Origin of the sequence: Paenibacillus tepidiphilus, assembly GCF_008635795.1 — a bacterium.
Lineage (GTDB): Bacteria > Bacillota > Bacilli > Paenibacillales > Paenibacillaceae > Paenibacillus_AQ > Paenibacillus_AQ tepidiphilus.
In genome coordinates this window covers 57,672-143,583 of the sequence record NZ_VWRQ01000019.1, presented here as the reverse complement: position 1 = coordinate 143,583, position 85,912 = coordinate 57,672, and the positions used below count along the sequence as shown (strand labels likewise).

General features: G+C 55.6%; 82 protein-coding genes (1 of these 82 running past the window's edge). 20 read left to right on the top strand and 62 right to left on the bottom strand.

What is annotated here, in order from left to right:
- Nucleotides 1-639: 639 nt before the first annotated feature.
- Together F1379_RS22070 and F1379_RS22065 are read right to left on the bottom strand one after the other, a co-directional pair.
- Nucleotides 640-885 carry a hypothetical protein gene (locus F1379_RS22070; RefSeq protein ID WP_150274028.1) on the bottom strand — a complete coding sequence of 82 codons (246 nt, stop codon included), beginning with the start codon at nt 883-885 and terminating at the stop codon, nt 640-642.
- A 113-nt stretch (nt 886-998) separates the two neighbouring features.
- Nucleotides 999-1,850 carry an AraC family transcriptional regulator gene (locus F1379_RS22065; protein ID WP_150274026.1) on the bottom strand — a complete coding sequence of 284 codons (852 nt, stop codon included), beginning with the start codon at nt 1,848-1,850 and terminating at the stop codon, nt 999-1,001.
- 188 nt (nt 1,851-2,038) lie between these two features.
- On the opposite strand from F1379_RS22065, the gene F1379_RS22060 reads away from it, so the two are divergent.
- Nucleotides 2,039-3,073 (top strand): NADH:flavin oxidoreductase/NADH oxidase, encoded by a 1,035-nt coding sequence (locus tag F1379_RS22060; RefSeq protein ID WP_150274023.1) that lies wholly within the window; start codon nt 2,039-2,041, stop codon nt 3,071-3,073.
- A gap of 87 nt (nt 3,074-3,160) precedes the next feature.
- On the opposite strand, the gene F1379_RS22055 is transcribed toward F1379_RS22060, so the two are convergent.
- A complete protein-coding gene (locus F1379_RS22055; RefSeq protein ID WP_150274021.1) occupies nt 3,161-3,718 on the bottom strand; it encodes a DEAD/DEAH box helicase family protein in 558 nt (185 codons plus the stop codon).
- Between the two features lie 171 nt (nt 3,719-3,889).
- Between F1379_RS22055 and F1379_RS22050 the strand changes: the two genes are divergently transcribed.
- Both F1379_RS22050 and F1379_RS22045 read left to right on the top strand, forming a co-directional pair.
- The gene (locus F1379_RS22050) at nt 3,890-6,460 is read left to right on the top strand and encodes a DUF2339 domain-containing protein (RefSeq protein WP_150274019.1); all 2,571 of its coding nucleotides are present in this window, start codon (nt 3,890-3,892) and stop codon (nt 6,458-6,460) included.
- Nucleotides 6,426-7,721 carry a DUF3999 family protein gene (locus tag F1379_RS22045; protein WP_150274017.1) on the top strand — a complete coding sequence of 432 codons (1,296 nt, stop codon included), beginning with the start codon at nt 6,426-6,428 and terminating at the stop codon, nt 7,719-7,721. Before F1379_RS22050 ends, F1379_RS22045 begins: the two co-directional genes overlap by 35 nt.
- 586 nt (nt 7,722-8,307) lie before the next feature.
- Here F1379_RS22045 and F1379_RS22040 read toward each other — a convergent pair.
- From F1379_RS22040 to F1379_RS22015, 6 genes are all read right to left on the bottom strand, one after another.
- Nucleotides 8,308-8,865 carry a 5' nucleotidase, NT5C type gene (locus F1379_RS22040; RefSeq protein WP_150274014.1) on the bottom strand — a complete coding sequence of 186 codons (558 nt, stop codon included), beginning with the start codon at nt 8,863-8,865 and terminating at the stop codon, nt 8,308-8,310.
- A gap of 61 nt (nt 8,866-8,926) precedes the next feature.
- Complete coding sequence (locus F1379_RS22035) at nt 8,927-9,277, bottom strand: DMT family transporter (protein ID WP_150274012.1); 351 nt, start codon at nt 9,275-9,277, stop codon at nt 8,927-8,929.
- Between the two features lie 27 nt (nt 9,278-9,304).
- On the bottom strand, nt 9,305-9,634 hold the full coding sequence (locus F1379_RS22030; RefSeq protein ID WP_150274010.1) for a DMT family transporter: 330 nt from the start codon (nt 9,632-9,634) through the stop codon (nt 9,305-9,307).
- Complete coding sequence (locus F1379_RS22025) at nt 9,631-10,197, bottom strand: TetR/AcrR family transcriptional regulator (RefSeq protein WP_150274007.1); 567 nt, start codon at nt 10,195-10,197, stop codon at nt 9,631-9,633. The genes F1379_RS22030 and F1379_RS22025 overlap by 4 nt, the downstream gene beginning before the upstream one ends.
- Before the next feature lie 106 nt (nt 10,198-10,303).
- On the bottom strand, nt 10,304-10,792 hold the full coding sequence (locus F1379_RS22020; RefSeq protein ID WP_150274005.1) for a GNAT family N-acetyltransferase: 489 nt from the start codon (nt 10,790-10,792) through the stop codon (nt 10,304-10,306).
- Nucleotides 10,773-13,043: an amylo-alpha-1,6-glucosidase gene (locus F1379_RS22015; RefSeq protein WP_150274003.1), complete on the bottom strand. Its 2,271-nt coding sequence runs from the start codon at nt 13,041-13,043 to the stop codon at nt 10,773-10,775. The genes F1379_RS22020 and F1379_RS22015 overlap by 20 nt, the downstream gene beginning before the upstream one ends.
- Before the next feature lie 640 nt (nt 13,044-13,683).
- On the opposite strand from F1379_RS22015, the gene F1379_RS22010 reads away from it, so the two are divergent.
- Nucleotides 13,684-14,469 carry an MBL fold metallo-hydrolase gene (locus F1379_RS22010; RefSeq protein WP_150274000.1) on the top strand — a complete coding sequence of 262 codons (786 nt, stop codon included), beginning with the start codon at nt 13,684-13,686 and terminating at the stop codon, nt 14,467-14,469.
- A 377-nt stretch (nt 14,470-14,846) separates the two neighbouring features.
- Here the strand turns inward: F1379_RS22010 and F1379_RS22005 are convergent, their stop codons facing one another.
- The gene (locus F1379_RS22005) at nt 14,847-15,218 is read right to left on the bottom strand and encodes a DUF488 domain-containing protein (protein ID WP_150273998.1); all 372 of its coding nucleotides are present in this window, start codon (nt 15,216-15,218) and stop codon (nt 14,847-14,849) included.
- A 124-nt stretch (nt 15,219-15,342) separates the two neighbouring features.
- On the opposite strand from F1379_RS22005, the gene F1379_RS22000 reads away from it, so the two are divergent.
- Nucleotides 15,343-15,948: a P-loop nucleotide/nucleoside kinase family protein gene (locus tag F1379_RS22000; protein ID WP_150273996.1), complete on the top strand. Its 606-nt coding sequence runs from the start codon at nt 15,343-15,345 to the stop codon at nt 15,946-15,948.
- On the opposite strand, the gene F1379_RS21995 is transcribed toward F1379_RS22000, so the two are convergent.
- The 3 genes from F1379_RS21995 to F1379_RS21985 form a co-directional block, all read right to left on the bottom strand.
- A complete protein-coding gene (locus F1379_RS21995) occupies nt 15,914-16,441 on the bottom strand; it encodes a GNAT family N-acetyltransferase (RefSeq protein WP_203457155.1) in 528 nt (175 codons plus the stop codon). The two genes, F1379_RS22000 and F1379_RS21995, sit on opposite strands and share 35 nt — an antisense overlap.
- A gap of 65 nt (nt 16,442-16,506) precedes the next feature.
- Nucleotides 16,507-17,328, bottom strand: coding sequence for a helix-turn-helix transcriptional regulator (locus F1379_RS21990; protein WP_150273992.1), 822 nt, complete (start codon nt 17,326-17,328; stop codon nt 16,507-16,509).
- A 37-nt stretch (nt 17,329-17,365) separates the two neighbouring features.
- Nucleotides 17,366-18,250 (bottom strand): AraC family transcriptional regulator, encoded by an 885-nt coding sequence (locus F1379_RS21985; protein ID WP_150273990.1) that lies wholly within the window; start codon nt 18,248-18,250, stop codon nt 17,366-17,368.
- A gap of 155 nt (nt 18,251-18,405) precedes the next feature.
- On the opposite strand from F1379_RS21985, the gene F1379_RS21980 reads away from it, so the two are divergent.
- Nucleotides 18,406-19,380: a DMT family transporter gene (locus F1379_RS21980; protein WP_150273986.1), complete on the top strand. Its 975-nt coding sequence runs from the start codon at nt 18,406-18,408 to the stop codon at nt 19,378-19,380.
- A gap of 378 nt (nt 19,381-19,758) precedes the next feature.
- Here F1379_RS21980 and F1379_RS21975 read toward each other — a convergent pair whose 3' ends face one another.
- Nucleotides 19,759-20,691, bottom strand: coding sequence for an IS3 family transposase (locus F1379_RS21975; protein ID WP_150273985.1), 933 nt, complete (start codon nt 20,689-20,691; stop codon nt 19,759-19,761).
- 5 nt (nt 20,692-20,696) lie between these two features.
- Nucleotides 20,697-21,011 carry a helix-turn-helix domain-containing protein gene (locus F1379_RS21970; RefSeq protein WP_162551238.1) on the bottom strand — a complete coding sequence of 105 codons (315 nt, stop codon included), beginning with the start codon at nt 21,009-21,011 and terminating at the stop codon, nt 20,697-20,699.
- Nucleotides 21,012-21,538: 527 nt separating this feature from the next.
- Between F1379_RS21970 and F1379_RS21965 the strand changes: the two genes are divergently transcribed.
- Nucleotides 21,539-21,808, top strand: coding sequence for a hypothetical protein (locus F1379_RS21965; RefSeq protein ID WP_150273980.1), 270 nt, complete (start codon nt 21,539-21,541; stop codon nt 21,806-21,808).
- A 55-nt stretch (nt 21,809-21,863) separates the two neighbouring features.
- On the opposite strand, the gene F1379_RS21960 is transcribed toward F1379_RS21965, so the two are convergent.
- From F1379_RS21960 to F1379_RS21950, 3 genes are read right to left on the bottom strand one after another with little or no spacing between them, the layout of a single operon-like run.
- Nucleotides 21,864-22,361, bottom strand: coding sequence for a YhjD family protein (locus tag F1379_RS21960; protein WP_150273978.1), 498 nt, complete (start codon nt 22,359-22,361; stop codon nt 21,864-21,866).
- Entirely contained in the window at nt 22,358-23,617 is a 1,260-nt protein-coding gene (locus tag F1379_RS21955; RefSeq protein ID WP_150273976.1) for a DNA polymerase IV, read from the bottom strand. The genes F1379_RS21960 and F1379_RS21955 overlap by 4 nt, the downstream gene beginning before the upstream one ends.
- Complete coding sequence (locus F1379_RS21950; RefSeq protein WP_150273973.1) at nt 23,610-23,807, bottom strand: hypothetical protein; 198 nt, start codon at nt 23,805-23,807, stop codon at nt 23,610-23,612. The genes F1379_RS21955 and F1379_RS21950 overlap by 8 nt, the downstream gene beginning before the upstream one ends.
- 452 nt (nt 23,808-24,259) lie before the next feature.
- Between F1379_RS21950 and F1379_RS21945 the strand changes: the two genes are divergently transcribed.
- Nucleotides 24,260-24,496: a hypothetical protein gene (locus F1379_RS21945; protein ID WP_150273971.1), complete on the top strand. Its 237-nt coding sequence runs from the start codon at nt 24,260-24,262 to the stop codon at nt 24,494-24,496.
- A gap of 134 nt (nt 24,497-24,630) precedes the next feature.
- Nucleotides 24,631-27,735 (top strand): beta-galactosidase, LacZ type, encoded by a 3,105-nt coding sequence (lacZ, locus tag F1379_RS21940; RefSeq protein ID WP_150274051.1) that lies wholly within the window; start codon nt 24,631-24,633, stop codon nt 27,733-27,735.
- A gap of 290 nt (nt 27,736-28,025) precedes the next feature.
- On the opposite strand, the gene F1379_RS21935 is transcribed toward lacZ, so the two are convergent.
- The 7 genes from F1379_RS21935 to F1379_RS21905 form a co-directional block, all read right to left on the bottom strand.
- Nucleotides 28,026-28,766, bottom strand: a complete 741-nt coding sequence (locus F1379_RS21935; protein WP_150273969.1) for a tyrosine-protein phosphatase — start codon at nt 28,764-28,766, stop codon at nt 28,026-28,028.
- Nucleotides 28,766-29,599: a carbohydrate ABC transporter permease gene (locus F1379_RS21930; protein ID WP_150273967.1), complete on the bottom strand. Its 834-nt coding sequence runs from the start codon at nt 29,597-29,599 to the stop codon at nt 28,766-28,768. Before F1379_RS21930 ends, F1379_RS21935 begins: the two co-directional genes overlap by 1 nt.
- 15 nt (nt 29,600-29,614) lie before the next feature.
- A complete protein-coding gene (locus tag F1379_RS21925) occupies nt 29,615-30,574 on the bottom strand; it encodes a carbohydrate ABC transporter permease (protein WP_162551237.1) in 960 nt (319 codons plus the stop codon).
- Between the two features lie 13 nt (nt 30,575-30,587).
- On the bottom strand, nt 30,588-31,940 hold the full coding sequence (locus F1379_RS21920) for an ABC transporter substrate-binding protein (protein WP_162551236.1): 1,353 nt from the start codon (nt 31,938-31,940) through the stop codon (nt 30,588-30,590).
- Between the two features lie 24 nt (nt 31,941-31,964).
- Nucleotides 31,965-32,789, bottom strand: a complete 825-nt coding sequence (locus F1379_RS21915) for a metallophosphoesterase family protein (RefSeq protein WP_150273960.1) — start codon at nt 32,787-32,789, stop codon at nt 31,965-31,967.
- Between the two features lie 8 nt (nt 32,790-32,797).
- The gene (locus tag F1379_RS21910) at nt 32,798-33,793 is read right to left on the bottom strand and encodes a metallophosphoesterase family protein (RefSeq protein ID WP_150273958.1); all 996 of its coding nucleotides are present in this window, start codon (nt 33,791-33,793) and stop codon (nt 32,798-32,800) included.
- 194 nt (nt 33,794-33,987) lie between these two features.
- Nucleotides 33,988-34,635 carry a GntR family transcriptional regulator gene (locus tag F1379_RS21905; protein WP_150273956.1) on the bottom strand — a complete coding sequence of 216 codons (648 nt, stop codon included), beginning with the start codon at nt 34,633-34,635 and terminating at the stop codon, nt 33,988-33,990.
- 159 nt (nt 34,636-34,794) lie between these two features.
- On the opposite strand from F1379_RS21905, the gene F1379_RS21900 reads away from it, so the two are divergent.
- A complete protein-coding gene (locus F1379_RS21900) occupies nt 34,795-35,436 on the top strand; it encodes an acetylglutamate kinase (RefSeq protein WP_239004764.1) in 642 nt (213 codons plus the stop codon).
- 128 nt (nt 35,437-35,564) lie between these two features.
- Here the strand turns inward: F1379_RS21900 and F1379_RS21895 are convergent, their stop codons facing one another.
- The 6 genes from F1379_RS21895 to F1379_RS21870 form a co-directional block, all read right to left on the bottom strand.
- Nucleotides 35,565-36,452, bottom strand: coding sequence for a metal ABC transporter permease (locus tag F1379_RS21895; protein ID WP_150273954.1), 888 nt, complete (start codon nt 36,450-36,452; stop codon nt 35,565-35,567).
- Nucleotides 36,449-37,369 (bottom strand): metal ABC transporter permease, encoded by a 921-nt coding sequence (locus F1379_RS21890; protein WP_150274047.1) that lies wholly within the window; start codon nt 37,367-37,369, stop codon nt 36,449-36,451. Before F1379_RS21890 ends, F1379_RS21895 begins: the two co-directional genes overlap by 4 nt.
- Before the next feature lie 3 nt (nt 37,370-37,372).
- Nucleotides 37,373-38,101, bottom strand: coding sequence for a metal ABC transporter ATP-binding protein (locus F1379_RS21885; protein ID WP_150273952.1), 729 nt, complete (start codon nt 38,099-38,101; stop codon nt 37,373-37,375).
- Nucleotides 38,094-39,062, bottom strand: a complete 969-nt coding sequence (locus F1379_RS21880; RefSeq protein WP_150273950.1) for a metal ABC transporter solute-binding protein, Zn/Mn family — start codon at nt 39,060-39,062, stop codon at nt 38,094-38,096. The genes F1379_RS21885 and F1379_RS21880 overlap by 8 nt, the downstream gene beginning before the upstream one ends.
- Nucleotides 39,063-39,321: 259 nt before the next feature.
- Nucleotides 39,322-41,262, bottom strand: a complete 1,941-nt coding sequence (locus F1379_RS21875; protein WP_150273948.1) for a sedoheptulokinase — start codon at nt 41,260-41,262, stop codon at nt 39,322-39,324.
- Nucleotides 41,263-41,286: 24 nt separating this feature from the next.
- Nucleotides 41,287-41,904 (bottom strand): TetR/AcrR family transcriptional regulator, encoded by a 618-nt coding sequence (locus tag F1379_RS21870; protein ID WP_150273945.1) that lies wholly within the window; start codon nt 41,902-41,904, stop codon nt 41,287-41,289.
- 295 nt (nt 41,905-42,199) lie between these two features.
- Between F1379_RS21870 and F1379_RS21865 the strand changes: the two genes are divergently transcribed.
- A complete protein-coding gene (locus F1379_RS21865; RefSeq protein ID WP_150273943.1) occupies nt 42,200-42,958 on the top strand; it encodes an SDR family oxidoreductase in 759 nt (252 codons plus the stop codon).
- A 224-nt stretch (nt 42,959-43,182) separates the two neighbouring features.
- Nucleotides 43,183-43,941, top strand: coding sequence for an SDR family oxidoreductase (locus F1379_RS21860; RefSeq protein ID WP_150273941.1), 759 nt, complete (start codon nt 43,183-43,185; stop codon nt 43,939-43,941).
- A 140-nt stretch (nt 43,942-44,081) separates the two neighbouring features.
- Here F1379_RS21860 and F1379_RS21855 read toward each other — a convergent pair whose 3' ends face one another.
- The 5 genes from F1379_RS21855 to nirB form a co-directional block, all read right to left on the bottom strand.
- Nucleotides 44,082-44,411, bottom strand: a complete 330-nt coding sequence (locus F1379_RS21855; protein ID WP_150273939.1) for an iron-sulfur cluster biosynthesis family protein — start codon at nt 44,409-44,411, stop codon at nt 44,082-44,084.
- Between the two features lie 295 nt (nt 44,412-44,706).
- The gene (gene cobA, locus F1379_RS21850) at nt 44,707-45,474 is read right to left on the bottom strand and encodes a uroporphyrinogen-III C-methyltransferase (protein ID WP_150273937.1); all 768 of its coding nucleotides are present in this window, start codon (nt 45,472-45,474) and stop codon (nt 44,707-44,709) included.
- Entirely contained in the window at nt 45,471-46,346 is an 876-nt protein-coding gene (locus tag F1379_RS21845; RefSeq protein ID WP_150273935.1) for a formate/nitrite transporter family protein, read from the bottom strand. Before F1379_RS21845 ends, cobA begins: the two co-directional genes overlap by 4 nt.
- A 30-nt stretch (nt 46,347-46,376) precedes the next feature.
- Nucleotides 46,377-46,688, bottom strand: coding sequence for a nitrite reductase small subunit NirD (gene nirD, locus F1379_RS21840; protein WP_150274046.1), 312 nt, complete (start codon nt 46,686-46,688; stop codon nt 46,377-46,379).
- Nucleotides 46,689-46,715: 27 nt separating this feature from the next.
- Nucleotides 46,716-49,139 (bottom strand): nitrite reductase large subunit NirB, encoded by a 2,424-nt coding sequence (gene nirB / locus F1379_RS21835; RefSeq protein ID WP_150273933.1) that lies wholly within the window; start codon nt 49,137-49,139, stop codon nt 46,716-46,718.
- Between the two features lie 356 nt (nt 49,140-49,495).
- On the opposite strand from nirB, the gene F1379_RS21830 reads away from it, so the two are divergent.
- Nucleotides 49,496-50,092, top strand: coding sequence for an ANTAR domain-containing response regulator (locus F1379_RS21830; RefSeq protein WP_150273930.1), 597 nt, complete (start codon nt 49,496-49,498; stop codon nt 50,090-50,092).
- Between the two features lie 12 nt (nt 50,093-50,104).
- Complete coding sequence (locus F1379_RS21825; RefSeq protein WP_150273928.1) at nt 50,105-51,151, top strand: anthranilate phosphoribosyltransferase; 1,047 nt, start codon at nt 50,105-50,107, stop codon at nt 51,149-51,151.
- A gap of 594 nt (nt 51,152-51,745) precedes the next feature.
- Here the strand turns inward: F1379_RS21825 and F1379_RS21820 are convergent.
- The 5 genes from F1379_RS21820 to F1379_RS21800 all read right to left on the bottom strand — a co-directional run bounded on the left by F1379_RS21820 (nt 51,746) and on the right by F1379_RS21800 (nt 57,191).
- Entirely contained in the window at nt 51,746-52,249 is a 504-nt protein-coding gene (locus F1379_RS21820; RefSeq protein WP_150273926.1) for a DMT family transporter, read from the bottom strand.
- Between the two features lie 14 nt (nt 52,250-52,263).
- A complete protein-coding gene (locus F1379_RS21815) occupies nt 52,264-52,974 on the bottom strand; it encodes a Crp/Fnr family transcriptional regulator (RefSeq protein WP_150273923.1) in 711 nt (236 codons plus the stop codon).
- Nucleotides 52,975-53,013: 39 nt separating this feature from the next.
- Nucleotides 53,014-53,439, bottom strand: a complete 426-nt coding sequence (locus tag F1379_RS21810; RefSeq protein ID WP_150273921.1) for a DMT family transporter — start codon at nt 53,437-53,439, stop codon at nt 53,014-53,016.
- 157 nt (nt 53,440-53,596) lie between these two features.
- Entirely contained in the window at nt 53,597-53,998 is a 402-nt protein-coding gene (locus tag F1379_RS21805; protein WP_150273919.1) for an NUDIX hydrolase, read from the bottom strand.
- Between the two features lie 277 nt (nt 53,999-54,275).
- Nucleotides 54,276-57,191 carry an S-layer homology domain-containing protein gene (locus tag F1379_RS21800; protein WP_150273917.1) on the bottom strand — a complete coding sequence of 972 codons (2,916 nt, stop codon included), beginning with the start codon at nt 57,189-57,191 and terminating at the stop codon, nt 54,276-54,278.
- Nucleotides 57,192-57,419: 228 nt separating this feature from the next.
- Between F1379_RS21800 and F1379_RS21795 the strand changes: the two genes are divergently transcribed.
- Nucleotides 57,420-58,037, top strand: a complete 618-nt coding sequence (locus F1379_RS21795) for a hypothetical protein (protein WP_162551235.1) — start codon at nt 57,420-57,422, stop codon at nt 58,035-58,037.
- 159 nt (nt 58,038-58,196) lie between these two features.
- Here the strand turns inward: F1379_RS21795 and F1379_RS21790 are convergent, their stop codons facing one another.
- The 12 genes from F1379_RS21790 to F1379_RS21735 form a co-directional block, all read right to left on the bottom strand.
- Entirely contained in the window at nt 58,197-60,164 is a 1,968-nt protein-coding gene (locus F1379_RS21790) for an elongation factor G (protein ID WP_150273912.1), read from the bottom strand.
- A gap of 10 nt (nt 60,165-60,174) precedes the next feature.
- Entirely contained in the window at nt 60,175-61,158 is a 984-nt protein-coding gene (locus tag F1379_RS21785) for an aldo/keto reductase (protein ID WP_150273910.1), read from the bottom strand.
- Nucleotides 61,159-61,257: 99 nt separating this feature from the next.
- The gene (locus F1379_RS21780; protein ID WP_150273908.1) at nt 61,258-62,067 is read right to left on the bottom strand and encodes a GNAT family N-acetyltransferase; all 810 of its coding nucleotides are present in this window, start codon (nt 62,065-62,067) and stop codon (nt 61,258-61,260) included.
- Between the two features lie 396 nt (nt 62,068-62,463).
- Complete coding sequence (locus tag F1379_RS21775) at nt 62,464-62,994, bottom strand: cupin domain-containing protein (protein ID WP_150273906.1); 531 nt, start codon at nt 62,992-62,994, stop codon at nt 62,464-62,466.
- A 71-nt stretch (nt 62,995-63,065) separates the two neighbouring features.
- Nucleotides 63,066-64,352, bottom strand: coding sequence for a sensor histidine kinase (locus tag F1379_RS21770; RefSeq protein ID WP_150273903.1), 1,287 nt, complete (start codon nt 64,350-64,352; stop codon nt 63,066-63,068).
- Complete coding sequence (locus F1379_RS21765; protein ID WP_150273901.1) at nt 64,339-65,019, bottom strand: response regulator transcription factor; 681 nt, start codon at nt 65,017-65,019, stop codon at nt 64,339-64,341. The genes F1379_RS21770 and F1379_RS21765 overlap by 14 nt, the downstream gene beginning before the upstream one ends.
- A 60-nt stretch (nt 65,020-65,079) precedes the next feature.
- Nucleotides 65,080-65,856 carry an ABC transporter ATP-binding protein gene (locus F1379_RS21760; RefSeq protein WP_150273899.1) on the bottom strand — a complete coding sequence of 259 codons (777 nt, stop codon included), beginning with the start codon at nt 65,854-65,856 and terminating at the stop codon, nt 65,080-65,082.
- A gap of 45 nt (nt 65,857-65,901) precedes the next feature.
- Nucleotides 65,902-68,253 carry an ABC transporter permease gene (locus F1379_RS21755; RefSeq protein WP_150273897.1) on the bottom strand — a complete coding sequence of 784 codons (2,352 nt, stop codon included), beginning with the start codon at nt 68,251-68,253 and terminating at the stop codon, nt 65,902-65,904.
- 789 nt (nt 68,254-69,042) lie between these two features.
- On the bottom strand, nt 69,043-70,233 hold the full coding sequence (locus F1379_RS21750) for an alanyl-tRNA editing protein (RefSeq protein ID WP_150273895.1): 1,191 nt from the start codon (nt 70,231-70,233) through the stop codon (nt 69,043-69,045).
- Nucleotides 70,211-70,675 carry a GNAT family N-acetyltransferase gene (locus F1379_RS21745; protein WP_203457154.1) on the bottom strand — a complete coding sequence of 155 codons (465 nt, stop codon included), beginning with the start codon at nt 70,673-70,675 and terminating at the stop codon, nt 70,211-70,213. Before F1379_RS21745 ends, F1379_RS21750 begins: the two co-directional genes overlap by 23 nt.
- 35 nt (nt 70,676-70,710) lie before the next feature.
- Nucleotides 70,711-71,475, bottom strand: a complete 765-nt coding sequence (locus tag F1379_RS21740; RefSeq protein WP_150273893.1) for a TSUP family transporter — start codon at nt 71,473-71,475, stop codon at nt 70,711-70,713.
- A gap of 96 nt (nt 71,476-71,571) precedes the next feature.
- The gene (locus tag F1379_RS21735; RefSeq protein WP_150273891.1) at nt 71,572-72,006 is read right to left on the bottom strand and encodes an NUDIX domain-containing protein; all 435 of its coding nucleotides are present in this window, start codon (nt 72,004-72,006) and stop codon (nt 71,572-71,574) included.
- Between the two features lie 198 nt (nt 72,007-72,204).
- Between F1379_RS21735 and F1379_RS21730 the strand changes: the two genes are divergently transcribed.
- Together F1379_RS21730 and F1379_RS21725 are read left to right on the top strand one after the other, a co-directional pair.
- On the top strand, nt 72,205-72,687 hold the full coding sequence (locus F1379_RS21730; protein ID WP_150273889.1) for a DUF2975 domain-containing protein: 483 nt from the start codon (nt 72,205-72,207) through the stop codon (nt 72,685-72,687).
- A 10-nt stretch (nt 72,688-72,697) separates the two neighbouring features.
- Entirely contained in the window at nt 72,698-72,913 is a 216-nt protein-coding gene (locus F1379_RS21725; RefSeq protein ID WP_150273887.1) for a helix-turn-helix domain-containing protein, read from the top strand.
- A gap of 100 nt (nt 72,914-73,013) precedes the next feature.
- On the opposite strand, the gene F1379_RS21720 is transcribed toward F1379_RS21725, so the two are convergent.
- The 4 genes from F1379_RS21720 to F1379_RS21705 form a co-directional block, all read right to left on the bottom strand.
- Nucleotides 73,014-73,193, bottom strand: coding sequence for a hypothetical protein (locus F1379_RS21720; RefSeq protein WP_150273885.1), 180 nt, complete (start codon nt 73,191-73,193; stop codon nt 73,014-73,016).
- Nucleotides 73,194-73,334: 141 nt separating this feature from the next.
- Nucleotides 73,335-74,054 carry a YebC/PmpR family DNA-binding transcriptional regulator gene (locus F1379_RS21715; protein ID WP_150273883.1) on the bottom strand — a complete coding sequence of 240 codons (720 nt, stop codon included), beginning with the start codon at nt 74,052-74,054 and terminating at the stop codon, nt 73,335-73,337.
- A 91-nt stretch (nt 74,055-74,145) separates the two neighbouring features.
- Nucleotides 74,146-75,699, bottom strand: coding sequence for a lysine--tRNA ligase (gene lysS, locus F1379_RS21710; protein ID WP_150273881.1), 1,554 nt, complete (start codon nt 75,697-75,699; stop codon nt 74,146-74,148).
- 487 nt (nt 75,700-76,186) lie between these two features.
- Nucleotides 76,187-76,669 carry an NUDIX hydrolase gene (locus F1379_RS21705; protein WP_150273879.1) on the bottom strand — a complete coding sequence of 161 codons (483 nt, stop codon included), beginning with the start codon at nt 76,667-76,669 and terminating at the stop codon, nt 76,187-76,189.
- 156 nt (nt 76,670-76,825) lie between these two features.
- On the opposite strand from F1379_RS21705, the gene F1379_RS21700 reads away from it, so the two are divergent.
- Nucleotides 76,826-77,074, top strand: a complete 249-nt coding sequence (locus tag F1379_RS21700) for a hypothetical protein (RefSeq protein ID WP_150273877.1) — start codon at nt 76,826-76,828, stop codon at nt 77,072-77,074.
- A gap of 76 nt (nt 77,075-77,150) precedes the next feature.
- Here F1379_RS21700 and F1379_RS21695 read toward each other — a convergent pair whose 3' ends face one another.
- Together F1379_RS21695 and F1379_RS21690 are read right to left on the bottom strand one after the other, a co-directional pair.
- A complete protein-coding gene (locus F1379_RS21695; RefSeq protein WP_150273875.1) occupies nt 77,151-78,266 on the bottom strand; it encodes a 5-methyltetrahydropteroyltriglutamate--homocysteine S-methyltransferase in 1,116 nt (371 codons plus the stop codon).
- 17 nt (nt 78,267-78,283) lie between these two features.
- Complete coding sequence (locus F1379_RS21690; protein ID WP_150273873.1) at nt 78,284-79,216, bottom strand: LysR family transcriptional regulator; 933 nt, start codon at nt 79,214-79,216, stop codon at nt 78,284-78,286.
- Nucleotides 79,217-79,390: 174 nt separating this feature from the next.
- Here F1379_RS21690 and F1379_RS21685 point away from each other — a divergent pair, with 174 nt between their 5' ends.
- Nucleotides 79,391-80,203: a CPBP family glutamic-type intramembrane protease gene (locus F1379_RS21685; RefSeq protein ID WP_150273871.1), complete on the top strand. Its 813-nt coding sequence runs from the start codon at nt 79,391-79,393 to the stop codon at nt 80,201-80,203.
- 93 nt (nt 80,204-80,296) lie between these two features.
- Here F1379_RS21685 and F1379_RS21680 read toward each other — a convergent pair whose 3' ends face one another.
- Nucleotides 80,297-81,454 (bottom strand): TPM domain-containing protein, encoded by a 1,158-nt coding sequence (locus tag F1379_RS21680; protein WP_162551234.1) that lies wholly within the window; start codon nt 81,452-81,454, stop codon nt 80,297-80,299.
- A gap of 276 nt (nt 81,455-81,730) precedes the next feature.
- Between F1379_RS21680 and F1379_RS21675 the strand changes: the two genes are divergently transcribed.
- Nucleotides 81,731-82,234, top strand: a complete 504-nt coding sequence (locus F1379_RS21675) for a cysteine hydrolase family protein (RefSeq protein WP_338046722.1) — start codon at nt 81,731-81,733, stop codon at nt 82,232-82,234.
- Between the two features lie 97 nt (nt 82,235-82,331).
- On the opposite strand, the gene F1379_RS21670 is transcribed toward F1379_RS21675, so the two are convergent.
- On the bottom strand, nt 82,332-83,174 hold the full coding sequence (locus F1379_RS21670) for an aldo/keto reductase (RefSeq protein WP_275262647.1): 843 nt from the start codon (nt 83,172-83,174) through the stop codon (nt 82,332-82,334).
- Between the two features lie 1,003 nt (nt 83,175-84,177).
- Nucleotides 84,178-85,912: the 3' end of a coiled-coil domain-containing protein gene (locus tag F1379_RS21665; RefSeq protein ID WP_150273865.1), read on the bottom strand. 2,783 nt of this gene lie beyond the right edge of the window; the window shows 1,735 of its 4,518 coding nt (coding positions 2,784-4,518); its start codon lies beyond the right edge, outside the window; the stop codon is at nt 84,178-84,180.

The following is an 85,912-nucleotide window of genomic DNA, read 5'->3' as shown; positions in this document are numbered from 1 at the left end:
GATTGGCATTCACTCACTCGTACCTCCTCCAAAAGCATAAACAAAGCAGGGCTCCTTCCCTCCCTAAGGTTATGTTGTCCTTAGGTTCTTCGGTACTATGAGCCCCTCGGACTCCCTTCCCACAGACGGTTCATTTCATCTTTTAGACTTATAGAGCGTCTCTTTACGGGTTTCAAAAAAAAAAAAATTCCGTGTGGGGGAGGGTCTCCCCAGTTCACTGCATTATCCTTCAATCCATGCCGTTCCCTATACGCCGGAGGATTCTTCGCTGTTGCTCCAAGTTCTGTACAGCTTCCTTGGCCTTCGTCTATATGCACGAGACTCGGCTTCCTCTGTTCCCCTTCGCAGGGCCTTTTTGACGACGCGGCAGGATTCACTTAATGTTACGGCCTGGATTGTCGCTCGCCCGGTCTCTGACCAGTACTTTTGTCGATGCGCTTTTACACACAGATTTCGCCATGCGCAAGCATCCTAGCTACAAGGGCGGCTTGGCCCCTCCCTTGGTTGGACTTTCACCAACTAGATAATGCGTGCCTCTGGGCACGCTGCACAAAAAAAACCGCGCAGCGCGCGGAAGTCCAAATGATTCCTTGATTCAATTCTCATACAACTCTTGTTCAATTCTCATACAGCTCTTGTTCAATCCTCGTTCAAAGCCCGGTACAGCACAAATGCACTTATCAGGGAGAGCAGCAACGAAATCGGACCCAGCACATTATTTCCGCTTAACCAGAAAATAACGCTGAACACCGGCCAGCCCATCAGCGCCAGCACCAGCAAAAGCAGGGCAACGGCTTCCCGCAGCTCTCTCCAGCCTCTGACATAGCGCCGTCTTATGTATACTGTGCGTTTGCGTTTGCGGTTGTTTCTCCGCCAGTTGTTCATGTCCCTCACATCCTATGTCCAATCCCATCTCTGTTTACTTGACTATACGATCATATCGCAATTCATGTCAGCTTACAATCCAAAATCCTGGCGGTTTCCCCTGCCCTCAACCTTCACCGCTGCAGCAGATCGATCCGTTCTTTCCGCTCGCTGCGCTTAAACTGTGTGGGTGATTCGCCCATCGTCTTCGTAAACAGAATCGAGAAATAATTGGCGTTCTCATAACCGAGAAAATCGGCAATCTCCCTGATCTTCATATCGGTGTTGACCAGCAGGCGCTTGGCCTCCCCCATTCGGCGGCGCAGCATGTAGTTGATGGGAGAATCATTGTATTTTTTCTTAAAGACATGCGCAAGATAGTAGGCGTTCATATGGAAAAAACCGGCGATATCATTCAGGCTGAGATGGCATAAATAATGCTCATCCAGATACTCCTTAAGGGAAACGGCAAGGGCGTCGGGATCCTTCTTGCAAGGCTTGACCTGGGTATCCGTCATTCTGCGGATCAAGGTGATCAGCGCAGTGAGGAGACCCGAGCAGACCGCCTCATATCCCTCGGCCTGCTCCCCGGACTCGGCATACAGCATATCGAACAAATACCGGATATGGTCAGCCTTCTCACGCGTCCGGATATAGGGACTGGCGTCTGCGGGAATCAGCAGCTCCGGCTCTCCTCCTGGTTTGCCAGCGTGGACTAGCCCGCAATAGTACATATCCAGCGGACAAATCGGCGAAGCGCATTCCTCATGAATAATGCCCTGATTATAGATCAGCATATCTCCCGCTTGCACGGCAAACGGCTGGCCATTGATCTTGATGACGCCTTCCCCATGGGCAATAAACACAATTTCACTGACATCCTCATGCTGGTGGGCAGGGAATCTCCAGTCCGGCTTGCCGCCTGCTCTTCCAATGTAGGCCAGTGCGGGACCCGCATCCGGCCGGGTGTTTTCTATAGTCGACAAGGCTACACCTTCTTATTCTGAATCTGGTTTCTGCTTAAAGCTACTATAGAGTCTCCCCGTTCCAAAAAGCAAGATCTATCACATTTGCGCCGCAACAAACCAAGATAGTTTATTGTACAGTCCGGCGATACCTTTTAATATTAACTTACGAATTAACAATATCTTAACAACGATAAGGAGAAATAACCATGGCCTATCTGGATACTCCCGTAACCCTGAGCGGGTTGCAGCTGAAGAATAAAATCGTTATGCCCCCCATGTGCCAGTATTCGGTAGACGCTGAGGACGGCATTCCGAACGAATGGCATTACGTTCATTACGTCTCCCGCGCGGTAGGCGGAACGGGTCTGATTATTATGGAGATGACCGACGTGGAGCCGGACGGCCGGATTACCAACCGCGATCTTGGACTATGGTCGGATGAGCAGATTCCCGCCTTTGCCCGCATTATCGACGAGGTGCATAAATACGGCTCCAAAATCGGCATTCAAATCGCCCATGCCGGACGGAAAGCGGAGGATGCCGTTCACCCTGTAGGCGCATCGGACTTTACCGCCTCCGCAGACGAAGGACTTAACAAGCCGAGAGCGCTGACTACTTCCGAGGTGCAGGAGATGGTCGTGAAGTTCAGAGAAGCTGTTCGCCGGGCCGTTGCCGCAGGCGTCGATGTCATTGAGCTGCACGGCGCCCACGGCTATCTGATCCACCAGTTCCACTCTCCGGCCATCAACAACCGGAGCGATGAATACGGGAAAGACCTCTCCCGCTTCGGCGTGGAGGTCATTCAGGCCGCCCGTTCCGTTATGCCGGAAGGCATGCCGCTGATCATGCGCATCTCGGCCGTCGAATATATGGACGGCGGCTACGGGCTGGAGCATTCGCTGGAGATCGCCAAGGCTTATAAGGCAGCCGGCGTTGACATCTTCCATGTGTCCAGCGGCGGCGAAGCGCCTCCCGGAAAGACCAAGCCCGGCAACCATCCCGCTTACCAGGTGCCGTTCGCACGCGCCTACCGCGAAGCGCTGAACGTGCCGGTCATCGCGGTCGGCAAGCTGGACGATGCGCATGTCGCCGAAGCGACGCTGGCCAACGGCGATGCCGATCTGGTCGCGGTGGGCCGCGCCATGCTGGACGACCCTTACTGGTCCTTGCATGCGGCCAAGACCATTGCCCGCAAGGTGGAACCGCCTGTGCAATATGAGCGCGGCATATACGTGCGGTAAGACTTGCACCTGCAGTAAAGGGGATGTCTCCTGCGCCTTCATCCGGCGTAAGGAACATCCCCTTTTTTGTCATCTATCTAAGCGTTTTTATAGATGGAAGCTGCTCTTAATGAGCCCGGCAACCTCATCTGCGCTCAGGTTCGTATTGTTGATTCTGAGGTAGTTATCTCTGCGGATTTCCCCGGCGAGCGAATTCAGCCGGTACTTCTCCATGGTCTGCTTCAAATCCTGCTCGGAACGTGCAATATCCCGCTTCGTCGGCTTGTGTTCAAGCCGGTGCGGCGTCCGGTTCCGCTCTATTCTCTCATCAAGCTCCGCTTCAAGCTCGACAAAATACACTTCACCGTTCTTATCCTCGATGATCCGGCAGACCTGATCCACAAAGTCCCAATCCTGCTGCAGATCAAATGCCCATACATATGTAAAGATCAACCCGTACATCCCGCTTGCGGCGGCGGTTTCAAAGATATCCTTACGGAATTTATCCACGAGCCTCCACATCTCGGGGCTGAAGCCGAACAGCGGTGCCAGCATTTCAATGGTCATGTGGTTGTGGAACAGCTTGAGCTCCGTTACCTTCTCCAGTTCATGTCCCACCGTCATCTTCCCTACAGCTTGCGGACCAAAGATCATCACCAATTTCACATTCGTCATCTCCTTGCAGATATTCCCATCATTCTAGCACGGTGCAGGCGGCAACCGCTACAATATCTTCCACCCCCTCCTCCCAATGCCGCGTAAAAAAAGGAATATCCCGTTTGAAGGTTTATAGTAAAATGAAAATATTAACATTATATTAAGCCACTGGGGGAGCTTATGGAGCATTTCAAAGAGCGTCTAAAGTCAATCAGGAATCAGCAGAACGATCTCCTGGCCGAAGTCCAGGAGCTGGTCAAAGACTATGAAGACAGCGATTTGGTGAACGAAAATGAACTGCTCCGCAGGCGTTCGGCGGAGGTCAGGCAGACTCTGGCCGAGACCGAAGCGCAGCGGGACAAATTGAAGCGGGAGAATGCCGAGCTGCGGGCTGCGCTTACCGAGCAGATTCTCGATGAGAAGCTGGGCATTCTGAAGCTGTCCCGCAAGAAGCTGCATACGTATTTCGCCTCACAAGGCGCCGCTCACCATGACCGGCTTACCGCCTTTGAGCTGCGGACAAGGCAGCGTATTGCCGGGCTGTACCGCAATGCCGACCGTCTGCTCGGAGAAGACGGGGCGGAGATCCGCGCCATGCTGGAGGAGCTGTCGGGCCGGCTGAACGAGACGGTACTCCAGCGCAGAACAGCGCTGCGGGAAGCCGAACAGCCGCTGGCCGCACAACTGGACAGCCAGCTGGATGAGCTGGCCTCCGAGGGTGTCAGCGAAGAGACGGTCCGGCGGCGGCGCAGGCAGAACGTGATCGAAATGAAGATCGGGTTAAACTGGCTTAACCGGCTGGGTATTCTGCTGCTGATTCTCGCGGTCGGCGCGGGCTTCAAATACAGCTACTCCAACTGGTTCACCGGGTATATGAAGGGCAGTCTGTTTTTTCTGCTCGGTGCGCTCATGCTCGGCGCCGGGGAATGGCTGTTCCGCAGAGGAAGGGGAGCCTTTGCGCTGGGGCTGCTCGGGGGCGGGATATCCGTGCTGTACGGCTCCATCTTTTACAGCTATTTTTTGCTGGAGATTATCGGAATTTATACCGGTCTGGGCCTTTCGGTGCTCGTTACCTTAACGGCGGTGCTGCTGTCGCTCCGGTATGAATCGCGGACGATCTGTTCCCTGGGTCTTGTCGGCGGGTACCTTCCCTTATTCTCATACATCGGGGCCTTCGGCCTGGAAGGGGGAGCCGTATATGCTGCGATGGGTTACCTCTTCTTGCTCAATCTGCTCATCCTGCTGATCTCTCTGCGCAAGCGGTGGATCGTCGTTAATTACATCAGCTTCCTGTTCAATGTGCCTTCAGTACTGCTGCTGATCGGATTGTCGGACAGCTACAGCATCGATATGTTCTACTCGGTCCTGACTTTTGCCATGTACCTGGGAATCACTTTGTGGTATCCGTTCAGGTTCCGCTCCAAGCTGTCCTGGTGGGACTTCGCCCTGCTCGCCTGCAATACCGTGACCAGCTGCTTCATCCTGTATGTGCTGCTTATGGATGCAGGACTTGAAGTATACCGCGGGGCGCTCGCCCTCTTCTTCTGCTTAATGTATCTGGGGCTGGGCCGGCTGCTGGAGAAGCGGATGCCGCAGGAACAAGAGAGCATGCTGCTCTTCTATGCCACTTCGCTGACCTTCGCCGTACTGATGGTGCCGTTCCAGCTTGGCGCGGTCTGGTGGTCCATCGGCTGGCTGGTGGAAGCCGTGGTACTGACCGTATACGGCCATCTGCAGCGCTCCAGGATCATCGAACGCATCGGGTGGGGGGTTCTGCTGCTCTCGCTGGGAAGCTTCTTCCTTGTTGATGTGCTGATCCAGTCTTCATCCAGCAGCCCGATGTTGCTTTACGACAATTCGTATTTTGCGTTAAAATATACCTTCATCACGGCGGGAATGCTCATTGTCGCCCTGCTCTACGCCATCCGCCATTCCAAGCGGGACATTGTGCTGGACAGCTCTCCGGCAGAGGTACAGGCTGCTATCGGGTTTAAGTATGCGGCACTGGTCAATACCTATATCTATATCTTGTATGAAGCGCTGCATCTGTACAATTTCTATGTGCCTGAGAATTTCTCCCGCTCCGACTTCTTCAAGCTGCTGATGGCCGCTATGCTGACGATCGCTGTGGCTTATGCGCTGCCGAGAATCAAGGTGCTGTACGATCCGGTTGTCGGGTATATGGTTCAGGGCCTCTTCGCCATCAGCTATTTCATATGTATCGGACTGACGGTCTCACAGCCCAGTCTCCAGGCTGACTTCTCCGCCAATACGGTTGCGGATTATGCCGCCTTCATCCTGTTGCTGCTCTTCAATCTGTTCGTCTGGCTGAGCGGCGGGCGTCTCGTGAAGGAGCTGGTCCGGCGCGAATACACCAATGCCGAGCTGTACCCGGTGATCATGGGTGTCTATCTGCTTGCGGTAGTTACGGCTTTCCTGGGCGTACAGCTGCGGCAAAATGACGGCGGTCTTCTGTTCAGCCTCGTATACCTGCTCCTTGCGGTGCTGTACATTGCCTACGGCTTCCGCCGGCGATATGTGTATATCCGCCGCTTCGGCCTGGGCCTGTCGCTGCTGGCCACCGGCAAGCTGCTGCTCTATGATCTGACGCTGCTGGGCACCGGCAGCAAGATCATTGCTTATTTCAGCTTCGGCCTCTGCCTGCTGGGCATTTCTTATCTCTATCAGCGGGTATCGGCCAGAATGGAGGAGGTTCATGCCGAGGCACAACAGGATGATAGCCCGGACTAAAGCTCTGCTTCTGCTGCTGTCGCTGCCCTGCCTGCTCTTATCCGCTCTGCCTGTTTCTGCAGCCTCGTCCGCATCTGACGGAGCCTCGGCTCCGGAATGGAGCTACTCCAGGCCGGTTGAATTTACGGCCGGGGCCGCTTACGTGGAATTCTATCTGGATGAGCAGGTCTATGGCGCGGCGGCGGATGACTTGCGGGATCTGCGGATCGCCGACCATACGGGCAAGCGCGTCCCCTTCTATATCGAGAGCGGTGTGGAGACGCTGGAAGAACACACCCTCTCCTATTCTTCCACTCTTATCCATAAGGCGAAGAAGAACGGGGATACTTCCTTCGATTACCAGGTCACTCCGCTTGCGGAGAACACCGACATTCTGGGCAACCGTCTGGAATTTGCGCTTCCGGACGGCGACGGGGACTTCCTGCTGCATGTTGAGCTGCTGGGCAGCTATGACGGCTTGGCTTGGGAGTCGGTGGCAAGCGGGGATTTGTACCGTGTGGGCGGGCGTGAACAGAACGGTATCGCACTGGGCGCCAGCCGCAAATTTGGCTATTACCGGCTGGTGGCGAAGCAGAACGCGGCGGATTTGCAATTCCCGGAGATGACGCTGCTGCAGAGCAGCCGGGTAGCTCAGGCGAAGCGTTTCCAGCGGCGGCAGGCTGCACAATATGAGGCTCAGCAAGCGGAGAAGCGCACGGAAATCACGGTGCACAATCCGCACCGGCTGAGAATCTCCGGTCTGCTGCTGGAAAGCGGCGGCAGCTTCTCCCGCCGGTACGGGCTCTATGACGGCGACGGCACAGTCATTCCCGTAACAGGCAGCGGCGAGCTGTACCGGCTGGACTTCAAGGATGCGCAGATTGCTTCCACGGCCATTACTCCCGTGGAGCCTTCGAACGCTTCCGTCCTGCGGATTGTGATTGACAACCGGGATGACGCGCCGGTTCCGCTGACGGGGATTGAGCTGGACTACCTGGTAGACAGGATCGTCTTTGCAGACGAGGGGGCAGGGCCTTACCGGCTGCTCTACGGAAATGCGGAAGCGGCTGCGCCGCAGTATGACATTGTGAATTTCAAGGATTATATTGCCGGGGAGGAGAAGACGCCGGCCGCACTTGGAGCGCCGGAGCTCCGGCAACTGCCCGAAGCTCCCGCTGCAGAGAGCAGCCCGCTGCAGGGCAGGCTGGGCTTCAACATCGTCATGATTGCCGTCTCCCTGCTGCTGGTCTACTTTCTGGCCCGCAAGCTGGGCCGGAAGTAGGCGGAGCCGCAGGACCATGGGTGACGGCGGCATTGAAGCGGGCGTGGCATATTCGTTACGCCGCTTTTCCTGCATAAAGAAGCCATCCCGGGACTATGACCGCGGGATGGCTTCTTTTGCTTTGTTGTAATTGGTACGGCCGGAAATTGGCTTGCCAGCTGGATATAGTTAGATAATCGCCACTTAATATCAGCAATATGGAGAATAATCGCCAACTAGTTAGATAACCGCCACTTAATATGGGCTAAAATTGATAACTACATCCATATCATCCGAATTAAGTGGCGAAAGTCGATTTAGATTGCTGATATCCGCAAAAAAGGCAAAATTAGTGTGCGAAAATCCAACTATTTGCATTGAGCGATTGATTTACCCGTTCCATCCACTTTCAGCAACTTGAAACTGTGCGCATGTTCACGTATCAGCTTTCCTGCGAAAGCTATCAAGGCGCACGCTGCCTGCTCGCCGGTTCCAAACTCCCCTGCGAGCTCCCAGGTTTTTGCGATATGCTTTTGCGATATGCTTTTGCGATATGCTTACTATTGATCTTATATAGCTGCCTGTCCTTCATTTATGTACAAATGCCTTACATCCCTAATATCTCATCCACGCGCTCCTTGGCACCCTTCCAGGAGGTCATCAGCGGAAACTGGTACAGCTCCCGGTCCTTCAGGTTCCATGGATGAGGAATGCACAGCACCTTGCGGCCGGCCTGCAGCGCGGGCACCAGGTTATGCGGGCCATCGTCAATCAGCAGATCGTATGCGATCAGGCTCTTGCGCTTGCCGCTGAAGAAATTGTCGAGCGGAATATACGGCATATGCTTCTGGAGCCAGTTCCATTTCTCCGGGACGGTGCTCGGCATCGCTGCCGTTACAATAATTACGTCATAAGCGTTATGCAGCTTCTCCATTTCCTCCACCACATGCTCATCGAACAGCTCAAGCTCCTCATACAGCCCCTGCCGCAGGAAAAAACGTTCATACGTGCTGTCCGGGTGCCGCAGATGATCCGTATTCCAGTCAAGCATATCCTCATACCGCAGCGGATGCGACGGGAATTCAAGGTTGTTGTGGTAGATGGCGCGTTTGACGAGATGACAGATCGTGTCATCCATATCGACGGCGATAATTGGTTTTCTCATATCCTTCCTCCCGCATCGTATAGGTTATGGTCTAATATACTAACGGCGGGGCCTTGTATTGTCAAGAATGACGCGAACCGGAGGATGTGGCCGCACGGTCCGAGGTATTCAGCAGAATCACCCCGCCGACAATCAGCACAATACCTGCGAAGCTGACGAGGGTGAAGTGGTCTCCCCAGACCAGAACGCCGATGAGCGCGGTGATAATCGTTCCCACACCCGACCAGATGGCATAAGCCAGACTCAGGGGAACTGTTTTTAGACATAAAGATAATGAATAGAACGCCAACCCGAATCCTGCGGCAACCCCAAGCGACGGCCACAAGTTGGTGAAGCTGTCCGACAGCTTGAGCATGGACGTTCCGAAGATCTCGCAGACAATAGCTACAGCCAGTGCAGCATAACCCTTCATTAGTACATTCCCTCCCCGGAACTAAATTTAGTGGGCCCCATCCGTTGCCAGCTTCATGACGGCCACACCGGCGATGACCAGCAGCAGCCCCAATACTTTCTTCACATTTATGCTTTCTTTATATACAACAATGCCCACCGTGGCCGTCAAAGCCGTACCCGCTCCCGACCAGATCGCATAGGCCGTACCGAGCGGGATATTCTGCAGAGATAGTGATAGTGAGTAAAAAGCCACGCCCAGTCCGGCCACCACACCGATCGAAGGCAGCAGCTTCCGGAACCCTTCCGAAGCCTTCAGCATCGAGCTGCCGAACACCTCACTGATTATCGCAATGCTTAACAAGAGATATGCGTTCACGCCTTGCCGCCTCCTTCTCCTTCTCCCTCTCCTTGACGGGACATTTCCAACAACCTGTGCAGCACCCGGTCTCTATGCGGCTTCTCCAGCTTGCCCAGCCCGAACATCTCAGCAAACCACAATCCATCGGCGGCCAGCCGGATAATTGTGGACAGAACCGGGTCATTGCCGTCCTGCTCGATTTGGCGCTGCCAGAATGTGTAGTCTTCCTGCATGCCTTTGAGCAGCTCCGGATCGGTAAACAAGGCGGCGGAAATCGCCGTTCCGATCCACTTCTCTCCCTCCAGGTCTTCACGCGTGGCTTCCAGATAAGCTCTGCTCCAGTTGCCTGCAGCCTGGTCATTGTTCGCCCGGGTCTCCACTTCTGCTGAGAACTCGTGGCATAACTTCCCGAACATTCCGTTAATCAGCGCCGCCTTATTCGGAAAATGATGCAGCAGCCCGCCCTTGCTGACGCCCGCCTCTCTTGCCACCGCCTCCAGTGTCAGCTTCTCGGCGCCCTGGGTGCGCACAATGGCGGCTGCCGCTTCCAGCAGGTGCTCCCGTTTCGAATTGCTGTTCATAGACTCACCTCGCAATTTACTATACCGTCCGGACGGTTTTATTGTCAAATTAAAAACCCCCTCAGCCGGTTTGCTGTAACCGGGAGGGGGCCGTTTGCCATGCCCTCTATTTGGCGTTGACGTTCAAATCCTTGATATACCAGGCATCGCAGGCAAAATGCTCCGAGCCCGCCAGCGGTGCATCCAGCAGCCTAAAGCCATGCTTGCGGTAGAAACGGTTGGCCGCTTCCATGTTCTGCAGTGTCTCCAGGTAGCAGCTGTCATAGTGGCGGCCGGCGAAATCAAGCGCCGTTCCTAGCAAATCGGCGGCGATACCTGTTCCCCGTACATCGCCGGTCAGATACATCTTCTGCAGCTCGCAGATTTGACTTGAACCGTTATATTCGGCAATTCCGCAGCCTCCGGCCACATGGCCGTCCGCTTCAACGATCCAGTAGGCCCGGCCCGGAGTCCCGCTGTAGTAACTGTACAGGTCACTCATGCTCGGATCAGCCCAGGCCAGCCCCTCGCGGTTGCCGCCGAATTCGGTCAGCGCGTCGCGGATGACCCGCTCAATATCCGCGTTGTCTTTAAGCTCAATCGGTCTGATCTTCATCCTGCTCTTCCTTCTTTCTAGTCTTCGTTGTGGTCATGACCGGATGGCTGTCCGCTTGCAGCGGCTGCGCGAACTGCACACCGGCGAAGAGCCGGTCGCTGTCAGCCTGGCGCTGTAAACGTTCGGAAGACGGCTGGATAACAGATTCCTTGAGAAGCTGCCCGCTGCCGTCGCTTAACGTAACCGACAGCTCCTGATCCCTGCGGACAACCCGCAGCACGGATTCCGGAACCACGGGTATCTCGATCACGGAATAGGGAGCAATATCAACCACTGCATTCAGCGTCAAGCCATGGAAGGTATAGGTATATGCCGTTTCCGATCCGGCACGGTAATCGAACTCCAGGCTGCCGTTCCCGATAAGCACCTGAACCTGGACATCCTTGATGTCTTCGGGCATTCCCGGTGCGAGCGTCAGCGTCCGGTTGATCATATCCGGACGGATACCGAGCATGTGCTGGTACCACGTCCGCAGTTGCTCAGCGTTCGACCAGGCCTGGAGATAGGCGCCTGTCAGTGTCGCCCACGCTGCCCCTTCATGCGGATATGCATCCATATTCTCGCACAATCCGCCGACTACGCCGAGCTGCAGCGCCTGCCGGTTCATATTCTTGAACAGGCCGTAAGCAGTCTCCGTTTGTCCAGCTTCAATCATACGCTGCATGGCGATGCCGTTCAACCAGATCCAGACCGCTCCGTTATGATAGGCTTCATCCTTGTGGTAGCGCTCCGTCAAGTGGTACGGATGGAAGAACGGATGCTTCCGCTCCAGCGAAGCCGTGCCCCAAGGATACACCAGCTCTTCCCATGCCGAGCGCAGCGCCCGGAATTTGAACTCTCCGTCTTCCAGCAGATCGAAGGCGAACAGCTGATTCGGCCGCAGTGAATATTCCGCCGCGCCGTCCGCATCCAGCCGGTCCGCCACATACGGATGGACCGTATCAGTGAAATCTGCGGAGAAGCTCCGGGCCAGCCGGCCTGCAACCTCTGCCCACTTCTCTGCGTTCTCCTTGTCCTGCATGTACTCGGCGAAGTATACTCCGGCCCGCAGCTGATGGTACCATAGCGCCTGAATATCATTAGCCCTTGTATCGCGCGGCGAATAAGAATTCAGCTCCGCATCGCGCGCATCCATCCAGGTCTCATTGTCGTCATGCGTCAGATACCCCTGGTCGTCCATCCAGTTGCGGATGGAGCCCTCAATAGCATTCTTCACAGCCGGATAGAGCTGCTTAATAATCTCGGTATCGCCCGAGTATTTCACATAATCCTGCAGTTGGATCACGAAGCGGGGCGTACCGTCCGTTGTATGGTAATCAATATTCTCCGGAGCGAGAATGTTCGGAACCCGCCCGAAGAACTTCGAATTCTCATCCGTGTTCTGGTATTCCGCAAAGGACAGCAGGATATGCCGCGCCGTCGCGAACTGACCGCTGACCAGCACCGCGCCGGGCATCGCAATGAACTGGTCGCGGCCCCAGTACTCATTGAACCACGGCAAGCCGGCATAAATGCCGTCGCCCTGCTGGCGCGTTACCAGCTGGTCCATGGTAAGGTTCATCCAGTTCAGCGCCAGCACCAGTTCCCTATCGCTGCTCTGCAGCGGAACATGCCGCTGCAGCAGCTGCTCCATCCTGCCGATCCGCTCCGCCTGATAGCGGCCGGCATGCTCGCGGATGTCGGCCAGCAGAGCGGCCGCTTCCTCTGCCGTTCCGGCGACGCCGATCCGGAAGCCGCCGGCTGCGGCATCCGCCGTGAGGACGCCGTCCGTAAGCGCAAGCGGCGAGGCATCCGCCGCGCTCACCGCGATGACCCACTTGCCTTCGAGCGAGGCGTAGTACGCCGCGTTCCCGCTGCGCTCAAGCAGCTTGAGACCATCGCCTTCCAGGGCGAAGCCGAGCTTGCCGGAGACACCGTGCAAGGCGACCTCCAGCGCATTGCGGTAATCGAACATCCGCAGCTCTTCGGTCAGCGGACCGTGGCTGCGGAGCATTTTGTAGGGATAGACCCAGACTTCGGAGGACGCATTGTCCACCGCCACACCGTTCGCATAAAGCTTGTAGCCGCTGAAGATCCGGTTCTTGGCAATGTTCAAGCCGGCGAAGTACGCGTGCTCAATATGGTTGTTCACATGGGATTGCGTGTAATAAAAAGCCGCTTCCTTATTCGTGAACGAAACCGGGCGGTTCTCCTCCGCCGTCACGTGGACCGCCATTTCATCCAGAAGTGCAGATTTATCAGTTATGTACATTGGTTTAATTCCTCCTGTAACGCAATAGATTTAGGTGCGTATGATCTTTGTGCAAACGTTTTGCCAAAAGGCCGTGAATGTTGGCGGCACGGAATCTGGCACGGGACTGGCACGGGATTTCTTGCTACAAAAGACGTGTTATATTGAGCATTAGAGATCGTATATACGTCGAACAATTAGATAAACATTGGACAATTAGATATGCATTCGACACAACTAGATAAGCATCGAGCAATTAGTTCGATTTTCGCACACTAATTTTGCTGTTTTTACGGATTTCAGCAATCTAGTTTGATTATCGCCACTTAATTCGGGCTATGCGGGCGTAATCATTCATTTTCGCTCATATTAAGTGGCGATTTTCCAACTAGTCTGGTAAAAACCTCCGTATAGGCGAAATTAAGTAGCGATTTTCCAACTAGACACAGCTGGGTGCCAGCCGATTTTACCGCAAATAGTGGTAATCCTCAAGAAATCCGGAGGCGGGCTGCAGCCGGAAGTCCATGATTTTACTGAAGTCACTGTTCAGCCTTAATCCGGGAAAATCTGTAGTTCAGCTTATATAGATATATTCTATAATAAAATTGTTAAACCCTGTCACCCATCAAGGCTTGTTCCGGCCGACACTCGGAGGTAATCTATGACCATCCAAGATCCTTGGTTTACCATTCAGCCAATTGACAGCAATACCTATGCCATCAGTGAATATGGACATTGGGAGAAGGTCCATTCCTTTCTCTTGCTGGGCACAGAACTGGCGGTTCTCATTGATACGGGTCTCGGCATCGCGAATATCAAACGGGTTACGGACCAGCTGACAAGCCTGCCCGTTAAAGTCTTCACCACCCATGTGCATACAGACCATATCGGCAGCCACGGCGCTTTTGATGCTATTTATGTCCATGAAGACGATAAGGATTGGCTGGTCAACGGAATTCAGGGCTTGTCCATTGAACATATCCGTAAACATATCGGCAGAGACATCACGCTGCCCGTGCCGGAATCCTTCCATCCGGAAACTTACCGTCCGTTTCAGGGCGAACCTGCGGGCCTGCTGCGGGACAGGGAGGTCTGGGAGCTGGGCGGCCGGAAGCTGAGAATCGTCCATACTCCGGGGCACTCCCCCGGGCATGTCTGCATCTATGACGAGACTTCAAGCTACTTATTTACCGGCGACTTGCTGTATGACACTATGCCCATCTATGCGTTCTACCCTTCCACCAATCCAGCCGATTTAGTTCACTCGCTTGAACGAATCGCCAGCATCCCCCAAGTCCGTAAAGTGTTCGGCTCCCATTACAGCCTTGGTCTTGATCCGGGTATCCTTAAAGAAGTCAAGCACGCTGTTAGTTATCTCCGAACAAATGAGCTTGTCCGCTTCGGTACAGGCATCCACTCGTTTAACGGCTTCCGCATCCAGTTTTGAGTGTGGCGGTGATGGCCCGCATCGCAGCGCTGGTTGCCTGCATCACGTTGCCGCATCACCAGCCATAGCCTGGTTGCCACGTCGCCATACTTCAACAGCCATTACTCGGTTTCCCATATCGCATGCCCACCGCGCCAGCAACCATTGCAGCCTGGTTGCCTGCATCACGTCGCCGCACCAGCAGCCATTACTCGGTTTCCCATATCGCATGCCCACTGCACCACCAACCATTGCAGGTTGCCTGCATCACGTTGCCGCACCACCAGCCACTGCTGGTAGCCCGTATCGCAGCGCTACCGCCTAGCAGCCACTGCTGGTTGCCCGCTGCCCAGCGCCACCGCATCACCAGCCACTGCCTGGTTGCCCGTATCGCAGCGCTACCGCCCCAGCAGCCACTCCCGCAGCACGGCCGCGTGATTGTGCACCGGGTCTTTCGCCGCGTACAGCAGGGTTACCGGCTGCTGCGCGGCCAGCTCCAGAATCCGCCCGGACAGCTCCCGGCGGGCTCCATCCTCTTCAAGCTCGGCTCTATACCGCCCGCGGAATTCGGGGAACCGCTCCGGGGCATGCCCGAACCACTTGCGCAGCTCCGGGCTGGGCGCAATGTCCTTCATCCATTCGTCGATCGCCGCCGCTCCCTTCGACAGGCCGCGCGGCCACAGCCGGTCCACCAGGATGCGGCAGCCGTCTCCGGCGGATGCTTCTTCGTAGATCCGCTTGATGCCGATGGGCCGGGCAGTACCGTCCATGCTGTACGCCTCCTTATGCAGCCGCATTATACCACTATTAGTATCCGCTTAATTTCCCCGGTGGTCAATCCGTGTTACGATGGAAGAGATGCAATGTATCCGTTTCCGACAAGGAGTGCACAACATGAACCGATTTGTTTTCTTCCTGGGACCGGCGGGAGCCGGCAAAACGACACTCGCCAAAGCGGTCGCCGCCCGCCGTCCCGCCGCCATCCTCGATATGGACATTCTGCTGCGTCCCGCAGCCGATGCCATCATGACGATGCATGGCCTCGACCCTACCGACAGAGACTCTGCGGAGTACAAAGCGCTGTGCCGCGATCTGGGCTACCGGATTACGATGGACGCCGCGCTCGACAATATCGGGCTGGCCAGCGATATGTACATCGTCGGCCCCTTCACCAAGGAAGCTGCCGATCCCGAGTGGATCGGGCGTGAGCTGTCGCGGCGCGGGCTGACTCTCTCCGATATCGAAGTCAAAGTCCTGCTCGTCGGACTGGGCAACGAAGAGCTGTACCGCGAACGCATTCTGCAGCGCAAATCGCCGCTGGATGACTGGAAGTTCCGTAACTGGGAGCAGTTCCGCAGCGCGTTCGCTGACCGGGAGATGAACTGGCCGCTGCCGCCGGACCATATCCTACGGTTCGACAACTCCTCCTCCGATCTCGCCGGTGCGGCGGATCAGGTGGAACATTTTATCTATGGAGATCCCCTGAATATTCACCTTTAGTGATTCCATAGTAAATCCGGTCATCATATTCGCCGCTGTCGGCGTAATAGAAGCTCTGTCTCAGCGTACCTTCATATTTCATGGACGATTTGCGGAGCACCCGCCCTGAGCTTGCGTTCCTGCCCCGATGAAACGCCTGCAGCCGGTGAATTCCGGTATGGGTGAAGGTGTAATGGATAACCGCCTCCAGTGCTTCAGCGGCGTACCCCTGATTCTGGCTGGCGGCGTCGATACAGTACTCCAGATCAGCGTAACGGTGGGCGGTATCCACACTGCAGAAGGCGATCTGCCCGATACAGTCTCCGCTGTCCTTCAGCACAATGGCCCAGCGGTAAAAGTCCGCCCGCTCATAAGAAGCCATCCACTTCTCCAGCAGGGCGTTCACTTCAGCTATGGAGCGGTAAGCAGGCTCACCGTAATCCTCCTGTACCAACGGATCGCTGATCCAGTAGGCATACATGCTTTCGGCGTCCTCCTGCAGGAATGGCCGCAAGACCAGCCGCTGCGTTTCGAGTCTTTGTGTTCCTGTATGTATGATGATCCTCCCTTCTTCCGCTGTTAATCCAGACCGTGCAGCCGCTTGAACTGCTCCGGCGTCATCCCGGTAACCCGCTTGAATACGGCGCAGAAATAGCTGACGTTCTCGAAGCCGGCCAGCCGGGAGATTTCATGGATTTTTTTGCCGCGTTCGTTGTACAGCAGCTGCTTGCTCCGGTTGATGCGCTGCTTGTTGATGTAAGTAACCGGCCGCTCATGGATCGTTCGGCTGAACTGGCGGCACAAATACTGCGGCGATACGCCGCCGACCTCCGCCAGCTCCTTCAGCTGCAGCGGCCGGTGCAGATGGGCGTCGATATATTCCAGCACCGGCCGCAGCCGCTCCAGATCGTTCTCCCCGCTTGCCGCCGGCAGCAGATTCCGCTTCAGCTCCAGCAGCATGGCATACAGCAGACGGGAACGCTCCAGATTGACTCCGGCTTCATTGCCGTCCGGAAGGTTCAGCATCTCCAGCAGCGAGCCGAGCAGTTGTCCGCCGCGCAGCGTGGCCGTGCCGGATTCGCGGATTCCGGAAAAGGCCAGCATCCCGGCGGCTTCCCGCCCGTCAAAAGAAATCCAGGAGAGCTCCCACTCCCGGCTATGCGGCGTATAGATATGGGGCACATGCGGGAACGTCACGAAGACTTCGCCCGGACCGACCGCATAATGCTTGTCCTTGATGCGCAGCTCCCCTTTGCCTGAGTGAATCTGATGGATCTGGTAATCCGGGAATCCTTCCGGCCGGTCCGTCTCCACCTGATGCTCCCAATAGCCGATTGTCGTCGCATACAGCGGCAGCATCACAGTCTCTTCCGTATCGCAAAAAATCATCTTGCTGTTCATAAGCCACCTCTTAAGGCTGATTATAGTAGAAGTCTTCTCAGCTGCTCCAGTTTTTTTTGTAGGCCAGCGGCGTTACCCCCCGCACCTTGCGGAATACATCAATAAAATAGCTGGTACTGTTGAATCCCACCAGATAGGCTACGTCGGTGACATTGGCGTCCGGTTGCCTCAGCAGGAGCAGGCTCCGCTGAATGCGGTAATCGATCACATAGCTCAGCGGCGACTGGTGCAGCATTTTTTTGAAATACCGGCAGCACTCTGAACGGCTCAGCTGACCCGCCCGCGCAATATCCTCCAGACTGATCTTCTCGGCATAATGCAGATGAACATAGTTCAGCATGCGCTTCATCCGTTCGCTCTTCAGTCTTTCCTCCTGCTTATACTCCAGCGGAAAGCCGCCCGCGATCAAGTTCTTCCAGATACAGGCCAGCTGTTGCATAATATCAATCTCGTACATAAGCGGCTGCCCGGAGACCAGCCGGTAAATGCTCCGTACGGCGTCAACGATGCTCGCCCCCCATTCCTTCTGCGGATTTAAAAATATGTAGGGCAGGCTCGTAGCCTGGACATAGGGATAGACGTACGCGGTATAAAGTTCACGCGGCAGCACAAATTCCGGAGCCACATTGAGACAAATGTACACACACCCGGAGTCATGGAGGTCTTCCGCCAGATGCAGACAGCCGCTGTTGATAAAAAGCCCTTCCCCCGCCCTGACCATCGTCTTCTCTTCATTGACCTGGAAGAAGGCTTCCCCTTGGGTCACCAGCACAAATTGGATTTCGTCATGCCAATGCAGCGGGATATACCGGTGGATATTCTCGGTAATGGTGGTTTCGTAACAGGCAACCGGCAGAACAACGGTCCGGTGCTCCGTCAATTCCTTTAAATTCCGGTCCCTTCTAAAATCTGTAACCTGCATCCTCTACCCTCAATATATTGTTATTTTTGCATCCGATTCTGATATTCCTGAGCCGGATTTGCGCTTAATATGACTTAATATATCACAATATTTATAGTTATCGGGAAGTGGGGAGTACATTGAACGCCGGTCAGTCAGCCACAGCAGCATCACCCATGTCATCGTCAAATGGTTCACCGTCCAGCGCATCAGCTTCAGGCACATTAGCTTCTGGCACATCATCGTCAAGGACTTCATCGACAAGAGGCAAGGGAATTGCCCTGGTGCTTACAGGCGCCGCATTGTGGGGAGTCTCGGGCACAGCCGCCCAATATTTGTTTCAGGAACGGGGGTTCAGCAGCGGATGGCTCACCGTCGTCCGGTTATTGCTGGGAGGTCTTGTCCTGCTGGGCATCGCCTATAAACAGGATCGCACACAGATCTGGGGCATCTGGACCAATAAATCTGACCGCATCAGCATCCTTCTCTTTGGCATACCGGGCATGCTGGCCACCCAATATACCTATTTCGCCGCCATTCAGCATGGCAACGCCGCCACTGCGACGGTACTGCAATATCTGGCTCCTGCGCTGATCACCTGCTATCTGGCGCTGCGCTCCAGACGCCTTCCGGGAGCTGCCGTAATCGTCTCGGTGGCGATTGCCGTGCTGGGCACGGTCTTGCTGGCCACCGGAGGAAGGATAGGCTCCCTCGCCATTTCCGGCCAGGCGGTGTTCTGGGGCATCGCTTCCGCTTTCGCACTGGCGTTCTACACCTTGCAGCCTCTCCGGCTGCTGGCCAGGTGGAGCTCCCTGATCGTCGTGGGCTGGGGCATGCTGATCGGCGGGATTTTCTCCAGCCTGATTCATCCCCCTTGGCACTTTGAAGGGAAATGGTCCCCTGGCTCCCTGGTTGCCGTAGCATTCGTCGTCATTTTCGGGACGATCATCGCCTTCTACTGCTACATGGAGAGCACCAGGAATCTGCCCGTCTCCGAGGTCAGCCTGCTGGCTTCGGTCGAGCCCCTGTCCGCTGCGGTCATCTCCGTAGCATGGCTCCATGTACGGTTCGGACTTGCGGAATGGCTGGGCACGCTTTGTATTGTGGCGACGATTATCATTCTTGCGAGAGCCAAAGAAGGAAGTACATGAACATTCAAAAGTAGCTCTGCCTGGACGCGCCCCTTTCGGGGTGCGTTTCTTGCTCTTGAGAAGTTCAGCAAGCCGGTGCAGGCTACACCGCTTGCAGCAGGGTTGGTGTGCCGGCATTTCGGAAGGCCGTTGCAGCCGTAGAACTGGCCTCGCGGTCCCTTGCCCGGAGCACCAGGTAAACAGGCCATTGTAGGCGACAAACCGACCACAATGAGCTGCCACATGGGCAAATGGACCAACTGTGTACGAAAAACCGACCACAATGAGCTGCCGCGTGGGCAAACGGACCAAACGTGTATGAAAAAACGACCACAACGGTGCGACCCCCTAATTCCGGAGTCCTCCGTATAAAATCGAATCTTGCCGTAGACATGCTCTTTATTTCGCTTTTTTCCTTGGCCAGAAGAATTCGGACCGGTCTTCCAGGCTCATGACCCATTCCAAAAATTTAACCGGCGGCATTCTGCGAAGGCTCGTATGCATTCTGCGGTTGTTGTAGAAATCCATGTAACGGTCTACGGCTTCATAGGCCTCTTCGAACGTTGCGAATTCTTCCTTGCCGAACAGATCTCTCTCCAAATTGCTGTGGAAGGATTCAATAAATGCGTTTAGATCCGGCGTTCGTGGCGGAATGCGTTCGTGTGTCATCGCTGAGCTTTCACACATGTCTCCAAAAAGGTGGCTTACGAACTGTGGTCCATTGTCGGTTCGTATCACAGGGCGTTCGCTAGGATTCGTGCAGTAATGGTCCATGGCTCTCCAAAGCGTCTGACAGGCATGCTTGGCCTCGCACGACGATCCTCTGTGGTAGCCGACGATGACTCGGGTAAATACATCAATAATGCTCAGTACGAAGAAATGCCTGTCGCGACCCGCAACGTATCCATATTTAATGTCCATCTGCCAGAGCTGGTTAGGCCCTGTAATGACCCGGTTCTCCGGAAGTTTCCGAGGATGCTTGAAGCGCTTCTGACGCTGGGGCTGTAAGATATCCAGCGCCTTACACAGCCGGTAGCTCTTCTTATGATTCAGCTTCAACCTGTACTGGTTCCACAAGCATTCCGCAAGCAGTTTGTAACCGTACACGTGCTCTTCTCCAGAGACCAGTTCCAGCAGCCATTCCTGGATTTGCTCGTCGCTAATCTTCTCCCCGGACTCCGTAAGGGAGTAACCCGGAACGGGTCTCCCGCGTCCACCTTGAGCCGCCTGTGGGGACTGCGACATGCGCTTCATGCGGTCATAGTACGTGGACTCCGACAGCCCAATAATACGCAGCACAAGGGCTGCTGAATTCCCCTGCTTAATGAACATCTCGGCTATCTTGAATTTTTCGGATAAGCAGGGGTCGGCTTTTTTAGCAGTTCACGCAGAATCTCGATCTCTAGATCCTTTTCTCCCAGCATCTTGACGGCCTTCTCGTATTTCTGTTCGACCTCCAGAAGCCGCTTCAGTTCTTCAGCCTGCTCCTGGGGATAGGGATGATCTTGTTCGCCATGCTGTTCACGATAATCCCGCACCCATTGGTTCACCGTACCCGGAGTAACACCATATTTTCTGGCAACAACGGCTGCTTTAATGCCAGACAAGACCTCTTGTGCAGCCTTTTCTCTCTGTGCGGACATTTTTCCCATTAAGCTCATCCTCCTCCATGTATTAAGTCTACATTTTCGTGGGGGAGGACTCCAACTTAATTAGGGGGCTGTGGAGACAATGAGCTGCCGCGTGGGCAAACGGACCAAACGTGTATGAAAAACCGACCACAATGAGCTGCCACGTGGGCAAACGGACCATATGTGTATGAAAAAACGACCACAATGAGCTGCCACGAGGACAAATGGACCAACTGTGGCTGAAAAAACGACCACAACGGACTGCCACATGGGCAAACGGACCAAACGCTGCCAGCTCCCGGATTCCAAGCGCATTTTCCAGTTGGAATTCGGCAGCGCCGCTGCCTTCCAGGCTGCAAAATTATAGAAAATTGCTGAGTAACCCCTTTGTCTCCGGGTAATATTTGTTAAACCCTGGAGGTGATCTTAATGAGAAGACATTTCAACCTGGGTCCAAAACCTAAAAGCATCAAGGGATATATGCTGTACCTTCTTGTTTTCCTTGTCACCGTGCTGATCATTCAACTTTTCAAGTAAAGGGTGAGCCTATGAACATTGACGTTATAAAGGATATATTCGTCCGCCTCCTTGGAGCGGGAATCATCTTCCAGTCCATCCGCTTCTTGTTCGGCAAAAAAATTGTGCTGCAAAAAAGATATTCCCGGCAAACGGTTACTCTCAACGACAACACGCCAACGGCCCGAAACCTGTTCCGGGTGGGCGGAGTATTCGGATTAATCCTGGGCGCGGTGACTATTTATTATGGGATGAATATTCTGGACGTCCTTTTTCCCTGGATGACAAAGTTAGTTCCATGAGCTCAGGTTTGCTTGTTCCTTGGAGAAGTGCCTTCCGTTCCATCGAAAGCTTCGCTCACTTCTTGACCAGCTCCTTCAGCGCCGCCCCCAGCTCCGAGGAATACCGGGTCAGCCGCAGGCTGATCTCTGTGCGCATCACGTCGCGGGTCAGCCCAAACTGCTCCTCGTAGCCCCGGAAGAAGATTTTGTAATAAGAAATGAAATCATCCTGCTCATCCGCCCAGAAACGGATATTGCGCTGCTTCAGCTCCTTCTGCAGCTCCCAGGTGTCTCTGGAAATACGGTTCTGGATGTACCAGCCGGTCATTAAGTACATGCGCGCAAGCACGTTGCCCGAGCGTTCAATTTCTTTAATGCTCTTACTGACGATCTCATCTATGTAAGGCAATAGAATCAAATCCCGGACCATCGTCCGTTCGGCATTGGAGAGCAGAGCTCCCCCGCCGCCGTCCGGCTTCCGTTCCTGCTGCTGTTCTCTCTGTTCGTATTGGTCAACATGATCGGTCAGGACCATCTTGGTCTTCCAGCGCTCATTGCCGCTTAGTTTGCTCATTTATAATGTCCCCCGATCTGTTCCGCCCGCTCCAGGGCGACCGCCGATTCCAGAAGCGAGGACGCCCGGATCAGCGCCCGGCTGCCGTATCTCGTCTTGATCTGGTCAACGGCCTGTTCCCTGTTGTACGTGCGGACACGGTCTTCAAACAACGTGAGCTGCATAACGCGGTCATCGCTCAGCTGGGAGATGGATATGGCTAAACGGCTTAAAGGCATTCCGGTCCAATTCTCCACAAAAAGGCGGTAAGCCGCCGCCGCTATCTCATGCGTCAGCGCCGAGGGCTCGGGCAGCGTCATTTGCCGGGTATACGAGTTCGATTTATGGCCGTCTGTCTCCGACACCGCAATAGATACAACAGATCCCATATACCGGTAACGCCGCGCCCGCTGACACACCTCGATCACCAGCTCCAGCAGCACGACTTCGATCTCCGCCAGCCGGGTGTACAGGTTCCAGCGCAGCGCTTTGCCGTGACCGACCGATTTTATCTGGTGCCGCATCCCGGTCACTACCGGGCTGGGATCGATGCCGCGGGCCGTCTGCCAGTAATACTCCGCCTGGATATCGCTTTGCCTGCCCATCGTTGTGCGCATTCTCCGTTTAAGCTCCCCCAGCTCCATCCGGGCAATATCCCCGATCGTGGTAATTCCCATATGATAAAAATTCCGCGACATCCGGTTGGCCACCATAAACATGTCATGCACCGGCAACGGCCAAAGCTCCTTGTCAATATTGTCGTGATCCAGCCTGAAAATGCCGTCCTTCTGTTTCTTGGCGAAGTTGTTGGCCATTTTGGCCAGAATTTTGGTCGGCCCGATTCCTACCCGGGTCCAGACTCCGGTGGATAACAGGACATGCTCCTGGATGGAGCGGATAATGCCCGGCACATCTTCCCCGAAACAGCCCAGCGAACCTGTCACATCGAGAAACTGCTCGTCGATGCTGAACGGCTCGACCAGATCCGTGTAACTGCGGTAGATCTGCGAGATCAGCAGCGACACCTTAATGTACGTCCCCATCCGCGGCCGGATGACGACAAGCTCGGGGCATTTCGTCAGTGCTTCGCCTACACGGGAGGCCGTGGTTACCCCGCGGGCTTTGGCAATGGGGCAGGCCGCCAGCACAATTCCGTTCATCCGCGCCGGGTCGCCCACGGCCACAGGCTTATCTTTATATTCGGGATGGGCCGCCTTCTCGACGCTTGCATAAAAGGACTGGCAGTCCGAAAGCAGAATAATCCGCTCCTTAGGCATGACGCCGCCCCCGTTCCGGATACCATGCCAGAACGCCCGCTGCCAGGAACACCCGTGGTGCGCCGCTGGTCAGACAGGTTGCCCGGATCCGGCCGTCACGGATGTCCAGAACTTCGATCCTGCGCTGCGTAATCTTGCCCGCCTTGTCTTGATATATCATTTCAACGATTTGACCAATAGCCATTCTCATGACTGATCGCCTCCACCAAATAAGAACATTTGTTTGTATTATAACCAAACACTTGTTCGTTAATCAATCATGAGTATATTCCTCAACTGGAATGATTATGTATAAATGATGAATGCCTGCCGAATGTTTTCCCTAATGTCTTATTATAATGTGCAATTTCTCAAGTAAAAAAACCTGCCAGGCTCATGCCCGGCAGGTTACTTTCGTTTTTTCTTTCTGCGGTTCTCCCATAGGGTATCGACGATTAATTCGAAAATCGTTTCCAGGATCGCGAGCATTTCTTCACCTCTGAGTCGGAGTAGGTTATAGTATGAAATTTCCATTAAGAGATGGTACGGGCAAAATGAGATCTCGTTGCGTTACCTTCTGCAACCTGACGCGAAATTCCATAGTCAGCATCCCCCATTTCTGCTAACCTGTTCTCATAATTCTAATAAAGGAGTTATCCTCCCATGCCCAGCTCAAAGAAGCTTTTGTTTATTATTGGAGCCATAGTTCTATTGGGAATTTTGATTTTTACAAGTATGGATCAAGCAAACAAGCAGCCCTACATCGATAGTGATTACACGGAAGTCCTTGATACGTTCATTCTAAAAGCTGAAATCAATGAGCCCGAGCCGCTTACTGAGCCGTCAACTCCAATGACCAGGCCTGCTACGAAGCCGACACCGGAAGCGGGACCCCGCTAGAAAGCCTGCTGCACAGCAGCGGGACCACAGTTCATTCAGTTTCATATCCTTATATATAGGCATAATATCCTTATATATACCGGACGACATGGTGGGATTATAATATGAATATCACAATACAAGGAGATGTTCATGTGCGTCCTAAGCTGGTTTATACGCCACCTGTAAACGGTTACCCTGAATGGAACAATAATCCTGAGACTTTTCAACTGAACCGCTTGCCCGCCCGTGCGACGATGATGTCCTTCCCTACCCTGGAGCAGGCGCTGCAGGGCGACCGCGAGGCCTCTCCCCGCTATCGGCCGCTGAACGGCAGCTGGCAGTTCGCCTTCGCAGAAACGCCGGAGCAGCGGATCAAGGATTTCTATAGCCTGGATTATGACAGCAGCAGCTGGGCGGAAATCCCCGTCCCTTCCCATTGGCAATTCCACGGGTACGATTACCCGCAATATACCAACGTCCGTTATCCCTGGGCCGAGTCCGAGCCTGAGCTTGCCCCGCCGTTTGCGCCTACGCGCTACAATCCGGTGGGCTCTTACATCCGTACCTTTACCGTTCCCGAGGACTGGGCAGGCCAGCCGGTCATCTTAAGCTTTCAAGGCGTGGAATCGGCTTTCTATGTGTGGGTGAACGGCGAACTGGCCGGATATTCCGAGGACACCTTCACTCCTGCCGAATTCGACATTACGGCCTACCTGACTTCCGGCGACAATAAACTGGCCGTGGAAGTGTACCGCTGGTGTGATGCCAGCTGGCTGGAGGACCAGGATTTCTGGCGTCTCTCCGGCATCTTCCGCGATGTGTATCTGTACACGGTGCCTCCGGTGCACATTGCCGATTTCTTCGTGCATACCCGGCTGAACGAAGCCTACACCGCTGCTGAGCTGTCTGTGGACATTCAGCTTTATAATGACGACAACCGTGCGCTGGACGGCTATGCGCTGCAGATGCAGCTATACGACGCCGCAGGACAACAGGTATGGCCGGAGCCGGCTTCCCTCGCACCGGGAGCGGGTGCGCTGCAGGCAGCACTGAGCGCGGCCGTGAATGCACCGCAGCTGTGGAGCGCCGAGAAGCCTTACCTGTACACGCTGGCGCTTTCCCTTACAGACGGCCAAGGCGCATTGCTGGAAGCCGTCAGCTGTAAAGTGGGCTTCCGCACCTTCGAGATCAAGGACGGCCTCATGCGGATCAACGGCAAACGCGTCGTCTTCAAGGGCGTTAACCGCCATGAGTTCTCCTGCGATACCGGCCGCGCACTCGGCAAAGCCGAGATGATCCGCGATATCGAGCTAATGAAGTCGCACAATGTCAACGCCGTACGGACCTCTCATTATCCGAACCAGTCGGTATGGTATGAGCTGTGCGACGAGTACGGGCTGTACGTCATCGACGAGACCAATCTGGAGACTCATGGCAGCTGGAAATACGGCCAGAAGGAATTGAACCGGTTCAATGTTCCGGCCAGCTGGCCGGAATGGCGGGAGAATGTCATCGACCGCTGCAACTCGATGATGCAGCGCGACAAGAACCATCCGTCCGTCGTCATCTGGTCGCTCGGCAACGAATCGTTCGGCGGCGACAACTTCCTGGCGATGCACGACTACCTGCGTGCAGCCGACCCGTCGCGTCCGGTCCATTACGAGGGAATCTTCCATTACCGTGCTTCCGAGGCCGCCAGCGACATCGAATCGACGATGTACATCCGTCCGAATGATGTGGAGAAATATGCGCAGGACAATCCGCAGAAGCCTTATATCCTGTGCGAATACAGCCATGCGATGGGTAATTCCTGCGGGGGGCTGCATCTGTATACCGAGCTGTTCGACAAATACGACATCCTGCAGGGCGCCTTCATCTGGGATTGGGTCGATCAGGCAATCCGTACGAAGACCCCGGAAGGCATCGAATATCTGGCTTACGGCGGAGATTTCGGCGAGTCGCCGCATGACGGGAATTTCAGCGGCAACGGCCTGCTGTTTGCCGACCGCACGGTGACACCGAAGCTTGCCGAAGTCAAGAAATGCTACCAGAGCATCAAGATTACTGCGGCTGATCTCGCTTCCGGACAGTTCCACGTCCGCAACAGCTACCTGTTCACCGATATCGGTGACTATGAGCTGCAGTGGACCATCGCCCTGAATGGCGAACCGGCCCAGGAAGGCCGGCTGGTCCTTGCCGCCGCTCCGGGTGAGACCGTTCCGGTTACTCTTCCTTATGATCTGGCAGCCCTGCCGGCGGGCCGGGAGGCTGTATTGACGATTTCCTTTGTGCAGCAGGAAGCTACCGGCTGGTCACAGGCCGGGCATGAGATGGCCTGGGAGCAATTCGTGCTCGCGCCGTATCTTCCGGAAGCCGCTCCGCTGGCGCAAGGAGCTTCCTTGCAGGTTGACACGGAAGAAGACTCCCTGAAGATCAGCGGTGCGGACTTCACGGCAAGCTTCAGCACGGCGACCGGACTGTTGACCTCTTACCGGACCTCCGGCACAGAACGGCTGCTGGAGCCGGCCCGGCCGAATTTCTGGCGCGCGGCCACCGACAATGACCGGGGCAACCATCATCCGGAACGCTGTGCCGTCTGGCAAGAGGCTTCGCACAGCCGGAAACTGGTGCGCTTGGAGTGTCATACGGAAGGCAGCGTATTGCGGGTGGCCACCAGTTACCTGTTGCCGACCGGACCTGACTCCCTGCTCCATGTCACGTATGAGGTGCGTCCGGACGGCTCCATCGGAATAACCCAAGAGCTGACTCCCGGCAGTGAGACCCTGCCTGAGATTCCGGAGATCGGCATGCTGCTGGTACTGGACGGTGAACTGGATACCATCAGCTGGTATGGACGGGGTCCGCATGAGAATCATACAGACCGCAAGACCGGCGCCAAGCTTGGCCTATACAGCGGCAAGGTCGCCGAACAATTCGTTCCGTATCTGCGTCCGCAGGAATGCGGCAACAAGACGGATGTCCGGACGGCAAGCCTGACAGAAGCTGCCGGCAGCTCCGGCCTGCGTCTGGGCGGCGGTGTACCGTTTGAAGTGGGCGCCCTGCCGTGGACACCGGAAGAGCTGGAAGCCAGCGACCATGCCTACAAGCTGCCGCCGTCAAGCAAGACCGTACTGAGAGTCAACTACAAGCAGATGGGCGTCGGCGGCGACGACAGCTGGGGCGCGCCGGTACATCCGGAGTTCACCTTGCCGGCCAACCGTACGTACACCTTCCGCTTTACGATTTCTCCGCAATAATAGAACCTTCTCTTTCGACACAGCAAGCGGGATTCCGATAATGGGAATCCCGCTTTTTCAGGTGCCGGTGAGTGAAGAACAAGCCCCTGTAAGCAGGGTCGCCCGTTCTTTGGCGAAATCCTCTCTGCCGGATGGGATGATCTTATACAATGTGCGGTACAACGGATTGCGGGCCACAATTCGTTCTGGGTCCCCCGGTCCGATCAATCCATAACTCCCCTAAACAGCGCAGCAAAAAGCCCGGTATTTCCACAATCACGGAAATACCGGGCTATTCTTGCATACCGGAGCTACTCCTCCAGTATCTTGTGCTTCAAACGGGCAATCTCCGGTCCGCCCAGACCGATGGCCGACAAATACGCTTCCGCTCCGCCGTATTCCGCCGTCAGGAAGTCCAGCATTTGCCGCATGTTCTCCGGGTCAGCACCGAGGAAGCGTTCATAAGCTTCCGCAGGCACCGCCTCCGGCTTGTCCAGCCGAAGCTCCGCCAGGATCGGCGCGATGCACTCACCCGTCAGCGCATAGTCTTCGACAATCACCTCATGCGGCACACCGGCCAGATCAAGCAGCAGCGCCGCAGTTACCCCGGTCCGGTCTTTGCCGGCGGCGCAGTGGAACAGCACCTTCTCCTGCGCCGCTTCGGCCAGCAGTGCAAATACCTGCAGCAGCTGCGGCTGGGCTGTCTTCAGCATGCCCACATACAGGTCGCCAAGCGTCCGGATGTCACTGCTTGCCGTCACCGCCGGATTTACCAGACTGATATTGTAATAACCAAGCACGGCTGATCCTGCGAATACATTGGGCAGCCTCTGCACTTCGCCGGCATGTCTCAGGTCAATGACCTTGCCAAGCCCTTGTCCCAGCAGATAGGCCTGATCCGCCGCGGACAGCCGGTGCAGACCGTCGGCGCGGAAGATCATGCCGCGCCGCGTTTCCCGGCCTCCCGCCGCCGGATAACCGCCCAGATCGCGCACGTTGCAGGCGCCCTCCAGCGGAAGCCTCCGGTGCCATGATGTTGTCGCTTGATTCATTAGCGCAGACCACCCTTCACAAAGGAATCAATAATTTGCCGCTGCAGCACCAGATACAGCACCAGCACGGGCAGACTTGCCAGTGTAGTTGCCGCCATCAGCGTCCCCCACATGCTGCCCTCGGAGGAGATGAACATCTGCAGCCCTTTTTGCATCGTGGAATTCTCCAGCTTGGTCGTTACAAGCAGCGGCCAGAAATAATCATTCCAGGCGGTGATGAACAGCAGAATGCCGATGGAAGCGATGGAAGCGCGCAGGTTCGGGAAGATCGTGCGCCAGAGCACGCTCCAATCGGACGCGCCGTCCAGGTGAGCGGCTTCAATCAGGGTCTTCGGAAACGATTTGAATGTATTGAACAATTGCATTACCGCAAAGGCGGAAGCGATGTTAGGCACAATCAGCCCCAGCAGGGTATCTCTCCAGCCCAGTCCGCTGATGACGATATAATTCGGAATCATGATAACCTGAAATGGCACCAGCCAGGTCAGCCCGATCAGCCCGTATAGCAAGCCGCTGCCGCGGAACTCCCAGCGGGTGAAGGCATAGGCGGCCAGAATCGCCGTGAACAGCTGCGTGGCCGTCTGGGCGAAGGCTACACCGAGGGAATTCAGCAGCATGCGGCCCATCGGAATGGAGTTCCAGGCCGATACATAGTTATCCAGGGTCCAGTGTGCAGGCAGCAGGCTGGAGGTGAACACCTCCGCCTCGGGCTTCAGCGAGGTCACCACCATCCAATAGAGCGGAAATACGGCCAGAAAGCTTAGGGCGATCAGCGCGGCATGCTTCAGGGTAAGTGAAGCCAGGCCGCGCCTCACGCCGGATGGATTGCCCATGAATGTTGTCCCTCCTTAGTTGTCGAAGAACGAAAGCTTCTTCGTCAGTTTCATGAAGCCCAGCGCAATGATGCCAAAGCCGACGAACACCATCACGGCCGCGGCCGAGCTGACACCGACATTGAAGGACTGGAAGCCGTAGGTCCACAGCAAATAATAGACATTGGTCGTGGAGCTTAAGGGCCCGCCCTGGGTCAGCACATTGATGTAAGAGAAGCTCCATTCAGAGGCAAACAATGTACTGAGCATCGCCATGAACAGAATGGTCGGCGACAAGAGCGGCAGCGTGACATGCCTGATGATCTGCCACCAGCTCGCCCGGTCGATGCGGGCGGCTTCATAATATTCCTTGTTGATTCCGGTAATGGCCGCCGAGAAGATCAGCGTACTGAACCCGATCAGCTTCCAGCCGGTAATAAAGGTGACCGACCAGATCGCCCAGCGCTCATCAGTGAAATAACGGATCGGCTCCTCCAGACCGAAGACCGACATCAGCAGTTGGTTCAAGATCCCGTTGGTTGGATGCATGATCCAGCGCCAGACGGAGGAAACGGCCACCGGAGCCATAATCATCGGCAGAAAGATCAGTGCCCGGTAAATATTGCGCGAACGCTTGCCGATATTGTCCGTAGCGATGGCAATGATAATGGGCAGGATCAGCGAGAACGGAATCACTCCGAGGGTATAGATCAGCGTGTTGGCCAAAGCCTTGCCGACCTCGGGCAAGGTGACGAGATTCTGGAAATTCTGCCAGCCGACATAGGTTTGAGGCGATGTCGGCAGCAGATTCCACTGGTAGAAGCTGAGCCTGAAGGTCTGCACCAGCGGGCGGTAAATCCAGTAGCCGACGGACAGCAAGACCGGAAGCAGATAAAGGTAAGGCTTCAGGCCGCGCAGCCGGCGCCCCCGGGCCTTGCGCTGCTTGACGTCCGGCACCGGTGCAACCTGCGGCTGGGCCAGTTGGTGAAGACTCACGTTGTACCCTCCTTTATTGGATGAGTGCCTGGGCGCGCGCCGCAGCATCCTTCATAATGGTGGACACATCATCGTCCGATTGGATCGCCTTCTGCACCGCATCAAGCAATGTGGTTTCAATCTGGAACCAGTTAGCGCCTGGGTAGGACACCCAAGGGGTGAGACGCTCCAGCTGGGCCAGATTCACCTGGATCAGCGGGTTCTCTTCGACCCAGCCTTTGAGGTATTCGGGATCCTCCACGATAGCCGGACGCAGCGGCAGATAGCCGATCTTGGAAGTAATGATGGTATACCCCCGCTCACTGGTGACGAATTGCAGGAACTTCCAGGCGGCCTGCTGCTTCGCAGCATCGTCCGCGAGGATCATCAGAGAGCTGCCGGAGTTGACCGGTGTCGTCGGCTGTTCGCCGAAGGAAGGCAGCGCCGCCGCTTTCAGCTCCCAGCCGCCGGCTTCGGACGCCGCCAGAAAGGCGCTTTGCAGTGCGCTGGTGAACAGCAGCATGCCGACCTTACCCTGGCTGAACGCTTCAATGACTTCGCTGTCGTTCAGCTTGTCGCTGGCTCCGCTGGTCACCAGATCCTGCCACATGGAGACGGCGCCGATGGCCTCCTCGCTGCCGAATTCGATGGTCTTGCGGTCGTCAGAGAGCACCTTCCCCCCGTTGCTGCCGATCAGCGCCTGGACGATCCAGTCATTTCCCGCTGACCCGCCGACATGTACGCCGGAAGCATCCGTCTTGTCGGCGATTTGCAGCGCATACTGCTTCACCTCATCCCAGGTGGCCGGCGGCTGCCCGGGATCAAGACCGGCATCCTCGAACAGCTTGGCATTGTAGAACAGCACCGGCGTGCTGAAGGTAAACGGAAGGCCATAGGTCTTGCCGTTCAATTGCCCGAGCTTCAGCCCGTTCGCCGAGAAGCCTTCCAGATTCTGCGCCAGCTCATCGGCAGGAACGATATCTTCCAGCGCTTTGGCGCCGAAGTTATTGACCGCGAAATCCAGCCCGTCGAATACAAGCTGGGCTACATCGGGCGGTGAGCCCGCGGCAATATCCGCCTGCACCTTCGCATTGATCTCCGTGGAGGGAACCGGAATGCCTTCTACCGTAATGTTCGGATTGGCCGCTTCGAACTCGTCGATCAATTGCTGGGTCCCTTCCTTCTGGGAAGCAATCGCCAGATTGTAGCTGTAGAACTTGATGGTTACCTGCTCGTTGCCGTCCGCTGCAGAGCTTCCTTCTGCCGCCGAAGCGTCGGCCACATTCGACCCGGAATTTACCGTACCAGCCGTATTGCTGCCGCAGGCTGTCGTAGCCAGCAGGCTTAAGATTAACAGGCCGGTAGCCCACCCTTTTTTGCTTGCCATTGTCATCTCTCTCCTCTGACTATATTATTGATGTGCCGCCATGGCGGCTGCCGTCAGCTCATACATCAGACGCTCCGAACCGGGCAGCATACGCGGCTGCACTGCCATCACCCCGTCCTTTACCGTCACGAGATTGTATCCGCTGTTGTCCAGAAAGCGCATCGCATCGGCCGAAGCCGGGTCCAGCCCAAAGGCTACGCCGGCAGCGGCACAGCTTGGCACCCCATGGAAGCTGCCGATATTATGGAAATGAATATGCCCGGCAAGCAGGCCGATCACCTTGCGGCCTTTGATGACCTTGGCGAGGCTCTGCGGATTACGCAGCAGATGACCATCCATCAGCTCGCTGGAGGTGAGGGTCACCGGGTGGTGAATGACAAGAAGGTTCCCCTGCTCTGCGGGCTGGGCCAGAATTTCATCCAGCCATTCCAGCTGCTGCTCGTCCAGCTCGCCCCCATGGCTTCCCGGAATTTGCGAGTTCAGCATCACGATGCGCAAGCCATTCTCGATGAAGGAATAGTAATAGGGCTTATCGGAAGGCGCTTCGCCCAGATATCCTTCACGGAAAGGCGCCCGGAAATCATGGTTGCCGAGAATGACATGCACCGGTATGCCTGTGAGTCCGGCTTCTTCCTCAATCACGGCTTTGAGATGGCGGTAGTCGGCAAGATCACCGTCCTGTGTAAGATCGCCGCTGATCAGGATGAACGCGGGCTTCGTACGGAGAGTGCGGATGTCCCCCATGACGGCACGCAGCTTGGCTGTCATATCCACCCCGAACATGGGATGCTGCTTCTCCGGCGCATTGATATGGGTATCTGTCAGATGTGCGAAATAAATCGGCTTCATGGACTCTCTCACCCTTCCGAATGTGCATGCAGTTTAGGCGCATAGTCTTCTACGGGGGTAACCCCGTCCAGGTGAATCACCCGGAAGCTTGGCTGTCCGCCCCGGACATTGACCCAGAGCATCAGATTGTCGTCCGCACGTCCGGTCCCATGGGGAGCCGCGCCTGTACGTCCGAGCTGGATACAGGTCCGGTTCTCTGTCCGGCTATGCTCCAGGGTATGGAAATGGCCCGCGAATACCGTATAAGGCCGGGCGGCAAGCAGCTGCTCCAGACGGGCGAAATTGGCATTATCCGCTTTCCAGCCCGGCTTATGCATACTCACGAAGGTATGCTGCACATCGGCATGCTCAGCCAGTACCTTCTCGAAGAACGCCAGCTGCCGGTCGCTGATGCCCAGCTTCACCTGGAACATCATGCCCATCTGCTCCGGCGTCAAATGTCCGATAATCTCCTCGTTGAACGCATGAAGATGTTCCAGCGCATGCTCCGGCTCGCGATGGACGTTAGCTGTCGCCCGCTTTACAATCTCAATGAATTCGTCCGGCAATGCCTCGAACGGATCTTCTGTATTCAGGACCAGGAATAGTGCACCGCCGGTGCGGAATGCATAATATTCATGCCCCTTCCGTTCATGCCACACATCGGCCATCGCCTGCGTCCCGAAATCATGGTTGCCGATCGTCTGGAAGAACGGCAGCCCCGCCTTCGCAATGACACCGTCAATATACGCCCACTCCCCGCGGGCATCCTCTGCATTCTTCCAGTATCCTTCCACCAAATCTCCCACGAAGAGAACGAAGTCCGGCCGCAGATCCTGCAGAAGCTCAAGCCCTTGCTCGAACACACCGGCTGTCATCATCCCGCAGCGGTCTCCCATTACGGCAAAAGAGAAATCCCCGCCCAGCTCTTCCGGCAATTGTCCAAACCAGGGACGTTTATCCGTGGATATCCATGTCTCGTCAACAAACAGTTCACTGCGCTCACGGTTCAACTGCACTGTCATTCTGTCAATCTCTCCTTCAGGGTTAATAGTGGTCCCGAATAAAAGTATGCAACTTGTATGTAAGTTGTATATTAAAAAAAGAGATTATTTTTGTTAAAGATAATTCTCTATCAAGAACACCGATTACAGGCAAACTGCCGGTATGCCATAAAAAAAGAGCCTCCGCAGCAATCTCCGGAAGCTCTTCGCAATGATTATATAAATCCGTTCGTTATCAAGTGTTCATACGTTGTTGTGTAAATTTCCTGCACCGCCGCCTTCGTTGCGGCCAGATCATTCTTCACCAAGGCTTCATAAGCCTTGCGGTTATATTCCAGCGATTTGTGGGGTTTGTATTGGGGATAGAGCTTGCGGTTGGATACCATCTTGAACAGAATTTTGCCCCTCAGCTGGTTAAGGACGCCATGCATATGCCGGTTATGCAGCGGCAGGATCAGGGTCTCGATAAATTCCAGAAAGCTCTCATAATAGCCGTAAGGGTCATTGGCTTCCTTGGCTGCAGCCTGCTTGTCAAGCTGCGTCTTCAACGCGTCCAGGTCGAACTCCAGCCTGCGCCTTTCGGCGGTGGTCAACGCATACAATTGCATGGATACAAGCATCTCCAGCATTTCGGCGTACTCGCGGAAAGTGATTTCTTTTACCAGAATGCCCCGGCCGCGGAATGACTCCACGAACCCCTCGGACACCAGCTGTGAAATTGCAGCGCGCACGGGAGTCCTGCTCATTTGCAGATTCTCCGCAAGCTCATTCTCCGACAGCAGTGTTCCGGGCAGGTATTCGGCCTCAATCAGCCGCCGGCGTATTTCCTTATAAGCTTTCATTTCCAAAGAAGGGTCTGACATGTTATGCCACAAATCCTTTGCGTTTTTACTTTATGGTAGCATTATCGGAATCGCTTGAAAAGACAGAAATCCGTTCACAGCAAAAGCAAAAGACACCTCAGAACGCCTTGGGCGAAACGGCATATGATGGCTAAAGGTATGTATAAGGAGGCTATAAGTATGTACACCCACCGGGGAGACCGTGCTCCCGAATATGCAGGACTTCACCCTGCACCCATGTTCCGCCCCGCTTATCGGGGACCGCAAGTCAGGTGTATCACCCCGTCCGAGCTGACTTTCCGCAATCATATGCGCCTGCTCTGGGAGCAGCATGTGACCTGGACGCGCCTGTTCATCAACAGCCTGGCGTTCACGCTGCCCGACACCGATGTGGTTACAGCCCGTCTGCTGCGCAATCCCGCGGATATGGGGGCTGCGCTCCAGCCTTTTTACGGATCCAAGATCGCCGACGCCTACACGAACCTGATCCATGAACATCTCGTTATCGCTGCCGATCTGGTCAAGGCAGCCAAGAAAGGCGACACCGTAGCCGCAGCGGAAGCGGAGAATAAATGGTACGCCAACGCCGACCAGATCATCAATTTTCTGACCCGCATCAACCCTTACTTATCCAAGCCTGCATTCAAGAAGCTCTTCTATTCCCATCTGCAGATGACCAAAGCGGAAGCCGTCACGATCCTGAACGGGGAGTACAAGGAGAGCGTCGATTTATTTGACCGTATTGAGCGGGAAGCCCTGATGATAGCCGATGCCCTCAGCGAAGCGATCATCAGACAATTTCCCCGGATGTTCATCCGGTAGAGCAACAGGCAGGGCTTCATGGCAAAATAAGCAGAGCAGCATTCTCCCTTAGCGGAGGATCGCTGCTCTGCGTGTTTAAGCTTCTTCTTATTGGAGCTGTGGAAATCTTCCCGCCCGCATTTGCCGGGTTAGCGCCCCTGCTCCTCTGCAATGGCCGGTGCCCGGAAGCGCCTGGCGAGCACCCCGCTGGTAGGCGACACCAGAAAGCTGACGATGAACACCAGCCCTGCGGCAAAAGCCATCGAGCCGGAAATGGAAGTGTCGAGCAGCACCGCAATATAGTAGCCGGCCACCGCCGCCAGAACACCGAAAGCGCAGCTGAGCAGCAGCATCACGGACAGCCGTTCCGTCCACAGATAGGCGGCCGCAGCCGGAGTAATCAGCATCGCCACGACCATGATCGCGCCGACGGCGTCGAAGGAGGCCACGGTGGTCACGGATACCAGCGTCATGAACAGATAGTGCATCAGGGCTACCGGCAAGCCCAGACTGGCCGCCAGCGCCGGATCAAAGGAGGTGATCTTCCACTCTTTGTACAGTGCGAGGATTACAGTAAGGACGATGAGCAGCACGATGAAGAGCAGCAGCGTCGCCTGGGGAACCGCGCCGATCCACGGGACATCCACTGTGTTCCACGGCACGAAGGTGATCTCGCCCATGAGCGCATGCTTCACATCCAGATGGGCGTTGCCCACCTGTGTGGCAATCAGAATGACTCCTGCAGCGAAGAGTGTCGTAAACACAACTCCGATGGAGGCGTCATGGGCCACGCCGCGCGAATGCAGGAACTGGACCAGCAGGGCGGTGAGCAGCCCGGCAGCGATGGAGCCGATCAGCATATGCCCGCCGCTCAGCTGTCTGGTGATGAGGTAGGCAACAACGATGCCCAGCAGCACGCTGTGGCTGATGGCATCGGCCATCATCGCCATCCGCCGCAGGATCAGGAAGGTGCCGACAATGCCGCAGGTTAATCCGACCAGCGAAGCCGTAAGCAGAATCCAGCCGGTATAGCTCATACGGCACTCTCCTCCTTCCGTGCATTCTGCCGCAGCGGTTCTGCTGCTTGCCGTTTATGGGCCTGCACATGGCGCCATTTCGCCAGCCAGCCCTTCTGGAAGCCGAAGACAAGGGAAATCAGGAACAGCGAGGACGACACCACCACGATAAAAGGACCCGTGGGCCATCCTTTGCCCAGCGTGCTGATCCACGTTCCGGCCGCCCCTGCCCCGCCGCCGAACAGCGCCGAGAGGATCAGCATCCGCTTGAAGGATTGCGTCCAGTATCTGGCGCTGACCGGCGGAATAATCAGCAGCGCCGACATCAGGATGACGCCGACGGCCTGGATGCCGATAACGATGACAAGAATCAGCAGCGTCATATAAATGCCGTTCATCAGCTTCCCGGAAAGCCCGAGCCCTCTGGCAAAATCACTGTCGAACAGAAACAGCTTCCACTCCTTGAAGCCGATGGCGACTGCGGCAATCACGGCCAGCGCCAGCGCCGACATTGTCCGCACATCCTTGCCGGTCATTGAGGCGGCTTGCCCGAAGATGAAGGAGTCCAGCCCGCTCTGCCCGCCGCCGGCCGTACGGTTGACGATGGACAAGAGCATCATGCCGAGCCCGAAGAAGATCGACAGGATAATTCCCATCGCCGTATCCTCTTTGATTTTGGACGAGGACTGAATCCACTGGATGAACAGAAAGCCGAGCAGCGCACTCACGGCCGCCCCGGCGATCATGCCGGGAATACTCTTGAAGCCCAGCAGCGCAAAGGCGATGACAACGCCCGGCAGGGCGGCATGGGAAAGGGCGTCGCTCATGAGGCTCTGTCTTTTCCAGTAAGCCAGACAGCCGATCAGCCCGGCAGCCATCCCCAGAATCAAGGTGCTGAACAATACCCACTGGGTATTCGGTGAGAGTCCGGCAATCATCAATCACGCACCTCCGGTCCAGCGCAATGCCCCGCCATAGGCGCGGTACACCTGGTCTTTGGTAAAAGCCTCCGCTGTGCCCCCATGGGCAACCACCGTCCGGTTCAGCAGCAGCACATGATCGAAATACTCTTCGACGGTATGCAGATCATGGTGGACCACCATGACGGTCTTGCCCTGCTCCTTCAGGAGCCGCAGCGTAGTCATAATCGCCGTCTCGGTGGCGGCGTCGACGCCGGCCAGCGGCTCATCCAGGAAGTACAGGTCTGAGTTCTGCACCAAGGCCCGGGCCAGGAAGACCCGCTGCTGCTGTCCGCCGGACAGCTGGCTGATCTGGCGGCGGGCATAGCCGGCCATGCCCATCTTCTCCAGCGCTGCCATCGCCTGCTCACGGTGGGCGGCCTTGGGCCGTCTCAGCCAGCCGACCTTGCCGTAGAGGCCCATCGTCACCACATCGAGCGCATCCGTCGGGAAATCCCAATCGACCGAGCCGCGCTGCGGCACATAGCCGATCCGCGTCTTGACCTGTGCGAACGGAGCGCCCCAGAAGCTCACCTCGCCGGACAGTCTGGGATGCAGTCCCAGCATCACCTTCAGCAGCGTCGATTTGCCGGCCCCGTTGGGTCCGACAATCGCCGTCAGCGTTCCGGGCTGCACCCGGAAGGAGACGTCGTGCAGCACTTTATTTTGCCGGTAAGAGGCGCTTAAGCCTGCAACAACAAGATCACTCACTGCCGCCGCCCCCTCCGCTTAACGCTTCGTAGATGGTATCCACGTTATGCCCGTACATTCCCAGATAGGTGCCTTCGGGCGTTCCCGCTTCACCCATGGCGTCCGAGAACAGCTCACCGCCCAGAACGACCTCATGACCCTGGCTCTTCGCGCCCTCAATGACCGCCTCAATCGATTTCGGATTAATGCTGCTCTCCACAAACACGGCCGGGATACCATTCTCCAGCAGCAGGTCGATCGTGTCGTCAATATCGGAAACGCCGAATTCATCCTCCGTGCTCAGCCCCTGCAGTCCGACTACCTTGATGCCATTCGCGCGTCCAAAGTATCCAAAAGCATCATGGGCTGTGACCAGTGTCCGCCGGGCTTCCGGGATTTCGGCCAGCTTGGCTTTGGAGGCTTCATTCAAAGCATCGAGCTCGGCGAAATAGGCGGCTTTATTCTCTTCAAAAGCTCCGGCATCCTCCGGCGAGAGCTTCTTCAGCTCTTCGGTGGCATGCTCCAGGGCTTGCTTCCACAGCTCAATGTCAAACCAGACATGCGGGTCGGTCGCTCCTTCCCCGTCCTTCAGCAGCTGATCTTCAGGGATCTGCTCGGAAATAGCTACCGTAGGCCGCGTCTTGCCGATCTCCTCGAACACCTCACTCATCTGCCCTTCCAGATGCAGGCCGCTGTACAGGATCAGATCGGCGTCGCCCAGCTTGGCGATATCACCCTGGGTAGCGGTATACAGATGCGGATCGACCCCGGGTCCCATCAGACTCTGCACGTTCACTTTGTCCCCTCCGATAACGCTGACCGGCTCGGCGATTTGCGAGATGGTGGTCACCACCTCGATCCGTCCTTCTCCGCCTGCGGCTGCATTCCCCCCGTTGTCCTGCGCGCATGCCGTAGTCAACAAAGCCAGAGTCACCAGCGCCGCTCCGAGGGTCTTTACATTCTTCAGTCCATAGCTTCTCATCTTCTCTCCTCCAGAATAATATTTTGTCCTAAGTGAAATAATGTGCGGTTTGGAAATAATGTTTCCTAAGAGAAACTTATTTTATATATATTAAAATAATGCCTATTGTTTCTGTTGTCAAATTGTTTTTCCCCAGGGAAAGATATTTGTAAAGCGGGAGCCAGCGGTCCACCGCCTTGCCGTAGGCAGACGCAAAAAACCCTGCCGCAAGAGCGGGCAGGGCCGTTGATAAGTGATATATTCTTTATACCTTCCAGCGTTATACCTTCCAGACAGAGACCGATTCGAAGCAGAGATAGCGTCTTTCATCCTCCAAAATATCAGGCGGAAGAGCCAGATATTCCTCCGTCTGTAAATCCGCTTCCGAAAGGGCGTTTGATCGCCAAAAGGTTAACCCGAGGTTCGGAAACCGGTAGGTACAGCCCCCTTCAACATCATTCCGGTCATAGGGTGACAGCTCGTCCAGCACGGGGATCAGCTCCTCCGCTTTGGTATGGAACAAATCCGCCTCACAGCCCGCCAGACGGCAAGTGCAGCCCTCGCCGGGATCGGCGATCTCGATGAACACCGCCCGGCCGTCCCCGTCATACTCCACCTTGTAGAAGCCCGGATAGTCCTCGGCGGCAGCCTCAAGCTCCGCCCGGGTGGCCCCGATGACAAGCGGGCCGATGGAAGCTCCCGGCTGGATAGAGACGACCTGCACCGCAGGCGTCAAGCCGTAAGCCCGCAGGAGCCGCGCGCGGGTCTCTGCATCCGGCGGCGGCTGCTGCTCCAGGGCGGCAGGCTCCTCCCGGCTGCTTGCCGGCGGGTCTGCCTGCCAGGTAACCGCAGCGGCAGCGGGCAGGAAGCGCCCGGCTTCCAGGAAGCCGGATACCCCGCCCGCGCCCACGGCCGCATAAAGCGCCGCGCCCACTGCGGCTTCCTCCCGGACCGCGCTAAGCAGCAGCGGCAGCCCGAAGGTCGCCCGGGCTTTGGCGCAGAGCGCCGGATTGTTCCGCAGCGCATTGCCGGAACCGGCCATAGCCGTATATTCCCGGGCGGTAAGCTTCTGAATTGGCGCGAAGAATCCATGCAGCTCGTCCACCATCCCCTGCAGAAAAGCATGCACCAAGCCGCCGGGCGTGAAATTGTCCAGCGAAATCCCCCCAATGCTGCCGCGGGCGGCGGGATCGGTTCGGGTGCCCAGGAATTGCGTGTTCACGGCAAGTCCGTCCGCAGGCTCCGGCACGCTGGCCAGCAGCTGCTCCATGAAGCTGTACATTTCCTGCGGCGCCTGGCCCGTATACGTCCCGATCACCTGCCGGAAGAATCGCTCGAGCAGCGCGTAAGACTTGCCGCCGCTCAGCGCGGCGCCGACCAGCAGTGCACCGCCGCCGGGATAGGGGCGCACCTCCATCCCTTCCGCCGGAGCCGCAGCAGCGGCATCCTCCAGCCATACGGACACTTGGCTGCCCGTACCGATATTGAGCAGCACCGACTCAGCCGGCCGGCGTACGCTGCCCATGAAGCTGGCCTGATTATCGCCTACGGATGTGAATACCGGAACACCTCCCGGTGTAGTTCCTGCCTGTGAGCCGGAAGGGGCAATTTCCGGCAGCAGCTCCACCCGAATGCCCGCCTCTGCCAGTTCCCGCTTCCGAAAGTCGCCGAGCTGCTGATCGAAGCAGCCGATGCCGGCGGCCTGAGTCGCTTCGATCAGCGGCTGCTTCCGGCCGGTCAGCCGCATGGCTACATAGTCGGCAATCGTGCAGAAGCTGACCGCTTCGGGCGGAACCAGCCCATGCGCCTCATTATAATAATGCGTCGCGAGCCCATAGCCCGGAGCTACGCTGCACCCGGTAATTTCACTGAGCTGCTCTGCATAGCTCCGGGCAGAGTTATAGGCCAGGGCCCCTCTGCCATCCTGCCAGGTGTACAGCGGTCCTGTGTGTTGACCTTCGCTGTCGGTATAGACGATGCCGTGCATCTGTCCGCTCAGCCCGATTCCCGCAACACCGGGATATTCATGCTGCAGCTGTCCCAGCAGCTGCAGCACCCGCCGGACAATGGCTTCCGGGTCCTGCAGACGTTCCCATTCCCGTCCGCCGGCGGCTCCTGTCTCTGACGTTACTGTAATAGTGGAATTTACAGTCTTATGCTTGAAATCGTAGACCACTCCCGCAATCGAGGTGGTGCCGATATCCAATCCAATCGTTCTCACTACATTCTCTCCCCGTCCCGCAGCTCAAGTGAGCAGCTCGGCAATATGGGGCCTAATGACGACATCCGATGTATCGAGCTGCAAAATCTGTGCCAGCTGCTCCGCCATATAGGCCGGACTGCGTCTGAAGCCCTCGTTGACCCATTCCATAATCATACCAAGAATGGCGTAGGCATGGTAGCCGGCCAGCATTTCCCGGTCGAGAAGTCCCGGCTGGCGCGGAGCGTCGCCGAGATCCTGCAGGGACAGCATTTTCAGCACATGGATCATTTGTTCCCGGAAGACAATCAGCGCGCTTGAAGAGGTGCATAACGTGTAGAAATAGGCATGCTTCAGCACATGATCGAATATTTTGATTCCTCCGGGACCCATTTTGCCGACTTCAAAGGTTTCGCTGCCCTCATAGGGCTCACGGTAGGAACGGATCAAATCCTCAATGACGTCCCGCGAAATATCCTCCAGCAGCTCTTCCTTGTACTGATAATGCTTGTAAAAGGTCCCGCGGTTCAAATCCGCCTCCTGCACGATGTCCGTAACCGATATATTGCGGAATTCCTTGCGGTGCAGCAGCTGGATCAGAGCCTCCTTCAATGCACCTTTGGATTTGTAAATCCGTCTATCCTGAGCCGGAGCTGAAATCATGGCATTTTCCCTCCTTCGCAAGATGTGGCCAAAGCCTTTCTTGATGAATAATGAATAATAGACACATGTTCATTTCTGTACAGACATTCATTAACATACAGTTATCATTAAATTTGCATATTGAAGATATTAATTAAAATTAATTATACTATGAGTGCAAGCAGGAAATGCAACCAGAGCGCGCGGCCGGACTATGCCACCCCGAAATCGGAAATCGCAAATCGCAAATCGCATACCACAATACTCGAAAGCAAATCACACTCGAAATCCGCATCAGTGAAATGGAGGAGATCAGATGAAACTTCAAAATAAAGTAGCCGTGGTAACCGGAGCAGCCTCCGGAATGGGCAAAGCCATTGCCCTTCTGTATGCGCAGGAAGGCGCCAAAGTCGTCGTGTCCGATATCAATCTGGAGGCGGCGGAGCAAGCCGTGGCAGAAATTAAAGCCGCCGGCGGTGAGGCGGTTGCCGTCAAGGCCAACGTTGCCGCCGAAGCAGATATAGCACAGCTGATTGACAGCGCTGTCAACTCATACGGTACGGTAGATATTCTGGTCAACAACGCCGGCATCATGGACAATTTCGAGCCGGCCGGCGAGATTGAGGACGCGAATTGGGAGCGCATCTTCGCCGTGAACACGACGTCGGTCATGCGTGCGACCCGTAAGGTGCTGCCAATCTTCCTGGAACAAGAGAGCGGAGTCATCATCAATGTCGCCTCCGCAGGCGGGCTGAACGGCGCACGCGCCGGGGCCACCTACACCGCCTCCAAGCATGCCGTCGTCGGCTTCACCAGAAATACCGGCTTCATGTACGCCAAGCAGGGCATCCGCTGCAATGCCATCGCGCCCGGCAGCGTCGAGACCAATATCAGCGCCTCGATGACCCGCATCAGCGAGTTCGGCATGGCCCGGACCCAGCCGGGGCTGGGGCTCAACCCGCGTCTGGGCAAGCCGGAGGAGATCGCCAAGGTGGCGCTGTTCCTCGCCTCCGATGAATCCAGCTTCGTGAACGGCACCGTAATTACCGCCGACGGCGGCTGGAGCGCCTATTGATCTTATAAGTTCTACAGCTTGAGAGCCGCCCGTGGATACGGGCGGCTTGTTTGTATAGGGATTATTTTAGTCTCCGGGTCCGTTGGCTGAATGAACCTCCTCTACCCGGCTAATCCCCACATCCGCCACACCTGAGCAGTACTAAGCAGAATAAAACGGATAATATCTATAAATACTGATAGCTGGAAGATCATTGCAAATTCGAATCATTGGAGGAGTTCCATATGCAGCTTACGGGCAAAGTGGCCGTCGTTACCGGCGCGGCTTCCGGCATGGGCAAAGCCATTGCGGTGCTGTATGCCAAGGAAGGGGCCAAGGTGGTTGTCTCGGATATTCACGAAGAAGCCGCCGCGGCGGTTGTGGAGGCCATTAAGGCAGCCGGCGGGGAAGCGTTAGCGGTCAAGGCCAATGTGGCGGCCGAGGTGGATATTCAGCATTTGATCGATACTACGGTCAGTACCTACGGAACGCTCGATATTCTGGTCAACAATGCGGGAATTATGGATAATTTCGAGCCGGCCGGGGATATCAAGGACGAGAATTGGGAAAAGGTTTTTGCGGTCAATACGACCTCGGTCATGCGCGCCACACGCAAGGCTCTGCCGATCTTCCTGGAGAAGCAGTACGGCGTGATCATCAACGTCGCTTCGGTCGGCGGACTGTACGGCGCACGGGCGGGGGCCACCTATACCGCAACCAAGCATGCGGTGGTCGGCTTCACCAAGAACACCGGGTTCATGTATGCCAAATCAGGCATCCGCTGCAATGCCATCGCCCCGGGCGGCGTCGAGACCAATATCGGCGCGTCGATGACCGGGATCAACGAGTTCGGCATGGGCCGGACACAGCCCGGCCTGGCGCTAAATCCGGCTACCGGCCAGCCGGAGCAGATTGCGGCGCTGGCGCTGTTCCTGGCGTCGGATGCATCCAGCTTCATCAACGGCACCGTTGTTACCGCCGACGGGGGCTGGTCGGCTTACTGACCGGCCGGCCCAAGGCGGTAGTCTTTTCAAGCCTTGCTGCCAGCTTTTCGCCTTCGGGTGCACTTCGTACCGTGAAAGTTCCCGATGCCCATTTGCAGACAGAGCCGTTGCCCCTTTAGCGGGGACAACGGCTCTTGTTGTTAATGCGCTTGGTTGCGCTTATCTTGAATGCGGACATTACTGCCATAGAGCGCCGCATCGCTGGTTACCTTGAAGGAAGGGTAACCGGGATCGGCTTCAATCCGCAATTCCGGATCAAACTGCTGCTCCTGCTGGCGGTCGCACAGAAACACGAACGGTTCTTCCTGGAAACGGATGTCCGTCGGGCTTGGCTCATCGACAATCCGGATGACCAGCATGCCGTTACAGCCGCAATCCTCTGTATCATAAAAGATTTTAAAATATCCGGGTTTGCCGCCGAGACTTTCCCGCAGACGGTCCTCGGTCAATGGGTCCAGTTGAATATGCATAGCTGCTCGCTCCTCCTGAAAAGGGATGCCATATCTAGATCTACATCTATATTATGGCGCAAGTATAGCCCCAAATTCAACCCGTTCCACGTGACCAAGATCACATCAAATGTGACAAAACGCACTCCGACATATTCTTAGCCGTTCGCTCGGGCTATTTGCCAAAATAACGGCGGCGGGGTCCGTTACGATTGTAAGCTCACCCTGGATTGCGTGGGGTTCAGGTACCACCAATCAACAATAGAACCCGGCCGCGCCCGGCTTGCCCGCACGGCTACCAGGCCCGGCCTGAGTCCTAACCGATCTGCGCACGGACTGTCTGCTGCAAGCCCAGCAATTGCTCCCGTACATTAACAACCTCGCCGATAACAATCAGCGCCGGATTGCTGATCTTCATTACCGCCGCAAGCTTGTCGATCGTGCCCAGCGTACCGGTCACTGTACGCTCCAAGGCGGTCGTGCCGTTCTCAATCAGGGCAACCGGGGTGGCTGCACTCTTGCCGCTCTGGATAAGCTGCGCGCGGATCTCGCCCAGGTTCGCCATGCCCATGTATATGACCAGCGTATCGACGCCGCGGGCCAGCGCTGCCCAGTCCACGGGAGCGCCGTGTTCCCGGCAGCGGCTGCCGGTGACAACGGCGAAGGAAGCGGCAATGCCGCGGTGGGTCAGCGGGATGCCGGCAGAGGCCGCCGCTCCGATAGCCGAAGTCATGCCGGGAATAATCTCATAGGGTATTCCCGCGGCCGCTGCGGTTAGCGCCTCTTCCCCGCCCCGCCCGAAGACCAGCGGGTCGCCGCCCTTCAGGCGCACCACATGCTTGCCCATAGCTGCGTGCTCCACCATCAGATGCTCGGTCGCTTCCTGGGGCATGGAATGCCGCCCCGGCGCCTTGCCGCAGTAGATGCGCAGCGCCTCGGGCCGGGCAAATCCCAGCAGTTCCTCATTCACCAGCCGGTCGTACAAAATGACATCCGCATTTTGGATGCGGCGCAGCGCTTTTACCGTAATCAGCTCCGGATCGCCGGGACCGGCACCGACAATCGAAATTATCCCTGTTCTCATAGGCTCTTCTCCAGAACCGGTGACTTGACGGCGGCGGCATCTTCACTTAGAAATGACAGACCCGCTTCCGGCGCTCCAGCGCTCCGGCGGAAGCCTTTGTGCGACAGATACAGCAGCAAGCCCGTGAACAGCATGCCGCCGGCGAAATTGCCCAGCAGCACCGGCACGCCGTTCCACACCCACCAGTCGGCGAGGCTGACCGAAGCGCCCAGCAGCATACCTGCCGGAATGACGAAGAAATTGACCACCGTATGCTCAAAGCCCTGGGCGAAGAAGGTCAGGATCGGCAGCCACATCGCCGCGATCTTGCCCGCAGTCGATTTGGAGGTCATCGCCAGCACGGCACCCAGCGTAACCATCCAGTTACACAGCACCGCCTTGATGAACGCCAGCAGCATGCCGTCGCCGCCCATCGCCTTGTAAGCCACGGTCTTGGCCTCGCTTGTTGTAATCAGCGTCTGAATCAGCGGGTTCGACATATCCGTGCCCATCTTGGTCAAGGTGAGACCATACAGCGCGGCATAAGCCGCGCAGCCCAGTAAATGCCCGATAATGACCCAGAAGAAGTTGCGCAGCATGCGCGATGTGGTCGTGCGCTTCTCCAATACTGCCAGCGGAACCAGCGCGAAGCTGCCTGTGACCAGCTCCAGGCCGAGCAGAATAATCATTACGAAACCGACGGGGAACAGGATGGCGCCCACCAGGGGCAGACCGGTCTGGGCGGTCGCGGTATAGGCGAGAGTCGTGGCGCAGGCCAGAATCGCTCCGCCGAGAGCCCCCCGCACGATCAGCTGCAGGACGGACAATTCCGCCTTGGCTTTGCCGGCGTCGATCATCGCGGACAGCACTTCATTTGGTTTTACATAATCCATGGACTTCTCCCCCCTGCTTCCATAGTTTCGTTATAGTGTCAGATAGATGCTGCCGCTGCCGCTCTCCACTTCCACTTCGTAGGTCTTGACGTGGCCCGTATCGGGAGACTGCACCTCGCCGCTGGCCAGATCGATCCGCCAGTCATGCAGCGGACAATGGATATTGGAGCCGCAGACCATTCCTTCCGACAGCAGACCTCCTTTGTGGGGGCATTTATTCTCCACTGCCCGCACTTCCCCGCTGCTCAGCCGGAAGAGTGCGATTTGCAGCTCGCCCATCTGTACTTTACGCGAGCCCCGGATGTCGATATCCGCTACATTTCCGACAAGCACCTTGGTCATCGTCATGGCTAACCCCTCCTATATGGTTTATACCGTTTCCGGTTGCGGAATCGGCTCGAAATTCTTACGCAGCTCCGGCTCGTTCACAATCTGCTTCCACGGGTCTGTCGTCAGGCTGAGCGTCTTCTGAATCCGCTCCTGCAGCGCGAGCCGCTCCTCGCGGGATTCCAGCGCCGCCTTGATGCTGTCCAGGCCGACGCGCTCCACCCACTGCGAGGTGCGTTCGTTCCAGGCCGCATGCTCGCGGTAATACTGCAGGAAGGCGGACGCCCATTCCAGCACTTCGTCATCCGTCTTCACGACGCACAGGAGGTCCGTCGCCCGCACATGCACGCCGCCGTTGCCGCCGACATGCAGCTCCCAGCCGCCGTCGATGGCGACGACGCCGAAATCCTTGATCGTCGCTTCCGCACAGTTGCGGGGGCAGCCGGAGACAGCCAGCTTCACCTTGGCCGGGGTGTTCAGCCGCTCGAACGTCTGCTCCAGCCGGATGCCCATGCCGATGGAGTCCTGGGTGCCGAACCGGCAGAAGGTCGAACCGACGCAGGTCTTCACCGTACGCAGCGTCTTGCCGTAGGCATGCCCTGAAGGCATATCCAGCTCCTCCCACATCTTCGGGAGGTCCTCCTTCTTCACACCGAGCAGATCGAGCCGCTGTCCGCCGGTGAACTTGACCATCGGGACATCGTATTTGGCGGCGATCTCGGCGATCTTGATCAGCTCCGCCGGAGAGGTGACTCCGCCGTAAATCCGCGGCACAACGGAATAAGTGCCGTCCTTCTGAATGTTGGCGTGATAGCGTTCATTTGTGAAGCGCGATTCCTTCTCGTCGATGTAATCCTCCGGCCACAGCATGCCGAGGTAGTAATTGAGGGAAGGACGGCATTTGGCGCAGCCCTCAGGATTGCTCCAATCCAGGACATGCATCACTTCCTTGACCGTCTTCAGCTCCATCCGCTTCATCTCGGCGACGATCTCATCGCGGCTGAGCGAAGTGCAGCCGCAGATGCCTTCTTTGACTGCAACGGCATTGTCTCCGGCATACAACTGCAGCATCTCTTCCACCAGCGGCTTGCATCCTCCGCAGGATGCGGATGCTTTGGTGCAGGCCTTGATCTGGCCGACGCTGGTGCAGCCGTCCTTCTGGATCGCTTCGGCTATGGTGCCTTTGGAGACGCCATTGCAGCCGCAGATAATCTCGTCGTCGGCCATAGCCGCGAGGCGGCTGCCCTTGGCGGGCACGCCGCCGGGGATGCCGAGCAGCAGCTCTTTTTCACGGCCTTTGATGCTCTCGCCTTTCTTCATGATCGAGAACAGCTCCGCTCCGTCGCCCGTGTCGCCGAACAGTACCGCCCCGACCAGCCTGTCGCCTTCGATCACCAGCTTCTTATAGGTTCCGTCCACTTCATCCTGGACCCGCAGCGCCCGCGTTCCCGGCTGCTCCGTGAACTGCCCCGCCGAGAACACATCGACGCCTGACACCTTCAGCTTCGTTGAGGTCACCGAACCCGCGTAGCCGTCCGTGGCCACGCCCGCCAGCCGCTTGGCCAGCACGGCGCCCTGCTCATACAGCGGTGCGACCAGCCCGTAGGCGATTCCGCGGTGCTCCGCGCATTCTCCTACAGCATAAATGCCGGGAATATTCGTCTTCATATCGTCGTCCACCACGATTCCGCGGTTCACGGTGATGCCGCTTTGCCGGGCCAGCTCCACATTCGGCTTGATGCCGACTGCCATCACGATCAGGTCCGCCTCGGCCGTTTCGCCGTCTGCGAACAGGAGGCCTTTGACTCTTTTTTTGCCGAGAATGGCCTGGGACTGCTTCTTCAGCAGAAACTTCATCCCCTGCGCTTCCAGCTCCTTGCGGAGCATAATGGCCGCTGTCTCATCCAACTGGCGTTCCATAATATAATCGTGCAGGTGCACGACGGACACTTCCATACCCAAATGCAGCAAGCCCCGCGCCGCCTCCAGTCCCAGCAGGCCGCCGCCGATGACCAGCGCCTTCTTGTACGTCCGGGAAGCCTCCTGCATCATGTGGCAATCGTTAATATCACGGAAAGCAATCACGCCTTCCTTATCCGCTCCCGGCAGCGGCAGCATGAACGGGTTCGAGCCGGTCGCCAGGATCAGCTCATCATAACTTGCTTCCACGCCCTGTCCTGTGTATACCTTGCGGTTCTCCGTATCGATGCTTGTCACTGTATGGCCGGTGTGGAGGGTGATGCCGTTGCTGCTGTACCATTCGTAAGGATTAATAATGATTTCTTCCATGCTTGCCCCGCCGGCGAGGACGGAGGACAGCATGATCCGGTTGTAGTTGGGATGCGGCTCCGCGCCGATAATCGTGATGTCGTACGCCTCCGGAGCCAATTTCAGCAGATGCTCAATCGTTCGGACGCCCGCCATTCCGTTGCCGACGAGTACCAGTTGTTTGCGTGCAGCTGACATAAGGGTTCTCTCCTCTCTGTATCGAAAACAAACACCAACACCAAAAAGCCCGCTACACATTCTCAGCAGACCCGCAGAACATACTGTTCCCGGTGCTTAATAATGTGAAAGCAGGCGCCATTGCCGCTTCAAGCCGGATACGCCATTGTATCCGTTTGATGATTCATTTAACTACATCGACTATACAACAGGATAGAGTGTAACGTCAATAATTGTGACATATAAATTTTTATTTAATTAATTTATCGACAATTCACCGATTATTGTGTTATATAATATAACATTGATAACTATTTTAAAGGCTCGTTAAATTGCCTAAGACGTGAATCATTAAGGTGCAAAAGGAGCGTTACTCTATGCATTCCCTGTTGGTTATCAATCAGGCTATAACAGAGAATTACGCAGAAGCGCGCTCTCCGGATAGCCCCGGCCCGCTCCTCCGTGCCTGCGGCTATGTCGTGCATACGGCCGCTTCACTGGAGGAGGCGCTGCCGCTGCTTGGCGACGCGGATGCCTCCATCCTGCACCTGCCGGTTACCGGGCTGATGGCCTGGAGAGCGGAACTGCTGCAGTACAAGGCCACTCCTATTCTCTGGTGGTGCACGAGGCACAGCGCAAACCTGTCGGCTTCGGCCTGCGACGAGAATATCATTGTGGACGGCATTCTCTCCCCCGCCATGCAGCCGCCGGAGATTCACTGGATTCTGCATTTCAGCGCCCGCAGCAGCATAGAGCGGCAGGAATGGCAGCGGGAGCGGGAACAGCTACTCTCCCGGATTGAGGAACGCAAATGGATCGATATGGCCAAGGGTATTCTGTCCAAAGCCAAGAATATCAGTGAATCGGAAGCCTACGATCTGCTGCGCAAGCAGGCAATGAACGAGCGCAAACGGATGGTCGATGTCGCCACCTCGATCGTCAAGGTCTACCAATTGCTGCAGGATCAAACCTAAGGAGCTAATACGATGATCAATATATTGAAGGAAGTGGCCAGAGGAAAACGCGGAGCCCGGGATCTAAATTACGAGGAAGCGGAATATGCTGCAGAGGCTATCCTCAGCGGCAGCGCATCGCCCGTGCAGGTAGGCGCGTTCCTGATTGCCGAGCGGATGAAGCTGGAGAGCATCGAGGAGCTGGAGGCATTCGTCGCCGTCTGCCGGCGGTACGCCCACCGGGAGCCCGTCCACGAAGGGCTGGACTGCGCCGGCCCTTATGACGGCCGGAAGCATTCCTTCATTGCCACCTTCCCGGTAGCCTTTCTGCTCGCAGCTGTCGGTCTGCCCGTAACGCTGCACGGTGCGCCTGCGCTGCCCCCGAAATGGGGCGTAACGCTGCAGGACCTCCTTCGCGAATCCGGTATAGACCCTGCCGGACTGGGCCGGGCTGCGGCCATTGAAGCCGCCCGCAGCGGCGGTGTACTGTTCGCCCGGCCCGAGGTATGGTGCCCGGCACTGGATGCTTTGCGCGACCTGCGCGTTGATATCGGAATGCGCACCATCTTCAATACGGCCGAGAAGCTGATCGACTACTCCTGCTCCCCGTCGCTTGTGATTGGCATCTTCCACAACACTGTGTTCGACCGGATGTCCCGGCTGATTGTGAAGCTCGGCTATCAGCAGGCGCTTGTCGTACAAGGTGTGGAAGGCTCGGAGGATCTTTACATCGACCGTCCGAACCGGGTCTACCGCATTGCCGGCGGCCGGGCTGAGCTCGATCTGATCGATCCTGAAGCGCTCGGACTGGAGTGCGAAGTGCCCGTGCTCGAATGGAACGCCCGGCTTCAGCTGCAGACGGCCGAAGCGGTGCTGCAGGGAGCCGGCCACATGGCCTTCTATAATCAGACGCTGCTGAACGGCGCTGCGCGCCTGCATCTGGCCGGCAAGGTGAACTCCATCGAGGAAGGCGTGTATACCTGCAAGGAGCTGCTGGACAACGGCGCAGCCTGGACGGCGTACACCAGATGGCGCAGCTCGCTGCTTGGCAGCAAGGCGCCCAGTCTCGGGCCGGTTTAAGCGGCTCTGATAGCGGTTTGATGTAGAATCTGGGGGCGGGCAGCGGCGGGAACTCCAAACATTCACCGCTGTACGACCTAATCTGATGTGAATTTCAAAAGTACAGCGTATATAGTTGGATTTTCGCACACTAATTCTGCTGTTTTTACGGTTTTAAGGCATCTAGTTCGATTATCGCCACCTAATTCCGGCGATAATAGCGCAATGATCCATTTCACCCCATATTAAGTGGCGGTTTTCCAACTAGATGTGTTAAACAGCTCCCCATAGATAATATTAAGTGGCGATTTTCCAACTAACGATCACTTTGAACAAAAGTAAGCTTGGAATCGGAGGCGCGAAATTGGCCACCTGAATTTGTCGCCGCAAGCTGGTATCGGAAGCATATGCTGCCGCCGGATCAGGCTCCTAAAAGAAGCCGAAATGGAGAATTCCACGGCGGCACAACGGCCGAAATCGGAAGTCCGACATCCTCTCCGGGTTCACTCTCCGGGTTTATCCGGTAAGATGATAACAGCAACAAGCCAGGTCCGCACCACGATACGGCGCTGACCTGGCTTTATTCTTCCTGCAAACTGTTCAGTCTGCAGCCTGTTATTTCGCCTGCAGCGCCTTGCGCTGCTTGGGCTTGGCGTTCTTTGCGGGCTCCTCATCCGTCCCGTTGCCCCCGCCGAGCTTGAAGACTAGGATGCCGCCGACGATGACGAGCACGCCGATCAGCTGATTCCATGTGAACGGCACCTTCTCCAGCCCGAGCCAGCCGAGCGAGTCCCACAGCAGCGCCGTACCGAGCTGGGCCGTCAGGACAATCGAGATGGCATACGTTGCGCCGAGCAGCTTCGTGGCCTGCACCAGACAGATGACGACGCCGACGCCGATGATACCGCTGAACCAGTACCAGAGCTCCATGTGACGCAGGGTGAACATATCCGCCCCCTCAAAGATCAGCCCCATCACCAGCGACGCGATGAACCCCATGCCCAGCACCAGCGTGGTCGTCGACCACGAGCCGGTATGCTGATTGACCTTAGTGTTAAAAATATTTTGCAAACTGACCAGCGCCCCCGCGATCATAGCCAGAATAAGTCCGATTACCATACTGTTTCACTCCTTCATCCATTCCATTCTTCATAAATATTGCGTCCGGCAAGCCTGCCGAGACCCTCTCTGTCTTTAACCAAGATGAATCCTTTACTGCGTTCAATGAGGCCCTGTGCGGCCAGCTTCTGAATGACCCGGTTCAAATGCCGGTAGCTGGTGCCGATGAAATTGGCCGTATCCGTCAGACTGATCGTGCTAAGCCGGCCTGTAAATTCCGGACTCGACTCGTCATAAGTGATGGAGAGCAGATAGCTGGCCAGCCGGACCTCTACCGGATGCATCAGATTCAGGCTCAGGAAATGCGATTTCCGGTAGAACTTCTCGGTAATAACCTTCAGCAGGAATTGCAGCAGAGGCAAGTGATCCTGTCCATACTGCCGCAGCAGCCGGTAATTGATGGCCAGCATGAGCACCGGCGACACCGCTTCAACCGTGTTCAGCATTTCCGTACACTGGATATATTCTATATCTCCGATCAGCTCCAGCGGTGATTTGAAGCCGATAATCAAGGTTTTGCCTTCGGCCGATGTCGTGTAAACCTTGAGCTTGCCCTTTACCAGTACATAGAGCTTCTCCGAAGGGTCGCCCTTGATGCAGATATGCTCACCAGCCGCGAAGCTGACCAGCATCAGATGCTTCTGCAATTCCCCGGCAAAAATCTCCCCCAAACCGTGCATCCGCAAATAATCGGCGATCCGCTCCCGGTCTGTTATCTCTTTCATGGCACAGCGTCCTTTCCTTCTGATCCGTCTACTGCCGCCTTACAGCTTGAGAATAATAACACCCGCGATCATAAGGCCAATGCCGATGAACTGCGGCAAGCGCATTTTTTGCTTGATAACACCGAACCAGCCCCGGCTGTCGATGACAAAGGTCAGGAACAGCTGGGCAATCAGCAACGCCGATATGGACAGCGTCACCCCGATATTCTGAATCGCAGTCACTTCGCTGAAAATAATAATGGCGGCAAAGGCACCCCCGAACAAATACAGCGGCTTTACCTCTTTAAAGCCTTGCTTGCGGCCATCGCGGGCGAACAGCAGAATGACCAGCGCCAGAATAAATCCGGTGAATTGTGTAACGGTAGCGGCCTGCCAGGTGCCGATGTCCTGACTGATCCGGGCATTGGCTACGCCTTGCAGCGTTATGCAGGCTCCCGCCAGTATGGCGAATATAATCCCTCTCATCTTCGGTCTCTCCTCTATATCATCTCAGTTCTTATTAAACGGCATCCGGCAGCTATTAAGGAAGGACATATGTCCTTTATTTCAAAATCGAGCGCCGCTCGCGCGAAAAGCCCGCCTTCAGCCGGCGGACGGCCGGCAGGCGGGCTTGCAATCCACGCTATGAGAGCAGCTTCATTTCCTGCAGCCGGTCAAAAATAAGCCGGCTCACCGCAGATACCTTATCGCGGTCACTGGAATCCAGCCATCCAAGCTCTTCAATCTCAGCAGCCGGTGCCAATTCACCTTCATAGTCCGCGCTCAGGCAGGTCATCACGACATTGACGCCTTCCGCCTTGCCGTGCGCCGCCGCTTCAAAGCGCCCGAACGGCCGGATGCTCTCCGGCTTGATGCGCACGCTCAGCTCTTCTTCGATTTCGCGGATCAGCGTCTGCTCATCCGTCTCCCCTGTCTCCCGTTTACCGCCGGGAAAGTACCAGGTGTCCTTGCCCTTGGAGCGGGCGCCCAGTACCTTGCCGTCCACTACGTGAATCCAGGCTACTTTGTCAATATTTCCGCTCATATGAATCCCTCCTCGATGTCCTTGCCAGTCTCTATGTATTTAAACGCATTTGATGCGGCACATAAAGGACATATGTCCTGCGGCTGCCTGCACGGCAAGAAGTCCGTGATCCGTAAGTAAGCCGGGATGAACCTGCCTGCCCTTACCATGCTCCATTCAGCGGAATTTAATCCGCCAGATTCCCTCAAAAAAACGGCTGGTTCAAGGACATCCCCTGATCCAGCCGTTTATTGTCTGGTCCGTCCCCAGACGCTGCTCTCTTACCTGAACTGCTCTGTTACTTCACAATAATATTGTCGATCAGGATTGCTGTATCATACACACTGTCACCCTGATCCCATACGTGGAAGCGAAGCACAATCGAAGCCTTGCCGGCAAATTGGCTTACGTCAAACTCCACATGCTTCCAGTTGGTCATATATGCGGTGGAGTCACCGCCGTAGAAGTCTATCGCCACCTGATTCTCATCAATCCAGTACATTGTCGAATCGTTAATGGATTCAAAGCCGATAATTACGGATTCCTCACCGTAGACGCTCTTGGTTACCGTATCTCCCCCAAAGAGATGGGAGGTAACGAGCGCAGCCGTTTCAATGTAGACACTGGAAGTTACCGTGGCCTTAAACGTATCGTTATATTTGGTTCCGACGAACTCCTTCGGCTCCTCAGAGATGAAGTTGTAATCGAACGACAGGGTAGTCGCTCCCTCAGGAATCAGGAAGCTCTGTTCAATATAGCTGTTTGAGTTAAGGTCGACTCCGCCGTTATCATTGTTCTCAAATCCAAGACCGGTACTAATAATTGCCATGAAATTCCCTTCCGTAGGCTTCAGCGGGCCCAGCTTGGAGATCACTCTCACGTCCCCGTTGCCGTTCCAGCCCATCCAGTTGCCTGATTCGAAGGTTCCGTTGATCAAGCCCTCAGTCTTAACGCCGATATCGCTGCCCTTCATGGCAAATTTGGCGAAGCCGTCATTTGCGCCATTGGCAGCTACAGCAGCCTGGAAGGCTTCCTGGGTCGTCTTGCCTTCCTTCACCAACGCGCCGAACAGCGACTGGGCAATTCCCTGATCATAGGCAAGCTTGACATACTCGGTATACCCATAGTAAGTGCCTGCACCGTTGTTGATGAAGGCATCCGCCATAGAATTGTTATAGAAGCTGCGGCAGCTGCCGTTGAAGACGATCGTATCCGGCATCATATCGTTGTATCGTGTGATAAAAGATGGCGTAATCGCATAATATCCGGAGATAATGGCCAGTCTGCCCTTTTTCAAATCAAGCTCATACGCTTTTTTGGATGCTGCGGTCGCTTTCTCCCCGGTCAGGAACATCACTTGCGGCCCGGCGGTATTGAAGTCGATACCGTATTTCGAGTGCAGGTACTGGAGCACCTTTTCATCATAAAAAGTATCTCCATGGGTATCCAGAACAACGACGCCATAACTGCTCAGCCCTTTGAAGAAGCTGACATCCGCCGAGTCATCCTTCACTCTCTCCGCCGTAAATGAGCTGCTCGATTGAACGAACTCATTGTACACGGCATCATACACCGTGGACGATTCCAGTTCGCCTGAGAATGGAGAAATGACGGCAACCCGGCTGCTGCCGATTGTGTTGACATTTTGTTCTGCAGGCTCTTCTACACTTTGCAAGAGCGAGCTTATCTGCATGGCATCGGCAGAAGCGGTGTTGGCCCCCGTGCGGCTTAGGCCTTTGGAATTCTCAGGAGCCGCAGAAATGCCGCCCAGGATTCCGCTGTCCAGTACATACCATATGCCTCCGCCGGCCTCGGAAGCACCTGCATACTGCACTTCCGCCTGTGTTTGCAGCCAGGCGACGGTCTCCTGCTTGGCCTTCTGCAAATCGCCGTATTCGGCCGCCAGCTCTTCCAGCTTATCCTGAGTGCCTGTCTCAATGATTGCGGACTGCGTAAGCTGCTCTGCCGTAAGATGCTGAATCACGGACAATTTGAAGACTGTGCTTGACGGGACATCCCCCGTATATACCTGCAGATTGATGTAGCCCTCGCTGCTTTGATCCAGAGTTGCCTTGCCGCTGTAGACTCCATCGGCTTTAAGGCTGTCCCCATGAATTTCCAGACCATCATCATGCAGGGTTGTAATTTCGGAGATGACCTTGCCGCCTGCATCCACTTCATAGACACTGCTGCTTACCGTTTGGGACCCTTCCAGGGGTACACGGAACACGACCTCTGTCGCCTCATCCGCGTAGATGGAATCGGTATTCTCACCATTCACCGCCATTTGAAGGCTGCCAAGACTCGCAGGAGGTACAGGAGTTGATGTTGGCGCTGCGGTTGGCGCCGGTGTTACTGTCGGCGTTACTGTTGGTGCTACTGTCGGTGTCGCAGTTGGCGTTGCCGGCACTACCGGAGAGGTCCCGCCGGATCCGCCGGATCCGCCGGATCCTCCCGATACCGGAGCCGGCGTCGGTGTTGCCGTTGCCGTCGGCGATGCTGAAGGCACTGCATTATGATTGGTCACTTCATCAAGAAGCGCCTTGGATTTCTCGACATAAACGGACTTGTTGGTGTTGAATTCATAAGCCAGACGGGCCAGAGCCTGCCGCTCCGCATAGTCTTTGGGCTTGAATTGCACCGTTCCGTCACCGGCTGCAGTTCCGTTGATTAAGCCATTCTTAAAGGCAAGGGATATCCCTGCTTTGGCCCATTCGGATACTTCTGACAGGTCAGACAGCTTACTATCCAACGGGAGCTGCTTGGCCGTCTCCTCCAGCTCAAACGCACGGATAAAGAACACAACCAGCTCTTCGCGGCTTACCTTTGCGTCCGGACTGAAGGTCGCCGGAGAGGTCCCTTGCGTAATGCCGGATTCGACCAACGCACCTACGTATCCGCGGTACCAGCTATTGGAGGCGACGTCTTTAAACGGCGCAGCCGAATTGCTGTTTTCCTTCAGCCCCATGGACAACACAATAATCTTTGCCAATTCGGCGCGTGTCATAGCCTTGGTCGGTTTAAAGGTATGATCCTCATACCCGGAGATGATTCCTGCTTCTACTAATGCTTGTATTTCCTTTTGCGCATAAGAACCTGAAATGTCTTTGATCTGCGCTGACTCGCCAAATGCCAATTGCGGCATAAGACTGCCCAGCAGCAGGGCAAATACCATCATCAGACTTACGCTGCGTCGTACTTTCTGTACCAGCATCGTTAACACCCCTTCTATGTATGTTATCAATGAGCAGTGTTATCCCATATAGTCCCGGGAGGGGTCCCAGGGATAGGGCAACGGACCAAATTTCGACAGCTTCTTTAGTTTACATTAGGACTAGGAGATTTCACAGGTATAAATATACATAATTTTCTTTCCTTTCGCTGCGCACTTATCCGGCTCGCAACTTTCCAGTGCCCCATCCGTCTACAATTTTAAGGAGGAATGATAGCATTGAGAGCGCCCTCTATCCTATGGTTATCAGTATGCATTGCCGGGACATTACTTGTATCCGCATGCGCAAAGGCAGACAAGCCTGCACAGGATGCATCAATAAGCAGCCATGCAAGTCAACCTGCTTCTGTTTCTGCTTCCGCTGCAACGCCGGGTCCTGCTGCAGATTCCGTGTCTGCTCAGCCGGTTTCCGAAATATTGATTGATCCTGCAGCCCAGGTGTTCAAAGATATTACAGAAACAGAATTCCAGCAAGGTGTATTTATTGATTTTGCCCCGTATCCACAAAGCTTCTTCAACGAAGAGATCATCGCGAAATTCAAGGGCAGCCTTGAAGCCGTTACCGCTCAGAATGTAGAAGACTTCAAGCCATTCATGCAGGAAGACGGGTATCCGCGGGAAGCCTTGTTCTTTAGTGAGCCGGATGTACAGTATATGTTCTACAACCTCGACCTCCTGGAGAAAATTAAAATCGACGGACGCGATCAGATTCGTGTGGGGGTCCGCTACGCCAAGAAATTTCCGGATGGCACCGTCCAGAATCAGGGCATCACTTACTTCTTCACGCAAAATAAAGCTGGCGTCTGGGGAATTGCGAACATTGATTAACTTAGGCATGACAAACAGAGCAGCGGCCGCCCCGTGGTTGGGAGACCGCTGCTCTGTTTGGTTGATGACGCTGCTTTTGTCAGAAAAACGCCTCTAGCCCTCTTGTTGTTCGTGTTGTTCGCGTTGTTTGCGTTGTTAGCGTTGTTCGCATTGTTCGCGCTATCTTTCCCTGCGCTCTTTAATATGCATATGCCGCTCCGCTTCCTCCCAGGGTACCGAATACGCCTGTCCTTTGGAGCAGAAGATGGAGGCACCCGTATATAGCGGGTCGGCATTCTTATTGTAATTCTTCGCCAGAACGACGGCCTCCGTCTGGTGGCAGGGCTGGTACCCCGCCACGCGCAGGGATAACGATCCTTTGCCCTGTGTCATAGAGGCCAGCCGCACAGCATAGTTCATAAAGCTGGCCACGGGAACTGTACCGGAAATAACGGCCTGGCTGCCGGTCATCTCCGGCGGCGCAAAGCTTCCGGCAGCCTGGCGGATATCCGTCATCACCCTGCCCAGGTCATCCGGATGTATCCGGATTTTGCAGGCATAGACCGGCTCCAGCAGCACATTATCCGCCTGCTCCAGCCCCTGGCGGAGCGCCCGCAGCGCGGCTTCGCGGAAATCACCCCCGCTAGTATGCTTGTTGTGCGCCCGTCCGCTTAGCAGGGTAAGCTGCAGGTCCGTCAGCGGCGATCCGGTGAGCAGGCCATGATGGCCTTCCTCCTGCAGAATCTGCACGATCTGGTGCTGGTAGCCGGTGGCCAGATCATCCGGATGGCAAGCATTGATTACCGTGATCCCGCTGCCGCGTTCCCCGGGCTCCAGCTTCAGATGCACTTCGGCATAGTGGCCCAGCGGCTCAAAATGCCCATATCCGTACGCCGTGGACACAATGGTCTCCTTATAGAGAATTTCCGGCTCACCGAAGGTAACGGTGATGCGGAAACGCTCCCGCAGAATTTGCTCCAGCACCTCAAGCTGAATCTGGCCCATTACATGAATATGCAGCTCCTGCAGCTGCTCCTCCCAGCTGACATTCAGCGAAGGGTCCTCGGCGCCAAGGATCATGAAGGCCTGCAGCACTTCCTTCAAATGTGCGGGCGGCGCGAAGGCTACGCGCGATTTCAGCGTCGGCACCAAATCGCTGCCCGCAGACCCGGCAATTGCGCCCACCCCGTCACCGGGCAGCGCGGACGAGAGCCCGACGACGGCGAATAATTCACCGGCAGCTCCCCAATCCGCAGCCTCTTGCTTAGAACCGCTGACTTTGCGGATCGCGGTCACGCGCTCCGAGAGCCGCTGCCCCTCCGGCCCATAGGACAGTTCATCCCTGACTTTGAGCAGGCCCTGCAGCGCTTTGATATAAGTCATCCGGGTGCCTTTGTCGTCGTGGCGGATTTTGTAGACTCTGCCGGCAAAGGGCAAAGTATGATCATATGCGCTGACCGTCAAAGCCTCCAGCTGCGCAAGGAATTCGGCTATTCCCTGATCCTGCAGGGCCGAGCCCGCCGTACAAGGGAACAGGGCCCCGCTGTGTACCATGGCGGCCAATTCCCGGTGCCACCCATCATCCGGAAGATTCCCTTCCAGATAGGCGCTGAACAACCGTTCATCGCGTTCAGCCATGAATGCCTTCAGCTCCTCCGGCATGGCCTGAGACGTCAGACGCGGCAGCAACACGGCATCCGGGCTGAGCGTCTCGCGGATTTCCGTGAGCACGCGCTGCGGATCAGCGCCGGCGCGGTCCGTCTTGTTGATAAAGAAAAAGGTTGGAATCCCGTGCCGCCGCAGCAAATGCCAGACTGTCTCGGTATGGCTCTCCACCCCTTCAACCGCACTGACGATGACAACGGCGTAATCCAGCACCTGGAGTGTCCGTTCCATCTCCGGGGAGAAATCGACATGGCCCGGCGTGTCCAGCAGAAAGTAGCGGGATGAACCGTAGACCAATTCCGCCTGGTCGGCGAAGACGGTAATCCCGCGCGCTTTTTCAATCGCATGCGTATCGAGAAAGGTATCCTTGTGATCCACCCGCCCCCGGCTGCGAATGGTCTGTGTATGAAAGAGCAGTTGTTCGGCAAGCGTGGTCTTGCCGGCGTCCACATGTGCCAGCAGCCCGATGGTTTTGTTCATCATTATTCAGCCGTCATACCCCTCCGCGAATATGGGGAGCCACGTCCTCCCGGTACCAGGCGCCGAGACGCTTCATTTCCTCCGCTGTAAACGGCGGAACCTCCGATGCCTGCAGATTATCCGTGACCTGGCCTTCATTCTTGAAGCCCGGAATCACGCAGCTGACCGCCGGGTGGCCGAGAATCCAGCGCATCGATGCCCGGGTCATATTGCCCCGCCCTTCAGCTATCCAGTCCAGGCTGCGTGCCAGTTCCACTCCTTTGCGGAACGGCAGGCCGGCGAAGGTCTCGCCTACATTAAAGGCTTTGCCGTTGGCATTATAATTGCGGTGGTCGCTGGCCTCGAATTCACTGTCTTCCTTGAACTTTCCGGTGAGGAGACCGCTGGCGAGCGGCAGTCGGGCCAGAATGCCTACCCCCTGCGCCTTTGCCCGGGGCAGAAGCTCAAGTGCCGGCTGCTGGCGGAAGAGGTTGAAAATGACCTGCAGCGCCTGGACACCCGGAGCCTCCAGACAGAGCAGTCCTTCCTCTACGGTCTCAACGGAGACGCCGTAATGGCGGATTTTGCCCTCCTGCTTCAAGCGGTCCAGCACCCCGAACACACTGCCGTCACGGAGAATCTCAATCGGCGGACAATGGATCTGATACAGGTCGATGGCCTCCCGCTGCAGCCGCCGCAGACTCTGTTCGCAATATTCGCGCACCTGCCGCTCCGAATAGGTGTCCGGATTATGAATGTCCCCGGCTCGGCAAAATTTCGTGGCAATATGAATTTCATCCTCTTTGCCTTTGGTCGCCTTGGCGAGCAGGTCCTCGGCATGGCCGGAGCCGTATACGTCGGCGGTATCGAAGAAATTAACCCCCTGCTCCATCGCGAGGGCAAGCCCGCGCAAGCCGTCCTCATCTCTGCTCATTCCCCAGTCTCCGCCGATGGCCCAGGTGCCAAAGCTCACCTCGCTGACTTCAAGTCCGGTGTTGCCCAGTTTACGGTAGTTCATCTATGCTGCCTCCTTCTATGCTCAAAAGTAAGTTCGCAAATGGTGTTCCTCCCCTATTATGTACGCCCGTACACCATAGGTCCAGCAGGAATTAAGCGTTTACTTTAATACAAAAGCGTATACCGGATAATCCTCCATCGGTTCGAACCCCAGCTTGAGAGCCAGCCTGTGCGAAGGCAAATTGTCATGTGTAGTTTCCCATAGCGGATGCTTTCCCTGTGCCAGATAGTAACGGATTAATGTAGCTGCAGCCAGCATGGCATAGCCCTTTCCGCGTTCCTCCGCTGCAAACGTATCGGTATCTACAAAATACTCCCTATCCAGCATCAACCCGTTATTCCGGCAAAGCGCCAGCATTTCCTCACCGCGCAGGACCGCTGCTCCGGTCCGGGTCATTTGCTGGAACCTCTTATTTACAGCGGCAGGATGGCCCGGCCCGTCTTCCAGAACCGGATATTCACCGATCTCTACACGCAGCTGACCCGCAGGCCCCGGAATAATCAGCTCCGGCAGCGCTGTGAACTTCTCCAGATTCAGCACATAAGAAGATTCCCGGTGCTTAAGCACCTCAAGCCGCTTTATTCCCGAGCGGAGAAACCGATCCAGCCCACTGTAGTCTCCGGTGTACACTTCGAACCATCGCTCATTGCGCAATTCGCAGTCCGGGACGGCTGTATTCTCTACAAAAGCGGCAAACTGCCGCAAGGTCTCCGCCTGTTCCATGTCGCCCTCAAAGTACATCCATCTGTCTGTAGCCCAGACTACAGCCGCCGACGGATCAACCAGTCGGTCTGCAAATACGCGGCCCGGATAGTTGCCGTGCAGGACAGCCAGCGCCGGGATATACTGCTTCTTGCCGGTAAAAAAAGACTCTGCCAGCAGATACTGCTCTGGCTTCAACTCTATCATTATCGCTCCTGCTTTCCGCGTTATATTATAACTTGTTAGCTTCAACCGCGGCCTGAACTGCCGCAAGGAGCCTGAACTGCCGCTGTCAGCGGCACGGTTCAGGCTCCTTGAGTTTCCGGCTTTAGCGGTTTCCGGGTTTTAATTGTACGGAACCCGTCTGGTCAAACTTTAGTTCGATTTTCGCACACTAATTTCACCATTTTTAAGTTTTACAGCTAACTAATTCGATAATCGCCACTTAATTTGTCCAATATCTGGGCCAGAGCGAACTTTCACCCATATTAAGTGGCGATTATCTAACTAGATCTGCAATTCCAGTCAATAAGTGCGAATTAGTTGGCGTATTTCCACTTAGTACCTCGACAGCAGCCATTAGCAGCAAGCCACTCTCTCATTCTAGCTCTCCCGCCACCGCTCCAGCAGCGGGCCTTGCGCTCCGTAAACGGGATCGCTATCCGGCAGCGGCACGCGGGGAATCTCCGCCAGCGCCGCGTCGTGGTCGGCGGTATTGTCCCGGCGGGTGTTGTAGCTCATTCCGCCGGGATACGCGCCCGCCACGCGGAAATCGCTGCTGGCCGACAGGCGTTTGTGGCCTGTTCCGGCAGGCAGGACCACGATATCGCCGGCGCGCACCTCAAGCGCGGCGCCATGCTCACCGCCAAGCTGGAGCCGGGCGCTGCCTCTCATCACGCCCAGCACCTCATGCGAGTTGCCGTGATAGTGATGATAACCGAACACACCGTTCTGCCAGCTGTTGCCCCAGCCATTGCGGTTAAACAGCTCCTCGGCGGATTCGGGATGCTCCCTCAAAGCGCCGGAATAGACCAGCACAGGCAGCCCGGGATTGTTCGGGACAAGGCCATCGTCCGTGAACCGGAAGGGCTTGACGGTAATTTCCGAAGCAGGTACGGGTGCAATATGCGTCATATACATCAGCCTCCTCTACTGGAACCCCGCTACATACTCCCGCAAAGCGGGGCTTCCCAGATCATTACCCTTCAGAAGCGCAGCACCAACACAAAGGCCATGCCCTGTTCCCTGGTCTCGGCGTACAGATCTCCATCCATCTGCCGCAGCAGCTGTCTGGAGATGTATAGTCCCAGCCCGTTGCCCGGCTTCCCGGCGGAATTCGAGCCGCGCCAGAAGCTGCTGAAGATATGCGGCAGCTCGGCTGGCGACAGCGAAGCCCCCGTATTTTCCACCTCAATCAGTTGGCGGTACTCTTCCACCCGGAAAGACAGGCGGATGGCCCGTCCATCGCCGTACTTCACCGCGTTGTCGAGCAGATTATCCATGACCTCCTGGAGCTTAGCCGCATCCCCGCGCAGCAGCTTGTCCTCGTAAGGGCCGATGTCCAGCCGGATCTTGCGCAGCTCCAGCCGTTCCCGGTGATTCTCCAGCACCCGCTCCTGCCAGTCGCTCAAATAAAACTCATGGCTCAGGACACTGATCTCCTGCAGCGGTGAGGATGAAGCCGTGATCAGCTCCGCGATCTGCCCTTCGATGATTTCCGCCTGCTGTTCGATCTTCCTGGCCGTCGCTGCCCGCTTCGCGTCATCTGTATACAAGTTCCCGTACAGCGCGCTGGAGTACAGTTTGATCGCAGCCACCGGCGTCTTCAGCTCATGGGAGAGCGACGCAATCAGCGTCTGCCGCTCCTTCTCCAGCCGGACATTGGTCTGCTTCTGGGCCTCCAGTGTCTCGCGCAGCACATCCAGCCCCCAGATCAGCCGCCCGAAATAACGGTGCTTCAACTCCTTCATGCCGGTGGGTACACGCCCGCGGGCCAGAGCATACGGCAGCTCCTCGATCTGGTGGAAGGGCCGAATGATAGCTTTACGGATATACAGCAGTACCGCATAGATTGCGGCCAGCGCCAGAAGCAGCAGCCCGCCTGCGATCCATAGCTCCGTGCGCTTCTGCTCCAGCACCTGGTAGCGAATCCGAAGGTAACCGGACAGCTTCACCCCGTCAAACACCGGCTGTACCGTATATTCCTCCTGATCCGCCACCCCGTCGCCTGCAAAATACCGCGCCAACTCCCCGCTCCCGCTGCCTGCAGCTATCCAGTCCACATTTTGAATGTAGCTGTAGCCCAACTCTCGCGGTTTCAGCCCGGACGGATCGGCTCCGTTCTGTACCGCAGCCATGAGCCGGTTGATTTCAATCCGGTACTGCTTATCGCTTCTGGTTCCGGGTTCACTCCAGGCCCAGAGGAAATAAACACCGATCAAGACGGCACCGGCAATCAGTGTCCAGAGCATTATGCGGTTAAACCGTTTCATACTTGTATCCGACGCCCCATACCGTGACGATGCGTCGCGGCTCCTTGGGGTTATGCTCGATTTTGTCACGCAGCTTGTTGATATGTACTGTAAGTGTAGACGGCTCGCTGAAGCTGTCTGCCCCCCACACCTGCTGGAACAGCCACTCCTTGCGCAGCGCCTTGCCGTTATGATCCAGCAGCAGCACCAGCAGCTCATATTCCTTCATCGTCATTGGCAGCGGCGTTCCGTTCTTGAATACCTGCATGGCGTCACGGTCTACTACAATATCCCCGTCGGCCAGAAGCTGTTTATCCGCCTTCATGTCATAGCTGCGGCGCAGCTGCGCTTTCACTTTGGCCGTCAAGAGCTGCACCGAAAAAGGCTTTTCCAAATAATCGTCCGCCCCTAGCTCCAGCCCGATAATCTTGTTGTCGTCGCCGTGCCGCGCGCTCATGATCAGAATCGGCAGGTTATACCGTTCCCTGACCTTGGCACAGACGGCAAATCCGTCGAGCCCGGGCAGCATAATATCCAGCAGCAGCAGCTTGACCGCACTCCGCTCCAAATAATCAAGTCCCTCTTCGCCTGTAACCGCAGTATGCACCGAATAACCCTCTGCCTGCAAAAAATCGCGAATCACATCCGCCAGCTCACGGTTATCTTCAATCATTAATATATCCGCCATGGTTCCCCTCCCTTGCAGGTACGGCAGCTCACGGCAGAAACGTATTTCCAGCCTGGCCGCCTACCAGCCCATCGCCATCAGCCATTCGTTCAGCCTGCGTTCCCGTTCGCGCAGCTCCGTCTCCCCCGTATATTTGCCCAGCTGAAATTCACCCTGAATATTGCCGTCCAGCATGTACAGCACCTTATCGGTCTGCGCCGCCACCTTCGCATCATGCGTTACCATCATTATACTGGTGCCTTCACGGTTAATCCGGCACAGCTCCTCCAGCACTTCCTTCGCCGCCTGGGAATTGAGCGCCCCCGTCGGCTCGTCGGCGAACAGCATGGTCGGTTCATTGATCAGCGAACGGCAGATACAAGCCCGCTGCAGTTGACCGCCTGAGACCTCGGTAATATCATGGCCCGCCAGATCAATAATGTTCAGCTTACGCATCAGCCGGTCAGCATGCTCGTTCACCTGGGTGCGGGTACGGGTGCTGCCCTTGCTCCTCAGGCTCTGATAGCCTGCCAGAATTATATTATCATAAACCGACAGATTGCCGAGCATGACCATTTGCTGAAAAATAAAGCCCATCTGCGTAAGCCTGATTTCGGCCATTTGCTTATCGCCTAATCCGTCCAGCTTCTGCCGGTCGAAGATGACTTCACCGGCAGTGGAGCGGTCCATTCCGCTGACGGTGTACAGGAGGGTGGATTTTCCCGAACCGGACGGACCCATAACCGATACAAATTCGCCTTGCTCCAGGGTGAAGCTGATATTCCGCAGCACATGGTTTTGGGCTTTGTTGACAATGTAAGTCTTGCACAGATTTCGAACCTCCAGAACAGCGCTCATAGCGTATTCCCTCCATTTATATCGTTTCCACTGTGTGGGATTATTTTATTCCATGTTCATATTCCAGACCTGCACCCGTTTAATTTGCCCGCAGCTGCTGTAGACGGCAAGCACTACTACTGTCAGCAGCAATGCCGGATACAGCAGATAGACCTCCAGAGGCGCGATCGCAAATTCCAGATGTGTGATGCCGAACATCCGGAAGATTACCGCGAACATGCGCTCACCCAGCAGATTGGCCGCAACCACCCCTACCGCCAGGGAACCTATCATCAGGAACAGTATGCGCAGCATCTGCCAATGCCGGATTTGCCCGCTGGTGAAGCCCAGGCTCTTCATCACGGCGATGCCCCGCACTTCCTTGGCGATCAGCAGCCGGACGAACAGGCTGGCAATGAAGAAGACAATCAGGCACACAATGCCGATCAGCAGCGCCTTGACGCTCTGCAGCCGTCCCATGAAACCGCCAATTACCACGGACAGCATATCTTCTCCGCTTTTTATTTCCAGCTCGGACAGCTCCTGCTTCATTTGCGCGATCAGTGCGGGCTTCTCTTTGGCCGGAGCTTCAAGGGTCCCGCCGAATTGATAACTGGTTACCGTCTGCGGAACATACTCCTGAGACACCCGCACCATATAGCCCTCATTGGAAATGGTCTGAAAAATGCCGGTGATCAGAAACGTGCTTCGTTTCCCGTCGATCTCAAACACAATACTATCCCCGGGCTGTTTGTCATAGTTCTCGGACATGATGCTGGTAATGGCAATTTCATTCGCCAGCTGCGGGCTGACCCCCTCCAGATATAAATGCTCTGCCGCCGGCTCGCTCTTGATGCCGCCGATATTCCGGCTGTCTTCGCCGTCATCCGAGATGTACTTCGTCACGAAGGTATAGTCCACCGACAACGCTGCCGGGTAATCGTGTTCCTGAAACACTTGCTTGAGACGCTCCATTTCCTGATGCACCACAGACAGCGGAACATCGGCAATCTCGCTCTTGGTGTAGAAATCCGCCGGTGCGGTGCCGAAATACTGAATGAAGGATGGCGTGGATATGGTATGTATCAAATTAATCGGGATAATCATCACCGCCGTGCTCAGCACCACCGTAACAATCAGGGTCGTGTAGCTGCGCAGCTTGCCCAGCACGTCGCCCAGCGCCAGCGCTACCGTTGGTGGCAGGATTCTGCTGCGGTGCAGCCGGATGACCCGCGATTTGCCGAACCGCTCTCCGGTATGGCCCAGCCTGATGGCGTCGATAGCCGAGGCTTTGCTGATTGCGCGCATACACTGCAGGCAAAAGAGCAGGATGATGACCACAGTCACCGCTACGCTGCCTGCTGCGACTGCATCTCCAGCAAAGCTATCTGGAACAATGATGTACTGGGAGATACTGCTGGACATCGCCTGGGTCAGCGGCATTTGGAGAAACAGACCGACAACTCCGCCAGCCGAGGCGAGCACCAGATATTTGACCAGATACAGCCGCTTAATACTGAAATTATTGAAGCCTATCGCCTTCATGATGCCGATGCTCCGGTATTCATCCTGCAGGGTCGATACGATGGTGAAGCGCAAGGTGAGAAATGCAATGCAAATCAGAAACAGGCTGATAGCCACAATCAATGCGGCGATAATCCGGTCCGTGAGAAAAGAGGCGTTGACCAGACTTTTGTCAATCTCGAAGCTGACCGGAATATCCGTCTTCGACAGGGCTGTAGACAACCCCCCGCCCGGCGTGCCCGCCGCAGCCACAAAGCTCCACAGCTTGGTCAAAGATTCGGAAGCCACCGCATCCCGGATGGATGTGAAATCTTCTGCGGATATGATCATTCGTTTAATCGTCAGCAGATCGGACCCCAGGTATGCATCCTTAAAGAATCCGGATACGGTAAAGGTTCTGGTGACGCCCGCAAGACGTAACTCCATCACATCACCGGTTTGCAGTCCAGTGGCGTTTCCGATGCTGACCGGCAGAGCAATTTCTCCCGGTTTCACGGTCAGACTGCTATTATGTTCATTAAAGACCAGGTTGACCTTCTCCGGAACGGTGGACAGCAGCAGCCCGACATTGGTGGATATTGCCTTGCGCCCTTCCGGCAGACCGATTTGTTTGGCCAGAACATTAATGAGCTGCTGTGAATAGACCGCCTGAATGTTCTGCTGCCCTTCCGTCCAGGCGCTGATGGCGCTACCCGTCTCAGGATTATCCGCTGTCGTGATAATGAGATCGGCAACGTTACTCTTGTCAATGAAACTGTTAATCGCCGTCGAGGTCGTGTACAGCAGATTGGTGCCGCTTGCCACAAGCGTCGAAGCCAGGATGACCAGCACCAGCAGTACCAGGTTCATCGTTTTCTTGCGCTGCAGATCTTTCTTGAGAATCTTCAGAAACATGTATGTAGCCCCTTTCCTTATGCTCTGAAGCGATTATAACGGGACAGTTATTAAATAATCCTTAACTATATAAGTTAAACTTAAGATTAGGGCTGAATAAGGCTGGAAAGTGAATTCGGCAAAGCTATGGACTTCCGTCCGCTGCCGATTCCGTTCCTCGTTACCCGATTTTCTGATGAATACCGCTAATTGCTGTAAAATCCGCTGGCAGCCAGCTCTGTCCGGCTCTGTATAGTTATGAGGAACGAAAAGCAACCCCTGTTCGCGGACGTAGTTGGAAAATCGTCACTTAATTTGACCTACATAGAGCATAATCAGACACTTAGTTGGATTTCCGCAACCTAATATGGGTGAAAAATAGTAATCTCATCAATTTCGACCATATTAAGTGGCGATAATCGAATTAGATTGCTGAAATCCGTAATTCAGACTGAAATAGTGTGCGAAAATCGAACTAATTGCTGTGAACGATATATTTTCAGCAGCTTAAAACGATGACAGTTCGTGCTTCTGGTATCCGCTCTACTGCGGAAAGCCATCGGGCGGAGGCGGGAAACGCAACTAGCGGTATTAATCAAGAAATCTAGCGGCGGGAAGCGACCGGAAGTTCAAATGTACGCTGGCGAGAGATTGAACGTAAACATTATTTCGCCTATACCAAAAGAGTGTCCGGCAAGCCGCGTGGGCGGCTGCAGAACACTCTTGTAAGCAAGCATCAGATGTCTCCCTGTGCTTAAGCCGGGCCATTGAATTAACAACGCTCCAGGCCGCCTCTAAACCGGCGCTCGGTTACTCCCCTGCACCGGAGAGTCTCTCCCCGGCAAATTCATAGAACGCCTGCGCATTCTCCCATTCCGGGAACCCGGCCTGGGCCAGCCTGTCGCTGCCGCCGCCCTTGCCCTGGAAGGCACCCAGCTCGGCTTTGAAGAATGCCCCGCAGGAGAAGCCGGCCTGCCCGCTGTGGGCCAGCACCGCTTTATTCTCTGCTGACGAGAGCAGCAGCACGGGCAGATCGGTCAGCGCCGTGAGCTTCGCGGCCAGGCTTTGCAGCTCCTTCAGCGACTTCGCTTCGAAGATGCGGCTGAGCAGCCCGGCGCCCGGCGCAAGAGCCGCCAGCAGCTCCTTCGCGGCATAGCCGTCGTTGGTCTCCCTGAGCTCGGCCAGTTCTGCCTCCAGCCGCTTCTGCTCCTGCTCCCACTTCTCGATCCGGTCTATAATCTCATCCTTGCCGGTGTTGTACTTGGCTGCCAGGACGCCAAGAATCCGCGACTGGTCATTGAATTCGCGCAGGGCGCGGCCTCCGCATTTGAAGGTCACCCGCACATTTCCCTTCTGCTTATCGGCGCGCAGCAGCTTGATCATGCCAATCGCGCCCGTGGCGGATACATGGGTACCGCCGCAGGCGTTATATTCTATACCCGCAATCTCGACGATCCGGAAATTCTCCGTAACCTTGGGCTGCTTGGCCAGCGGCAGCCGGGCCAGCTCCGCTTCACTGACGAAATAGCTGGTGATCGGATGATTGCGATAAATCTGCCGGTTTACCTCCGCTTCCACCGTGGCCAGCTGCTCCGGCTCCAGCTCCGGCAGGGCGATATCAATCGTGGCATAGTCCGCTCCCAGATGGAAGCTTAACGTCTGTGCTCCGAATGATTCGCGGAAGACCGCCGAGAGCAGATGCTGGCCGCTGTGCTGCTGCATATGATCGAAACGGCGCTCCCAGTCGATGGTACAATGCACGGCTTCTCCGACCGGGAGCGCAGCTTCCACCAGGTGCAGCACTTCTTCGCCCTCCAGAATAACATCCAGTACAGGCACGCCGCCGATTTGTCCGGTGTCGCAGGGCTGGCCTCCGCCGTGCGGGTAAAGCGCCGTTTCGGCCAGCGTTACATATTCCTTGCCTTCTCTTTGCAGACTTCCGGTGACTACCGTCTGCCATTCCGCTATATCGGCCGATTCATAGTAAAGCTTCTTCGTCATGGATAGCATCCCCTTCTGATGGTTGCGGCCGGGCAGCGCCGATCCGCCGCTCCATAATTACATATTCTTTGCCGCCTTTATGGAAGCTTTCCCCTGTAGGGGCAAGCCCGAACTTCGCATAGAACCCCGCTTTATTGCTGCGGGCGTTGCAATATATCCGCTCTGCTCCACCCGCAGCCGCCGCTGCAAGCACATACTCCAGCAGCCGGGTACCATAACCCTTGCCCTGCTCAGCTTCCAATGTAGCGAACTTGCGGAACTGTGCCTCCTCGCCTTCGCGGAACAAAGACACGACGGATACCAGCCGTTCTCCGTCCAGCAGCCCGTAATGCTCTGCTGCATCATCTCCGTCAATGCGCACATATTCGGGCTCGCGCTCCGGCCACATGACCTCATGCCGAAGCTTCCAGGCAGCTTCTTTACTTACCAAATGGATATTCATTTAACATTCAACTCCATGGATTGTTATCTCTCGTATTAGTGTAGCGTATCCCAAATCTGCTTGCCGATCAGCACAAGGGTCACGGTAATGAACAATGGCCGAATATAAGCGGCCCCCTTGCGGATCGCGAGCTTCGAGCCGACGAGTGCGCCGATAATCATCGGAATGCCGATCATCAGTCCATAGACGAAGCTCACAGAGCCTACGAATATAAAGGTCAGCAGACCGGAAATATTACTGGCAAAATTCAGCACCTTGGCATTGCCGGCGGCAGTCACAAATTCAAAGCCCATCAGCAGAAAGGCAAAGATCAGGAACGACCCGGTGCCCGGTCCGAAGAAGCCGTCATAGAACCCGATCACGAACGCGGCGAGCATCCCGATATAACGTGTTCTTCTGCTGTCACCGGAGTAGGTGGAGACGTCGCCCCAGGATTTTTTGAAGAGTGTATACAAGGTAATGGCTATCAGCATGACGATCACAAGCGGCTTCAGAAACTCGGAAGGCACCTGACGCACGGTGAGTGCACCGCCTACCGCACCGATGACCGATAAGGGAATCAGTCTGCCGACTGCCCGGAAGTCGATTTTGCCCGACCTCAGAAAAGACGCCGTGCTCGTCAGGGAACACAGTGTTCCCGCGAGCTTATTGCTCCCCAGCAGCAGAGGGACGGGAATGCCCGCCGCCAGCAGTGCCGGGATGCTGATCAGGCCGCCGCCGCCGACCACGGAGTCGATCAGCCCTGCCAGAAAGCCGCAAATAATCAGAAGGACAATAATACCCGTACTCATTTGGTCCATTTCCTGCAAATCCCCTTGCTATGTATTTCAGAGCTTTCATGCAGATTCAAGCATACACAATTTTGCAGGATCAGACCATATTAAATTGCCGGTAACCTATTCCCAGCCCAAACTGAAGAACCACTCTCCCTGTCTGTGCTTGTCCAGCGCCAGGCGGTCATGGAGGATCAGGTTATCCGGCAGACGGTCCAGCGGAAACCAGCGCAGATCATCGCATTTCTCCGGCTCCATATTCCGGGGCTCACCCGCCCAATCCTTGGCAGTAAAGAAGAAATCAACACGCTCCGATTCCGCTGTCCGGACCTGCATCACACAGACCATTCTCAAATTATCCCGCGAAATGATCACTCCGCATTCCTCCTCTGTCTCCCGGATGGCGGCCGAATGAACCTCTTCTCCCCGCTCCAGCCGGCCTGCAGGCAGGCCGTATTCTCCGTCGTGACGCCCTGTATTTCTGCGCCGGAGCAGCAGAATACGTTCATCCTGTATCAGGAATACATGCACAACGCTCAATAAATAACCATCCGCCAAAATAGCCCCTCCTGACATTCAATTTACGCCTCCATCGAACTGGCGTTCGCAATACACTTATATTATACCAACTGTCCTTTATTGAAAAGACTATATCTTCCCCGATAACTTTGTATTATTATTTAATACTTTTTTATTGTTTTACGATATTACGCATGTTATATTGGATTAAAATCATGAACAAGCGAGGGAGTTAGAATGGGACGTGGAACCACACTTTTTTTGAAGGCAGCCGTCATTGTGATTGGATTACCGGTGCTGGCGCTGTGTATCTTTATTGTGCCGCAGATTGCCGGTTTTGCCGCAGAGCTGTATCCCGAACACAGTTATCTGAAGGTTCTGGTCGCCGCCGATTTGTATGCCTCGGCAGTGCCGTTCTATTATGCGCTATACCAGGCCTTCAAACTGCTGGGGTATATCGACAGGAACGAGGCTTTCTCGGAGCTGTCCGTACGGGCGCTTACAACGATTAAATATTGTGCAATCGCCATCAGCGGCTTAATTGCAGCCGGCATGCCGATCTATTTTCTCATGGCCGACAAAGACGATGCCCCAGGGCTTGTGGCCATCGGGCTAATCATTATCTTTGCTTCACTGGTGATTGCCGTGTTTGCCGCCGTTCTCCAGCGGCTGCTGCAGCAAGCGATTGAACTGAAATCCGAAAATGACTTGACGGTCTGAGGTGAGAACGATGGCGATTATTATAAATATTGATGTCATGCTGGCTAAACGGAAGATGAGCGTAACCGAGCTCTCGGAGCGGGTGGGAATCACGATGGCGAATATGTCTATATTGAAGAACGGCAAAGCCAAGGCTGTCCGTTTGGCAACGCTGGAGGCCATTTGCAAAGCGCTGGATTGTCAGCCCGGAGACATACTGGAATACCGGAGCGACGACGTACACTAGAATGGCAGCGGAAGTGCCCATGCACGGGCGCCAGCCATCAGGTTACAGCACAAAAACGGCGGAGAACCGCCGTTTTTGCGTTTTCTATGAAGCTCACAGGCTACTTGTACCGGTTCTCCTCGGTTTTCTTGTAAGTGGTTTTGTCGTCGCTTAGCGCTTCTTTACGCACGTCGAGCTTCTTTTGCTCCATCTGCTGTGCCTGCTGGCTGGTAACCGGAGTGTGGGCGAGCTCTTCCACCGTATTGATCAGATTCTTGTCGGGCTTCATGTCATGATCCATGTTGCTTCCTCCTTTTGCTAATAATTGATATCGTCAGTTAGTGTACCGGAGGAGTAAAGAGATTATACCTTAGATAACAAAAGAAGGACGGACAATGCGGAGAATTCTCCGTTTGTCCATCCTGTTCTTCTGCTCTTGCTTCTATTCTTCCGAATCCACGTTATGATACACCTGCTGTACGTCGTCCAGATCTTCCAGCGCGTCAATCAGCTTCTCGAACTGCACGGCAGCGTCGCCGTCCAGGCTGACATAGTTCTGCGGAAGCAGTGTCAGCTCGGCTACTGTGAAGTCCGTGACTCCGGCGCCGCGCAGCACCTCTTGCACGGCATGGAACTGATCCGGCTCGGCATAGACGATTACCGCCTCTTCCTCTTCCAGCACGTCGCGAACGTCAATATCCGCTTCGATCAGGAGCTCCATCACCTCATCGGCCGATTTGCCTTCGAGACCGATGACGGCAGTCGGATCGAACATGTACGTTACCGAACCGCTGACGCCCATATTGCCGCCGTTCTTGGCGAACGCGGAACGCACAAGCGGTGCGGTACGGTTCACATTGTTAGTCAATGCGTCCACGACAACCATCGAGCCGCTTGGCCCAAAGCCTTCATAGCGCAGCTCCACATAATTCTCGTCCCCGGCGCCTTTCGCCTTCTCCAGCGCACGGTCAATGATCGCCTTCGGCACATTGTAGGTTTTGGCGCGCTCCAGCACCACCTTCAGCGCACGGTTGGATTCAGGATCAGGCTCGCCTTTCTTGGCGGCCACATAAATTTCCACGCCGAATTTGGCGTAAACCTTACTTGTATTAGCGTCCTTGGACGCCTTCTTTTCTTTAATATTATTCCATTTACGGCCCATAGTTTCGCGCTCGCTTTCCGACTTGATTTATAAACAATCTGCTTTATTATACCTCTGCGGGACAACTCCCGTAAAGTGCGGCACATTCCGTTCACAAATCAAGCAGTGCCAGCAGCCGCTGCGCACCGACGGCCTGAACAAGCAGCGGGATGCGCGGCCCTTCCGTCTGCCCCAGCACCAGCTGGTAAATGACGGAGAAGAAGCGCTTATGGTTCTGCTTCGAGACTCTGGCGTCTTCTACGCGGCAGATGTCGTAGACGGCGGCCATCAGTTCCCCTTCAGGCATGGGCTCAGCGCTGAGCAGCCCGCATAGCTCCTTGAGCCACCCCTGCATTTCAGCGTCCAGCGAGGCAAAGAGCACTCTGTCCGGCTGCCCGTTCACCGTAATGAGCTTATGCGGTGCCCAATGGCGGAGCCAGTAGCCGGCGCGGGCTGTCACCGCCTGGAAGCTCTCTTCGCTGAAGCTGTCTCCGCTTCGCTCCAGCAGCTCCCGCGTCAAGTCCAGATCGAAGTTCACCAGCGGCAACAAGGCCGCAACCTGGCCGAATGCCGGAGTACTTCCGCCGTTCCCGGCACTCAGCGACAGCTCCACCGCCGTCCGCAGGTCATCCTGCAGTGGTCCGCCTGCATAGGACTTCAGGTACCGCTCGTATTCCAGATAATTGCGCAGCACATCGTCATCCAGGCCGACCGTAAAGGCCGCAGCGGGCTGGTATTTGGCGAATAGAAAGAGAATATTGCCGGGAGCATAAATTTTCAGCAGGTCGTCCGGAGTATAGTTGTGCCCGGAGGAGCTGGACATTTTGGCATAGCTCCCCTTGATGCTGATGAAGTCATAGGGCTCATATACCGGCGGTGCATGGCCGAAGATCCGTTCCGCGATTACCGAAGCGATGGCGTAGCTGCCGTTGGCCGTAGAGTGGTCCCGGCCCCCGGGCTCGAACACCACCTCTTCCACACCCCAGCGCATCGGCCAGTCGATCTTCCACTGGAGCTTCAGGTTGCCGGCCTGCGGAACATGCAGCGTGTTGTAGCATCCGCATGTACAGCTGTAGATTAAATTGAGCGATTCTTCGTCAAAAGCATGTACGGTTGTCGTGTCCTTGCCGCAACGCTCGCAGTAGACGTTAACCGGATAGTAGGCTTCTCTCTCTTCGGCGCTGCGCTCTCCTGTCTTGTAGTCCATCAGGATATCATAGATTTCCTGCCTCGCCGACAATGCGCGCAGAATTCCATGGGTGTATCTGCCGCTGCGGTATTCCCGGCTCTGGTAGATGAATTCGGGAGTAATGCCGAATACGGCAAGCGCCGCTTCAAATTCCCGTTCGTAATGCTCCGCGTATGAGGCATGGTGGCCGCAAGGACAAGGCACCTGGGTATAAGGCAATCCAATATATTGGGCATACCCCGGATCAATACCGGCCGGCACCTTGCGGAACCGGTCATAATCATCCCAGGAGAAGATAAAACGCGCCTGCTTTCCTTGCTTCCGCAGCGCCTCTGCCACAAACCAGGTTGTCGCTACCTCGCGGAAATTCCCGATGTGTACCTGCCCGGAGGGGCTGATACCCGAGGCGCAGACGAAGGTTTCACGCTGCGGATGTTCGGCGATAAGCCGGGCGGCTATTTTTTCGGACCAATGCATAATGTGCACCTCTGTTTCCAAGTAGTAAATTCAAAGCAAATGCAAAAAAGCCCCCGCCCCCAAGATTGTCATCTTGAGGACGGGAGCTTATGTAAGCGCCGTGGTACCACCCCTGTTCGTGCCCATGTCGCCATGGTCACCTCTTCGGGTACGGCCATTACGCTTATACCCTAGCTCTGTAACGGGAGCGCCCGTCATAGCATCCTTGGGCGCCGCGCGGTTGCCCAATTCCGTATGAAGCTCGGAGACTTTATTCGTTAAGCGCACTGCTGCTCTATTTCACCAAGGTTAGAGCTCTCTGGGAACAACGCTGCTTACTTACTCTTCTCGTCATAGCTTGTGGTTCATGCGGTTGTCATCTGCTTGCTTGTTGCTAACACTTTGTAACTTGCATTGAATTGTAAACCGGATCGGCGGCTATTGTCAACCGCAGAATAAGAATTCTGACCGGATTCCCCCGCAATTCCCCGATGCTGCTGCAGCCCTGCTATACCGTCCGGTCCAGGTTGACAATGAATTCAGGTCTCGTCACGTACTCCATATACGCAGTCTTGCCGTTATAATCCAGATAAGCCTGATAACGCGTTCTTATGGCCGGCGCTGTAATCAGATTTAACACTTCATCCTTGTCTACCCAGCGGCTGTCTGTCGTTTCGTCGGACGTGGTCAGCTCTCCACCGGTAGGCTTGCAGGTGAAATCCAATATCACTTTGGTCGGGATATCGGTTATACCGTCGATGCCCTTGTACACACACGTATTGGAATATACACCGACCAATGAAGATACGGTTACATCGATTCCGCTTTCTTCCTTGATTTCACGAACCAGCGCATCGGTCAGATTCTCTCCGCTTTCTACTTGTCCGCCGGGGAACACCCAGCCGCCACGCATGGTTTGGACCAGCAGAATCTTCCCTTCGTCCGATTCCACTAACCCCCCTACCGCTACAATATGAACCGGCCATGCCATGCATACAACCTCCTATTAGTTTCCATTATGGAGTAGGATATATATGTATTCTGTGTATATTTTATCATGCAGGCCAGGGGTGTATTCTACTGATATTATGCTGACAATACACTGACGGGTCATGCAGGGTAAATAATATCAAAGGAGGTGTAGCATATGGTTAAAGTGCTTAGCGGATTGGGCTGTCTGCTGTTCGCAGTTGCTTTCATCGCAGGGATCGTTGCTGGCAGCCATTATGGCGACGGCGGCTTTGCCTGGAGCTTGTTGCTTGCATATTGGGTAGGGGGAGCCATGTCGGGCTGTTTCTTCCTGTTTCTGTCGCGGGTGCTGGAGAATCTCGAATATATGTCCGAGAGATTGTACGAAATGGAATCCCGTATGGTGAAGAAGGATGCTTCTTCCTGAATACGTATGGGCTGAAGAGTCCTTTATTAGGATAGCCGGGTAAAAAGAACAGCCGTCCCTGAACGGACGGCCGCAATTAAACCCATATCTCATTAGCCGTCTCAATAACCAGACGGATCTTGTCCCACTGCTCTTCTTCCGTCAGGATGTTGCCTTCTTCCGTGGAGGCGAAGCCGCATTGCGGGCTCAGGCATAGCTGGTCGATGGGGACCACCTCGGCGGCTTCGGCAATCCGCGCCTTCAGCTGCTCCTTATTCTCGAGTCCCCCGTGCTTGGTAGTGACCAGACCCAGCACGACCAGTTGGTCCCGCACATGGCGCAGCGGTGAAAAATCGCCGGAGCGTTCATTGTCGTACTCAAGGAAGAACGCATCGACATTCGCCTCCCCGAACAAGGTCTCGGCGATTGGCTCATAGCCGCCGGCGGCAAACCAGGTGGAGCGGTTATTGCCGCGGCATACATGCAGCGCAATGGTCATATCCTCCGGCCGCCCGGCAATACTCCCGTTGATCAGCCCAACATAGTCGCGTGCCAGCTGATCGGGGTCAATGCCGCGGCTGCGGAGATAGGCACGGTGCCGGCCGCTGCACAAGGTGCCCCATGTAGTATCATCAAGCTGCAGGTAACGGCAGCCTGCTTCATAGAATGCCTGGATCGCCCTCCGGTACACGGCAATAATGTCGCTGTAGAGCGTTTCCTTGTCCGGGTAGACAGCATTGCCGTTATGATCCTGGACAAAATGAAAGAGCGCGGGCGAAGGAATGGTCATCTTGGCCGGTGTGTCACCGGCCATCTCCTGCAGCTGGCGGAAGTGGCCAAGCATCGGATGGTCGCCGAAGCCGATTCTGGATGCGATCCGGAAGCTCTCGGCCCGCTTGGCGCTATCTTTGGCTGCGCCCGGTGAGTGCAGCGTAATCTTCTCCGTGCCTTCCACTCCCCAGAAGAAATCAAGATGCCACCAGGAACGGCGGAATTCGCCGTCCGTCACCGCCTGCAGGCCCAGCGCTTTTTCCTGCCGGACCAGCTCCGCAATCTCCGCATTTTCAATTACGGTAAGCTCTGCAGCCGATAGCTCCCCCGCTTCATACCGGCTGCGCGCTGCTTTGAGACCTTCCGGGCGCAGAAAGCTGCCGACGATATCATAACGGAACGGCGGGGCGCTGCGTTTGGTTCCGATCACTGGATTACTCATACTTCCCTCCTGCTGCACTATAATAGGAATTGATTGAGATTGAAGGAACTGCCGGTTACGAGATCATTCAGGATCTCGATATACGCGGACATAATCTCGCTGGGCTTGCGGTCTTTATGGGCGATCCAGCCCACAGTGAACATCTCGCCGCTGTCGTAAGGGACCGTTACCAGCCCGTTGCCGTTCAGCGCGGAAGCGAGAATGCCGGTACCTACGGTGTAGGCGTCGCTGCCCAGAAGCAGATTGGTCAGTGTGGCCCGGTCCGTCACCTGGATATTCTTCTCGATCTGTGTGAAGCTGAGCATTTCCTCCGAGAAATGCAGCGAGTTATTGTCTCCCTGTTCAAAGGTAATGTACGGATAAGGCAGCGTGTCTTCTTCCGCAATCATTTCCTTGACGGCTAATGGATGTCCCGCCCGCACATAGACATGCGGATTCGTGTTGAACAACGGCGTGAATTTCAGATTGCCGTCGCTGAACAGCTTGTTCATCACTTTATAATTACTCTCGCTGATATAAAGAATACCGAGATCGCTTCGCAGTGTCCGTACATCCTCGATTACCTCGTAGGTCTGGGTTTCGCGGAAGGAGAAGCGGTACTCTGCAATTCCGCTTTCGTTCATGAGCTGCGCAAAGGCATCTACCGCGAACGCATAGTGCTGCGAGGAGACCGAGAAATAAATCGCACTGCGCTTCTTCCCGGTATACCGGTTCTCCATGAAATCGGCCTGCTCTATGATTTGCCGGGCATAGCCCAGAAACTCCATGCCTTCCGCCGAAATGCTGATTCCCCGGTTCGTCCGCTCAAAAATCGTTATCCCCAGCTCGTTCTCCAGCTCCTTAACCGCATTGGAGAGGCTCGGCTGTGACACAAAGAGCCGTTTGGCCGCTTCGTTCATCGAGCCGCTGTTGGCAATTTCAATGGCGTAACGGAGCTGCTGTAAGGTCAACCCTGTCCCTCCTTCTCATTCGCCGGCACTTGTCCGTATGATCCGATAGTTATCGTAGCATATAACCCGGCGCCCATCCAGAAGTGAGTTAATTAACAACGCGGCATGCTGGATAGTGATAGACTAAATGAATTCGTTATCAAATTATAGCTTAGATCCGGAAGGAGAACGAATATGACGTTTACCCATAGCCTAAAAGGTGTCTGGTCCTTGTTTATCGGGTATCTGCTGCTCTTTGTATTGAATTTCCTCATCCCCAGCGATAATCCCGGACCAGGATCAAGAATGTGGCTGTTGCTGAGCCTATGTACAGTGATTATCAGTGTGCTGCTTCTGATCAAGCATAAACTCCCCACGAAACGGCAGATCCTGTTCTCCGTATTGTTCGCTGCAGCAGTCTTTGTGGCCTACATTAACCTATCCGTCTTCAACATGATAGAAACCAGTATCCTTACTCTGTTAGCTTCGCTGGCTGTGTTCAGCACCTTCAACAGATTCAGCGAAGGCAAGCTTCTGTTTCTTAACAGCAAGAACAGGCGCTCCGTTGCAGTGAGTCTGCTAACAGGTGTAACGGCAGGTGTGCTGCTCGGTTACGTCAATTTGCTGATCGGCGGCAACGCTTCAGGCGATTTCAGCCCCAGACTGCAGTATTTCACCGTGGCCCTAAGTCCGGCTATATTTGAAGAACTCGCCTTCCGCACCTTGTTCTATGCCTTATGTCTCACGCTGCTGAACGGCAGAATCGAAACCAAAGCCCAAAGGCTCACCGTCATGTTTATGATGATTATGCCGCATGTGCTGATCCATACGCCGGACATCTTTATTAACGGGGGCGTGATGTCGGGAGTTGTTTCCACTACGGTTCTTGCCCTGTTATTCGGCCTGCCCTTTGCCCTGCTGCAGCAAAAGCGCGATATCGCCTCCGCCATGCTCGCCCACGGGATTGTGGATGTCATCCGCTTCTGTTTCGCGGGCCTTCCCATATAATCTCTAGTTCATCTGTTCTCATTAAAAAGCATGTAAATAACAAAGCGGCAGGTCTCCAATTACCGGAAGCCTGCCGCTTTAATGTCTATTTCACTAATGGTGTCTGCCGACACCCCCGCCGCTGCTGGCATTGCCGTCACCGATTCTCCGGTTGCGGAGTGAGACTCTCAGGCTGATGAACAGGAGACCGATCAGGAAGAGTCCGACAATCCGCAAGCCCTGCCCGGCGGTAACAGGCGGAACCTCCTGTCTGATAACCGGCTCCGTGGATTCCGGGCTTACCAGCGCCGCAGCCGCAGGCACAGCCGCTGCTTCCGGCTTTGCCTCATCCATTCGTTGGTCTGCACGGGCCAGCAGAAAGGAATAGATGGCATTAGCCGTTGCCGTCGCTCCCTCCGCATATTTCCGCTGGGCGAAATAAGGCTCCATCTCCTGGTCCAGGATGTCTCCGAGCAGGCTGTTTGTCAGGCTGCCATCAATATTTTTTCCCTGCAGCACATGGTAATTGTCGCCACCGATGTCCAGTACGATCATCACGTCGGAGGGTCCGGCATAGACCGAAGCAAATTTGGCATAGGTATAATCCTGGAGCGTTTGCTGGCCCGGATTGGTAATGGTAACGACATAGACCCCGCTGCCTGTAGTTTCCCTGTACCGGTTGCCCGACTGATTGAGATAATCTTTAGTCACCTGCTTGAACAGGCCGGCGTTATCTGCCACATAGGTCCTGTTTCCGGTATGGGTACCCGGCTCCCCGCCTAGACTGCGGATTAACGTATTATAGGTCTTGCGCGCACCGGCGCTGTACTGCTTCTTGGCAAAATCAGGCTCCAGATCGGCAGCCAATATCTGTGCCAGCTTCGCATCACTCAGGGGCTCCGTCAGCCCCTTGCCCTGCACAGCCCAGTAATTGTCATCCTCCACGGAGAGCAGCAGCAGGACACCGTTGTTCAGCGCAGCGTTGCCTATACCCCAGCGGTTGAACAGGGCGTTGGCAAACTCCTGCATCGGCATGCCGTTCGTGGACTTCACCGTGGCCAGCACCACCTGCGCCCCGGTATCCCGGTGCAGGCGCACCCCTTCATGGACCAGCGCATTCTCCGTCTTCAGGTCGATGACGTCCGCGAAATCATTGACATAGAATGCTGCCGTATGCTCCGGAATGCCATCTGCAGCCGCCGTACCGGCTGCCGGAATCAGCAGGCAGACCAGCATGGCTACCAGCGCGAATACCGTAAACTTTTTATTCATAACCATCCTCCGGCCTCGTAAATTCCCTACGTATATATCGGTTATATCGATCATTTCAGGGAACTGTTGCAGTAACAGTTTGGGGTCATTGGGGCCTCCGACATGATATACAGCGGGGACGCTTGTCCCAGCCATTACGCAGGTGGGTTGCAACAGAAACTATGATCATCTGAATCTCTGTATAGTAAGATTATATTCAGATTGGCGCTTGAGTTGTCCATGTTGTTCCATTATTCTAAAAAAAAGATAAAATCCGAACCGTTCGAAAGAGAGGCTATGCCATTGAACCCCGTTTTAGTCATCGTAGATATGCAAAATTTGTTCCTGCAAGACCACAAAGAGGCCTGGAAGATCAGTGAGGCCTGTGAATATATCAATCATGTTGCCGGACTGCTCCGTTCGCAGGGCCATCCGGTCATTCATGTACAGGATATGGAAGGCGTATCTGAGGATACGTCGCCGGAAGCCAGAGACATTATTCCCGAAATCCACGTTGAGCCCGGCGATCTCCGGGTACCGAAGGAATTCTCAAACGCCTTTTGGCAGACGGACCTTGAACAGGTGCTGCATGAGCATAAAGCCGGGCTCGTTATTATTGCCGGATTTGCCGCCGAGCATTGTGTGACCTTCACCTGGAACGGGGCGCTGGAACGCGGCTTCAAGGCCGCAATCCTGCACAATGGAATCTGCAGCAGCCAGCCCGAAGCGATCAGCGCAATCTACCGCGACCGGCAAATCGTTTCTTATTCCGTCATCGAATATATAACCGGAGTGGTGTAAGTCTCTGGTATGTACTTCTTCGCTTCCCCGTTAACATGAACAAGACTCAGCCTGCGGCTGAGTCTTGTTTGTTATCTCAAGCTAGAGTAAGCAACTTCTAGAAATTGAAGTTATCCGGGTCGGCACCAATCCGGCGGTTAACGTTCAGGCTGTCGATTTGCGCCATTTCTCCGGCGGACAGCTCAAAGTCGAACACATCGGCATTTGCAGCAATCCGCTCAGACTTGATGGATTTCGGAATGGTAACAATGCCGCTCTGCAAGTCCCAGCGGATGATGACCTGCGGTATACTCTTTCCGTGGGCGTCCGCAATCCGCTGCAGCAGTTCGTTGTCAAGAAGCTGGCCCTGAGCCAGCGGTGCCCAGGCCTCAATCTGAATACCTTGTGCAGCGCAGTATTCCCGCAGCCCGGTCTGGCTTAACAGCGGATGCAGCTCCACCTGGTTAACCATCGGCTTAACCTTGGCTTCGCCCAGCAGGTCTTCCAGATGATGAATCTGGAAGTTGGAGACGCCGATGGAACGCACCTTGCCGTCCGCATACAGCTTCTCCAGCGCCCGCCAGGTGTCTTTGTACTTCCCTTTTACCGGCCAGTGCACGAGATACAGATCAACATAGTCCAGGCCCAGCTTGCTCAAACTTTGTTCAAAAGCGGACAGTGTGGATTCATATCCCTGGTCGGAGTTCCATACTTTGGTCGTAATGAACAGTTCCTCCCGGCTGACGCCGGATCCGCGGATGGCCTGGCCTACGCCTTCTTCATTCGCATAGAGGGCAGCCGTATCTATGCTTCTGTAGCCTGCCTCAATGGCGGCCTTTACCGAGTCAATGACCTCTTGCCCTTCCTTCACCTTGTACACGCCCAGTCCCAGCCAAGGCATGTCTACACCGTTTGCCAGCCTGGTTGTCGATTGCAGATTCATGTGTATTCGCTCCTTCATATTCAAAATGTATAATCATAGAGTTCGATAATTGCCACTTAATTTCATCTACATCGATTGAACTAAAGATTTTTGTGTCGGGATTAGCCGTGACGCAAGTAAACAATTGGACTTCCGGTCGCTTCCCGTCCGTAGATTTCTTGATTTATACCGCTTGTTGCGGTTCCGGCCTCCGCCTGATGGCTTTCCGCAGTAAAAGCTGATAGGCGAAGCACGGGATGTCATCGTTTTAAGCTGCTGTAATGTAGATCGTGATTATCCTCCACACAGGTCAAATCAAATGGCGATTTTCAAACTAGAGTTTGCCTTTCAGAAGCCATCAGCCGCAATGAAATAACAAGCTCTTCATGACCTCACTAACCGCTGCTAAGCTGCTAATTGCAGTTTCTACAACTATATCCACCTAAACAGGCCGTTTCCCGGCTATAGTTGCATTTCGTGCATCTATTTTCTTGCTTTAAGGCAGTTTGCTCCCAATATGCTGATTATAGTTGCACAAAATACATCTATCCTTCAAAAATGGGTGCATACCTAACAAATAGTTGTACGAAATACATTTATCCCTGTTGAATAGGGGTTGCCTTTCGTTCATCATACCTAAACAGAGCCGGATAGAGCCTGCTGCCAGCGAATTCAACAGCACCTAGCGGTATTCATCTGGAGAACGGGAGTGGGCAGCGTACGGAAGTCCATAACTTAATTCACTTTCCGGCCTTATTCAGGCTAATCTTAAGTTCAACTTGTATACATCGAGATCTTCACCGAATTAATTGGACAATCGCCACTTATATTGAGCTAAAATTAATGATCACAGCAAAATCGTCCATATTAAGTGGCGAAAATCGAACTATTGCCTGGATCAATGGGGCAACTGAACCTTTCACTGGACTTCTCGCGGAGCTTTCCCGTGACTACGGGTAATTAGCGCCAACCATGTATAATACACTCCCGCCTTTTGGGCATTGTTCCTTTGCCCAACTTACACACTTATATAAACAATTTACTAGAACAGGGTGGCCGGAATTAGCTTACGCCCGCCCTTAACGAGCGTGGATTCCAGCATTTCTCCCTTCTCGCCGCCGAAATACAGCTGCCAGTACACGCCAAACCGCACGCTGACGTCGTTCTTCACCAGCTCCGGCGGTGTGACGATCAGCCACTGGAACCGCAGCGCCCGGGAAATCTCGAAGACCGGGTCCAGCACGTTGTTCGAGACCATCTCCCCGAACGGATTGTCGTACAGCAGCACCGTCCAGCCCTTGTTCTCGCGGTTGACGCGTTTATGCGTCATAATCATCATCGCCACCAGCAGCTGCACGGACTGGCGTTGACCGCCGCTGCCGACCGCCTCATCCAGCGCCCCGCGGTTGATGACTTCCCAATCGGAATAGTGATAATCTTCCGGGGCGGCATAGAGAAAATAATTTTCCGTCACCGGCTTGTATACCTGCAGCACCGGAAAGCGGTTCTGCAGGGCGGTATACACGATGCGTCCGTCATTCACCAGCTCTCTCACAACAGCCGCCGGGACCTGTTCAATCTTCTGGTATTTCTCCAGCAAGGTACTGATGCAGCGGTTGAAATAGTCACTGACAAGCGGCTCGATATCCTCCGTTGACTTAGGGACGCTGAGATTCTTGTAGTTCAGCCTGACCAGCGGAAAGGCGTGCCCGTTCTCATTATGAATGATCATCCGCCGTTCCATACGCTTCAGAATATCAAGAATCTGCACGACCCGCTTGGCGGCCCGGCCGCTCCACATCATCCGCGACAGCTCCATGCCTTCCTTGTCGCTGCGGATACTCTCAATCTGGTCGCGCGAGCTCTGCAGCATCGCTTCCAGCACTTGATGCGCAATCGGGAAATCCTCCCAGTGCACGGTGCCCAGCCGGTCCTGGAGCTTGCTCTCCAGCTCACGGTTCCAGCCGCTGGCAGCGATCTTCTCCAGCAGACTGTTCTTCTCGTCCAGCACTTTACGGGTGATCTCGCTGCGGGCTGCCTGGCTCGCCTTGCTTCTCTGCAGCCACTCGCCCACGGCAGCTTCACAATCCCCGCGCACCTCTGCCTGCACTTCTTCCGGCACATCGCGCAGCAGAACCCGGCCTTCGGTGTGCAGCTCCATCATCTTACTGTGGCTGCTCAGGCTGTGCAGGCTGCGCTCCATACCGGCCAGCGCCTTCTTGGCTTCGCCTGTCCGGTAGTCGTTGTCCCGGCTGCGGCGGAGGATTTCTTCCTCCTTGCCGCCGAGCGGCCCGCTCCACTGCTCAGGCGCGCGCTCGTGCTTCTCCTTGATCGCCTTCTCCGCTTTGTTCATTTCCTTGCGCAGATGATCCAGCTCTGTCTGAGCGCGGATATAGCCTTCGCGGAGTCCCTGGTAATCCTCGCCCAGCGCAGCGGTCTCCTGCTTCTGACGGTTCCGGGCGGCCAGAATGGCCTCCGGCGTATCCTGCGGCTCCGGCAATGAACGCCAATCGGAAGCGGCTTGCGCCAGCTCAGCCTCCAGCTCATCCTTCTGCTCGCCGGCCCGCTTGATATTCCCTTCCCTCGTGCGGATCTCCAGCTCGTTCTGGGTCAACGACTGCTGCAAGCTCTCCAGCGTGCTGAGCAGTTCCTTCAGCCTGCTGCCGGCTGCAGAAACGGCTTCCCCAAGCTCCGTCCCGGCTGCTGCATCGGCCTCCATGTCTTCCTCATCCGCCACCGCAGCTTCCTGCTCGGCCGGAAAGGCAATCTCCGGCAGC

What these genes read in the sequence shown, in the direction of transcription:
- F1379_RS22070 (WP_150274028.1), bottom strand. Translation starts at nt 885, where the DNA reads ATGAACAACTGGCGGAGAAACAACCGCAAACGCAAACGCACAGTATAC.
- F1379_RS22060 (WP_150274023.1), top strand. Translation starts at nt 2,039, where the DNA reads ATGGCCTATCTGGATACTCCCGTAACCCTGAGCGGGTTGCAGCTGAAG.
- F1379_RS22050 (WP_150274019.1), top strand. Translation starts at nt 3,890, where the DNA reads ATGGAGCATTTCAAAGAGCGTCTAAAGTCAATCAGGAATCAGCAGAAC.
- F1379_RS22045 (WP_150274017.1), top strand. Translation starts at nt 6,426, where the DNA reads ATGCCGAGGCACAACAGGATGATAGCCCGGACTAAAGCTCTGCTTCTG.
- F1379_RS22040 (WP_150274014.1), bottom strand. Translation starts at nt 8,865, where the DNA reads ATGAGAAAACCAATTATCGCCGTCGATATGGATGACACGATCTGTCAT.
- F1379_RS22035 (WP_150274012.1), bottom strand. Translation starts at nt 9,277, where the DNA reads ATGAAGGGTTATGCTGCACTGGCTGTAGCTATTGTCTGCGAGATCTTC.
- F1379_RS22025 (WP_150274007.1), bottom strand. Translation starts at nt 10,197, where the DNA reads ATGAACAGCAATTCGAAACGGGAGCACCTGCTGGAAGCGGCAGCCGCC.
- F1379_RS22020 (WP_150274005.1), bottom strand. Translation starts at nt 10,792, where the DNA reads ATGAAGATCAGACCGATTGAGCTTAAAGACAACGCGGATATTGAGCGG.
- F1379_RS22015 (WP_150274003.1), bottom strand. Translation starts at nt 13,043, where the DNA reads ATGTACATAACTGATAAATCTGCACTTCTGGATGAAATGGCGGTCCAC.
- F1379_RS22010 (WP_150274000.1), top strand. Translation starts at nt 13,684, where the DNA reads ATGACCATCCAAGATCCTTGGTTTACCATTCAGCCAATTGACAGCAAT.
- F1379_RS22005 (WP_150273998.1), bottom strand. Translation starts at nt 15,218, where the DNA reads ATGGACGGTACTGCCCGGCCCATCGGCATCAAGCGGATCTACGAAGAA.
- F1379_RS22000 (WP_150273996.1), top strand. Translation starts at nt 15,343, where the DNA reads ATGAACCGATTTGTTTTCTTCCTGGGACCGGCGGGAGCCGGCAAAACG.
- F1379_RS21990 (WP_150273992.1), bottom strand. Translation starts at nt 17,328, where the DNA reads ATGAACAGCAAGATGATTTTTTGCGATACGGAAGAGACTGTGATGCTG.
- F1379_RS21985 (WP_150273990.1), bottom strand. Translation starts at nt 18,250, where the DNA reads ATGCAGGTTACAGATTTTAGAAGGGACCGGAATTTAAAGGAATTGACG.
- F1379_RS21980 (WP_150273986.1), top strand. Translation starts at nt 18,406, where the DNA reads ATGTCATCGTCAAATGGTTCACCGTCCAGCGCATCAGCTTCAGGCACA.
- F1379_RS21975 (WP_150273985.1), bottom strand. Translation starts at nt 20,691, where the DNA reads ATGTTCATTAAGCAGGGGAATTCAGCAGCCCTTGTGCTGCGTATTATT.
- F1379_RS21970 (WP_162551238.1), bottom strand. Translation starts at nt 21,011, where the DNA reads ATGGGAAAAATGTCCGCACAGAGAGAAAAGGCTGCACAAGAGGTCTTG.
- F1379_RS21965 (WP_150273980.1), top strand. Translation starts at nt 21,539, where the DNA reads ATGAACATTGACGTTATAAAGGATATATTCGTCCGCCTCCTTGGAGCG.
- F1379_RS21960 (WP_150273978.1), bottom strand. Translation starts at nt 22,361, where the DNA reads ATGAGCAAACTAAGCGGCAATGAGCGCTGGAAGACCAAGATGGTCCTG.
- F1379_RS21955 (WP_150273976.1), bottom strand. Translation starts at nt 23,617, where the DNA reads ATGCCTAAGGAGCGGATTATTCTGCTTTCGGACTGCCAGTCCTTTTAT.
- F1379_RS21950 (WP_150273973.1), bottom strand. Translation starts at nt 23,807, where the DNA reads ATGAGAATGGCTATTGGTCAAATCGTTGAAATGATATATCAAGACAAG.
- F1379_RS21945 (WP_150273971.1), top strand. Translation starts at nt 24,260, where the DNA reads ATGCCCAGCTCAAAGAAGCTTTTGTTTATTATTGGAGCCATAGTTCTA.
- F1379_RS21935 (WP_150273969.1), bottom strand. Translation starts at nt 28,766, where the DNA reads ATGAATCAAGCGACAACATCATGGCACCGGAGGCTTCCGCTGGAGGGC.
- F1379_RS21930 (WP_150273967.1), bottom strand. Translation starts at nt 29,599, where the DNA reads ATGGGCAATCCATCCGGCGTGAGGCGCGGCCTGGCTTCACTTACCCTG.
- F1379_RS21920 (WP_162551236.1), bottom strand. Translation starts at nt 31,940, where the DNA reads ATGGCAAGCAAAAAAGGGTGGGCTACCGGCCTGTTAATCTTAAGCCTG.
- F1379_RS21915 (WP_150273960.1), bottom strand. Translation starts at nt 32,789, where the DNA reads ATGAAGCCGATTTATTTCGCACATCTGACAGATACCCATATCAATGCG.
- F1379_RS21910 (WP_150273958.1), bottom strand. Translation starts at nt 33,793, where the DNA reads ATGACAGTGCAGTTGAACCGTGAGCGCAGTGAACTGTTTGTTGACGAG.
- F1379_RS21905 (WP_150273956.1), bottom strand. Translation starts at nt 34,635, where the DNA reads ATGTCAGACCCTTCTTTGGAAATGAAAGCTTATAAGGAAATACGCCGG.
- F1379_RS21900 (WP_239004764.1), top strand. Translation starts at nt 34,795, where the DNA reads ATGTACACCCACCGGGGAGACCGTGCTCCCGAATATGCAGGACTTCAC.
- F1379_RS21895 (WP_150273954.1), bottom strand. Translation starts at nt 36,452, where the DNA reads ATGAGCTATACCGGCTGGATTCTGCTTACGGCTTCGCTGGTCGGATTA.
- F1379_RS21890 (WP_150274047.1), bottom strand. Translation starts at nt 37,369, where the DNA reads ATGATTGCCGGACTCTCACCGAATACCCAGTGGGTATTGTTCAGCACC.
- F1379_RS21880 (WP_150273950.1), bottom strand. Translation starts at nt 39,062, where the DNA reads ATGAGAAGCTATGGACTGAAGAATGTAAAGACCCTCGGAGCGGCGCTG.
- F1379_RS21870 (WP_150273945.1), bottom strand. Translation starts at nt 41,904, where the DNA reads ATGATTTCAGCTCCGGCTCAGGATAGACGGATTTACAAATCCAAAGGT.
- F1379_RS21865 (WP_150273943.1), top strand. Translation starts at nt 42,200, where the DNA reads ATGAAACTTCAAAATAAAGTAGCCGTGGTAACCGGAGCAGCCTCCGGA.
- F1379_RS21860 (WP_150273941.1), top strand. Translation starts at nt 43,183, where the DNA reads ATGCAGCTTACGGGCAAAGTGGCCGTCGTTACCGGCGCGGCTTCCGGC.
- F1379_RS21855 (WP_150273939.1), bottom strand. Translation starts at nt 44,411, where the DNA reads ATGCATATTCAACTGGACCCATTGACCGAGGACCGTCTGCGGGAAAGT.
- cobA (WP_150273937.1), bottom strand. Translation starts at nt 45,474, where the DNA reads ATGAGAACAGGGATAATTTCGATTGTCGGTGCCGGTCCCGGCGATCCG.
- F1379_RS21845 (WP_150273935.1), bottom strand. Translation starts at nt 46,346, where the DNA reads ATGGATTATGTAAAACCAAATGAAGTGCTGTCCGCGATGATCGACGCC.
- nirD (WP_150274046.1), bottom strand. Translation starts at nt 46,688, where the DNA reads ATGACCAAGGTGCTTGTCGGAAATGTAGCGGATATCGACATCCGGGGC.
- nirB (WP_150273933.1), bottom strand. Translation starts at nt 49,139, where the DNA reads ATGTCAGCTGCACGCAAACAACTGGTACTCGTCGGCAACGGAATGGCG.
- F1379_RS21830 (WP_150273930.1), top strand. Translation starts at nt 49,496, where the DNA reads ATGCATTCCCTGTTGGTTATCAATCAGGCTATAACAGAGAATTACGCA.
- F1379_RS21825 (WP_150273928.1), top strand. Translation starts at nt 50,105, where the DNA reads ATGATCAATATATTGAAGGAAGTGGCCAGAGGAAAACGCGGAGCCCGG.
- F1379_RS21820 (WP_150273926.1), bottom strand. Translation starts at nt 52,249, where the DNA reads ATGGTAATCGGACTTATTCTGGCTATGATCGCGGGGGCGCTGGTCAGT.
- F1379_RS21815 (WP_150273923.1), bottom strand. Translation starts at nt 52,974, where the DNA reads ATGAAAGAGATAACAGACCGGGAGCGGATCGCCGATTATTTGCGGATG.
- F1379_RS21810 (WP_150273921.1), bottom strand. Translation starts at nt 53,439, where the DNA reads ATGAGAGGGATTATATTCGCCATACTGGCGGGAGCCTGCATAACGCTG.
- F1379_RS21805 (WP_150273919.1), bottom strand. Translation starts at nt 53,998, where the DNA reads ATGAGCGGAAATATTGACAAAGTAGCCTGGATTCACGTAGTGGACGGC.
- F1379_RS21800 (WP_150273917.1), bottom strand. Translation starts at nt 57,191, where the DNA reads ATGCTGGTACAGAAAGTACGACGCAGCGTAAGTCTGATGATGGTATTT.
- F1379_RS21795 (WP_162551235.1), top strand. Translation starts at nt 57,420, where the DNA reads ATGATAGCATTGAGAGCGCCCTCTATCCTATGGTTATCAGTATGCATT.
- F1379_RS21790 (WP_150273912.1), bottom strand. Translation starts at nt 60,164, where the DNA reads ATGATGAACAAAACCATCGGGCTGCTGGCACATGTGGACGCCGGCAAG.
- F1379_RS21785 (WP_150273910.1), bottom strand. Translation starts at nt 61,158, where the DNA reads ATGAACTACCGTAAACTGGGCAACACCGGACTTGAAGTCAGCGAGGTG.
- F1379_RS21780 (WP_150273908.1), bottom strand. Translation starts at nt 62,067, where the DNA reads ATGATAGAGTTGAAGCCAGAGCAGTATCTGCTGGCAGAGTCTTTTTTT.
- F1379_RS21775 (WP_150273906.1), bottom strand. Translation starts at nt 62,994, where the DNA reads ATGACGCATATTGCACCCGTACCTGCTTCGGAAATTACCGTCAAGCCC.
- F1379_RS21770 (WP_150273903.1), bottom strand. Translation starts at nt 64,352, where the DNA reads ATGAAACGGTTTAACCGCATAATGCTCTGGACACTGATTGCCGGTGCC.
- F1379_RS21765 (WP_150273901.1), bottom strand. Translation starts at nt 65,019, where the DNA reads ATGGCGGATATATTAATGATTGAAGATAACCGTGAGCTGGCGGATGTG.
- F1379_RS21760 (WP_150273899.1), bottom strand. Translation starts at nt 65,856, where the DNA reads ATGAGCGCTGTTCTGGAGGTTCGAAATCTGTGCAAGACTTACATTGTC.
- F1379_RS21755 (WP_150273897.1), bottom strand. Translation starts at nt 68,253, where the DNA reads ATGTTTCTGAAGATTCTCAAGAAAGATCTGCAGCGCAAGAAAACGATG.
- F1379_RS21750 (WP_150273895.1), bottom strand. Translation starts at nt 70,233, where the DNA reads ATGACGAAGAAGCTTTACTATGAATCGGCCGATATAGCGGAATGGCAG.
- F1379_RS21745 (WP_203457154.1), bottom strand. Translation starts at nt 70,675, where the DNA reads ATGAATATCCATTTGGTAAGTAAAGAAGCTGCCTGGAAGCTTCGGCAT.
- F1379_RS21740 (WP_150273893.1), bottom strand. Translation starts at nt 71,475, where the DNA reads ATGGACCAAATGAGTACGGGTATTATTGTCCTTCTGATTATTTGCGGC.
- F1379_RS21730 (WP_150273889.1), top strand. Translation starts at nt 72,205, where the DNA reads ATGGGACGTGGAACCACACTTTTTTTGAAGGCAGCCGTCATTGTGATT.
- F1379_RS21725 (WP_150273887.1), top strand. Translation starts at nt 72,698, where the DNA reads ATGGCGATTATTATAAATATTGATGTCATGCTGGCTAAACGGAAGATG.
- F1379_RS21720 (WP_150273885.1), bottom strand. Translation starts at nt 73,193, where the DNA reads ATGGATCATGACATGAAGCCCGACAAGAATCTGATCAATACGGTGGAA.
- F1379_RS21715 (WP_150273883.1), bottom strand. Translation starts at nt 74,054, where the DNA reads ATGGGCCGTAAATGGAATAATATTAAAGAAAAGAAGGCGTCCAAGGAC.
- lysS (WP_150273881.1), bottom strand. Translation starts at nt 75,699, where the DNA reads ATGCATTGGTCCGAAAAAATAGCCGCCCGGCTTATCGCCGAACATCCG.
- F1379_RS21705 (WP_150273879.1), bottom strand. Translation starts at nt 76,669, where the DNA reads ATGGCATGGCCGGTTCATATTGTAGCGGTAGGGGGGTTAGTGGAATCG.
- F1379_RS21700 (WP_150273877.1), top strand. Translation starts at nt 76,826, where the DNA reads ATGGTTAAAGTGCTTAGCGGATTGGGCTGTCTGCTGTTCGCAGTTGCT.
- F1379_RS21695 (WP_150273875.1), bottom strand. Translation starts at nt 78,266, where the DNA reads ATGAGTAATCCAGTGATCGGAACCAAACGCAGCGCCCCGCCGTTCCGT.
- F1379_RS21685 (WP_150273871.1), top strand. Translation starts at nt 79,391, where the DNA reads ATGACGTTTACCCATAGCCTAAAAGGTGTCTGGTCCTTGTTTATCGGG.
- F1379_RS21680 (WP_162551234.1), bottom strand. Translation starts at nt 81,454, where the DNA reads ATGAATAAAAAGTTTACGGTATTCGCGCTGGTAGCCATGCTGGTCTGC.
- F1379_RS21675 (WP_338046722.1), top strand. Translation starts at nt 81,731, where the DNA reads ATGCCATTGAACCCCGTTTTAGTCATCGTAGATATGCAAAATTTGTTC.
- F1379_RS21670 (WP_275262647.1), bottom strand. Translation starts at nt 83,174, where the DNA reads ATGAAGGAGCGAATACACATGAATCTGCAATCGACAACCAGGCTGGCA.